A 113,849-nucleotide genomic window follows, 5' to 3' on the forward strand; every position below is an offset into this window, starting at 1 on the left:
GAAGTGTGGGAAATCGACAGAGCGAACTGTCGACTTTTACTTGACTGAATGCAGCCTGCCTTACGTGGATGCCAGCCAGCTCGCGGGCGCTGCCCAAGAGGGGCGTACGGTGAGGGAGGGGCTGGTGTCGCGTGACCGGGCAGACCTCATTGCGCGCCGCATCCGTCCAGCGCTCGAGAGGCTCTATCCGCGTGACCCGGAACGCGTGGACGAGGAATGCAGGAGGTTGGGGAGTTGACGGAGACCATGTCTGACGAGAAGAAGCGTGCCCTGCGCACGAAGTACCGGGTGATTCGCAAAGAGATGGGGGCTGAGGAGCGCGCGCGGGTGGACCGCCTTATTGCCCGGCGACTCGAGGTGCTTCCGGAGTGGGAGAAGGCCGACCTCGTCCTCGCGTACCTCTCCTTTGGCTCCGAGGTTGACACTCACGGGCTCATCGAGGCTGCCTGGTCCACCGGCAAGCGAGTGGCCATTCCGTACTGCCTTCCCGGAACGCGTGACATGGTCTGGTATCGGGTGATGTCGTACGACGACCTGGCAAAGAGCTCATTCGGGGTTCTCGAGCCTAATCCAGAGACCTTCGAGCAGGTGAATCCGGAGAGTGGCCTTGCTCCGCTCGCGATAGTCCCCGGTCTCGCGTTCGACTCGCTGGGGTATCGGCTGGGGTATGGTGGCGGCTTCTATGACACGTTCCTCTCGGGCTTCTCGGGTAAGTCCGTTGGCCTGTGTCGTGAGGGGCAGATGGTGGAAAGTCTCTCTGACCTCGGCGTCATTGACGCGCACGACCTTCCGGCCGACGTAGTGGTGACAGAGACGAGAGTCCTCCGCCCTCCGTTCTTTAGCGGTTTCTGTTAATCGGGAATGATGTTTGCGCAGGCCGTCTCATAACGTTTTTCACACATACCGCTAAAGCATAGAGGCTTTGACAGGGATCGCGGCTAGAAACGCGTTGATGGGGGTGCACCTTATGCCTACGGCAACACAGTGGTCAAAGCTCAATGAATACCTGCTTCAGGTCTGTACGGTGCATGAGCCCCTGGCGTTTTGCCGAGAGGCGCTTCGTCTTCTGCCCAAGCTCGTCGGCTTTGACCAGGGAATCGTGTACTTCCTCGACGAGGACGGGGAGGTGTACGACACCTACTCGATAGGTGTCGACCGGCAGATTATACGCGCGTACCGCGAAATCTCCCTCGATTCGGGGTGCGGCGAAGAGGGAAGCGAATACAGCGTGCAGGAGCGTGCCCGCAGGTTTGCCGAGGAAATGGCGCGTACGTTCAGAGAAAAGCAGCGTTTGGGCTGGGTACCCACGAACCCCATCCGCTCGGAGGACCTTACCAAGATCGACCATCGGTCGCGCTTCTACCGCGAGTGCGTGCGACCGCGGGGATCCGATACAGCACAGGATTCGGCTTCTTTGACGATCACGGCAGGGTTCGCGTTGTCTTCTGCCTTGACCGAACGAGAAACGCCGACTTCTCTCGCGATGAGCTCACGATGTTGCAGCTTGTGGCAATGCACCTTGGAAACGCCTACGTCAACTTCTTCCTCGAGCCTCCCGTCTGGCATGGCTATGCCACCATGCTCGATTCGCTGGACTGGCCTCTTTCCGATAGAGAGAACCAGATACTTGCGCTCATCATGGAGGGAAAGACCCCCAAGGCCGTGGCAGAGGAGCTGGGCATTAGCCGTGAGACAGTCTACAAGCACGTGAGCCACATGCATGCCAAGCTCGGGGTGACAAATGAGGCCGAGCTCACCGCCCGTGCCCGAGAGGAGCTGCGCAAGGCGGGCAAGTAGCTGCCTGCGCTTCCTTCCAACAGAGAGTTCGGCAAAGCCCGCCCTCGTTGTCGGACGGGCATTTTTGTGTGTCAAGGAGGGGTTGGGGGCGTTGCAAGGCGGTAACCGCTTACCGACGTCGCCCGATGGCAAGCGGTTGAACCTCGCAACCAAGCGGAGACACGGGGTAAAAGTGCACATTTCATGGCAGACCTTGGGTATTCGGACCTCCCATAGCCTTCCCTTATCGTTCGCGCTGCCAAGGGAGCGCAACGGCTACAGGAGGAGGGGTCCCGATGGACGAAGAGAGGGCAGCAGCGACAAGCACCAAGCCTGAAAAAAGCGAGACGGCGCCCGCGCCTATGCCCGTCAAGCAGGGCGTCGTCATGGAGATTATCGCGCTTGTGATGGTTATCGCCGTGACCGTGCTCGCAACCGTCATGGGCTGCGCCATCTGGATTGTGTGGCTTGGCATGTGCCTTTGGGCGGGCCTCGGCCACATGAAGGTCGAGATTGGCGAGATTGTGCGCGCATGGACGGGAGGCGCCTTTGGGATTGGCCTTGGGTACCTGCTCACGCACTCGTCGGAGGTGGGCAGCTGGGTACTCCCGGTGGCTGCAGTGATTCTCATCCTATTCATCTTTGGCATGGTCACGCACCGCTGGGGTTGGTTCTGCAACAACTACACCGCGTGCTTCCTCACGGTGTGCACGGCATGGGGCCTTCCCATCTCCATCCCGCAGGTCGTGCTCTCGCTCGTCTATGGCTTCGTGGTGTTTGGCATCATCCCGCTGGCGGCAACAAAGCTCATGGCTTCTCGCAAAACGGCGGACAAGCAGAAGGCGTAAGCAGCCGCGTGGTCTTCTTGACATGGATCTACCCGGCTCGAACGCGTGCGAGCCGGCTGGCAGGCAGGCTCTACAGGAGAAAGGAAGTTTGTCATGGCTACAGAAGAGAACGGCACCAAGGTCGAGACCAGTCTCATGCACAAGGGTCGCAAGACAAGCTGGCACCTGCAGCAGATGAAGAAGAAGGGCGAGAAGATCGTCATGCTCGGGCCCGGTAACCTCGATTCTCTCTTCTCCGCATGGGCTGACGCTGGCGGTGCCGACATGATTCGCTTTGTCGCTCCCGGCGAGAACGCAATCGACCGCTCGGCCAACCTTCAGAGCCACCTGCGCCAGGTGCGCAAGATGTGCCCCAACGCCCACCTCAACGTGGTGTGCGAGGCCTTTACGGTGAGCGACAACAAGACAGCCCTCGAGACCACTACCAAGCTCATGGCAGACCAGGCGGACTCCGTCCTCATCATGGGTATCAGCAACGACAAGCTGCTATTCCTCTCCGACAACCAGGTGCCCGTCTTTGGTCACGTGGGTGCGCTCTCTGGCTGGCAGACTACCAACATCGGTGGCTAGAAGCGCGTTGGCAAGACCGCCGAGGCCGCCTACAAGATCTACCGTGCCGCATACGAGTACCAGGAGTGCGGCATGAAGGGCATGACTATAGAGCTTGTTCCCGAGGAGGTTGCGCAGCTCATCTCCGAGAAGCTCGAGATCCCCGTGGTCGGTATCGCCGCCGGCTCGCCCTGTGACGGCTCCGAGATGGTCGTATGGGACCTCCTGGGCATCGTCCCTGCCGCTACCGTCCATGCGGTTCAGTACGCCAACCTCCCCGAGATCTGCGTTGGTGCCTACGGGAAGTTCGTCCAGGACGTCAAGACGGGCGCATACCCCAAGCCCGAGCACGGCTACCACATGGACGAGGCAGAGTTCGAGAAGTTCAAGGACATGGTCGACACGGACGTTCACTAGCACATGCAACAGATGAGTAGTGCCCTGGCCGACTGGTTCGGACATTGCCAATGCGCACGCCCATCAAGGACATCGTCACCGCCAAGTTCCCGCTCGACGAGTTCCCCACGGCGATGGAGCATGCGGCGGTCAAGTCCTACAAGAACATCAAGGTTCTTCTCGACCTCGACGCGTAGCGTCCGTTTGCGGCAAGGTCGCCGGCGTGCCGGGCCAGCCTCGTAGTAGGCTATTCCGAACACGAAAGCCAGCGGCGCATGGGAGGCGCGCATGGGTGGTTTGAGCGGTCCACAGCCGGAAAGCCCAATCGTCGCCGAGCTCGAGCACATCGAGTCCACGCGCTTCTCGTGCAACTCCTACCGAGGGCTGCCCGATGCCCCGGCCTTCGAGATCGTCGCTGGCGACCTGCCTGTTGTTGTCTCTGCTCCGCATGCCGTGACGCACGAGCGCGAGGGTCGAGTGAAGCCCTCAGACGACTACGCGGGGGCGATGGCCCTTGTGCTCGCGCTCTGGACCGGCTGCCACGCGATAGTTGCGAGCCGCTTCGACGGGTGTGACCCGAACTGGGATCCCATCGAGGGCTCGGCGTACAAGCAGGCCCTCGTTGCGCATGTTCTCAAAGCGGGGGTTCGCTTCTGTCTGGACCTGCATGGCATGGTGTCCGCATCGCCCTCAATCGTCGCCTTGGGCACGGCGGACGGCACCACGGTCGCGTCGCGACCCGAGGTTGGGGCCATCGCCGAGCGTATCCTGCGGGCGCGCCTCGAGCCGCTGGTCGAGCGCCATCACAAGCCCATCGTTGTCGACGGTGCCCTTGCGGCGAGAAACCCCAATACCGTGAGCTCAACCATTGCTCGCGAGTGCGGCATCCCCTGTGTGCAGGTGGAGGTCGCAACGCCGCTGCGCGTGCCAGGGAAGGCAGGCAGCGGGATTCCTGCGGGGGAGAGGCCCTTCAAGCCCGAGACGCTTGGCGAGGAGCAGGCCGCCCGCTCGCATCCGGACCCGGAAGCCGTTTTTCTCACCATGCAGGCGCTCGCGGAGGCCATTCGCGCCTGCGCGTGACGCAGGGGCTGCGCGGCGAGCGGTTCATTACCGAAGTTTCGGTACTGATTTCTCGTCCCAATCCGACATAGATTGCATGCAAAGCAGTGCCGCCGACGGCCGCGCGAGGCCCTTGGCGGCACCCAGGTGAGGTGTAGGCAGCAAACTTGGAGGTAGAGATGGCAGATCAGGATCAGGTTCGTCAGATGCCCAACCCGGATGACTTCGGGAAGCTTACGCTTGGCCAGTGCAAGCCGCTCGAGGAGGTCTTCGTCAAGGGCCTCGCTGACAAGGTGGCCATCGTGACGGGCGGCGCCACTGGCCTTGGCTACAACGTCGTCAACCGTCTCGCGGAGGCAGGTGCGAAGGTCGTCATAGCCTCGCGCAACGAGCAGCGCGGACAGAAGGCGGTCGATGACTTCAAGGCGCTCGGCTACGAGGTCTCCTTCTGCCAGACCGACGTCGCGAAGGTCGCGGACTGCTATGCCGCGGTCGACTACGCGGTTGCCACCTACGGCTCCATCGACATCCTCGTGACGGCTGGCGGCGTGTGGGGCAAGTGCGCCTACCTCGACGTCGACGAGGCGATCTACGACCGCGTCCTGGACATCGACCTCAAGGGCACCTACTTCATGGGCCAGGCCGCGGCGCGCTGGATGGTCGCCAACAAGAAGCCCGGCCGCATCGTCTTTGTCTCCAGCGCGGCGCACAGCGGAGAGGGCCTGCGCGGTGCCGGCATGAACACCTACTACCAGGCCGCCAAGGCGGGCATCGTCGCCCTTACCACGGGTGCAGCTGCCGAGCTCAAGCAGTACGGCATCCACGTCAACTGCGTCGCCCCTGGCGGCATGGTGTCCCACGGCGCCCTCTTCGAGGGACGCGCGAACGGCGCGAAGTACGGCGAGGAGTACGCGGCGTTCAAGAAGGAGCGCCAGCAGGCCGTGCAGGTTCCCGTCGCATTCAACCCGGACGAGGTCGCCCTCGTGTGCTATGCGCTCTGCACGCCGATGAGCGACTTCATGGACGGCGCCACCATCGACGTCAACGGCGGCGCGCTGCTCAACGCGCAGCTCAAGCCCTTCAGCTACACGGTCGAGGGGTGCATCCCCGGGCCGTCGGCTAAGTAGGACAGCACAAAGAATCTCGCAGGGCGTGGCGGGGGTTCTCTCCGCCACGCCCCTTTGTTCTTGTCACCATGAGTCCGCTGATTCGCATCCCTGCCCGCCAACTTGGGCAAACTTTTCAAATCTCCACGCCAGCTTTAGTCGCATCTGCCATATGGCGTCCGATTGCCCCTTTATAAAATGTAGGGGAAACCTGGGGCGCGGCGAACGGCGGAGTACCAATGATTCGGTATGTTCAACATTTAGCCGGTGACTAGGATGAGAGTGCAAGGAGGGTCGGGCAAACGCGTCGGGCGAATATGCCAAAACCATATCACCACGTCGGTGAAATGCATTAATACGCTCGACCGGGATGCTTCAAACTAGGCATCGGAGGACAACTCCCCTCGCGCTCTCCGGTACTCGTTGGCAGGAAATAAACGAAAGGGGTTTACAGCAATGGCTAAGTCGGACATCGAGATCGCGCAGGAAGCAGAGGAGCACTCGCTCCCCATCGCCGAGGTCGCCAAGAAGATCGGGCTCACCGAGGATCAACTGATTCCCTACGGCTACGACAAGGCGAAGATCGACATCAACGCCCTCAAGGACAAGCCCGCCAAGGGCAAGCTCATCCTCGTGACCGCCATCAACCCCACTCCCGCCGGCGAGGGCAAGACCACCACGTCCGTCGGCCTCGCGGACTCCCTCTGGGCCATTGGCAAACCCACCACGCTCTGCCTGCGAGAGCCCTCCCTGGGCCCCGTGTTTGGCGTCAAGGGTGGTGCCGCAGGCGGCGGCATGGCCCAGGTCATCCCCATGGAGGACATCAACCTTCACTTCACCGGCGACTTCCACGCCATCGGTGCTGCCAACAACCTTTGCGCAGCCATGCTCGACAACCACATCAAGCAGGGCAACGCCCTTGGCATCGACCCGCGCCGCATCGTGTGGAAGCGTGTCGTCGACATGAATGATCGCCAGCTTAGGAACGTCGTCGACGGTCTGGGCGGTGTTGCCGACGGCATGCCGCGCCAGGACGGATTCGACATCACAGTGGCCTCCGAGGTCATGGCCTGCTTCTGCCTGGCCACCGACCTCATGGACCTCAAGGCGCGCCTGTCTCGCATGGTCATCGCCTACACCTACGATCGCAAGCCCGTGACAGTTGCCGACATCCACGCCGAGGGTGCCATGACGGCGCTGCTCAAGGATGCCATCAAGCCCAACCTGGTCCAGACCCTCGAGGGTAATCCCGCCATCGTCCACGGAGGCCCGTTCGCCAACATCGCGCACGGCTGCAACTCCGTGCAGGCAACGCTCACCGGACTTCGACAGACCGAGTACACCGTCACCGAGGCGGGCTTTGGTGCCGACCTCGGCGCCGAGAAGTTCGTTGACATCAAGTGCCGCGCCCTCGGTGTCCAGCCGTCCGCGGTCGTCCTTGTCGCCACGGTTCGCGCCCTCAAGTACAACGGCGGCGTGCCCAAGGCGGAGCTCACCAACGAGAACCTCGACGCCCTTGAGAAGGGCATCCCCAACCTGCTCCGCCACGTCTCCAACATCAAGAACGTCTGGGGCCTGCCCGTCGTCGTGGCGATCAACGCCTTCCCCACGGACACCGAGGCCGAGCTCAAGTTCGTCGAGGACAAGTGCAAGGAGCTCGGCGTGAACGTCGTGCTCTCCGAGGTGTGGGCGAAGGGCTCCAAGGGCGGCAAGGCCTTGGCCGAGGAGGTCGTGCGCCTCTGCGAGCAGCCGAGCGAGATGCACTACACCTACGAGCTCGAGGGCTCCATCGCCGACAAGATTAACGCCATCGCGACCAAGATCTACCACGCCGACGGCGTCGACTTCACGCCATCCGCGTCCAAACAGCTCAAGCAGCTCGAGGACCTCGGCTACGGTAACCTCCCCATCTGCATGGCAAAGACTCAGTACTCCTTCACCGACGACCAGCACAAGCTCGGCGCACCCGAGGGCTTCCGCATCACGGTGCGCAACGTGAAGGTCTCCGCCGGTGCAGGCTTCATCGTGGCGCTCACGGGCGACATCATGACGATGCCCGGACTCCCCAAGGTGCCGGCCGCCGAGAAGATCGACGTGACGCCCGAGGGCAAGATCGTCGGGCTGTTCTAGGCGGCATCGGGGGCTCCTGCGCTTCTCACGCGAGACTGCTTCGCGCTTTGCGCTCAGAAAGTCTCGCTTAGAGAAGTGCGGGAGCCTCGAGGAGCGCGTCGGGCACAGCCCGATGACGTTTTCCCTTTGCGGCACGTCGAGCTTCTCGGGGGGCGCCTTGAGGAGTCGCAAGGGCGAGCTTCAAAATTACATTGTTCGGACTTTTCCTTCTTGAGGGAGGGCTCATGGATACTGTCGCTGAGATGCGGCTTGATGCGTTTTCGGACGTGCTCTCGTCTAAGGCGCCTGTTCCTGGCGGTGGTGGGGCTTCTGCCGTGGTAGCGACGGTGGGCGCCTCGCTTGGCCAGATGGTCGCGAGCCTTACGCTTGGCAAGAAGAAGTACGCCGATGTCCAGGGGCGTATTGAGGAGCTCATTCCTCGCTTCGAGACCGTTCGTGCGGAACTTCTCGCGCTCGCCGACGAGGACGCCAAAGCGTTCGAGCCACTCTCCAAAGCATACGGGCTCCCCAAGGAGACCGAGGAGGAGCGTGCCCACAAGGCGGAGGTCATGGAGGCTGCCTTACGTACCGCTTGCAAGCCTCCGTTCAAGATCATGGAGAAGATCTGCGAGGCCATCGACCTCGTGGACGAGGTGAGCCAGATTGGCACCAAGATTGCAATCAGCGACGCGGGAGCCGGGGCAACCATCCTCTCGGCGGCACTCAGGGCGGTGAGCCTCAACATCTTCATCAACGCCAAGTCGATGAAGGACCGTGAATATACTGAGGAACTCCTGTCCCGCACGCAGGAGATGCTCGACGAGGGATGCAGGAAGGCCGACAATGCCTACCTGCGCGTAGAGAGGGGAATCCGTTGGCCGAGCAAGTGATGAAGGGCGCGCCGGTCGCAAAGGCGCTTACAGAGAGGCTCGTGCCCCAGGTCGAGGCCCTGGTTGCACAGGGCGTACGTCCCACGCTCGCCATCGTGCGCGTGGGGGAGCGCGAGGACGACCTCTCCTACGAGCGTGGCGCCACAAAGCGCGCGGATAAGGTTGGCCTTGGACTGCGCAAGTTCGTGCTGCCTGCGGAGTGCTCCCAGGAGCAGCTCATGCACGTGATCAACGAGGTCAACGAGGACTCGTCAATTCACGGCTGCCTCATGTTTCGCCCGCTTCCCAAGACGCTTGACGAGGCCGCTGCCTGTGCCGCACTCGACCCCGCAAAGGACGTGGATTGCATCACGACGGGCTCACTCTACGGAGTCTTTGCCAACAGGCCGCTTGGTTTTCCGCCCTGCACCGCCGAGGCAGTGCTCGAGCTTCTCGACTACTACAAGGTTCCCCTCGACGGAGCCAAGGTCACTGTGGTGGGCCGCTCTCTTGTCATCGGCAAGCCCGTCTCTATGATGCTGCAGGCGAGAAACGCCACCGTGACCATGTGCCACACGCATACGCGCGACCTTGTGGCTGCGTGCAAGGATGCGGACGTGGTTGTTGCCGCAGCAGGCCACATCGGAACGGTGGGGGCAGCGTGCGCCGCTCCCCAGGAGGTCGTGGTCGACGTTGGCATCAACTGGGACGAGAAGGCCGGCAAGCTTGTGGGAGACGTGGACTACGACGCCGTCGAGCCCGTGGTGCGCGCCATCACCCCCGTTCCGGGCGGCGTTGGCTCTGTCACCACGGCGGTGCTGGCCAAGCACGTTATCGAGGCGGCTCAGAGGATGGTGGGCTAAGGATGGACGAACGCGACGTCGAGGGCTTCGACCTCTCCGATCGAACGGAGGGTCCCGGCAGGACCTCAGAGCTTACCTATGGCAAGCTTGACAAGCCGCGTGTGGAAGCTGCCGTGAGGGAGCTCCTCATAGCGATGGGCGAAGACCCCGACAGGCCGGGCCTTGTGGGAACGCCCGATCGCGTCGCACGGGCCTATGAGGAGATTTTTAGTGGTATGCAGGAAGACCCTGGCCACTACCTTCGCAAGCAGTTCCACGAGCCGGGCAACGAGGAGATGGTCGTCGTGCGCGACATCCCCTTTGCCAGCATGTGCGAACACCATATCCTTCCCTTCATGGGCAAGGCGAGCGTGTGCTACATCCCTCGCGACGGTCGTATCACGGGACTCTCCAAGATTGCCCGGTGCGTCACGGGCTACGCCCATCGCCTCCAGCTTCAGGAGCGGCTTACCAGCCAGATTGCCGACGCCATGGTGCGCGAGCTCAATCCGCTTGGGGTGCTTGTTGTGGTTGAGGCAGAGCACACCTGCATGACCATCCGCGGGATTCGCACTCCTGGGGCCAAGACCGTGACGTCGGCCGTGCGTGGTTGCCTTAAGAGCGACATCAAGACGCGCTCCGAGGCTTTGAGGCTGCTGGGCCTCTAGACAAGAGGCTTCTCTCGGCATTCCTACAATCAATGGCTTTATTGCGTTGGGCCCGGCGTGCTCGGGTCCCTGGGAGGTTGTGCGCAATGGTTGAGGATAAGAGCGCCGGCTCTCCGGCGGGGAAGGGGCAGGATTGCCTCTCGCCTGCGCAGACGCTTCACAAGGCGGTGGACGTTGGGGTGGGGAAGGCATCTATGCCCCGAGGACGGTCGTTTCTTCTTGCCATGATGGCAGGCCTCTTCATCGCCATGGGTGCGGCACTCATGCTGGTGGTGAAGTCCGACTCCAGCCTGGGGTTTGCTTCCTCGCAGATCCTGAGCGGCCTTGTCTTCTCGGTTGGGCTCTTCCTCGTGGTCGTTGCCGGCGCCGAGCTCTTCACCGGAAACAACCTTATGGCCATAGGCTGCCTTTCCGGCAGGTACGGAGCGGGGAGGCTTGTGGGTTCCTGGCTTACGGTCTATGCGGGCAACTTCGTGGGCTCATTGCTGCTCGTCCTCATCCTCGCGGGCGCCAACTTCGCCGGCCTCAACGGTGGGGCAGTCGGCGTTGCCGCGGCAGGCGTTGCGGCTTCAAAGGCGTCCCTCTCGCCCATGGCGGCCTTCTGCCGGGGCATCATGTGCAACGTCTTGGTGTGTTTGGCTGTCTGGATGTCCTTCGCTGGCCATTCGGTTGCTGATAAGTTCCTCGCCTGTGTGATGCCGGTCATGGGTTTTGTGGCTTCCGGATACGAGCACTGCGTTGCCAACATGTTCTTCCTCCCGTACGGACTTCTCGTCCAAGCGCTCGGACAGGGTGGAGAAGCTGCAGCAGTCTCGCTAGCGGGCGCATGCTCCAACCTCCTCTGGGTGACGCTTGGCAATCTGGTGGGAGGGGCCGTCATCATTGGCGGCGGATACTGGCTTGCGTACCGGAGAGACTTCGTGGCCGATATGAGCGTGAATGGCTAAGCTAGGGTGGCATTGTTGATATACCGCGCGTGCCAGCCACGCTGAAAGGGCGATAAAGAGCATGTACCAGCTTCCGTTCGACATTCCCCACACAACCTACGACGAGGCGCTGGGGATGCTTCACTCCGCGCTGCGCTTTGGCATCTGCCCCATGCTCGAGAGCGTGGAGGACATGCTCGCAGAGCTTGACAACCCTGACCTTGCCTTCCAGAGTGTGCAGATAGCCGGGACCAACGGCAAGACGTCGACCGCACGCTTTACTGCGGCAATTCTTCGAGGCGAGGGTCTGCGCACGGCGCTCTATACCTCGCCAGAGCTCGTGAGCTACACCGAGCGCATGGAGGTTGGCGGCTCGCCCGTCTCAGAGGACGCCTTTGCGCGCGGCATTGTGGCGGCACGGGAGGCAGGCAGGCGCGTGAATGCTAAGCGCACCTCGGCAGGCGAGAGGCCCTACGACATTACGGAGTTCGACCTGCTCACCGTCGCGGCGTGCGTGGTCTTTGCCGAGGCAGGTGTGGACGTAGCCGTGCTTGAGTGCGGCATGGGCGGGCGCTGGGACGCCACGTCTGCCGTGAAGTCCATCAGGAGCGTTGCCATTACGGGCATCGGCCTCGATCACATGCGCATCCTCGGCGACACGCTGGAGAAGATTGCTGGCGAGAAGGCCGCCATCATCAAGCGCGGCCGCAGCTGCGTCCTGGGCGTGGGCACCGCTACGCCGGACACCATGGAAGACGTGTTTCTCGAGCAGTGTGCCCGCGAGGGCGTGGTGCCCACGCTCCTGCGGCCGGAAGTCCTTGCCGATGCGGCGGGGGAGATGCATACCGGTCTGCCCCGCAAGCACACAGACCTCCCGCATGCCACATATCGCGTGGTCGAGAGGCCAAACCGCATTGGAGGCTCGCTTGTGCTCGATGTGCGCACAACGCGCGCCTCGTATGCGGAGGTGAGCGCTCTCAAGCCCGTCTACCAGGCGGCGAACATCGCCTGCGCCGTGCAGCTTGCCGAGGACTACCTTGGTCGCCCGCTTGATGCTGAGAGGCTCTTTGGGTCCGTGGTCACCTGCCCCACTCCGGGCCGCTTTGACGTGGTTCGCGCCGAGCCCGTAGCCCTTGTGGACGCCTGCCACAACCCACAGAGCGTGGATACCTTCCTCACTGCCGTTCGTGCAGTTGCGCCAAACGTGGGGGAGCGGCCAGCGCTTCTCTGCGCGGTTCTCGCCGACAAGGACGTCGAGGGCATCGTGCGGCTGTTGGCACCGGAGTTTCCGTGCGTCTATTGCACTCAGACCTCTTCGCCACGCGCCCTTTCGGCCGAGGAGCTTACCGGGCTGTTCGAGGCTGCCGGCAACGCGCCTGCTGGAACCTTTGTCTCGGTTGCGGAGGCGGTTGCCGCCCTTGGCAACGAGTCGTTTGTCGCCTGCGGATCCATCACCACGGCTGGCGAGGTGACGGGAATCTTCCGCCCGGGAGTCCAAAACCGCGGCAACACCGTGTGCTAGCCCCGCCTACCTCTCGTACCAGCGCACCTGCGGAGTGCGCCGACAGTCTGACGTGCCAACTACGTTAGAATCGCGGTTTGACATCGTTCGACATCGATGAGAGGACATGCCATGGCATTCAAGAAGATTGTGGTTGCCGGCGGCGGCGTGCTAGGCTCGCAGATCGCGCTGCAGACGGCCTACTGGGGCTATGACGTCACCATCTGGTTGCGTTCCGAGGGTTCCATCGGCCGTTGCCAGCCTAAGCTCGACAAGTTCGAGCAGCAGTACCTCGAGGCCATCGAGGGCATGAAGGGCGCCGAGAGCGCAAATGACCCAGCCTGGTGCGCCGGCCTGGCCGATTTCGACACGTTCGACGCTGACGAGTGCGTTGCCCGCGCACGCAAGGCGCACGACGACATGAAGCTCGAGCTCGACCTCGCCAAGGCCGTTGCAGATGCCGATCTCGTGATCGAGTCGATGGCCGAGGTGGCAGACCAGAAGGCGGACTTCTTCAAGAAGGTCGCGCCACTCATGCCCGAGAAGACCATCATCGTCACCAACTCCTCGTCGCTTCTGCCTTCGCAGTTCACCAAGGACACCGGCCGTCCCGACCGCTACCTGGCGCTTCACTTCGCCAATTCCATCTGGAAGCACAACGTGACTGAGGTCATGGTGCAGAGCGAGACGAGCGATGCCTCGTTCCAGGCGGTGCTCGAATTTGCCCGTGGCATCCACATGCAGCCGCTGCCGGTGAAGAAGGAGAAGGCGGGATACCTTCTCAACTCCCAGCTTGTGCCCTGGATGCTCTCTGGTCTTGACCTTCTCGCCAATGGCATCTCAGATCCCGAGAGCATCGACAAGGCATGGACATCGGGCACGGGCGCGCCCAAGGGCCCGTTCCAGGTGTTCGACACTGTTGGTCTCACCACGGCCATGAACATCGTCGACCAGTACCAGAAGGTGCCCGGCATCGCGACGCCCCTTCTCAGGAAGATGATGCTGCCCTACAACTTCAAGGGCATGAAGGCCGTGCTGCAGAAGTACATCGATGAAGGCAAGCTTGGTATGGCAGCCGGCGAGGGCTTCTACAAGTATGACGAGAACGGCGACATCATCAGGTAGATGCTTGCGCCATGCTGCGGCAACATATGGGTGTGCTGTTGAGGCTACGTCCGCATTGTGTGGAGAATGGTACGTTGCGTGTGACTCTCTGGCGCTTACTGCCGAGGTTGCAGGCATTCTCGGCCACATCTGATACAATCGTCAATCGCGTTTCTCGGTAGCGCGTTACTGACGGTTTGATAGTCAGACGCCGCGTACACATGTGCCAACAAGAGGAGTCCAGGGAATGCAAGACCTTATCGACCAAATTCTCACGCCTGAGGTAAGGATGGTTCTCTACCTCTTGGTTGTGTGCGTTGTCATGCTCTACGTCCTCTCCATCGTCTACGTCATTCGCGACGCCCAGCGTCGTGGCGCGGAGCCTTGGTGGATGTGGGCGATCATCTCGGTCATTCCCATCGTGGGGCTTCTCGCCTATGTCATCCTGCGTCCCAGCTCCTACCTCATCGACCGTGAGGAGCAGGACCTTGACATTGCTCTTCGTGAGCACCAGCTTTCGCACTACGGCATCTGCCCCAAGTGCGGTGCTCCCATCGACCGCGACTTTGTGGTGTGCCCCATCTGCAACACGCAGGTGAGGAACGTCTGCCCCACGTGCCACCGCCCGCTCAACGCCGACTGGAAGGTGTGTCCGTACTGCCGTACGCGCATCCAGTAGGCGAGAATGACATTGCATTGAGAAGGGCCCCGCCTCGGTGGGGTCCTTTTTGTTGCCGCTGGCGCCCGGGGGGCGCCTTTTCGCGGCAGGTGGGAACGAAACCCCTGTTCGGGCGTCAATACGGCGCTCGAAGGCCCATCTCGTACGGAATCCCGTCTGAAACCCCTGCTCGGGCGTCAATCTCTCGCCGGAAGGCGCATCTTCGTAGCAAGCACCCCAACCAAGGGTACAGAGGTTCTTTCCTAGTCCTAAGATACTTGCGAACGGAAATGAACAATTAGAAGTCCCCATGGGAAGCTAATCTTGCGGATGCGTAGCTAGACTACCTTTCCAGGCTTTGCTGCATGAGAAGACGGCACGAGAGCGCAAATCGTAGCAGCTCGTCTTCTTCCATAGAGTTCATATCGAGGTTCCAATGCTGTTGAATGCTAGTCATTCGATACTCAAGCGTGTTCCTGTGCATGTAAAGGGCTCGGGCGGCGCGCGAGATGTTGCGACCATTCATCACATAAGCGAAAAGGCAGCTGAGAGTCTCGTCTCCGCGCTCGCTTTGCGCGATGCGGAGTGCCATCGGATGCAGGGGCACGTCGAGTGGCGTCGTCTGTTCCATCTGGTGCAGGAAGTCGGAGAAGAAGACGTCATCATACGTTGAAACACCTTTTCTGCCATTGCCGTTTCCTTCGCGTACGGCTATACGTGCCTGTCTCCATGCGGAACGTGCATGGAGGAACTCGAACTCATCACTCACTCCGCAGGGAATGTCTTGGTTGTCGCGGTGACGGAGGGTCTCGATGAATCCCTCGCGCGAAGCCGTAGGCTGGCTCTGGTCAAGATGCATGAGAATGACGAGATAGCGATCCTGGACGATGACAATTGAGCCGGGATACGCAAGCATTGCTTCGGCGCGATAGGGATCGCTATGGGGTGAGTCACTATAGTCGGACAGGGGCATGACGGCAAGGCAGTAGCTGTCACTTATATGCCAACCTTTGCGCTCGAGTTGGTAGCGCACGATGCGCTCTTCGACATCGTCTCCATTGATGAGCAACCGTAATGTGTGCCCGATAGGAGAGCGGTGATGCTGTCCAGCGATGGTTGTCCTGAACATCTCCGCTAGTCGGTCGCGTACGTGCATGGCAAGCGAAATCTGTGCACCGTCAAAGGGTGCCAACAAGTCCACCTGTGCAAGCGTTCCCAATACTTGGCCATCCTCATAGATGTTCAGCGAGAGGTTCTCGTGAAGTGGCGAGCGCTTCGGACGGATGATGGTCGGCTCTACTGGGTCAGTAATGGAAGCGGAGATCTGCGTGCGCTCGTCGACGGTGTAATAGCCTACCGGAGCGCGACCCTTGTCGAGTACGTCTTCCCAAATGGTGTCCTGATAGTCACCTGTGATTTCGCCAGCATATGACATCAGGCCGCTTGTCTCGTCAAAGACTGCGACGGGGTTTGCCAGCTGCTCGACGCTAACCTCCAGAATCTCCTGAAGAGATTTGCGCGCAATGATTGCCTTGGTGAGGTCTGCGTCCCATGAGTCCAGGGCTTCCTTAACATCCATTAGTCTGTTGGCAAGCTCGTTTGCGCTCTTGGTGTGTGCGACAAGAATCTCGGCGGTTTCTCCCGATTTCGCAAAGAGTCGATCAGCCAAGGTGTCAGCGTTCTCGTCCTCGCCGCATGCGACTGCCACGGATGCGCCGGCCCGCGCGAGTTGCTCAGCATTCTTAGAGTCGCAAACCCACAGTACGTTGTCGCGCGGCTCCGCGAGGGCTGCGCTCCAGGCTCTCACGCTGGTCAGCGTAAGGGCGTGTCCAGCCGACGAACGCCACGCAACGTTGTTGTCTCCAAGCTTCTCGGCGAGAACTGCAACGCTTGTCTTCATAGGCTTCCCCATACTCCCCGGTCCGATCCCGCATGCCGGATGTCATTCAGATTATACAGGCCAGCTGGCACAGGGCGTTCCTCCCCTGGGAACTGGTCCGTTCCGTACCGCTGACGGTTGGAAATTCTGCCCAAAATGGACCCAAACAGGAGTCTTGTTTTACGTATCGGCATGCTCTTCTCGGCGGCAGACTACAGTCAACGCAACCAGATCTGCGAGAGCAGAACGAGGGGAGAATGTCATGGCACAGCAGGAAATATGCACGGCAGAGTCAAATGCAACCCTGCTCCTCCAGTTGGCACCCGGTGTCTTGGAAGCCTATGAGTACCAGGGACCGGCAGTCGAATCGAGGGCGTACCGTACCTCAGCAATGATATGCACCACGCTCATGAAGACGAGCCCGGTCTATGACATCGTCGGCCCGGATGCCTGCAAGTTCCTCCAGTCCATCTGCGTGAATGATTTTACCAAGCTCAAGTACACAGGTCTTCGCCATGCCGTCATCTGCAACGAGAAGGGCCAGATTCTCACCGATGGCGTCGTGATCCGCATCGCCGAGGATCGCTACCGCACCTACTGGCTGAACCCGCCCATCCAGTACCTTTGTGAGACGTCTGGCATGGACGTCCACGGCGAGGACATGTCCGGTACTGAGTTCTTCATCCAGGTGCAGGGTGAGAAGTCCCTCGAGATTCTTGAGGAGGCGTTCCAGGCAGATCTGCACGACATCAAGTTTGCCAAGCACCGAATCCAGGACGTCGAGGGCACGCCAGTTCAGGTTATCCGCCTTGGTATGACTGGAAACCTTGCCTATGAGGTCCACGGTCCCATTGCCGATTACGCCAAGATTTACAGCAAGATTTGGGAGAGTGGACAGAAGTTCGGCGCGGTCCAGGAGGGGGCGCATACCTACAACCTCTTTAACCACACCGAGGCGGGTTTCCCCAACATTAACCTGCATTACCCGCTGCCCTGGTTCGAGAGTGGGGAGGGTCTTCGGGACTGGTGTCTCGCCCATCCTGCGGCAGCCTCTCTCAACATCAACCGCGTACTCCACGGTTCGGTGGGCGATGACCTCGAGGGTCGCTTCGTGAACCCCTACGAAACGGGCCTTGGCTTCCTCGTCAAGTTCAACCATGACTTCATGGGTCGCGAGGCGCTCGAGAAGATTGCCGCAAACCAGTCGCGCAACGTCTGCACGCTTGAGTGGGACCCCGAAGATCTTGGGAAGGTCTTTGCCGCAATGATGAAGCCCGGCAACAACGTCGATGACATCTCGATTCTCAGCGACTTCGATTGGGTGGGCGACTTCGCAAACAACTGCATCGAATATCGTGCGGACAAGGTGTTGAACGAGGATGACGAGCAAATTGGTATGTCCTCCGGCCGCATGCGCTCATTCAATTACGACACGATGATTTCGCTCGGCTTCATTGACCCTGCCTACATCCAGGAGGGCCGTGAGCTCACGGTCTTGTGGGGCACTCCCGGCACCCAACAGATGAAGGTGCGCGTCAAGGTCGCCCGTTATCCCTATAACAAGGACCTCCCGCGCAACGAGGACATCGACGTTTCGACCATCCCCACGCTCGGGCACGGGCGCATGGTGAAGTAGGCGGTCGGACTCGCTCCTGAAGAGATCCGTACAAGGCAAACAAGTAGTGCACGTTCAACTCAATTGGTGATTTGCCATTTTGGGGCGGGACAGACTTTGCTCTGCTCGCCCCATTCCTTTTGGGAGGGGCACCTATGGAAGACTCACGTAGGAAGCGCTACGCAAGCATGGCGCTTGCGGCAATCTGCATTGGCTACCTCGCGCCAAACTACGCTCAGTACCAGCTCTCTCCTCTTGCTACGAGTCTGATTAAAGAACTCTCGATCTCGGCAAGTCAGTTCTCATCGCTCTTCACGGCGCCCATGATTCCGGCAATCCTCCTCTCCCTGGTCGCTGGAGTTTTGGTTGATAAGCACAATCCGCGCCTGGTCGTGGGCATCGCCTTTGTGGCCTCGACGATTGGCGCCGTGCTTAACGTGATGGGCAGCTCCTACGGTGTGCTTTTGGTTGGCTTTGCGCTCACTGGGCTTGCCGCATCGTTTCTCAACTCCTGTGGGGCAAAGCTCCTTGGCTCCTGGTATTCGCCCGAGCAGCTCTCCGAAAAGCTTGGCGTGGCGTTTGCCTTCTCCACGGTTGCCATGACCGTAGCACTTGCGACGACCGCCTACTTCCCAAATCGCCGTGCTGCCTTTTTTCTTTCGCTCGCGCTGTTTGTTGTCTCGACGATCGCTTGGTTTGCACTGTACCGTAATCCCGAGACACCGGACAGGAGCGTCGAGGCTGCTCCTGCGGCCGTCCAGTCCGGCCTTGGTAAGCTGCTAAAACGCGTGGTCTCCAACGATCGCGTCTGGCTTGTGGGTCTCGCTCTCTTCTGCGTTATGGGCGCCAACGTTGTTATGAGCTCGTTTGTGCCTACGATTCTGCAGTCACGCGGCATCGATTCCGTCGCTGCGGGTTACTATGCCAGCGCTTACACAATCGGCAGCCTTGTGAGCTGCATCCTCGTTCCGATGAGTGCCAAGAAGCTGGGGTCCAAGAACACGTTTGTTGTGCTCGATACCTGCGCGTTTGCGCTAGTGGGCTTTGGCTGGATGGCACCGGAGGGGTTCCTGCTCATGGCAGCGCTCTTTCTTGCGGGGTTCTTCGTAGGCGGTAATATGCCCCTGCTCATGGCCGTGCCCATCAAGCTTCCTGACGTTGGGCCCAAGCTTGCGGGTACCGCGGGCGGGCTCGTGGCAACGGTGGAGCTTCTCGGCGCCGTAATTCTTCCAAGCTACGTGCTGATTCCTGCCGCAGGTGGCAACCTTGGCGTCGCCTTTGTTCTCGCGGGGGTCTGTATGCTCGTGTCCTGCGCCTTTACGCTTCTGTTGCCTCGCGAGGTCTAGTGCATGGAGCCTAGCCGTGCGGTCCTCCGGCCTATACTTGCTGCGGCACCGTAGTAGGAGGACCGCATGGCACAGAGCGAAGGGGAAGCCCCGGAGGAGAAGTTCCAGACGCAGGTACCAAAACAGGGCCTGCAAGCTGTGGTTTATTCGCGAATGAAGTCGCTTCCCGCATCCGCCCAGGGGGCAGTGCTCTCGCGCCTGCCCTCTCTTCCCAGCGCAAGCGGTATCGGTCATGGTCGACTGCGCGAGCTTCTCGAAGAGCAGCTCAAGCCAAAGGAGCGCGTCACGCGCGAGGAGTCACGGGCGTACGGCAAATCCCTCAGGAAGCGGGTCCCTCGCAGCAGCCACGCCGCTTGGACGATCGAGCAGAACCGTCAGCACGCCATGGAGCTTCTCCGCGCGCAGGAGAAGGACCGCGTGCAGAGCCTGCTTCCCATACGCCACCAGCGCATGGCTGAGTCGCCCTTCTCGTTCTACCGCGGCGGTCATCATAGCCGATGACCTCGCTCGTACCCCAACGATGGGCATCAGGGTGCAAGCCTGCGGAGACGCGCACCTCGCCAACTTTGGCATCTTTGGCTCGGCCGAGCGCCGCCTGGTCTTTGACATCAACGACTTCGGCGAGACCCTGCCCGCGCCCTGGGAGTGGGATCTCAAGCGCCTGGTGACCAGCGTCGAGATCTGCGGGCGCCACCTTGGCCTCTCGGAGGCAGACCGCCTCGTGGCGCTTCGCTCGACGGTTCGGGGCTACCACCAGGCAATGTCGCGCTTCTCCAAGATGGGCAACCTAGACGTGTGGTATGCCCACCTCGACGTCGAGGAGCTCTTGCAAGAGCATGCCGACTACCTCAACAATGCCGAGAAGAGCGCCCTTGCGGCAACCGCCGGGAAGGCCATCAAGAAGACAAACAGCCGCGCCGTCGAAAAGTTCACCGAGACCGTCGACGGCGAGCTGCGCGTGGTGAGCGACCCGCCGCTCCTGATTCTCCTACGCGACCTTGCGAGCTATGTCATCTCACAGGAGACAATCGTCAAGGTGCTTGGCGCCTATCTCGCGAGATACCGCCTCACCCTTCCGCGTGAGAGCCGGTCGCTCATCGACCAGTACACCCCGCAGGACATGGCGCGCAAGGCCGTGGGCGTGGGCAGCGTTGGCATGCGTGTGTGGATCATCGTGCTCGAGGGGGCTGCCCCCAACGACTCCCTGGTGCTCCAGCTCAAGGAAGCAACCTCCTCAGTTCTCGAGCCATACGCGGGCCAAAGCGAGTTTCTCGACCATGGCAGGAGGGTCGTGGAGGGACAGCGGGCTATGCAGACGGCCGGCGACGTTCTTCTCGGCTGGGCTCGCTCGCCAGACGAGAAGGGCGTCATGCGTGACTACTGCGTGCGCCGGCTGAGGGATTCCAAGGGGTCGGTCGACCTGGAGCGCGTGGATGCCTACGAGCTCTCACGCTTTGGTTCGCTGTGCGCCTGGACCCTGGCGCATGCGCACGCCCGCACGGGTGACCGCCACGCCATTGCCGGCTACCTGGGGAAGGGCGCGGGCATCGACAACGCGCTCTGCGAGTTTGCGCAGGCCTATGCAGACCAGAACAAGGTCGATTACCAGCTGTTCCTCAAAACCTTCGACGACGTGCGGTAGGGGAGAGGACCGCCGTGCCCGCATTGGCTCTGTACGGCTGACCCGCCATAATGCTGCCTCGCGAAGCTAAGCAGCTCCCTCCCCGAATATACGTAATTGCCCATGCCCAATCCCTCTACTCTGTGCCTAGAGCCGTAATGTGCGCCGACGCAAGCCGGCGCGGCAGCGAAGGGAGAGGGGCATGTACGACAAGCTTTTCGAACCAGGCCGTATTGGATCGGTCGAGCTCAGGAACCGCCTGGTCATGGAGCCCATGGGGGTAGGGCTTGCTAATCTTGACGGGACACCCACTGAAGAGATGATTCGTTATTACGAGCTGCGCGCCGCAGGTGGTGCCGGCCTAGTGATACCGGAGATCTGCCGGATTGACGACGAGACGGGCGTCGGTGAGCTGCGCCAGATTTCCGTCACACGCGACCGCAATGTTCCGCAACTCGCGCGTCTTGCTGAGGCAATTCACCGCCATGGTTCCAAGACATTCCTGCAGCTGCATCACCCAGGCAGGGAGACACCCAATGTCCTTCTCGGCGGAAAGCCGGTTGTCTCGGCGTCTGCGATTCCTTGCAAGAAGACGCAGGCGGAGACCCGCGCGCTCTCTACGGAAGAGGTCCAGCATATAGTCCAGGAGTTTATCGAAGGCGCAGCTCGTGCCGAGCGCGCGGGCTTCGATGGTGTCGAGCTGCACTGCGCGCATGGCTACCTGCTGCAGCAGTTCCTCTCTCCCTACACCAACAAGCGAACAGACCAGTATGGTGGCAGCTTTGAGAACCGCCTGCGCATCGTCACCGAGATCATCGCAGGCATTCGCGAGCGCTGTTTCGCAGGCTTTGCGCTTGGCTGCCGCGTCTCCGTCGAGGAATTCCTCGACAAGACCGGAGTTACCGAGGACTACATCCACACTGCAGACGGCGTCAAGATCTGCATGGCGTTCGAAAAGGCAGGCGTCGACTTCATAGACGTGTCCGTTGGCCTCTACGAGACCGGCATTACGTGCGTGGAGCCAGTAAGTTATCCCGAGGGATGGCGCCATGACATCATCCGAGCGGTGAAAGAGCACGTCAGCGTTCCCGTGATTGCGGTCTCCGCATATCGTGGCCCCGACGTTCCCGAGGCGTTCCTCGAGGAAGGAACTATCGACTTCGCCGGTCTTGGCCGCGCGTGGCTCGCCGATCCCGAGTGGGGCAATAAGGTTCAGCAGGGTAGAGTTTCCGAACTTCGCAAGTGCATCAGTTGTCTGCGCTGCTTCGAGTCCCTGGAGCAGAACGCCGAGAAATGCATGCCCCTTGAGTGCGCCGTCAATCCGGAGTGTGCGCATGAGCTGCGCTATGGTGAGCTGCCAATCGACGTTGACCATCATCACGTTGTTGTGGTTGGTGGCGGCCCCGGTGGCTGCCAGGCGGCGGAGACCGCGGCGCGACGCGGCTGCAAGGTGACGCTGCTTGAAAAGGGCGATCGCCTTGGCGGCCAGGTTCTTCTCGCCGAGCGCCCGCCACGCAAGGAGAAGATGGACTTTGTCCCGCAGTACTACGAGACAATGCTTCCCAAGCTGGGCGTGGACGTGCGCCTTGGCGTGGAGGCCACGGTGGAGACGGTGATGGCGCTTGAGCCCGACGCCGTTATCTGCGCTACTGGTGGAGATCCTATCGTTCCCGGGTCGATTCCAGGAATTGGTGGCAAGAACGTGATCTGCGTGCCCGAGGCCCTGTCCCGCGAGAGCTATGAGGACAAGCGCGTAGTGGTTGTGGGCGCTGGCATGACGGGCCTTGAGACTGCCGAGTACATCGCCGATAAGGGCGCGGCTTCCGTTGCGGTCGTCGATATGGTTGCCACGCCGGCTCCGGGTACAAACCAGACCAACCTCGTTGACCTGATGGGACGCCTGCGCGCACAGCAGGTCGAGCTCAAGCTAGGCGAGAAGCTCGTTGAGGTTGGGTCCGATGGCATTGCTGTCGAGAGCGTTGCCGATGGAGGGCGCTCCAAGGTCGAGGCGGACCTTGTGGTGCTTTCGCTGGGGAACCAGCCTGCAAAGGAGCTTGCCGAGGGTCTGCGTAAGCGCGGCGTCGGTGTTTGCCTTGTTGGCTCCGCTGTGCGCGACGGGAACATCGCACCTGCTACACGTGGTGGTTACGAGGCTGCCCGCGGGCTCTTCTCGGCGCGCGCCGCTCGCTCGAGCTTTTGCATGGACTCCGCAGACCTCCAAAAGTTTGGCGCACCGTCCGTGATGTCTGACCAGCGTGGCTTGTATCTCGCCTACACCACCGACCCTTCTGCCATCGAGCGCATCCTGCCTGCACCGCTCAAGCCCTTCTCGATGCCCGTGGTGACGCTCTCCGTGAATCACATCCTGCGGCCGTCGTTTACCGATGACTACTACGAGGCAATTCTCGGCGTGTACTGCTACCTTGGCGACCAGCTTGGACAGTACACGATGTCGCTGCTCCTGGGCGGCAACGGCGCCGAGATGGCAACGCAGCTTGGGCGTGACAACGGGTCCATGCCCAAGAAGCTTGGCGCCCAGTTCTCGATTCGCAAGGAAGGCTCGGCGCTCTGCGTTGACCTTGCACGCCGCGGTCACCGGCTGGTACACGTGGAGGCAGACCTTGGCGAGTACAACAGCCCCCTCTGCCACCTAATCTTCCAGTCCCCAGCAGCCGGAAAGACCACGAAGGGTTGTGGGTTCTACTACCACTTCGACCGTCCGGCGCTCCCGCAGGGCGGAGCGCAACTGACCAGCGGCGCCATCAACGCAGCGCTCGTTCAGTATGACTATCACACGTGGGAGCCCGGCTACGTTACCAGCATCAAGATGGAGTCGAGCCCCGATGACCCATGGGGAGAGCTTCCCGTGCTCTCTGTGCTTGGCTGCGCTTACTCCGAGCTTGACCTGACGGTTCTTGGCGAGAAGAAGCTGGCAGACGTCGATGCAGTCGAGTTCTTCCCCTACGTCTTTGCCGGCTGGTACGACCGTACCACCCTTGGGGAAGCGGGTCGCGTCTAGCTTTTGTGCTGCATATTGGCGTTGATTGCGCCGTGGCGCCCGTCTTCCGATTTTGTGGGGGCGGGCGCCGCGCACACAGACTTGCTCCCACACCTTCCTTTGTGCATGTGGTATTTCTTCCCTGTGGCAATGCCTCTCTGGTGTAAAGTGTCAACTGTCTGCGTAACCGCAGGCAGCGTAGGTGACTCTGTTCGCACTTGAGCGGCGGCGTCGCGTGCGCCCGCAGAAGTGCCACTGAATGCGCGGGGGAGTCATTAGGGTATGCGCCACACGAGCGACGTGCACATGTTCCGTCAGGCCACGGATGCTGGTTGCATCCACGCATTTCTCGCCACGCGCGCAACGACTACGGTGACTATCTAGGCGGCTGTCCCTCACCTGGCCTCGTGCCATGTGACAGTCGCCGTTATGCGTCGCGGTGCCGGGTTTGGCCCGCAACGTCACCTTGCAGTCAGAGTCTGGGGGGCTACCCCAAGGAAGAGGTTTCACATGAAGGTTCTCTACAACGACGGTCACGTGGACGAGTGCCCCGAGGACCAGGAGCTGCACGTCGTGCGCCACTCCGCGGCGCACATCATGGCTCAAGCCATCAAGCGCCTGTACCCTAAGGCAGACTTCGCCTTTGGCCCCGCAACCGAGAACGGCTTCTACTACGACATCGACCTGCCCGAGGGCACCAAGATCTCAGAGGAGGACTTCCCCAAGATCGAGGCCGAGATGGCCAAGATCTGCAAGGAGAACCTCAAGTTCGAGACCTACGAGCTGCCCCGCGCCGAGGCCATCGCCCACATGCAGGAGCGTGGCGAGAAGTACAAGGTAGAGCACATCGGCGACCTCCCCGAGGACGCCCGCATCACCTTCTACAAGCAGGGCGAGTACGTCGACATGTGCGTTGGCCCCCACATCCTCTACACCAAGGCGCTCAAGGCCTTCAAGCTCACCGGTGTCTCTGGCGCGTACTGGAAGGGCGACAAGGACAACAAGATGCTCACCCGCATCAATGGCGTCGCCTTCCGCAGCAAGGACGAGCTTGCCCAGTGGGAGCACATGCGCGAGGAGGCGGAGAAGCGCGACCACAGGAAGATCGGCCAGGAGATGGAGATCTTCATGATGAACGAGGCCGGCCCCGGCTTCCCGTTCTGGCTGCCCAACGGCATGCGCATCCGCAACTCCCTCATGCAGTACTGGCAGGAGATGCAGGACAAGTATGGCTATGACCAGGTCCAGACGCCAATCATCCTTTCCCGCAGCCTGTGGGAGACCTCTGGCCACTGGGACCACTACAAAGAGAACATGTACACCACCAAGATCGACGATGAGGACTACGCGATCAAGCCCATGAACTGCCCGGGCGCTTGCCTCATCTACAAGAGCAAGCCGCGCAGCTACCGCGACCTGCCCCTTAAGCTTGCCGAGGCCGGCATCGACCACCGCCACGAGCTCAAGGGTGCCCTTCACGGCCTCTTCCGCGTCCGCGAGTTCCAGCAGGACGACGCGCACCTCTTCATCCGCCCGGACCAGATCACTGAGCAGGTCACGGATGTCGCGCACCTCATCACCGCCTACTACGCGCAGTTTGGCTTCCCGTATCGCGTCGAGCTCTCCACGCGCCCCGAGAACTCCATGGGCTCCGACGAGGACTGGGAGCGCGCCGAGCAGGGCCTGAAGGACGCTCTCGACGCCATGCACGTCGACTACAAGCTCAACCCTGGTGACGGCGCCTTCTACGGCCCCAAGATTGACTTCCACCTGCAGGACTGCCTGGGCCGCGAGTGGCAGTGCGGCACCATCCAGCTAGACTTCCAGCTCCCGCACAACTTCCAGCTCGAGTACACCGACAAGGACGGCTCCAAGAAGCAGCCCATCATGATTCACCGCGCGGGCTTTGGCTCGTTCGAGCGCTTCATCGGCATGCTCATCGAGCAGTACGCGGGCAAGTTCCCCACGTGGCTCTCGCCCTGCCAGGTCAAGGTGCTCCCCGTCTCCGAGAAGACCCGCGACTACGCCGTGGAGGTCGCGCAGAAGCTGCGCGACGCAGGCGTGCGCGTGAAGGTCGACGAGCGTGACGAGAAGATCGGCTACAAGATCCGTGAGGCCCGCTCCATCGACCGCGTGCCGTACATGCTGATCCTCGGCGAGAAGGAGGCCGAGGCCGGCAACATCTCCGTGCGCGACCGTTCCAACGAGACTGTCCAGCGCGACCTCGACGAGTTCATCGCCGACGTCATCAAGGAGATTCGCGAGCGTCGATGAGACAAAGGGACAGTCCCTTTGTCTCATGTGTGCGGCGAGGCGGCCTCGGCTGGCTGTCCCGCCGCTTTCTTGTTGGGAGTAGTTATGGCCAAGCGAGGCAGCGTGCTGCGGGTTGTGTCCAAGGAAGAGCTGGAAGGCGCCCTGGCCCAGGGCTTCTTGGCTCCCATCGAGCCGTTAGCTGGCAAGCCCATAGCCTGCACCGACGTGCGTGAACTTGTCGCAGCTGCCCACGAGCAGGGTGCGGCTGCCGTTTGCGACCTCTCGGTTGTTGGCACGGCCTGCGCTGCCGTGCGGCTTGGGGCAGACGTCGCCTTTGCGCCTGCGGCGGCAGCGGGCAAGACGCTCGTTTGGGTCGCGCGAGGCGAGCAGAGCGTTGCGGATGTGGCACGGTGGCTGCTCTCGGCTGGGCGCGAGGCCGGGGACGAGGAGATGGCATTGCTTGAGCAACGTGCCCGCGCGTGGCGTTCGTCGTCTGATGCAGCGCAGGTGGTGGCAAGCTACCTCGTGTGCCATCCGCGCGTGGAGAGCGTCGCGTATCCTGGACTGCGCTCGGATCCCTCGTATGAGATTGCTTCTCGCACGCTCGAGAACGGCTTTGGGCCTCTTGTCGACGTGCGGCTGGTGGGAGAGGATTCGTGGCGCCGCATCACCTGCACCCCAGATGATCCCATGACGCAAGTGGCCCGGCTGGAGCAGCGGCTTCGCGAGCGCCTGTCGTAAGCGCTTCTAGCTGCAGGAATGCTATGCTCGGCGAGAATTTGGCGCCCGAAGGGGCGTTTTGGAAGCAACCCCGCACGAAATCGCTGCTCCGGCGCCAATTTCTCGCCGAAAGGCAATTTTTCTCAGCTTCAGCGCCGGATTTCCCGTACTCCAAACACACGTTTAGAAACATGCCGATAAACGATGCGTTCTTCTATATGCACAATCGACCGTAAGCGGTATGATTATGCCGTCGAATGGTACCAGGGATGTTTTCTGGCGTCTTCGGCAGCCCATGCGGGCAGCCATGCCCAGAGGACACCGCGCTTCACCGGCACTACCTCGCTTTCTTGTACGGTCTGCTGTTAAGTTCGGCTGGCCATAGGGTCTGCCGACCGGGGATATGGAGGTAACATGGCACAGAATGCTTCGGTCATCGATAGCGTGGAGACGCTGGAGGCGCATCTGAAGACGATGCGCGAAGCCCAAGCGGAGTTCGCGAAGTTCACGCAGGAGCAGGTGGACAAGATCTTCTATGCCGCTGCCATTGCCGCGAACAAGGCCCGCATTCCTCTCGCCCAGATGGCCTATGAGGAGACCGGCTACGGCGTGATGGAGGACAAGGTCGTCAAGAACCACTACGCCGCCGAGTTCGTCTATAACAAGTACAAGGACACCAAGACCTGCGGCGTCATCGAGGACGACCGTGCCTTTGGCATGAAGAAGATCGCCGAGCCCCTCGGCGTTGTGGCTGCCGTCATCCCCACTACCAACCCCACGTCGACGGCCATCTTCAAGACGCTCATCTGCCTCAAGACGAGGAATGCCATCATCATCTCCCCGCACCCGCGCGCCAAGAAGTGCACCGCGGAGGCCGCACGCGTCGTTCGCGACGCCGCCGAGGCCGCGGGCTGCCCCAAGGGCATCATCGACTGGATCGACACGCCCTCCATCGAGCTCACCAACACCCTCATGCAGGAGGCCGACATCATCCTCGCAACGGGTGGCCCCGGCATGGTCAATGCCGCGTACAGCTCTGGCACGCCTGCCCTTGGCGTTGGCCCCGGCAACAACCCCGCCATCATCGATGACACCGCCAACGTTATCGAGGCCGTCAACTCCATCATGCACTCCAAGACCTTCGACAACGGCATGATCTGTGCTACCGAGCAGAACGTGATCGTCCTCGACGGCGTGTATGACGCTGTCAAGGCCGAGTTCCAGAAGCGCGGCGCCTACTTCCTCAACGACGAGGAGGCCGAAAAGGTCGGTAACACCGTCATCGTGAACGGTGGCGTCAACGCCAAGATGGTCGGCCAGCCCGCCACCAAGATCGCGGAGGCGGCAGGCATCGAGGTTCCCGCCTGGACCAAGATTCTCATTGGCGAGACCGAGTCCGTCGAGCCCTCCAACCCCTGGGCGCACGAGAAGCTGACCACCATCCTCGGCATGTACCGAGCCACGGACTTCGACGATGCTCTCGCCAAGGCGTCCCGTCTCATTGCTGACGGCGGCTACGGCCACACCTCTTCGCTCTTCATCGACACTCGTGAGACCGAGAAGGTCGACAAGCACTCCGAGGCCATGAAGACCTGCCGCATCCTGATCAACACCCCGGCCTCCCTCGGCGGCATCGGCGACATCTACAACTTTGAGCTTGCTCCGTCGCTCACGCTCGGCTGCGGCTCCTGGGGTGGCAACTCCTTCTCCGGCAACCTCGACATCCACCAGCTGCTCAACATCAAGTCGGTCGCAGAGAGGCGCGAGAACATGCTTTGGTTCAGGACTCCCGAGAAGGTTTACTTCAAGAAGGGCTGCATGCCCGTCGCCCTCCGCGAGCTCAAGGAGGTCTACGGCTGCAAGCGCGCCTTCATCGTCACGGACTCCTTCCTCTACACCTCCGGCTTCACCAAGAAGATCGAGGGGCCGCTGGACGAGATGGGCATCAGCCACTCCAGCTTCTGGTCCATCTCGCCTGATCCCAAGCTCCAGGATGCCGAGAAGGGCGAGGAGCTTCTCCGCGCCTTCAACCCCGATGTGATCATTGCCATCGGCGGCGGCTCCGCAATGGACGCAGGCAAGATCATGTGGACCATGTACGAGCACCCGGAGGAGAAGTTCGACGACATGGCCGTCGACTTCATGGACATTCGCAAGCGTGTCTATCGCTTCAAGCCCATGGGCCAGAAGGCCAAGTTCGTCGCCATCCCCACGTCCTCGGGCACCGGCTCCGAGGTCACCCCGTTCGCCATCATCACAGACGCGAACACCGGCATTAAGTGGCCCATCACAGACTACGAGCTCATGCCCACCATGTCCATCGTGGACACCGACAACATGATGACGCAGCCCAAGGGTCTCACCTCCGCCTCCGGCATCGATGTTCTCACCCACGCCATGGAGGCCTACGTCTCGATCATGGCTTCCGACTACACGGACGCCATCGCCCTCAAGGCTGCCAAGCTCGTCTTTGACTGGTTGCCCACGGCCTACACCGAGCCCACGAACGTCGAGGCCCGCGACCACATGGCCAATGCCTCCTGCCTTGCAGGCATGGCGTTCGCCAACGCCTTCCTCGGCCTCAACCACTCCATGGCCCACAAGCTGGGTGCCTACCACCACATCCCGCACGGCTGGGCCAACGCCGTCATCCTCACCCGCGTGGCGCGCTACAACGCTGCCGAGCGCCCGACCCGTATGGGCACGTTCTCCCAGTACGAGTATCCCCACGCCAAGGCTCGCTACGCCGAGATGGGCCGCTTCTGCGGCTTTGGCACCGCAGCCGACTCCGATGACGTGGTGTTCGAGCGCTTCATGGACGGCATCGAGAAGCTCAAGGACTATATCGGCGTCAAGAAGACCATCGCCGAGTACGGCGTGGACGAGAAGTACTTCCTTGACACCCTGGATGAGATGAGCCTCAACGCCTTCAACGACCAGTGCACCGGTGCCAACCCCCGTTACCCGCTCGTGGCCGAGATTAGGAGCCTGTACCTGGACGCCTACTACGGCCGCCCTGCCACGTCCTACGAGGACGAGGGCCTGGAGATCCGCGAGATCGAGAAGACCGACCACGCCAGTCAGGCGGAGTCTGCAGAAGAGTAACGTCTAGAGGCCACGCTTGTTAGGAGGAAGCATGAAGCTTTCCGATGATAAGGTCGAGATTGTCCGCAGGCACAACAAGGTCGTCTATCACGACGGAGACCGCACGGTGAAGGTCTTCGTCCCCACGAAGCCCGCCGTCGACGTGTTCCGCGAGGCTCTCAACCTTGCCCGCATGGAGCAGGCCGAGGGGCTCAACACCCCCAAGGTGCTCGAGGTCTCGCAGGTCGAGGACGGTTCCTGGGCGCTTTCGATGAAGTACGTCCCTGGCAGGACCCTCCACGAGATGATGGACAAGGCCAAGGGCACGCCCAAGTTCGACGAGCTCCTCAAGTTCTTCGTGGACCTGCAGATCAAGGTTCAGAACACTCCCGCGCCCAAGGCTCTCACAGCGCAGGGCGACAAGCTCGTCCGCATGATCTCTCGCGTCAAGGGGATGGACCCCTCCGCCCGCTATGACCTTCAGATGCGTGCGGACCGCATGAAGCGCGGTACGGCGATCTGCCACGGCGACTTCAACCCCACGAACATCGTGGTCGGGGAGGGCGAGCCCTTCGTCTGCGACTGGACCCACGTGACGGTGGGCCTGCCCGAGGCGGATGCGGCCATGACCTACATGCTGCTAAAGCTTGAGTTCCCCGAGGCTGCCGACAAGTACCTTGACGTCTACTCCAAGTCTGCCGATGTCCCCAAGCAGAAGATCATGTACTGGCTGCCCGTCGTTGCCGCCGCAGAGCTCTCCCGCGGCCGCAAGGGCAACGAAGAGTTCCTCAAAGGCTGGATCGACATGGCCAGCGACTACGAGTAGGCCGTTCGACCTTCTCGCCATTCCGTTCGATCGAGGCACCCGGTGCAAGCCGGGTGCCTCTTTCTGTGCAGGGGGCAGCCGTTTCGTCTAAGCTTGTTTGGTTACTTTCAGGAAGATCCCGCTCGTGCATCGCAAGGAGTTATCCATGCGTTTCTCGTCTCGTCGTCGCCATCAGCGTGCGCAGGCGCTCTCGTGCCTGGGTGTCCTTGTCCTTGCCGTGGTCGTTGCCTTCTCGCTTTCTGCCTGCAAGAGCGACACCGAGAAGGTCACGGAGACCGTGACGCAGTTCATGGACGGCTATGACGCCCTCGTGCACCCCAAGGACGATGGCGACAAGAAGGACGATGAGAAGTCCAAGGACGATGGCGTGCCCGATCCTCTATTTGGTGACGACGCGACCATCGCCAAACTAAACGAGTTTGGGGTTGAGTCGGGGGAGTACCACCAGCACCTGCTAACGCACTTCTCGTACCAGGTGGGAGACGTGAGCGTGGCCGACGATGGCAAGACAGCCACGGCTACCGTGAGCATCACCAACGCAACGCTCTCGGACGCCATCAACAACGCCGCGTCGGACTTCGAGGCCTGGATGCTCACGGACGAGATGCAGTCCACGCTTGACTCCGGCGGGCGCGCCGCACTCGTCGACAAACTCTTCGACTTCCTCTACCAGCGCCTTGATGGCGATGATGCCACGTGCGCCACGACGGATGCCACGCTGACGCTCACCAAGGGCGATGGTGGCGCCTGGACAATTGACACTCCGCTCCCGGACGAGTTCTATGCGGCGCTCTACGGCGGAACCGACATCCGCACCGCAGAGGAGGCCGTCGCTCAATGAGACAAAGGGACAGTCCCTTTGTCTCATGCCCTCGTATACGTGACAAACGAGAAGTGCGTACCCTTTGTGGTAACGCCGGCGTCCTCCTCGTGCTCGACGGTCCAAGCGGGGTCGTCGTCCAGGTTGGGAAAGAAGGCGTCGGCAGGCTTCTCGACATCGAACTTGGTCACATAGGCGCGCGTGCACTGACCGAGAAGCGCCCTGTAGACAGACTCACCACCAATGAGCCACACCCTGTTGGGGTCGTCTGCCGCAACCGCCTCAACTGCCGCGGCGGGGGAGGCTGCGCCCACGACCCCCTCTGGCAGCGCCGAGGGGTCATGCGAAATCACGACGTTGCGGCGTCCCTTGAGGGGGCCGCCAGGGAAGCTCTCGAGGGTCTTTCTCCCCATAACGACGGTGCCGCCCATGGTCAGCTCAACAAAGCGGTGCATGTCGACCTTGCTGTGGACGAGAAGCGCACCCTGGTAGCCAATGCCCCAGTCACGGCACACGGCGACTATCGCGTTCATTTAGACCTCCAATATCCCATCCCCCGTTCTTTATCGGTATTTGAGAAAAGGCCCCTGCATTTGCCCAGTTGGCGAGAAGTCCGATTCTCAAAAACCGATAAAGAACGAGGAGGGTGGGGTAGCGAGCGGTTAGAGGGGGGCAGGGGCTAGATGGCGATGGGGATGTTCTTGACCTGCGGACCACACTCGTAGTCTTCGACGATGAGGTCATCGGTCGTGAACTGGTAGAAGTCTGTGACCTCGGGGTTGAGGCTTACCTTGGGCGCCGCGTGGCGCGGGCGAGAGATCAGCTCGCGGATAATGGGCACGTGGCGGTCGTAGATGTGGGCGTCGGCGATCATGTGCACAAGCTCGCCCGCATTCATGTTCGAGACCTGCGCCACCATCATGAGAAGGATGGCGTACTGGCACACGTTCCAGTTGTTTGCCGCAAGTACGTCTTGGCTGCGCTGGACGAGGAGCATGTTGAGCGTGGGTCGACTCTCGCCAGGCTCCTGTGTCACGTTGTAGATGGCGTTGTAGGCGCAGGGATACAGGTGCATCTCGGAGAGGTCCGAGAAGGTGTAGAGGTTGGTCATGATGCGGCGGGAGTAGGGGTTCTCGCGCAGGTCCTTGAGGACGCGGTCCATCTGGTCGTAGTCGCCGTCGGCGTAGTGCGAGACCTTGCCCACCTGGTAGCCATACGCCTTGCCAATGGAGCCAGTCTCGTCTGCCCACTCGTCCCAGATGTGGCTGTGGAGGTCGTGGACGTTGTTCGACTTGCGCTGATAAATCCAGAGGACCTCGTCCATGCAGCTCTTGAGGGCAGTGCGGCGAAGCGTTATGGCCGGGAACTCCTCGCGGAGGTCATAGCGGTTGCACACGCCAAAGCGCTTGATGGTGTAGGCCGGCGTGCCATCCTCCCAGTGGGGGCGAACCTTCTGGCCCTCGGTGGTAGTGCCGTGCTCGAGGATGTCGGTGCACATGTCGACAAAGATGTTGTCTGCCTTGCTCATGGGTCTCCCTCCCGTATGGGGCGGCGCGTGGACTCGTCTTCTCTACAGGGGCTCCGACTCTATTATCTGGTCCCAGGCAGTCCCTAGCGTCTGGATGAGTCCGTTGTCTGCCGGAAGCCAGTCCACGTCGAGTAGCCCCTCGCGCCCAAGCCACCGCAGCTCCTTGTGCTCTCCGGGCTTTGCGGCGGGCTCTGCCTGTGGCGCCAGCGTGCACACAAAGCAGTCCATGACCAGGTGGAACTCGGGGTAGTCATAGGTCAGCGTGTCGAGAAGCCACATCACCTGGAGCTTGCAGCCAAGCTCCTCCATGACCTCGCGGCGGCACGCCTCCTCGCTCGTCTCGCCTGCCTCAACCTTGCCGCCGGGAAACTCCCAGCCGTCCATGCCGTGCGCCCGCCGCGCCGCCAGGATGAGCCCGTCACACTGGATGATCGCAGCCGCCACGTGCACCGTGGGAAGCGTAACCTCGCTCTCTCCCGTCATGCGCGGCCCTCCATCCTCACGATGGCACGGGCCTGGCCATCCTCGCCGTTGATGCTCACGGTGATGTCGTTGCCGCCACCATAGACCACGGGGCTCAGGGTGTCGCCGAGAAGCGCCATGGTGCGGTACTGCACCTCAAGGCGCGCAAGGTCGATGGCTTGGCCCAGCTCACCGGCGGCGAGAAGGGCAAAGCGCACGTACTCCGCATTGTTCACGTGACGGTTGGTGTCCAGGTGCTGCTCGGTTATCACGATGGGGGAGGTTGGCGTGCCCTCTCCCTGGGGCTTTAGGTGGCGCGAGATCTGCGGCAGGTCCGCCGGACGCTCGTCTCCCTGCAGGAAGACCGATTCGCTCTGCGGGATGCTGATGACTCGCTCCTGCGAGAAGTCGTACATGTACCACTGGGAATCCGCGCGCACGTGCGTGGCGCCGTCTGCCCCGCGAATCTCGAAGCAGCGCTCCGCCTGGAGGCGCTTCATGGCGTAGCACCAGGTGCTTGTCGTGATGGTGTCGCAGAACTTGGGGAGCGAGTCGATTTGGATGAGCCAGGAGGTCACAAACCAGCCAAGGTGGTCATCGCGGAGCTGCTTGAGCCCCCTGCCCACCTCCTCGCACTGAAAGGTGGAGCAGTCCTGCAGGTAGTTCATCATGGGGACAAGGGCGAGAACGCCGTTCTCGTCGCACTCGCTGTAGCGTACCCTGCTGTCAAATGAGTACATGCTGCCTCCGGTAAGGTAGGTAAACCTCCTCACCTTACAGCATTCCGGGCTAGCGACGCAGCGTGATTCTCCACCTGCCGGCACCCTTGTCTTGCGCCACAACGGAAAGCGCCGTGTCTGCGGCAAAGGTCAGCGCGCACGCGGTGGCGGCCGCCTCGCACGCCGCCTCTCCCCATGAGGAGAAGAAGGCAATGAGCTGTGGCTCGATGGCAAAGACCACCAGTACCGAGAAGACCCCGAAGACCGCCGATGCTATGGGGCAGACAAGCCCACGGTAGTTGAGCGGCCAGCCCGTGTAGTCCCACCAGCGTCTCCCAAAGCGCTTCTCAAGCGCGCGCCCGGTGGCGTACTCAATGGCTGTTGCAAGGACGGAGCCCGCCGCAAACACGGCAAGCGGGCTCTCCAAGTGCCCGAGAAGCACGTAGACGGCAACTGCCCCGGTGCCGTAGATGGGGCATGCGGGTCCAAAGAGAAAGCCGCGCCGCACGGGGCGCCTCTCCACAATCGAGCAGTACACGGTCTCCCAGACCCACCCTCCCACGGATATCGTTGTCATCGAGAGCATGAGAATCGAGATGCCCCATGGCGTGAGGTCTGGCGCGTTCATGGTGGAGAGCGCGGCAATTACCGCCACAATGCGCTCTAGCATGCGGTGCCTCCCTCAGATGTGGTAGCCCAGGGGCGTCGCGCGAAGACCTCGACAGTCGAGCAGGCCTTGTCGACAAGCGAGACCACAAGGGCTTCCACGTGACGTGGGGGAGAGGGCACGAGCGGGAACATGTGGTGGGCGATGATGTCTCGCTCGAGCGGGGTAAGGTCGGGAAAGTCTGCCTCGGCGTTTCTCAGCGCATGGCGGGGGTGGGTGAAGCCATGCCAGGCGTCTGGGGCGGCGTTGTGGTCATGCCAGTCGTAGAGGTAGTAGTCATGAAGAAGCGCCCCGCGTACCAACGCGCGCTCGTCGCACCGGATGCCAAGCGTCCTCACCAGCGCCAGGCTGAGGTAGGCCACGGCGGCAACGTGCTCGAGCGTGGTTGTCTGGCCATGCTGCACGTAGCCGGCCATGAGTGCCATGCGTGGTGCGGCAAGCGTGGGAGCTGCAAGCTCCTCGTAACGACGGCGAATCTCTTCTGGGGTAGAATTCACGGTTGTCTTCCTAATCCGGAGAATCGACTTATTTCCAAAATTAGAAATAAGTATACTATCAGAGTTATCAGTAATGCACGTGACGCGTCACGTCGTTCTCGAGGGGGTGACTGAAATGGGCGTTCAGTCCACGGGGCACATCGACCTTCGCGTCAAGCGCTCGCAGGCTGCCATTCGCGCGGCCGTGGTCTCGCTGCTCTCCGAGAAGCCCACGCAGGACATCACCGCAAAGGACGTCGCCGAGCGCGCCCTCATCAACAAGAAGACGTTCTACGCCCATTACCCAAGCGTGCGTGCCGTTCTGCAGGAGATCGAGAACGACGCGGTGAGCGAGGTATCCGGCATTGTCGAGGCTGGTGACGTGAGCACGCCCCCCGGCCTCTCGAAGGTCCTCTCACAGCTCAAGGCGCTTTCTGCCGACGGAGCCTCTGCGTTTGGCGCGCTCGCCCGCACGCCTGCGCGCACGCTTCTCTCCGAGCGTCTCAGACAAGATCTCTCGGGGCACCTGGGCAGCCTGTCCGCCGTGTCCTCGCAACTCTCGGCATCGCTCTCCTCCGGGGTATCATGCGCTGTCGACTTTGCCGCGGGAGGCATTGTGTCACTTCTGGCAAGCTGGCTCTTTGGCGAGCGCGTCATGAGCGAGGACGAGCTCTCGCAGGCAGTCATACGGTCGGTTCGCTCGTGTATTGGCGCGGGGTGCTCATTGGCCGCAACCCCAACCGGAGACGCCAACCGTGCCTAGCCCCTCGTACAAAGCCCGCGTCTCTGCTCTAGAATGATGCGTGTCGCGCTGAATCTGACGGGGCGACCGCGGCGAGCAATGGCAGGTGAAGGAGGCATACCATGACCCAGGGGCACAAGGTTCGCATCGCAACCATAGGAACGAGCGGGATAGCCCGGCGCTTCCTCGATGCGCTCGCAGGATATGAGGGAGCCACCTACGCGGGCGCCTACTCGAGGGACCTCGGCCGCGCCCGTGCCTTTTCGAGCGAGCACGGAGGCACGCTCGCCTTTGACTCCCTCGACGATCTGTGCTCCAGCCCCGAGGTCGATGCCGTCTACATCAGCTCTCCCAATGCCGTACATGCCTCGCAGGCGCTCGCGTGCGTGCACGCCGGAAAGCACGTGCTTGTCGAGAAGGCCTTCGCCTCCAACGCCCGCGAGGCCAAGCGCGTGTTCGATGCCGCTGCCGAGCAGGGCGTTGTCGCCATGGAGGCCATGCGTTCGATTCACACTCCGGGATTTCGCGCTGTCGTGGAGACGCTGCCGCAGCTTGGCGAGGTCCGTCTCGCCCAGATGGGCTTTGCGAAGGTCACGTCGCGCATATCGCGCCTGAGGGCGGGGGAGCGCCTCAACGTGTTTGACCCGCGCCTTGCCGGGGGTAGCCTGATGGACATTGGTATCTACTGCGTCGAGCCCGCCATGGCGCTCTTCGAGCGTCCCTCCACCGTGAGCGCCTCGCTGGTCACTACGCAGGTACCCGGGGAGCCTGCGGGTTCGCCGTACCGGACGGTTGACCTTGCCGGTGCCATTCTCCTTGGATATGGAGACAAGGCCGTGACGCTCTCGTTTGGCAAAGTCTCGGATGACCTTGCGCCCTGCCAGCTGGAAGGCGAGAAGGCAACCCTCATCTACCAGGACATCACCAAGCCGCATGACTTCCGTGTGGTCGAGCACGTGGACCGCGGCATGACCTGGGGGACCGTGGGTGGCAACGAGCGCACGGTTGCGGTCGAGAATCCCGAGAACGACATGGTCTGCGAGCTGGCCGATTTCTGCGAGGCGGTCAACGGCGATGCCGTGGCGATCGAGCACGCGGGCATGTGGGCAGACGTCACGCTGGCCTCGCTTGAGGTGATGGACAAGGTGCGCGCGCAGGCGGGCGTCCGCTTTCCCGCAGATGACGAGGCCTAGGCCGTCCTTCCGCCATCCGGCACCACACACCGGACTCTTGGCCGTATCCCATCGTGCCAGACCTAGGATGTGGCATGGTCACGTCGGCTGGTATGTATGGAGGAGAGCATGGAGATTCTCTCATGCAGGGACCCCAAGTTTCGCGAGTATGGTGCGGTGTGGGACGACATCCCAGAGGACATTGTCAACTCCCTGGTAGAAGCTGTCGAGAAGAACGTCGAGATGCCCGAGGGGCTTACCTACACGCCCGAGATCGAGGCTATTCACCAGGCTCCGGGTGTGGGGGAGCTTGCCCGCACCCTGGTGGGCGGCCTTGAGGTGCAGGTGGGTGCTGTCGCTGGTCGCAACACCTATCTCAACTCCCTTGAGTACCATCGCACAAGCGAGTTCAACATGCCCGTCTCCACCGACTGCGTCATGCTCTTTGGCCTCCAGTGGGACATCCGCGACGGTGTCTATGACACCTCGAACGTGGTCGCGTTTCGCGTGCCCGCGCGGACGATGGTCGAGATTTATGCCACTACACTGCATTACGCGCCCATTGACATCGCGGGGGCAGGCTACAAGATTGCAGTGATCCTGCCGCGATGCGTCAACACTGAGAAGCCCGAGCTCTCGGTTACGTGCGGTGACGTGGGACTCCTCTTTGGCTGTAGCAAGTACGTGCTTGCTCATCCCCAGAGCCCCGATGCCTCGGCGGGCGCCAAGGTGGCGCTTACGGGCGAGAACTACTGCCTGAAACTCTCCGAATAGCCTCGGCAAAGACGGCGGGCGCCCTTGTGGCGCCCCGCTACTCCTTGGGAAATGCGATCTCGTCCGCGTCCGCAAAGCGGGCGGGAGCGTCTGAGCTTAGCTGGTACGAGCTCATACTGTCGACCACAATGCTGCATGCGCCGGGCAGCACCTTGGCATGGTACTCGGTGACTCCCGAGCTCACCACGTCGCCATCGACCTCAAGCGGCACGGGCTCCTCGGTGCGCACCGTGATCTGGCGGCCACGGAACGCCTCGAGACGCGGACGCCCGATTGACTTGCCCGTCTTGTCGACAATGCCAAAGAAGAGGGGGCGCAGCACCTGGGCAGCGTCCTGCGTCTCTATGACGATGACGTCGAGAAGCCCGTCGTCCATACGGCAGTCGGGCACAATCTGAATGTCACCCTGGATCATTGCGTTGTCTGCAACCATGCAGGAGATGCCGCGGCGGTGGTACTCCTGGCCGTCCACGATGATGGTGAACTCCTCGACCGTGGGACGAGGGTTGGCAAACGCCGCCGCGAAGTACGCCGCCTGTCCCATGGCGGCCTTCTTGGGGAGTGCTGCCTCCATGAGCTGGGCGTCAAAGCCCGTGCCGGACATAAGCCCAAAGCCCTTCACGTGCCGGGCGCCCTGCTCGTCTTCCCAGGAGATCTCTCCGAGGTCGAGGGAGGCGGTGTGTCCCACGCGGCATGCGCGGGCAAGGGCCGCAGGCTCGGGTGCGTTGCCAATGTTTGCGAAGAGCAGGTTCGCCGTGCCCGAGGGAAACACGCAGACGGGCACGTTGCGGTTGCGCAGTGCGTAGAGCAGCCCCGTCACGGAGCCATCGCCACCGGAGAGCACGCAGACATCAAAGTCTTCGGCGTCTGCCACAGCATCCTCGGCAACGAAGTCCGGCGCGAGCGCGCGGAACGTGCACTCGTCGCCAGCGTGGACGAGGGCACGCTCGAACTCGAATATGGCATCCGAGCCAAAACCTGACATGGGGTTGTGGATGATGACGCTGCGCACGATAGTCCTCCCCGGTCCCCCAACAAGGGATAGCATGTATCATGTTTCGGGCGCCGGCCCCCGCCGGGCCACATACACATGGTAGCCCAATGCCGGAACCTTTGGGTAACACCTTTGAGCTGGGAGAGTCGAGTGTATATATCCACAAGCGATGAACTGAGTGCCTTCTGCGAGCGAATTGGCAACGAACCCGTCATTGCCGTGGACACGGAGTTCCTCCGCGAGAGGACGTACTATCCCAAGCTCTGCCTCGTGCAGGTTGGTACTCCCAAAGAGATCGGTGCCATCGACCCCATACTGATCGAGGACCTCTCGCCCCTGGCACGCATCTTCGCTGACGAGCGGGTCACTAAGGTCTTCCACGCCTGCGGACAGGACCTTGAGGTCATTCTCGACGGCATGGGCGTGACCTGCGCTTCGGTTTTCGACACGCAGGTCGCTGCCGCGTTTCTGGGCATGCGCCAGCAGGTGAGCTACGCTTCGCTGGTTGAGGCCTACGCAGGCGTGAGGCTACCCAAGGCAGAATCCCTCACGGATTGGTCGCGCCGCCCGCTCGACCCAGAGCAGCTGACCTATGCCGAGGATGACGTACGCTATCTTCCCGGAATCTATGACCGCATGGTGGAGCAGCTCGTCGAGAGGGACCGCCTTGCCTGGGTCCAGCCCGAGATGGCCGAGGCGACCGACCCATCCCACATGCACAGGGACCCTCGCGAGGCCTACCTCAGGCTCAAGCGCTCGAGCTCCCTCACGCGCCGGCAGCTCGCCATTGCGCGCGAGGTCTGCGCATGGCGCGAGCAGACGGCGGCGAGTCACGACGTGCCCCGCAAGTGGGTCCTCTCGGACGAGGTGGTGGTCGAGGTCTGCAAGCGGGCGCCGCGCAACCGCGACCGCCTGCGCAAGATCCGCGGTACCGACCAGCTTAGCGAGAGGGACGTGCACGACCTTCTCGACGCCGTCCGCGCAGGGGAGGAGGTCCCCGGCTCCGCCTGCCCGCAGCAGGAGCGCCACGCTCATCCCTCCGCCGAGGTAGAGAGCGTGGTGGACCTCATGGTTGCGCTGGTGAGAATCGTGTCCGAGAAGTCCGGCATTGCCACGCAGCTCATAGCCACCAGGGACGACCTGGTCGAGTTCGCCCAGGACCGCTCGAAGTCGCGCCTTGCGACCGGTTGGCGCCACGAGCTTGCTGGCAAGCAGCTTGAGAGCCTCCTCGAGGGTTCCGTTGGACTTACGGTGCGCGACGGTCGGATAGAGATTATCTAAAGCGACGAGGGGCCCCTGACGCCACACCCTTCTCGCGGCCGTGCTATTTGTGTCGCGGGGGCTTCTGTATCATCGTTGGTGCCGGACGGCCTTGGGTACATATGCCCCACGGCCCCCAACGATTGGAGCTTCTCACATGGGCTATTACACGTATGGATACGGGATTGACTTTGCCTACTACGGCATCGTGATCCTTTCCCTCTTCCTGGGACTTATCACCCAGTCCTATATCAGGCGCAAGTACGAGCGCTGGTCCAAGGTCGACGCATCGTTTGACGGCACCGGTGCGGACGTCGCGCGCCAGATGCTCAATGAGGGCGGCGCCTCAAGCGTGGGCATCACATCGGTTCCCGGTCACCTCACGGACTACTACGACCCGCGCGACAACAACCTGCACCTCTCCGAGGAAAACATGCGTGGGGGCTCTGTTGCCTCCGTCGCCGTTGCCTGCCACGAGGCGGGTCACGCGGTGCAGCACGCCAAGGACTACGCCCCCATGCGAGTGCGCACGGCCCTTGTGCCGGTGGTCAACTTCTCGCAAAACGTGTGGATGCTCGTCTTTCTCGCTGGCGTCTTCATGAACGCCGTGGGCCTCGTTCGCATTGCCATTGCGCTCTTTGCCTTCTCCGTAATCTTCCAGCTGGTCACGCTTCCCGTAGAGATCAACGCCTCCAGGCGCGCAGTCCAGTTCCTCGAGACGCATGGCCAGGGCATAGACCGTCAGGGAGCCAAGGAAGTGCTCACGGCGGCTGCGCTCACCTACGTCGCTGCGGCTCTTGTCTCGGTGGTGCAGCTGCTCTACCTCATGGGCCGCACGGACAGGAGGGACTAGCCCATGGCCGGCACCAAGGAGGAGCCGCTCTCGGTGACCGAGGCGGTGCAGGTGGCCAAGGGGCAGGTGGCGCAGATTCCCGCCCTCTTGGTCATGGGCGAGGTGAGCGGTTTCCGTGGGCCTAACGCCCGCTCCGGGCACTGCTACTTCGAGGTCAAGGATGCCACGGCGGCTATGTCGACCATAGCCTGGCGCGGTGTCTACCGTGACTTTGTCGAGACCTCTGGCACGCAGTTGCGTGACGGCCTCCAGATCCAGATGACAGGCGCCTTCGACGTCTACCAGAACACGGGCAAGCTCTCGTTTGTCGCCAAGCACATCACGGTGGCGGGGGAGGGGCTTCTCCGCCAGCAGGTTGCCGAGCTTGCGCGCAAGCTCGAGCGCGAGGGCCTCATGGACCCTGCGCGCAAGAGGCGCATCCCCGCATTCTGCACGCGCGTCTGCGTGGTCACCTCGCTTTCTGGCAGTGTGATCGAGGACGTCAAACGCACGCTGCGGAGAAGGAACCCGCTCGTGCAGATAGACGCTGTTGGCTGCGCCGTGCAGGGCAAGCATGCCCCGGCAACCATCATTCGCGCGCTGGGGGTTGCCGCGGCCTCGCAACCGGACGCAATCCTGCTGGTGCGCGGCGGCGGGTCCTTCGAGGACCTCATGTGCTTCAACGACGAGGAGCTTGCACGCGCCGTTGCCGCCTGTCCCGCGCCCGTGATCACGGGCATTGGCCACGAGCCGGATACCTCCATCTGCGACATGGTATCGGACAGGCGCTGCTCGACGCCCACGGCTGCGGCGGAGTCCGTTGCCCCCGCCATGAATGAGATCGAGACCCTCATCAACCAGCGAGGCGTTCGCCTGGGCAATGCCATGGCCGCCACGCTGCAGGCGGATGCCCGGGAGGTTGACGCGCTTGGCGAGAGGGCCGTGCGCTCGATGGAGGCGCGCCTTTCTCGGCTCACGGTCTTTGTGGACTCGCTGGCGTCCCGTCGCTGCCTCACGGACCCCATGGCAACGCTGGAGGACCGCGCCCGCACGCTCGACCTTACGGAGGAGCGTCTCCACGGGGCAATTCCCAAGTCGCTCGCACGGTCGCGAGAGCGCGTTGACGGAGACGCTCAGAGGCTCTCGGTTGCGGGAAGGGGGCTCCTACGCCCGTACCAGACCTCTGTGGCACGCTACGCTGCCTCGCTCGACGCGCTCTCGCCACTCAAGGTGCTGGGCCGCGGATACGCCCTGGCACGCGACGCCGAGGGACACATACTTTCAAACGCGTCCCAGGTAGAGGTGGGCGACAGCATCTCAGTCCTTCTCGACGAAGGAGAACTTGGGGCAACGGTCACCAGCACGGGCAAGGCAGCCTCATAGGGTGCCTTGATACCAACTGCAGTACAAACACGCGGCTTGCTCGCGAGGAAGGGAGACAAAGATGGCAGAAGACGCCACCAAGGACACGAGGAAGGTCGAGGACCTCAGCTTCAAGGAGGCTTCCGTCGAGCTCGAGCAGATCGTACGCTCGCTTGAGGCCGGAGACCTCGAGCTTGAGGAGTCGCTCGAGCGCTACACCAGGGGCGTGGAGCTCCTGAAGAGCCTGCGCGAGCGCCTTGCCAACGCGGAGCAGAAGGTCCGCGTGCTTCTCGACGCAACCGACGAGGATGCGCCCGTCACCGATACCACGGCTGCGCCCTCCACGGCCTACCTTGACGAGTAGACTCAAGGTGAGGGGGCGGGACAACTCGCCCCTAGTGGGATTCCGTTGCCCGGAAGTGGGATTCCGTTGCCCGGCAAGAAAATCCCGCACACATGAGACAAGAAAGGGAGTAAGAAATGTCAGACTGCCTCTTCTGCAAGATTGCCAACGGAGAGATTCCTACCAACTTTCTGTATGAGGATGACCTCGTGGTCGCCTTCCCGGATATCAACCCGCTGACGCCCACCCACGTGCTCGTTGTCCCCAAGAAGCACTATGAGAACATCACCGACAACGTTCCCGCCGAGACACTTGCTGCCATTGCGCACGCCGTGAAGGTGGTCACCGAGCAGACGGGCATCGACAAGACTGGATTCCGTTGCATCACCAATACCGGTGACGACGGCGGCCAGTCCGTGCACCACCTGCACGTCCACGTGCTTGGTGGCCGCAAGCTCGATCCCAACGCCGGCGAGGGGAAGTAGCGTGGAGTCCAGAAGCCAATCCGCAGCCGAGCGCCATGCACGGGGCTACAACTGCGCCCAGGCCGTGGCCTGCACGTACGGGGACCTTGTGGATGTGGACGAGGTGACGCTCTTCAAAGCGTGCGAGGGCCTGGGCCTTGGCATGGGCGGCATGGAGGGCACCTGCGGGGCACTTTCGGGCGCCTGCATGCTGGCAGGACTTGTCAACAGCACGGGCGACCTTGCGCACCCCACGAGCAAGGGTTCCACCTACGCGCTCTCCCGCCAGATGGTGTCCCAGTTTGCGAGCGAGGCCGGCGCCACGGCGTGCCATGACCTCAAGGGCCGCGAGACGGGCGTGGTTCTCACCCCCTGCCCGCGCTGCATCGAGATTGCCTGCGACCTTGTCGAGAAGACGCTCTTCTCGGGCAGGGACTCCTAGCCTCACAGGGTTTTCTGCGCCTTCCGCGCGGGTTCGCGGCCATCTGGGTGGCAACGGGCCCGCGCGGCGCTATCATGGCCCTTGTTGCGTGTGCATTTGGGGCATCGCACCCTTCGAGAGGAGATTCATGAACGTTCTTGTCATCAACGCCGGCAGCTCGTCTCTTAAGTACCAGTTGCTCGACACCAAGACCCGCGAGGTCTACGCCAAGGGCAACTGCGAGCGCATCGGCATCGACGGCTCATTCGTTGGCCACGAGGAGCGTGGCGGCGAGAAGCAGAAGCTCGAGGTGGCCCTGCCCGACCACAAGACGGCTGTGAAGTACGTCTTCCAGATCCTCGACGAGGGCGGCTTCGATACCGCCAAGATTGAGGGCATTGGTCACCGCGTCGTTCAGGGTGGCTGGTACTTCCCCGAGTCGAAGGTCGTCACCGACGAGACCCTGGGTTGGGTCCGCGAGGTCGCGCCGCTCGCGCCGCTGCACAACTACGCCGAGGCTGACGTTATCGAGATCTGCCGCGACATGTTCCCCTCCATCGGCAACGTGATCGTGGCCGACACCTCGTTCCACTACAACATCCCCGAGAAGGCCTGGCGCTACGCCCTGCCGCGTGACGTCGTGGACAAGCTGCACATCCGCAAGTACGGTGCTCACGGCACCTCTCACCGCTACATCTGGCGCACCACCAACCAGTTCCTCAACGGTGACGTGCACAAGCTGGTCTCCTGCCATCTTGGCTCTGGTGCCTCGCTTGCCGCAATCCAGGACGGTCACGACATGGACACCACCATGGGCCTCACGCCGCTCGACGGTCTCATCATGGGCACTCGCTGCGGCACCATCGACCCAGCCACCGTCTGCTACCTGGTGCGCGAGGGCGGCTACACCATTGACGAGGTCGACACCATGATGAACAAGCAGTCCGGTCTGCTCGCGCTCTCCGGCGTCTCCTCTGACTCCCGCGATATCGAGGCGGGTGCCGAGAAGGGCGACAAGAACTGCCAGATGGCGCTTGACATGTTCTACTACCGCACCTCCCAGCTCATCGCCGAGATGGCGCAGTCCATGCACGGCTTTGACACCATGGCCTTCTCCGCGGGCATTGGCGAGAACTCCGCCGAGATGCGCCTGGGCGTGGCAAAGGAGCTCGAGTGGCTGGGCGTCAAGATCGACGAGAAGGCAAACGAGGTCCGCTCCGACGACCCGCGTGTCATCTCCACGCCGGACTCCAAGGTGAAGGTGCTCGTCGTCCCCACCAACGAGGAGTACATGATTGCCCTCGACGTCGAGGAGCTGCTCTCCAAGTAGCGCTGTTCAAAGCAGTCGATCAACGAGAAGGCCGCCCCGGACTCGCTTCCGGGGCGGCCTTCTTGGGGTGCGGGGGACGGTTGCGCTCAGAACGGCGCGCTTTTAGAACGGGGACACCGAGAACTCGTAGGATACCTTCTCGCCCAGGTCGAGCGACTCCATGCCACGCTTCTCCTCGAAGATGTCCGACTCGTCATGACAGGTGGCAATGCCGCGCCAGGGCTCGATGGCAACAAAGGGCGCGTCGGGCGCCGACCACACGCCAAGGTAGGGGAAGTCGTCGAAGTCAAGTTCTACGCCGTGGCCGCTCTTGGTGCCCAAGAGCGTGACGGTGCGCCCGGGAACGTCCTGGAACGTGAGCGTGAGGTACTTGTCGAAGAGCTCGTGCGAGAGGGGCAGTGCGTCCGCATCCTCGAGGAGCGTGTTGGTCTGGTCAAAGTCGCAGAGGCCGTTTGTGTCGATGCTGGGGGAGACGGCCGTCCAGGGGCGCGTGAAGCGCAGTTCGTAGTCGCCGAAGGACTCGCCGTCAGTGTCTGGTGCGGGAACGTTGAACGCGGGGTGGCCACCAAGCGTGAAGGGCATGATCTCGTCGCCGGTGTTGGTGACGGTGAAGCGCTGAAGCATGCGCTCGCCGTCGACCGCGTAGGTCATGTTGAGACGGAAGGCATAAGGGTAGGCGTGCAGGGTCTCTGGCGTGCTCTCAAGTTCGAAGGTCACGGAGTTTTCGGTCTTCTCGACGATTCGGTGATCGTAGTTCCTTGCCAGGCCGTGGCGGCCAAGGTGAACCTCACCGGCAGCGCTCTTGGCGAAGTTGTTGCGCAGGCAACCCACGATGGGGAAGAGGATGGGAGCCCTTCTCGGCCAGAAGCGTTCGTCGCCCTGCCAGAGGTACTCGTTGCCATCGAGCTTGAGGCTCATGAGCTGGGCGCCCTGTGAGTCTATCGACGCCTCGAGCGCGCCTTTGCGTATTGTGGTGATGGTCGGCATCTCTTCCCCCAAACGTCGCATGCGACCCAGGCGGGTGCCTGGCATGAGCACCTTTGGTGCCCGCTTTGTCTATTCCCAAAATCGGACAGCGTCCACCTCCTGACGGGATCATTTCGACATATCCGGCCTGAAGGGGCGGAAGTTCATCAAAGATTGGTCAAGGTGCCGCGATTGTTAACAAATAGTCGCTCCACCAAAGGTACGGGTAGAATCAATCGTCGGGGCGCGGCACCCGGATTTGCTTTCTGGGCGTCTGTCAATCCCACGGTGAGCGCATCCGCTTCGCGCCATCGCTCGCATGCTTGTCTTTGTTCGGCGCACGTAAGCTGCACCTAGGAGGTCTGCATGGTAGTTGAGGAACTTGAGCAGTATGGTATTCACCACACCGATGACAGGACGGCAATAGACCCGTCGCCCGCTCGGCTGATCGAGAAGGCCGTCTCGCGCGGGGAGGGCATTCTCACCAGCACGGGCGCACTTGCGGTCACCACGGGCAAGTACACGGGCCGCTCGCCAAAGGACCGCTTCATCGTGGACACCCCCGACGTCCATGACAAGATTGCCTGGGGCAACGTGAACGTGCCCTTCTCCGAGGAGGACTACCAGCTCGTTCACGATGAGGTCATCTCGTACCTCTCCGAGCGTCGCATCTTCATGGTCCACGGCATCGCGGGTGCCGACAGGCGCTACTCTCGCAAGATCCTGGTCCTGACCGAGCTTGCCAGCCAGGCGCTCTTTGCGCACCAGATGCTCGTGCGCCCCACCGAGGAGGAGCTTGCCAACTACGGCCGCGCGGACTTCGTGGTCATGGCGTGCCCGGGCCTCAAGCTCGACCCGGCGGTGCACCACACCCATTCCGAGGCCGCGGTCATCATCAACTTCAAGGAGCGTGTTGTTCTCATCGCCGGCACGCAGTACTCCGGCGAGATCAAGAAGTCCATCTTCTCGGTCATGAACTACCTGCTCCCCGTTGAGGAGAACGTGCTCACCATGCACTGCTCCTGCAACATGAACCCGCAGTCGCACGGCACCACGGTCTTCTTTGGCCTCTCGGGCACCGGCAAGACCACGCTTTCTGCCGCCGAGGGACGTCTGCTCATTGGCGACGACGAGCACGGCTGGGCAAAGGACTCTGTCTTCAACATCGAGGGCGGCTGCTACGCCAAGACCATCCGCATCTCCGAGGAGACCGAGCCCCAGATCTGGCACGCCATTCGCTTTGGCTCGCTTTGCGAGAACGTTGTGCTCGACCCCAACAGCCGCGTGGCAGACTACGACGACGACTCGCTCACCGAGAACGGCCGCGTTGCCTACCCTGTTGAGTTCATCGACAACGCCGTGGTCAAGGGCCGCGCAAAGCGTACGCCCGACGTGGTGATCTTCCTCACCGCGGACGCCTTTGGCGTGCTTCCCCCCATCTCAAAGCTGGACGAGAATGCCGCCATGTACCACTTCATGACCGGCTTCACCTCCAAGGTTGCCGGCACCGAGCGCGGCATCAAGGAGCCCACGCCCACGTTCTCCTCGCTCTTTGGCGAGCCGTTCATGCCGCTTGACCCCATGGTCTACGCAAAGATGCTCGGCGAGAAGATCGAGCACAACGGCACGCGTGTCTACCTCATCAACACCGGCTGGTCCGGCGGCTCCTACGGCACCGGCAGCCGCATCAAGCTCAAGTACACGCGCAAGATGGTCGAGGCCGCGCAGTCCGGCATCATCGACGACTCCGAGTTCGTGCACGACGAGCGCTTCAACCTCGACGTGCCCACGAGCTGCTCCGGCGTGCCCGACGAGCTGCTTAACCCGCGCAGCACCTGGGCAGACAAGGACGCCTACGACGCCACGGCCGAGAAGCTCGCACAGATGTTCGTCGAGAACGCCGAGAAGCGCCTGCAGTCGATGACCCCCGAGGTGCGCGCTGCCGGCCCGCACCCGCTGGGGAAGTAGAGATTCTCGCTGCGTGCGGCCTGGCGGCGACATGCTGCCCATGTCGCCCCAAGGCCGCTTTCTGACAGCGCTTGCTCAATAGCGCGCCCTCCGGAGCCATCGTGCTTTCCGGAGGGCGCGTGCGCTTGAGCGCGTACATGCTGAGAGGGTCGAGCAGCCCTACTCGGCCATCTGTGCCTGAACGGCGGTGATGGCCACGACACCGACGATGTCCTCGGCGGAGCAGCCGCGGGACAGGTCGTTGACGGGCTTCGCGATACCCTGGAGAACAGGGCCGTAAGCCTCGGCACCGGCGAAGCGCTGGACCAGCTTGTAGCCAATGTTTCCGGCCTCGAGGTCGGGGAACACGAGTACGTTTGCGTGACCGGCAACGGTGGAGCCGGGTGCCTTGAGCTCGGCTACGCTCGGGACCAGGGCGGCATCAAGCTGCAGGTCGCCGTCGACGGCAAGCTCGGGCGCCTTCTCGTGAGCCAGCGCGGTTGCCTCTTGGACCTTGGTGGGCACGTCGCCCTTGGCGGAGCCCATGGTGGAGAAGGAGAGCATGGCAACCTTGGGCTCGGAGCTCATGTACTTCTTCCAGGAGCCCGCGGAGGCGATGGCAATCTCGGAGAGCTCGTCGGCCGTGGGGTTGATGTTCAAGCCACAGTCAGCGAAGAGCAGGGTGCCGTTCTCGCCAAACTCGGCCTTGTCGGTGCACATGATGAAGAACGCCGAGACAAGCTTGGTGCCGGGGGCGGTCTTCAGGATCTGGAGGGCGGGACGCAGCGTGTTGGCGGTGGAGTGGCATGCACCGGAGACCAGGCCGTCGGCGTCGCCCATCTTGACCATCATGGTGCCAAAGTAGGTGGCGTCGTTCATCTGCTCCATGGCCTCGGGCAGCGTGACGCCCTTCTTCTTGCGCAGCTCAGCGAAGGCGGCAGCGTACTCGTCGTGCTTCTCGGAAGTGCGCGGGTCGATCACGGTGACGCCGGGGACGTCAATCTTGGCGGGGTCGCTAAGGATGACAAGGTCCGCGATGCCCTCGTCCACAATCTGGCGCGCGGCCGCAATGGTGCGCGGATCTTCGCCCTCGGGAAGGACAATCTTCTTCCTGTCTGCCTTGGCGGCGGTCTTCATGCGGTCAAGAAACTCACTCATCGATGCTGCTCCCTCTTGTCTTGTGGTGTGCCGCTTACGCCCCCTGCACGAGCCGTTCGCGGGCATTGGCCTGTAGATTGTGAGACCGTGCCCCGTCGGTCGCAAGGGTCACTATCCATTATAGGAGCGAGTGTTAGAATCAACAGCCAGATCGAGATGCGTTGCGCCCCGCGCACACTTTCGATTATTTTTGGCCGCGCTTCGCGGTTTGAGGTTTCGGGGCCCCACGGGGCGCTTGGGAAGGACTTTCATGGGAATCGCAAACGGACTGCCAGCTGGCTTCAACCCAGATGTATATGACGCCATCATCGTGGGCGCGGGCTACGCGGGTGCGGTCTGCGCCCGTCGCCTTGCCGAGGCGTGCGGCATGAAGGTCGCCGTCATCGAGCGACGCGACCACATTGGCGGCAATGCCTACGACTACGTGGATGATGCGGGCATTCTTGTGCACAAGTACGGTCCGCACATCTACCACACCATGAATGGCCGCGTGAACCAGTACCTCTCGCGCTTCACGGAGTGGACGGGCTACCAGCACAAGGTCCTCGCCAACATCCACGGTACGCTCATGCCGGTTCCCTTCAACCACACCTCGCTCAAGCTTGCCTTTGGTGACGAGAGGGGAGAGGCGCTCTACCAGAAGCTCGTGGCGACCTTTGGCGAGAACAAGAAGGTTCCCATCATGGAGCTGCGCGAGAAGAACGACCCCGAGCTCTCCGAGGTTGCCGACTACGTCTACGAGAATGTCTTCCTCCACTACACCATGAAGCAGTGGGGCAAGACGCCCGACCAGATCGATCCCTCCATCACCGGCCGTGTTCCCGTCTTTGTGGGTGACGATGACCGTTACTTCCCCACGGCCAAGTATCAGGGCATGCCTGCCGAGGGCTACACCAAGCTCTTCGAGAACATGCTCAACCACGACCTCGTCTCCGTCTTCCTTGGTGTCGACGTTCGCGACATCCTCAAGGTTGGCACCTCAAACGTGCTCGTGTGCGGGCGCCCCTATGGTGGAGAGATCGTCTACTCCGGTCCTCTCGACGAGCTCTTTGGGCTTGATTTGGGCGCGCTTCCGTACCGAACGCTGGACATGCAGTTTGAGACTCTGCCCGTGGACCAGTTCCAGCCCGTGGGTACCGTCAACTACACCACGTCCGAGGACTTCACGCGTATTACGGAGTTCAAGAACATGACCGGTCAGGTGGCTCCCGGCCGCACCACCATCATGCGTGAGTACTCAAAGGCGTATGTGCCCGAGAGCGGGCAGACGCCGTACTACGCCATCCTGGAGGACGAGAACCTCAAGCTTTACCGTCGTTATCGCGAGCGCGTTGCCGGCATTCTCAACTTCCACTGCGTGGGACGCCTTGCCGAGTACCGCTACTACGACATGGACGGCGTGGTTGCCTCGGCGCTCAACCTCTCTGACGAGCTTATCCAGGCACACAACTAGTACGCTGGGGCGGGGAGAACGAGGTTCCCCGCCCTCATTATTACCGCGCGGGGAGCGCTCCTCTCTCGTCCGCATGCCAGTAACGTATCGACGACCCAGAACGGCAGAAACACATGGAGAAGACCATCACCTTTGGCATCCCGTGCTACAACGCGGCGGCCTACATGGACAAGTGCATCACTTCCATCCTCGAGGGATCCGGCTACGCCGAGGACGTCGAGATCGTGATTGTGGATGACGGCTCTACCAAGGATGACACGCCCGAGAAGGCCGACGAGTGGGCCGAGCGCTATCCCAACATCATCCGTGCGGTCCATCAGGAGAATGGTGGCCACGGTAAGGCCGTGATGGCGGCTGTGGGTGCTGCCCAGGGCGCATACTTCAAGAACATCGACTCGGACGACTGGTTTGACGCGGAGGCTCTCCAGCGCTTTCTCACCACGCTCCGCCGCTTTGTCGAGCTTGGCGACAGCGTCGAGCTTGTGATCACCAATTACGTGTACGAGCACGTCGAGGACGGCACCCAGAACGTGGTCGACTACCGTCACGTGCTGCCGGTGGGCCGCGTCTTTACCTGGAGCGACATTGGTCACTTCAAGAAGACGCAGTACCTGCTCATGCATGCGCTCACGTACCGCACCAAGACGCTGCGCGCGGCCAACCTCCAGATGCCGGCTCACACGTTCTATGTGGACAACATCTACGCCTACGTGCCGTTCCCCAAGTGCCATAACCTCTACTACCTGGACGTGGACCTCTATCGCTACTTCATTGGGCGCGAGGACCAGTCCGTGAACGACGCCGTGCTCACGAGCCGCGTTGACCACTACTGGCGCGTTGCCCGCGTGATGTGGGAGGCCTATCACCTCTACGACGACGTGCAGCCGCGCAAGCTCCGCGAGTACATGATGAGCTACTTCACGATCATCATGGCCATCTGCTCGGTCTTCTCGAAGAAGTCCGACAGGCCTGATGCCGAGGAGCAGCTGCAGAAGCTCTGGAGTGACCTCAAAGCCTATGACCCCAAGATGTACCGCCGCGCACGCCATGGTGTTGTGGGAATCGCGACCAACCTGCCGGGCCTTGTGGGCAAGGACATCACGCTCTGGGGCTATCGCGTGGCGCAGAAGCACGTGAAATTCAACTAGGGACGCGCAAGGGGAGACGTACCTGAAGCACCGGCGACCGGCTTGCTCCGCGAGTTGCGCTTCGCGAAAACTCGCCAAGCAAGCCGGTCGTCGGTGCATGCGTCTCCCCTTGGCGTGTCTGGCTTCGGGTCTTGGCTCGGGGTCCTTCCTTTTCGGAGACCAGCTCCATTTCTTAATACGACTGCACGCCAACAGGGCAAATGCGGATTGCTTTTAAGAAATGGAGCTCTTCTCTGCGAGGGGCGAGAACGACCTGACTATGGGCTCTGAGGCCTCGCCTTAGGCCGTGCTTACCTTGACGGCTTTTGGGTGACTATACGGGTCGGCACTGAGGCTGTGGACCAGAGCGCAGGCTGGTGGCTCCTGTTTTCTGGCCATCGCATATAGATGACAATTGGCCGCCGAACTTCAAAAGAGCCGGGCAGCTAGTCCGCAATGGGCAGATTCAGCGCTGCCGCGTCGCAATGCCTCCTGTAACCTGCCAGAAGAGAAGACGCAACCATGACTCAACGACCGTGTCTCCTGTCCATAACTGTACCTTCCGAAAATGGGGCACAGCCAGTTGAGGGAAGAGCTGGAAGCTGATGTGAAAGGGGCATGCAATGAACCACGGTGACATCTCTTCAAGCGCGGACTGTGTAGGCGTTGCGGTTGTGAACTGGAAGATGCCGCGTCTTCACGACCAGGCAGGCATCCTCGAGAACTGCGAGCACATCGCTTCCTATATCAAGGGGCTCAAGACCGGACTTCCCGGACTCGACCTCGTGGTCTTTCCTGAGTACTCGACACATGGCATCATGTACGATTTTGACGAGATGATGGCGAATGCGACTACAGTTGATGGTCCTGAGGTCGCAATCTTCAAGAAGGCTTGCATCGAGAACCATGTCTGGGGTGTCTTCTCCCTGACAGGAGAGCGCCACGAAGAGCATCCGAAGAAAGTTCCCTACAACACCCTGATTCTGGTCAACGACAAGGGAGAGATTGTCCAGAAGTACCGCAAGATGATTCCCTGGACGCCAATCGAGGGCTGGTATCCGGGAGATTCGACCTATGTGAGCGAGGGCCCCAAGGGCCTCAAGATTTCCCTCATCATCTGCGATGACGGCAACTATCCCGAGATTTGGCGCGACTGCGCGATGCGCGGGGCCGAGCTCGTCATTCGCTGCCAGGGCTACATGTATCCGGCGAATCAGGAAGAGGTCAACGTCGTTTCCGTCATGGCATGGTGCAACAATGTCTATGCGGCGGTTGCCAATGCATCGGGCTTCGATGGGGTCTATTCCTACTTCGGTCACAGCTCGATCTGCGGATTTGACGGAAATATCCTCGGCATGACTGGCGCAGAGGACTACAGTTACCAGTATGCGCAGCTCTCGGTGTCTGCCATTCGCGATGCCCGTGCCAACTGGCAGTCCCAGAACCATCTCTACAAGCTCTTGCACCGCGGCTATACGGGCACAATCAATTCGGGCGAAGAGCGCTTCGGCGAGCCAAAGTGTCAGTTTGAGTTCTACCGCAAGTGGGTCGAAGACCCCGAAGGCACCCAGAAAGAGGTCGAGGGCATGACCAGGACGCTTCCGGGCGTCAAGTGGGCACCGATTCCCGGCATTCCCCACGAGGAATAGCGCAGAGGAATAGCGCAGAGGACAATAATGGTGAGCGGGGCTGTCCAGTTGGGCAGCCCCGCTCTTTGCTCTAGACCTTCGTTGCTGGCAGAATCTCTGCAAGCTATTCCTCGAGCTTTGGTGCATCGCCCCGATGGCAGGGAACGGACAGGATGCTCACGGTGGCGGTCCTGGCATGCTCGGGACAAGGCGCTGCCCCTCTTCTGGTAACTCCACACGTTGAGGGGGCCTTGCCCGGCGCTTGCCAGTCGCCGCAGGAGTTACGCCAGGTCTCGAGCAGCAGGAAGGCCGTACGCTGCGGTGGCGCTTCTCGCCCCATCCGCAATCGCCCGCTCGAGAGCGCGGGTGGCGAGAACTCCCACAACGTCCACCTGCGCCTCGACCTCGCCCGTGGCCATCACAAAGATGGTGTCGCCGTCGTTGGTGGTGTGCGTGGGCCTGATGGCGTGGGCGTAGGCGTCCGCCGCCATCTGGGCCACCTTCGTGGCCTGCGGCTTGGTGAGACGGGCGTTTGTGACCACGCACGAGATGGTCGTGTTGGTGCGACGCTCAAGCGGCATCTGGGCTGCCAGGGAGAGAACCTCGCCCTCCGTGCTTGCAAGGGCCTCGCCGTCTTTGGTACGAAGACCTGCAATTGCCGCGCCGGTTGCGGAGTCGACCACGTCTCCGCAGGCGTTCACGGCGGCCACGGCGCCGCAGACCAACGCGCCGGCGCTTTCCACGTCCTCGCCAAGGCCGCTCTTCATGGCGCGCGCGGGACCTCCAACCTTGCCTACAGTGCAACCCGTCCCTGCGCCCACGTTACCGCGAGCAAGCGGCTCTCCGTTTCCTGCAAGCGCTAAGCGCGTGGCATGGGCCCCGTCCTCTGCCGTGGGTCGCACGTGCGGGTCTCCACACGTCAAGTCGAACACGCACGCGCCTGAGACAATGGGCACCACGCCAACTCCCACGTCCAGCCCAATGCCGTTGCGCTCGAGCTCTTCTGCGACGCCACAGGACGCTGCAAGGCCGTATGCGGACCCGCCCGAGAGAACCACGGCATTGAGGGTCTGGACGGTCTCCTCAGGGCGGAGAAGGTCCGTCTCACGCGTTGCTGGGGCACCACCGCGAACGTCGACGCCACCCGTGGCGCCCTTGGGGCACACGATGACCGTGCAGCCCGTGCCGGCCTCGGCGTTGGTCGTATGCGCGGCAAAGATCCCGGGAATCTGGGTGATGCTCTCGATGCTTGCCATGGTTGTTCCTCTCGTCAGCTAGCCCTGCGCACCCAGGCAGTGGGCAACGAGGTCCTGTCTGCCGAAAAGCGCCTCAAGTTCTCTCACCACGCGGGCCACCGGCAGACCCACGACGTTTGCCCAGTCGCCTTCGATGCCGCTCACAAGCAGCCTACCGCGCCCCTGGATGCCATAGGCGCCTGCCTTGTCCATGGGCTCGCCGGAGGCAACGTAGGCACGAATCTCCTCGTCTGTGAGGTCAAAGAACGAGACGCGCGTGGTCTCGACAAAGGAGCGGGTCGCAAGAGCCTGTGCCGTGGGGTCAAGGTGCATGAGGCAGACCCCCGTGGATACGTGATGCGCGCGGCCTGAGAGCTCTAGCAGCATAGCGCGGGCGGCCTTCTCGTCTGTGGGCTTGCCTAGAACGTCGCCGTCCTCGGTCCAGACAATGGTGTCGGCGGCGAGAAGCACATCCTCAGTTGCCCTTCCTGCCAGCGAGCCGCGCGTTGCCTCGGCCTTCTGACGGGCAAGCCGCTCCACCAGGTGCGTGGGCGTCTCGCCCTCTTGGCGTGTCTCGTCTATGTCTGCAGGCACGATGGTGAGCGAGAAGCCCGCCGCCTCGAGGAGCTGACGCCGTCTGGGAGATTGAGATGCCAGGTACATGCGCTTCCAATCGCTGGGGTGTGTTCGTTGGTAGCATAGCCGTTCTGCGGTAGCCCGTGGTCTTGGTCGAGCAAAGACAAAGCGAGGGGGCCGCATATGCGGCCCCCTCGCCTGTGCCAGAGCCGTATGAGCCGTGTGGGCTACTCGACGGTGATGGCGGAGACGGGGCAGTTGTCAGCCGCCTCCTGGGCGCTGTCCTCGGCATCCTCGGGCACGTCGCCCTCGATGGCGTGCGCGACGCCGTCGTCACCGATGCTAAAGACGTCGGGGCAGGTGCCCTCGCAAAGACCGCAGCCGATGCAATCCTCGTTGACAGAAGCCTTCATGTTGCGTTCCTCTCACTTGAACTTCTCGTCCCTGGGCCCCTTACCCAAGGTCCTAATCTTTTTACACGTTTCCGAAGCGGTGCGCAACGTTATTCTGCCTGCGGTCTAAAAAGAGCTGCGAGCCACAGAATTGGGCCGTTGAACTGCGGTTTATTCCTAGCTGTGGAGGGGGATTTGGCGCCGGAGGGCACGTTGCTGACGTAATCTCGCACAAAGTGGGCCTTCGGGCGTCAATAACTCGCCCCAAGGCCCACTTCAGCAAGCGGCAGCGCCCTCACTTAGAGGTCTTTTCTCATCCAGACGTGGGGACAGCCCTCATCATCGCATCTCTCGTCGAGCGCGCGAAAGCCGAGCTTCTCGTAGAAGTCCTGAACCCTCGCCTGCGCCAACAGCTCGATGCGGTGCTTGCCGTCTTCTGCAGCGCACCTCTCGCATGCGCGTACGAGAGCCCGACCAGTGCCCTTGCCTCTGCCGGCCTTGAGCACCGCAAGCCTCCCAAGCACAAGGCACCTACGCTTATCCGAGAAGAACAGGCGGCAGGTCCCTATCGGCGCACCGTCCTCGAAGGCAACAAGGTGCAGCGCCGAGTCGTCGATAGCGTCAAACTCGTTCTGGAATCCCTGCTCTTCCACGAAGACCTTCGTGCGGACGAGAACCGCCTCCTGTGGAAGCGAGCGATACGAGCGAATCTCCAAGCTAGATCCTCCTGCCTAGGTCCTATTGCGCGACCTGCGTGCTTTTGCAATGAGACAAAGGGACTGTCCCCTTGTCTCATTGCCTGTGCAGGATGGTCACGTTCTCCACGTGGAAGGTCTGCGGGAAGAGGTCCACGGGCGTCACGCTCACGGGCTCGAACACGCCCTCGTCGCGGAAGCGCGCGAGGTCGCGGGCAAGTGTCGCGGGGTCGCAGGAGACGTACGCAATTGCGCGCGCCGGCTGGTCGGAGAGCTGCGCCACCACGTCGGCAGCAAGGCCCGCGCGTGGCGGGTCGACCACGATGACGTCCGCATCGACGTCTGGAAACTCGATGCCCGCGTCTCCGCCAATGGGGTCGACGTTGGTGAGGTTTGCCGCGTCAAGGTTGTGACGGAGGTCTCGCACGGCCGGACCGTAGGACTCGACTGCCGAGACAAAGCCAGACTTGCGTGCAAGCGGCAGCGTGAAGGTGCCTGCCCCGCAGTAGAGGTCCATGGCCTCCTCGTCCTCGACAGGGGAGAGCCCCTCCATCACCAGAGAGACGAGCTTGTCAGCGCCCCTGGTGTTCACCTGGAAGAACGAGGGCGCCGAGACGCGCATGGACTCGCTCCCCACAAGCTCGCCCCAGGAACCCTTGCCCGAGAGACGCTCGACGCCGGCTATGCGTCGTGCCTTTGCCGGCCCCTTCTGCATGACGCGGACCACGGAAGTCACCTTGGTGGCGTCGCCAAGCACCTTGGCCACCTGCGGGCGCGGGAAGGGGCCCGGCGTGCCCCAAAGGGCCACCTCAAGCTCCTTTGTGCGCCGAGAAGCGCGAATGCCCACGCGCTCGAGGCCTAGGTCGCGAGAGCCGGCAAGGAAGTTCATGGCCCCCTGCACGGCCTTCACGACGCCCTTGAACTTGGAGTCCAGAAGCGGGCAGGAGGGAACCTTCACCACGTCAGAAGAGCCTGCCGCATGCATGCCCACCATGGTGCGCCCGCGCTGGGTTCCCACGGCAAGCTCGACCTTGTTGCGGTAGCCCCAGGGCTCGCCGGGGGCCACGATGGGCGCTACGAGGGCCTCGGCGTCCTCTGCCGAGAAGCCCCCCAGGCGCGTGAGCGCGTCGACAACGCCGGAGCGCTTGGCGGCAAGCTGGGCCTCGTAGGACAGATGCGCCCAGGGACAACCGCCACAGACGTCCACAAAGGGGCAGGGCGGTGTCACGCGGTCAGGCGAGTCCTCGAGCACCGTGGTCACATGCGCACGAGAGAAGCGCGCCTCCTCGGCGTCCGTCTCGGCCTCCACGGTATCGCCGGGCACGCCACCCGTAACGAACACGGTCTTGCCATCGGCATCGTGCGCAATCGCCTCTGGGCCGTAGCCCATACGCTCGATCTTTAGCCTCTTTGTTGTCATGCGCTCGTCCTTGCGTTAGTCCTCGTCCATCGGTCCGCCAAAGAGTACGCCAAATCCGCGACCAATGAGTGAGAAAGCTGTGGCAATGCGGCTGCGCTTCCTTTTCGCGGGTGCTGGGGACGTTGCGGCGGGCGTGGGCGCCGGAGCGGGCTCTGGTGATGGCTTGTTCTCCGCCTTGGCTACGAGCGCCGGCTCCGCAGCCTCCTGCGGCTTGGCAGCATCGGCCGCCACTGGCTCCTCGCCCGCGTGGACCTCCTCTTCAACCTCTGCGTCTTCGGCAGCGGTGAGCACGCGCTCGGCAACCTGCGCGGCGTGCAGCTCCTCGCGCTTCTCTTCCTCCTCGCGACGCTCCTCGCGCTCGGTGATGCGCACTGTTGCATCGGACGTGGGGTCGATTGAGGCAACGAGCTTCTCGGCAGCGTGCGGGTGGTCATATCCGCCCGTTGCGGGCAGCGACGAGAGCGCCTGCGCAAGCCCGTGCGGAATCTTCTCGATGCGCGAGAAGGGCGTGAGGGCGATGGCCTCGGAACGCTTGGTGTGAGCCCGCACGCGGGCAAGCGCGAGCAGGACCTCCTGGCTGTTGATGGGCGGTTCGTCCTTCTCGCGAGGGACCTTCTCCCAGGTCCCCTTGGCCGTGAGCCGGCGCGCCTTTACGTTGTCGGCAAGCTGGAGGTTCACGAAGGTCGTGACTAGAGCGCGGCAGCTGGGGTCGAGCACCGGGTAGGCGATCTCCACGCGTCGCTCGGTGTTTCTCGTCATCATGTCGGCGCTGGAGAGGTAGATCGTGTCGGACTCGGCACCAAAGGCGTAGACGCGGGCGTGCTCGAGAAAGCGTCCCACGATCTGCCGCACAACAAGGCCGTCGGTCTTGCCGGGGACGTTGGCGCGGATGCAGCAGATGCCGCGCACGATCATGAGCACGCGCACGCCAGCCTCGCAGGCCTCGGCGATCTTGTCGATCACGTCGCGGTCGGTGAGGGAGTTCATCTTGAGGAAGACCTGCGCGGGCTGGTTGGCTCGGGCGCGCTCGATCTCGCGGTCGAGGCCGCGCATCACGAGCGGCTTGAGGCTTGCCGGCGCCACGCCCAGCAGCTGGTAGGAGCCGCGGAGATTTCCCAGCGAGAGGTTGCGGAAGAACGTGTTGCCGTCCGTGCCAATGGTGGGGTTGGCCGTCATGAGCATGAAGTCCGAGTAGAGCTTGGCGGTCTTCTCGTTGAAGTTGCCCGTTCCCAGGCAGGTGATGCGGCTGATGCCGGCGTTGTCATGGTAGGTAATCTGGCAGATCTTCGAGTGGCACTTGAAGCCCTCGGAGCCGTAGATTACGGTGCAGCCGGCGTCCTCCAGGCGCTCTGCCCAGGCGATGTTGTTCTCCTCGTCAAAGCGGGCACGCAGCTCCATGAGTACGGTGACGTCCTTGCCTGCCTCGGCGGCGGCTATGAGGCTCTCGCAGAGGTGGCTGCTCTTGGCCACGCGGTAGAGCGTGATCTTGATAGAGATGCACTGGTCGTCCGAGGAGGCCTCGCGGACAAGGCGAAGCAGCGGAGACATGCTCTCGTACGGGTAGGTGAGAAGGACGTCGTGGTCCTCCACCTGGCCGCGCATGGGGAGCTTGGCGTTGACCATGGGCGAGGGCTGGGGCTCGAAGGGCGGGAAGACAACCTCGGCGTGGGCCCAGTCGGGGATCTTTGCCTCGAGGCCATAGACGTAGCCCAAGTCGAGCGGCATGCTCACGTGGAAGACGCGACGCTCCTCAAGGCCAAGCTCCTGTGCGACAAGCGCCTCCCACTTGCGGCCAAGCTCGCCGGAGACCTCGAGCCGCACCGGCTGCAGCCGCTGGCGCAGCTTGAGGATCTTCTTCATGTGCTGGCGGTAGTCTTCCTCCTCCTCGACGCCCTCGCCATCGGGGTCGATGTCTGCGTTGCGCGTGACGCGCAGCACTGCGGACTTCTTGGGGATGTACTCGCCAAAGCTGCGGTCGAGGAAGGTGCGCATGACGTCCTCGATGAGGGTGTAGCGGAAGGTCCTGGCGCCTGAGGGCAGGGCGACCACGCGAGACTCGGAGGCAGGCACCTCGATGATGCCTAGGACGCCTGTCTCGTCCGGGCCGTTGAGCGTGCAGGCCACAAAGAGACGGCCGTTCCTCAGGTTGGGGAAGGGGTGGCGCGGGTCGACCACCATGGGGGAGATGATGGGTGCGAGACGGGCGTCGAAGTACTTGGAGAGGGCGGTGCGGTCCTCCGGCGTGTACGCATCGGGAGTCACGCGGGCAAGTCCGTGGGAGGCAAGCTCGCCCTCGACCAGCGCAAGCGCCTCCTGATGGCGCGCCACGTCTGCGGGCAGCGCGGCAAAGATGTCGTCGAGCTGCTCGGCGGGCGTCCTGTTTGACTTGTTGTCACGCGGCTGGTTCTTGAGGGAGGCGAGGTCGGACAGGCCGCCAATGCGGATCATGAACCACTCGTCGAGGTTGGAGCCAAAGATGGCGCAGAACTTGAGCCGCTCGAAGAGGGGGACGGTCTCGTCGAATGCCTCGTCGAGCACGCGGCTGTCAAAGCGCAGCCAGCTGAGCTCGCGGTTCTGGGTGTAGGAGAAGTCGCGCTTGCGGCGGCCGCCCGTCTCGTCCTTCTCGGTTGCGTCGTCGGCAAACTCCTCGGCTGCCTTCTCGAGGGCGTTGCCGCGCGTCTTTTCCTTTAGGGATTCCGCACTCTTCGAAGGTGTCATCTGCTGCTCCGACATGATCATTCCTCCCCGCGCACGTTTCCGCGCGAATGGATTGATTGTTCTGGTCCTGATTCTAGCAGGGGTCAAAATGACTTAGCGGGCTCTCATGGGGTATCGTTTAGGAGGTAGGGAGATGCTTACGAAAGCATTACGGAGGATGCGATGACAACGGGTCTCAACATTTGCTCTGAGATTGGCGAGCTTCGCAAGGTCATGCTCCACAGGCCGGGTGACGAGCTTCTCAACCTCTCGCCCGACAACATCGGTCGCCTCCTCTTTGATGACATCCCGTTTCTGGAGACAGCCCAGGCAGAGCACGACCGCTTTGCCCAGATGCTTCGCGATGAGGGCGTCGAGGTGCTCTACCTCGATCAGCTCGTGGCAGAGGCGCTGGCTGCAAACCCCACGGCGCGCGAGGCGTTCATCCGCGACTACGTGGCCGAGTGCGGCATTGACGGGCCTGGTGTGCGCGAGGCCGTGCGCCAGCGTTTGGAGGCCATAGACGACCCCCGCGAGCTTGTCGAGAAGGCCATCACCGGCGTGCGCGCAGACGAGGTGGACCTTGCCTCGGTTAAGGATGCCTCGCTTGCCGACGTGATGGAGGCAGGCGGTGGAGACGAGAACCCCATCCTGGTGGATCCCATTCCCAACGTCTACTTTACGCGCGACACCTTCTCGGTCATTGGTTCTGGTGTGAGCCTCAACCACATGCGTTCGGCGACGAGGCGTCGTGAGTCGCTCTTTGGCCGCTACCTCTTCGCCTACCACCCGGAGTACGTGCACGTGCCCATCTGGTACGACCCCGCGAGCCCCTACCACATCGAGGGCGGCGACATCCTGGTGCTGAGCGCCAGCGTGATTGGCGTGGGCATCTCCGAGCGCACGCAGCCGGCGGCAATAGACCGGCTTGCCAAGCACCTGCTCTGGAGCGAGCAGTCCCCGGTGCGCGCGGTGTATGCCTTCTCGATTCCGCACAAGCGCTCATTCATGCACCTCGACACCGTGTTTACGCAGGTGGATGTCGATACCTTCACGGTTCACCCAGGTATTCTCGGCACGCTCAAGGTCTTTTCCATCACGCGTGGCGCTCATCAGGGCGAGACGCGCATCTCGCAGATGGAGGGTACGCTCGACCAGGTGCTTGCCAGCGCGCTTGGGCTCCCTGCCGTGCGGCTTATCAAGTGCGGGGGAGACGACCCAATCGCTGCGGCGCGCGAGCAGTGGAACGACGGCTCCAACACCCTGGCCGTGCGTCCTGGCACCGTGATGGTCTACCAGCGAAACGCCGTAACCAACGACATCCTCTACCGCGCGGGCGTGAACCTTCTGGAGATTCCCTCGGCCGAGCTCTCGCGCGGACGGGGCGGCCCGCACTGCATGAGCATGGCGTTCTGGAGGGATGCCGTGAAGTAGGTGGGCGGTGGGCTTCTCGTGCCGACGAGGGTTTAGACTTTGACTTGCTGCCTTGCGCAGCGGGCACCACACCCTCATCCCGCGTACGGGAAGAAAGGACCATCCATGGCCGTCAACCTCTCTGGACGCAACTTCCTCAAGCTGCTCGACTTCACGCCCGAGGAGATTCGCTACCTCCTCGACCTCTCTGCCGACCTCAAGGCAAAGAAGCGCGTGCACGAGCCGCACCGCTACCTCGAGGGCAAGAACATCGTCCTGCTCTTCGAGAAGACCTCCACGCGCACGCGCTGCAGCTTCGAGGTCGCTGGCCACGATCTGGGCATGAACGTGACCTATCTCGACCCTGGCTCGAGCCAGATGGGCAAGAAGGAGTCCATCGAGGACACCGCGCGCGTGCTTGGCCGCATGTTCGACGGCATCGAGTACCGCGGCTACGCGCAGTCCATCGTCCAGACGCTGGCCGACTATGCTGGTGTCCCCGTGTGGAACGGCCTTACCACCGAGTTCCACCCCACGCAGATGCTCGCCGACGTCCTCACCATGCGCGAGGAGTTTGGCAACGACCTCTCCGGCCGCAAGCTTACCTTCATGGGCGATGCGGGCAACAACGTGGGCAACTCCCTCATGGTGGTGTGCGCCAAGCTTGGCATTGACTTCTGCGCGTGCGGGCCTGAGAAGCAGATGCCCGCGCCCGAGCTTGTCGAGCAGTGTCGCGCCATTGCCGCCGAGAACGGCTCCACGATCACACTCACCGAGGACGTGGACGAGGGCGCGCGCAACGCCTCCGTCATCTACACGGACATCTGGGTCTCGATGGGCGAGCCCGACAGCCTCTGGGCAGAGCGCATCAAGCTCCTGAAGCCCTACCAGGTCACTGGTGACGTGATGGCCAAGGCCGCCCCCGACGCCATCTTCATGCACTGCCTCCCCAGCTTCCACGACCGCCACACCACCATTGGCGAGGACATCTACGAGAAGTTCGGACTCGCCGAGATGGAGGTTACCAACGAGGTCTTCGAGGGGCCGCGTTCCCGTGTCTTCGACGAGGCCGAGAACCGCATGCACACGATAAAGGCCGTGATGTACGCGACGCTCAAGTAGGCGGACGCAGCTGTTGGGCGGGGGCTGAATGAGACAAAGGGACAGTCCCTTTGTCTCATTCATGTCTTGGGTGAACTAACGTGCCAACGGCCATTTTTGCAAGCCGTTTGCAAGTGAGACAAAGGGACTGTCCCTTTGTCTCTTTGTCTCATGGGAGGAAGACTAGTGGAGGACATGGAGACGCAGGAGAGGCTTGATGCCCTGCTCGCGGATTGTGACCTCTGCCTGCGGCGCATTGGAATCTCTCCGCGCGAGTACCTGCCCTCGGTGAGGCTCACGCACAACCACTCGCGCATTGGCAGCTGCAAGAAGCTGCGTGGCGGTCGCAAGCCGCTCTTCCAGATTTCATGCTCCGTCGATGCGTGCAAGACTGACGCTCAGGTGCGTGACGTCCTCTTCCACGAGCTCATCCACACGCTTCCTGGCTGCTTTGACCATGGGAGGCGTTTCCGCGAGGTTGCTGCCAGGGTCAATGCGGCGTATGGCACCGACGTTCGCGCCACGCGCCGCGAGCTTGTCCGCAAGGTGTCGGAGGTTCCTCGCTCGCAGATGGAACCCCTCGTTGGAACCGAGCTGCTCGTTCGTGGCAAGCGCTACCGATTCGTGGGCATGAACGAGCGGCCAAAGCGCTTCTGCAACCTTGCGGACGAGCGTGGCCGTCTCTACGTGTGCGCACCTGCCTATGTGCTTGCGCATATGAAAGCTACCCCGGAGCGAACTCCGAGGTAGCTTGCCTTGCCAGAATTCTTTGTGCTGGATTCTAGTACACCATGCCCATGGCCTCGCGAACCTCGTTCAGGGTCTGGTGGGCGATCTCGTTCGCGCGACGGTTGCCGTCGTGGAGGACGTCCTTCACGTAGTCGAGGTTGCCGGCGAGCTTCTCGCGGCGCTCGCGGATGGGGGCAAAGTACTCGTTCACGACCTCGGTGGTGTAGCGCTTGAGCTGGCCCGCGCCGCCCATGCCAATCTCGTCTGCGATCTCCTTGGGGTCGCGGCCGCTGCAGATGCCGGCCGTGGTGAGCAGCGCCGAGACGCCGGGGCGTCCCTCGGGGTCAAACGTGATGTTGCGCTCGGAGTCGGTCTTCGACTTCTTGATGAGCTTGGCGGTTTCCTCGGCGGTCATCGAGAGCGAGATGGCGTTGCCGTAGGACTTGCTCATCTTGCGGCCGTCAAGGCCAGGCAGGAGCGGCGTCGAGGTGAGAAGCCCTGCGACCTCGGGAAAGACCTTGCCGTAGCGCTCGTTGAAGCGGCGGGCGATCTTCGAGGTGATCTCGATGTGAGGGAGCTGGTCACGTCCCACGGGCACGATGTTGCCCTTGCAGAAGAGGATGTCGCACGCCTGGTGCACGGGATAGGTGAGAAGCAGCCCCGTGAGCGCGTGGCCGGAGGCCGCCTGCTCTGCCTTCACAGTGGGGTTGCGCTCCATCTCAGCCTCGGTCACCAGTGAGAGGAACGGCAGCATGAGCTGGTTTTCCTCAGGGACGGCGGAGTGGGTGAAGATCATGGTCTTCTCGGGGTCAATGCCACAGGCAAGGTAGTCGATGACCATGTTGTACACGTTGTCGCGGATGTGCTCGGTGGTGTCGCGGTCTGTGATCACCTGGTAGTCAGCAATGATGATGTTGGTGTTGACGCCTAGGTCCTGGAGACGCACGCGTTCCTTGATGGTACCAAAGTAGTGGCCCAGGTGCAGGCGGCCCGTGGGCCTGTCACCCGTGAGCATGGTGTAGTTCTCGGGGTGCTGGGGCAGGTCGGCCTGAATCTGGTCGCTGCGCTTGAGCGCGGCTTCGTAGCTTCCCTCGTTGGGCATGGTGTCTCCTGGTTCTTTGCGTGGAAGTGCCGCAGGGCGGCACGTGGGCTCACAAACATCCATCTTACGGCAACCAGACCTTGCTGTCCGCCTTGGGTTTGCAAGACCGGTATTTGGGACCCATGCCTTGCCACAGGGTTGCAAGATGGGTAACGTTGCCTGGCCGCTTACGATTATGGGGTAAAGTGGACTATGACGGAGAAGGAGGACGCGGTGGCGAGTTCCCAAGGATCAGATGCTGGCAAGACCGCCCTCCGCGCAGAGTACGTGCGCATTCGCACGAAAATCTCCTCTGCGCTGCGCGCAACAACAGACGCACGCATACTCCAACGGCTCGAGGAGCTTCCCACGTGGCGAGAAGCCCGTCTCGTCCTCACCTATGTCTCGTTTGGCAGCGAGGTGGATACGCACGCCCTCATGCAGGCCGCCTGGTCTGCCGGCAAGCAGGTTGCGGTCCCGCGCTGTCGCCGCTCCCATTCGCTCGACTTCTATGTGATTTCCTCGGAGGATGACCTCGAGCCCGGCCTTCGTGGGCTCATGGAGCCTTCCCCAGATTGTGGACGTCCCCTCACACCGCCGCAGATGGTGGGCTCGCTGTGCATTGTGCCTGGCCTTGTGTTTGATGCCGACGGCTACCGCATTGGCTACGGTGGCGGCTACTACGACAGGTTCCTTGCCTTCTACCCTGGCGAGAAGGTCGCGCTGGTGCGCTCGCGGCAGCTATCGGGAAACCCGCTGCCAAGAGACGAGCATGACGTGCCCGTTGACTGGCTCGTGAGCGAGTCCGGCGCATGGTGCTGCAACCCTATGGTGCGATAAGCGCCGTATGCTGACGCTTTTTGCTAGGCCTTCTCGGCACCCTTGTGCTCGTGGAGGCAGGCGGCCATGTCCTTGATTGCCTTGCGGTACCCGTCGAGTCCCATGCCCACGATGGTCTCGAAGCACGCCGCACGCACGTAGGAGACCTGCCGGAAGTCCTCGCGCTCGTCAACCTTCGAGATGTGGACCTCTATCGTGGGGAGCGCTACGGACTTGAGCGCGTCGAGCAGCGCCACCGAGGTGTGCGTGTAGGCGGCGGGGTTGATGACAATGCCGTCGAACTCGCCGTAGGCGGCCTGGATCACGTCGACGAGGTCCCCCTCGTGGTTGGACTGGAAGCAGCGGCACTCCGCAAAGCCCGCTTCACGGGCGGCCGTACGGCAAAGGCGCACGAGGTCGGCATAGGTCTTGCGGCCGTAGATCTTGGGCTCGCGCACGCCGAGCATGTTGATGTTGGGACCGTTTACCACTAGGAGGCGGTAGGTGCTGCCGGCATCCGTTGCCTCGAGGAGCGAGGCCAGCTCCTCCATGTCATCCGCGTCGTCATCGTCGTTTGCGGGGGTATCGACGTGTGCTGAGGCCAGCGTTTTCTTTGCGGCAACAGCCGCGCGCACCGCCTTGGGGATGGGCGCGTGACCGTTGATCTGCACGCTGATGGAGTCCTCTGGGGCAGAGGAGGAGCCACGGAAGGCGGAGTAGCTGGGCTCGATGCCGGTAAGCCGCACGATGTCATTGCTGACCTCGTTGATGGAGCCAGGGCCAAAGACGATCTCGACACCGTTTGAGCCGCGACGCACGGTGCCAAGGACGCCCTTGATGGAGCGGAGCCTGTTGAGGTCGATAAGGTCTGGTTCCTCGGTGAGAATCCTGAGCCTCGTCATGCAGATGTCGTTCGCCTTTACGTTGTCCTTGCCACCAAGGGCGTCGAGGACCTGCTCGGCGACATCCGTCTTTGCCATTTGCGCCAAACCCTTTCTTCCTGCGGCGCACTGCTCAAAAAGGCCTTCTCCCCAAGGTCTTCCATCGCTGCCCCACTTGTTTAAATGTGTTGAGCAGAGTATAGGGCTATCGCAGGCACGTCACGGTGTTTGGTTGGTCATGACTCCGTAGACGTTGCCCATTTTCGGCTGACGTTGCGAGTTGCTCTAGAGGCCAAGCTGGTCCCTTATCGCGCGGGCGTTTCCGGCAGGAGACCCCATCGAGGCAATCGTGACGTCTGACCAGCCGCGATAGGCATCCATGCGTTCCCGTGCGAGCGTCTCCACGCCCTTGGCGGCAGAGACGGGCCTCCCTATGGTCTCGAGCTCTGCGATGGGTCGGTCGATGAAGACGATGGTGCCGTTTTGGTGGAGGAGGTCGTAGTTGGCTGGCACGGTGACCACGCCGCCACCACAAGCCACTACAAGCCCCGAACGCGCGCCGTACTCGCCCGTGACCTTGGACTCGACACGCCTGAACTCCTGCTCGCCCTTGGTGTTTATGATGTGCGCGGCGCTCTCGCCCGTGCTTGCCTCGATGGCGTCATCGATGTCGACGAAGGGCCTGCCGAGCATGCGTGCCAGTCGCTTGCCGGTGGTGGTCTTTCCGCAGCCCGGCATGCCTATGAGGATGACGTTGCCCGTCTCGGAGAGAATCTGGGCCTCGATCTGATCCACGAGGGAGACGTCCAGCTCGCGGCCTTGGAAGAGCTCGCTGGATCGCAGCGCCTGCGCGACCAGCATGGATAGGCCCGTCTCGGCGGGAATGCCCAGGCGCTCCGCCGCAAGCACGATGCCCGTGCGCGTTGGGTTGTAGATCACGTCGAGCACGCCGGCGAGGTTCTTGAGCTGAGCGAGGTCCTTCTCGGGCACAGGCGTCGCGGGGCAGTTTGGATACATCCCCACGGGTGTCGCATTGACCACGAGAACCGCATCCGCGTGGCGCTCCACCAGCGTCTGGTACGTGTCCTCTCCCGATCGCGAGATGACGGAGACTCGCGCCCCCGCGTCCTCGAGGGCAGCCTGGACGGCCGCGCTGGCGCCGCCGCTTCCCAGCACGAGGGCGGGCTTGCCTGCGAGAAGCGCCTGCTCGGTCGTCTTTAGCCTGCGCTCGCAGAAGCGCTGGAGCATGAGCGAGAAGCCCAGGACGTCGGTGTTCTCGGCAAAGATCGTGCCGTCCGGGCGGCGCACGAGGGTGTTGGCGGCGCCCAGGCGCTCAACGCGAGGGGAGCGCTCGTCAGCAAGGCGAGCGGCGTCTCGCTTGTAGGGAATGGTCACGTTGATGCCGCGCCAGGCACCCTCGCGGATGAACGGCTCAACTTCCTCGGGCTCGTGCTCGAAGAGCTCGTAGGGGACGCTCCCCAGGGTGGTGTGGATGCGTGGAGACCAGCTGTGGCCGAGCTTTCTGCCGAGAAGGCCAAAGGGTGCCGTTGCGGTCTGTGGCTGCTGTGCAGGCGTGCTGACCATCTAGAGTACCTCCGAGTAGCTGCCAAGGTAGCGGCACTCCTCGCAGGCGTCGCCGATGGTTGCCATGAGGGTGCGGAACTCTGGCGCCGTGACGGGGCACTCCACGTCGAAGTAGAACATGAACTCGAAGTCGCGACCGGGGATGGGGCGGCTCTCGAGCTTGATGATGTTGATGTCGAGCGCATAGAACTTCGCGAGCGCCTTGAAGAGCGTGCCGGGCCGGTGGTTCACCACGATCATGAGCGAGGTGCGGTCGGCGCCGGGGTAGATCTCGAGTTGCTTGGAGATGCAGGCAAAGCGCGTGTAGTTGTCGTCTCGGTCCTGGACATCGCGCATGAGCACGTCAAGGCCGTAGAGCTGGGCGCATGCGCGGCTCGAGAGGGCCGCCACGTCCGTGCGGTCGCTGTCGGCCACGCTCTTGGCCGCCATGGCCGTGTTCTCGACCACGTGGGGCGTGAGCCCCATGCGCTCTATGAACCCGGCACACTGGTTAATTGCCTGCTCGTGGCTGTAGACGTCGTGGATCTGCTCGACCGTGGTGCCGGGCTTGGCAAGGAGGTTGTGGTCAATCTTCACGCGCGTGGTGCGCACGATGTGGAAGTCGTGCTGCATCATGAGGTCGTAGACCTTGTTCACCGAGCCAGCCGTGGAGTTCTCGATGGGCAGGACGCCGTAGCGCGAGAAGTCCGTCTCGACGGCGCGGAACACCCCCTCGAAGGACTCGAAGTACGAGATGAGCGGGTGCTTGAAGATGCGGTCGGCCGCAAACTGGGAGTATGCGCCCTCTACGCCCTGGCAGGCGACGTAGGCCTCGCGGGGGAAGAGGTCTGCGGTCGTCTCGCATGCCTGGTCGATGGCTGCAAGCGCCTTGGGAGCATGCTCCGCCGCCAGGCGCTTGCCCTGGCGGGCTCGCGAGGCCTCCATGAGGAGCTGGAACAGGACCTCGGTGTAGGTTCTCAGGTCCTCGGGAGCCTTGTCCGCGAGCGCCGCCATATGTGCGCGCTCGCGCGAGCGGTCGAGGACGGGGAGGTTGTTGGTGCGCTTGTAGGCGGCCACGCGCTCCGCGCAGTCCATGCGTTTCTGGAACAGGTCGAGGATGGCATTGTCTATGTCATCGATCTCATGACGGATGTCCGAGAGGTCTTCCATGGTGCGTATCTCCGGTTCGATGTGGTAGGGCAATGGGTTCGGCGGCTACTCGGCTGGATAGCTGAGCAGGGCGTCGAGAAGCACGAGGGCGCAGACGGCCTCGGCAACGGGCACGGCACGCGTGGCCACGCACGGGTCGTGGCGACCGTGCACGCTGAGCTTGGCGTTGGTGCCGCTCTCGAGGTCGACGGAATCCTGCTCGCGCGCGATGGACGAGGTTGGCTTCATGGCGATTCTAAAGAGCACGGGCGCACCGGTGGTGATGCCGCCAAGGATGCCGCCTGCATTGTTGGTCTTGGGCGTGGGGACGCCGTCGCGCATCTCGTAGGGGTCGTTGTTCTCGCTGCCATGGAGGCGGGCCACCTCAAAGCCGCGTCCGAACTCGATGCCCTTGACGGCGGGGATGCCAAACGCGGCCCGGGCAAGCATGTTCTCGATGCCGTCGAACATGGGCGAGCCTGCTCCGGCAGGCATGCCGCAGGCAACGCACTCGATGACGCCGCCAACGGAGTCAAGGCTGCGGCGGGCTTCGTCGATGGCGGCGAGCATGCGCGTGCCGGCATCCGCGTCGATTGTGGGGTAGCGCGGGCCAGCCGAGAGCGTGTCGAGCTGCTCGGCCAGGTGCGCCTGGGCTGCGGGGGAGTTGTCGAGGGCATCGAAGCGCTCGTCCTGGACGTTGGCAACGGAGAGCAGGTGGGCGCCAATGCGTACTCCGCGTGCCGCAAGCACCTGAAGGGCGATTCCACCCGCCACGCACAGGGGCGCGGTGAGACGGCCAGAGAAGTGCCCGCCGCCCGGGACGTCCTGGTTGCCGTGCCACTTCACCCATGCGGTGAGGTCTGCGTGGCCGGGACGCGGCACCTTGAGGAGGTTGGCATAGTCGCCCGAGCGCGTGTTGGTGTTCTCGATCACGGCGGCGAGGGGTGCTCCGCAGGTAGCGCCATGGACGTTCAGGCCGCTCACGATGCGGGGGCGGTCCTCCTCGCGGCGGGGCGTGGTCCAGCTCCCCTGGCCGGGGGCCCGGCGGGCCATGAACGTGGCAAGGGCATCCTGGTCAACAACGATGCCCGAGGGCAGGCCCTCGACTACGCAGCCAATGGCGGGGGAGTGTGACTGTCCAAACACGGTGACGCGAAGCGTCTGGCCAAAGCTCGAGGGCATCTCTAGCCTTTCTCTGCAATGCCTCCGAGGGCTCGGAAGTCCTCGAAGAAGCGTGGGTACGACTTGGCGACGCACTCGGCGCCGCGGATGGTTGTGGGACCTGTTGCGTTGGCGCCGGCAATGGCGGCCATCATGGCGATGCGATGGTCGTTCGCCGTATCAACAACGCCTCCGGAAAGTGGTCCTGTGCCGTGGATGACAAGGGCGTCTGGCTCCTCGTCGACACTGGCACCCATGGCCGAGAGGGCCTCTCGCACGGTCTTCAGACGGTCTGACTCCTTGAGACGAAGGCGACCGGCGTTGGCGATGACCGTGGTGCCCATGGCGTTTGCGGCGATGGCGGCAAGCGGTGGCACGAGGTCCGGCGTGTCTCGCACGTCGATGGTGCGGCCGCGCAGCGCGTCGGGGGCAGTGGAGGCAACGTTGCCGGAGCGACCAACGCGGGCGCCAAACGCGGCGGCGCAGGCCATGATCGCACGGTCGCCCTGGGCGCTCGCAAGGTCAAGCCCGCTCACCGAGACGCCCCCGGCAACGGCACCTGCCGCAAGCCAGAAGGCGGCGTTCGACCAGTCGCCCTCGACCGTTACGGTGCCCGGCGAGGCGGCGCCGCGGGCAGGCGAGACCGAGAGGACAGTTGCGCGGTCACCGTCCACGGTCTCGTGCGTGACGCCCACGTCGACGCCAAACTCGGCAAGCGCTCGAATGGTGAGGCGGATGTAGGAGCGCGACTCCACGGGCTCCGTGACCACGATCTCGCAGGGTGCCGAGAGGAGCGGCGCCGCCATGAGGAGTCCGCTCACGAACTGGGACGAGACGTTTCCGGGGATTGAGAAGCGGCCCGACAGGAGCGTGCCCGAGACCTCGAGGGGAAGCCTTCCGCGCGTGGAGAGCGTGACGCCATGGCAGACGAGCTCCTCATAGAGGGGCGAGAGCGGCCTCTCCGCTAGGCGGCCGTGACCATCGAGGCTGCCCCCGCGGCCAAGCGCGGCAACGATTGGCAGCATAAAGCGGAGTGTCGAGCCAGACTCGCCGCAGTCAAGGCGTGCCCCCGGCGTGGCCTGACGGATGTTGTCCGTGGCGCTTGTGCCGGGAAGCGGATTCACCCTAAAGCCAAGGCGCGTGCGTGCGATGCGCGCGCCGAGCGCCTCCAGGCAGCTAACGGTGGCATCGATGTCCCTGGACGTCGCGTTGCAGTTTATGTCCGTGGTCCCAGGGCAGAGCGCCGCCATGATGAGCAGCCTGTGCGCCATGGACTTCGAGGCGATAACGGGTATGGTGCCAAGGAGCGGTGCCGGGTGGATGGTCACGTCCATGCGCTACTCCCCGCAGCCGAGGTCGATCACGTGGCGGAGCTCCTCGAGCGAGACCCTGCGGAGCTCGACTGCGCCGATGCGCGTGGGCACCACGAGGGTCACGAAATCTGCGCGGCGCTTCTTGTCGCGCGACGCGTACTCGAGAAGCGTGTCATGGTCGATGTTCGTGTTGGTGGGAAGGCCGTAGGCTTCGACGCAGGAAACGATGCGGTCTGCGACGTCCTGCGCGCACCAGCCAAGGCGTGCTGAGGCGCGTGCAACGCAGCAGAGGCCTGCCGCGACGCAGCTCCCGTGCCCCAGCCTGAAGTCGCTTGCCGCCTCGATGGCGTGGCCGATGGTGTGCCCCAGGTTAAGCGTCTGGCGCCTTTCGTGTTCCTGCTCGTCTGCGTCGACCACGTCGCGCTTGATCTCGACGTTTCTTGCAACGATGCCCACGAGCTTGTCGGGGTCAAAGCCGGGCGCGCACACGGGGTCCTTGCGCAGCATGTCGAAGAGCTTCTCATCTGCAAGCACGCCGTGCTTGATCATCTCGCCGCACGAGTCGCGCAGCAACTCGTGCGAGACGGTGGCCAGGCAGTCGATGTCGGCAACGACAAGCAATGGCTGCAGGAAGGCGCCGGCAAGGTTCTTGCCGGCCTCCAGGTCCACGGCAGTCTTGCCGCCCACGGACGAGTCGACCATCGCGAGGAGCGACGTGGGAACCTGGACTACCTGAATGCCACGCTGGTACAGGGCTGCGGCAAGGCCGGCCATGTCACCCGTGACGCCTCCGCCCACGGCAACGACGGCATCTGAGCGCGTGAGGCCCGCCTGCGCCATGCGCTCGAGGATGTCTCCCAAAGTCGAGAGGCGCTTGTGCTCCTCGCCCGCGGGGAAGGCGATGGCCGAGACCGCAATGCCCGCTGCCCCAAGTGACTCCTCGACTGGCTTCGCGTAGAGCGGCGCCACGTTTGAGTCCGAGACGAGGGCAACATGCGTGACCTTGGGGCATGCCTTTGCGACAAGAGAGCCCGCTGAACCGAGAAGTCCGCGGCCAACGTGGACCTCGTACGAGCGGGAGGGCGTGTGTACGGGAATGACGTGGGTCTCACTCATCGGGCCTCGGCCTCCCTCTTGAGGCGGTCGCCCTCCGCGAGTAGCGTCTGGAGTTTCTCGGCATCGCGGGCGTCGATGGCGTCCTTGTAAGCCTGGAGATTCTCGATGATGGTACCTACCTCGCGCGAGAGGTTGTCGGCGTTGTCAAGGAAGAGTTCGGTCCACATGGGGGCGTTGAGGCGCGCCACACGCGTGAGGTCCTTGTACGAGCCGGCCGAGAAGCCCTTATGCTCCTGTGCCGTGGGGCTCTTGACGTAGGCATTGGAAACCACGTGCGCGAGCTGCGAGGTGTAGGCAATCATGCGGTCATGGTTCTCGGCCGTGGAGAGCGTGAACGAGCCAAAGCCGCAGGGTTCGAGCAGGTGCTTCAGGCGCTCCAGGATTGCCACGCGCTCGAAGTCGTCCATCTGAGGGGGCACCACGACCATGGGCGCGTTGTGGAACATGTTCGCGCGGGCGTGCGCGAAACCGGAGTACTGGGTACCCGCCATGGGGTGGCAGCCAACGAAGGTCCAGGGCTGTCCCTCGGATATCTTGCCGCAGCGCTCGCAGATGATGCGCTTGACGCCTACGGTGTCGATGACGATGGCACCCGGAGAGATAAGGTGTGCCATCTCGCCCAGCCAGTCGATGCTCACCTGAGGGTAGCCCGCAAGGATGATGAGCTCGCAGGTGGGAATCGTCTCGTCGGTGAGCTCGCCGGCGATGGTCTCAATCTCTGCCATCTCGGTGACGGAATGCGTGCGGTTCCAGCCGTACACCTCGCGCCCCGCTGCCGCGAGGGCCTTGGCAAACGAGCCGCCCATGAGGCCCAGGCCAACGACGCCCACGCGGTCGGGGACAAAGGTGGAGGAACCGGAGCGCTGGTTATTCTCGGCCATCACTTTGCCTCCTCGACGGGTGCGTTCACAGCCTCGCGGATGAGGCGGATGCGGCGCATGGCGTCGTCGAACTGGGCCGGGGTGAGCGCCTGGGCTCCGTCGGACCAGGCCTCGCTGGGGTTGTCGTGGACCTCGATCTCAAGGCCGTCTGCGCCCGCGGCCGTTGCGGCGTATGCCGCCGACCGCACGTAGCGGGTGTAGCCCGTGGCGTGGCTGGGGTCGCCAACAACCGGCAGGTGGGAGAGGTGGTGCAGGACGGGGATTGCGTTCACGTCAAAGGTGTTTCTCGTGCGCGTCTCGAACGTGCGGATGCCGCGCTCGCACAGGATTACGTTGGGGTTGCCCTCGCTCATGATGTACTCGGCGCCCATGAGGAGCTCGTCGATGGTCTCGGAGAGGCCGCGCTTGAGAAGCACTGGCACCTGGGTCTTGCCCACCTCGCGGAGCAGGGGGAAGTTCTGGGCGTTGCGGGCGCCAATCTGCATGACGTCGATGCCCTTGTCGAGGAAGAGCTGGACGTCGCGCGGGTCCATGACCTCGGTCACGATGGGCATGTCAAGCTCGGCGGACGCCTCGGCGAGAAGGTCGAGGCCCCTCTCGCCCATGCCCTGATAGGAGTACGGGCTGGTACGGGGCTTGTAGGCGCCGCCGCGGAGCATGGTTGCCCCGGAGGCCTTGACGGCACGCGCTATTTCGAAGAGGTTCTTGCCTTCCACGGAGCAGGGGCCGGCGATGACCTGGAAGTTGCCGCCGCCGATCTTCACGCCGTGGCCGCAGTCAACCACCGTATCCTCGGGGTGGAACTTGCGGTTGGCCTTCTTGAAGGGCTCCGAGACGCGCTGGACGCGTTCGATGATGTCCATCGACTCGAGGAGGAAGGGGTCAATCTGGGTGGTGTCGCCAATGATGCCGACGATGGTTTCGTTGTCGCCCTGGGACACGTTGGTCTTGAAGCCGCGTCCTTCGATCCACTTGACGAAGTGGTCAAGCTGGTCTTGGGTGGCCGTCTCTTTAACTACTGCAATCATGGTGGCATGCCTTTCCGAGGCCGCGTGTGGGCAGCGGCCGTCTTGTCGCATAGGGATTGGAATGCTACCACGGAGGAGTCCCTTTGCAGGGCTTGTGCCTGCGGCGTTAACAAAGGCGAACTATTGCTCGGCCCCTCAGGCAAAAAGAAAGCCCAGGACGAAAAGCGCCCTGGGCTGCGTATGCACCTGGTGACCCCGGTGGGGTTCGAACCCACGACCTTTCGCTCCGGAGGCGAACGCTCTAATCCACTGAGCTACGGGGCCAACGGCCTTTGATTATAGGCAAACGTCCCAACTTGGCTACCGTCACCGCGGATTGACATCGTCACGACTCGCCCACAACACCCAAGTCGATCCGCGCCCGTTTGGGCCGCTCGCATACAATGGACATTCGGCACCCGCTGCCCTGCGGCAGCCTAAGCGAGGGGAGACCATGACGCGTAACACCACACCTGCCACCGGGGACAAGCCCAAGACAAACGTCGAGGGTCTCTCTTCCGCCGAGGTCGAGGAGCGCGTCGCCGCCGGGAAGACCAACGCCAACACCGACGTCAAAACAAAATCCGTGCGCCGGATTCTGGCCGAGCACACGTTTACCCTCTTCAACGGCGTCAACGTTGGCATGGCGGTTCTCGTGGCTATCACGGGCCAGTGGCGAAACCTGCTCTTCATGGGCGTGGTGATCTGCAACCTGGTCATCGGCGTCTTCCAGGAGATCCGTGCCAAGCGCATGGTCGACAGGCTCTCGATCCTAACCGAGAAGCGCGTCCGCGTGATGCGCTACGGCCAGATGGTGGAGCTGCTTCCCTCGGAGCTGGTGCTCGACGACTGCATTCTCCTGGCGCATGGCGAGCAGGTCCCCGCAGACTCCGTGGTGCTCAGGGGTCAGGTCCACATGGACGAGTCCCTCCTCACGGGCGAGAGCCGCCCCGTTCCAAAGGGACCCGGCGACACGCTTCTAAGCGGCAGCTTCATTGACTCTGGTGACCTTCTCGCCCGCGTGACCAAGGTGGGGCAGGATGGCTATGCCGCGCGCATCAACGCCGAGGCCAAGTACGTGAAGCCCGTGCGCTCCCAGATTCTCGACTCGCTGAGGGCAATCATTCGGCTGGGCACCTATGCGCTCTTCCCGCTTGGTATTGGCCTCTTCCTGCGCACGCTCTTCATGGACGGCGCCACGCTCGACGACGCCATCCTCTCGGCTGTTGCCGCCGTGGTGGGCATGATTCCGCAGGGCCTGGTGCTTCTCACATCGAGCATCCTTGCCATTGCCACTACGCGCCTGGCCTCGCGCAAGGTCCTCGTGCAGCAGACCTACTGCGTGGAGACGCTTGCGCGCGTGGACACGCTGTGCCTAGACAAGACGGGCACCATCACCACGGGTCGCATGGAGGTCTCGCACGTCAAACCGGCTTCCGGCCATACGGTGGGCGAGGTCGACCGGGCCCTGGCAGAGGTCGTCCGCGCGTCCGAGGGGGACGCCAACGACACTGCCCAGGCACTTCTCGCCCACGCTCACAAGGCGGGCGTCGAGAGGGGAGGGGCGCCGCTGCGCGTGGTTCCCTTCAACTCCCGGCGCAAGTGCTCTGGCTGCGTGACGGCGGGAGGCCAAGCCATTGTCCTGGGTGCCGCTCGCTTTGTGCTGGACGAGAAGGGCGTGGCCCAGGCGGCGGACCTTGCAGCCGGCTTCGACCCCTGCGAGCGCGTTCTTGTCGTCTGCGAGGTCGCGGGCTTCGACGGCGAGGGTGCACCCCTTGGCGAGGCCGCGCTTCTCGGCGTGGTTGGCATTCAGGACGAGCTTCGCGCCACGGCCCCACAGACCATACGCTACTTCATCGAGCAGGGCGTCGACCTGCGCGTCATCTCTGGTGACGATCCGGCGACCGTCTCAGCCATCGCGGCAAGGGCGGGCGTTCCCCATGCGGAGCAGGCCGTTGACGCAACGACGCTCAAGACCGAGGCGGACCTCGCTGCCGCTGCTCGCCGCTACCACGTCTTTGGCCGGGTGACGCCCGAACAGAAGCGCGCGCTCGTGCGGGCCCTCCGCGCGGACGGCCATGTGGTTGCCATGACGGGCGACGGCGTGAATGACGTGCTCGCGCTGCGCGAGGCGGACTGCTCTATCTCGGTTGCGTCTGGCTCTGCCGCGGCGCGCAACGTCTCGGAGATCGTCCTTGCGGACAACGACTTCTCACACATGCCGGAGGTCGTGGCCGAGGGGCGCCGCTCGATCAACAACCTCCAGCGCTCCGCCTCGCTCTTCCTCGTGAAAACCGTCTATACGGCGCTGCTCGCCCTCGTCTGCATCTTCTTTCCGCCATACCCCTTCATCCCCATACAGATGTCGCTCATCTCGTCTGCCATCATTGGCATCCCGTCGTTTGTCCTTGCGCTGGAGCCAAACCACGACCGCGTGAGCGGCGGCTTCCTTGGACATGTGCTGGCGCGTTCGCTCCCCGCGTCGGCTGGCATCACGGTGGCGCTTGTGGTGGCGCTTGCCGCCGAGCGCATCATGCCCATGGACTTTGCCGAGACCTCGACCGTCTGCATGCTGCTCGTTGCAATCGTGGGCATCCGTCTTATCTGGCGCATCTCTCAGCCCCTGACCCCGCTTCGCACCGCTCTTCTCATAACGGTTGCGGCGATTGTTGCCGTCGGGTGTACGGTCTTTGGCGCCTTCTTCATGGTGGCTCCCCTCACGCTTAGTATGTGTGTCTTGGTCATCGTCACGGGCGCGCTCTCGTGCGTCCTGTTCGATACGCTCTTCAACCGCTCGATAGCCCTTGCCAATTCTGGTGGGGGCATTGCCCGCCTTGCGGACAGACTGGAGGAGACCCATGTCGCTCACAGAAGGAACGCCAAGCACCAGGGAGTTTAGGGACGCCGTCCTCGCTGCTCGCCATCCCGTCCGTATCTCTGCGGGTGGAAGAGACGCACTTGTCTTTGACGTCTCCGGCATCCCCGGCGCAAGTCGCCTGCCCCGTGCTCTGGTAGAGCTTCTCGAAAACGTCGTACGCCGTTCTGCAACGGACGATGTCGCCGCGCGTCAGGCCCAAGCCGTGGTCGAAGCCGGCCTTGCAGGCAAGCAGGGCACCGAGATCGAGTTCATGCCCGCGCGCGTCCTTTTCCAGGACTTCACCGGCGTGCCCGTCTTTGTCGACTTTGCCTCTATGCGCGACGCCATGGTGGCTCGCGGCGGGGACCCCGCTCGCGTGAACCCGCACATCCCCTGCACGCTCGTTGTTGACCACTCGGTCATCGCAGACGTCGCAGGCGAGAAGGATGCATGCGAGAAGAACCAGGAGCTTGAGGCCAAGCGCAACCACGAGCGCTTTGCCTTCCTCAAGTGGGCGAGCGAGTCCTTCGAAAACGTTCAAATCGTTCCGCCCGGAGGCGGCATCTGCCACCAGCTCAACATCGAGCGCTTCTGCCGCGTGGTGACCACCGATGCGCTCTCGAAGCTTGACGAGCCCGTTGCCTGCTTCGACACGCTCGTGGGCACCGACTCCCACACCACCACGGCAAACGGGGTGGGCGTCATGGGCTGGGGCGTAGGCGGCATCGAGGCCGAGGCTGCGGCGCTTGGCCAGCCCATCTCGATGCTTGTTCCGCCTGCGGTGGAGCTCAGGCTCACCGGCGCCCTTCGTGACGGCGTCTCTGGCATGGACCTGGCACTCACGGTGGCGCAGCTCATGCGCGCCGCCGGCGTCGTTGGTTGCCTCGTCGAGGTGACGGGTGAGGGCGTGGAAACGCTTAGCGCCACGCAGCGTTCCTGCGTCGCCAACATGACCCCGGAGTATGGCGCCACCACCACGCTCTTCCCGGTGGACGAGAAGACCCTGGACTACCTCAGGCTCACCGGTCGCAACGCCGATGACGTGGCGTTTGCCCAGGCATACCTAGAGCGTCAGGGCACCTTTGGCGCAACGTCTGGCCGCATCTACGCCCGTACCGTCACGCTCGACCTTTCCACCGTCGAGCCGAGCCTTGCCGGCCCCTCGCGCCCGCACGACCGCGTGACCATTGCTGGCCTGCGGGAGCGCTTCGAGCGGAGTGCCGAGAAGAACGGCCATGGGGACCTCTCCCAGGCTTTCTCGGTCACGTGCGGCGATAATACCTACGACCTGCATCACGGCGCACTTGCCATTGCCGCCATCACCAGCTGCACCACCGCGACCGACCCGGCCATGATGGTTGCCGCCGGCCTTCTTGCCAAGCGCGCCGTCGAGCGCGGCCTTGCGCCCAAGCCCTGGGTGAAGAAGATCCTCGCCCCTGGCAGTCACGCCACGCAGCTGCTGCTCGAGCGCGCAGGCCTCACAACACCCCTTGCCAAGCTCGGCTTCTTTACCTGCGGCTTTGGCTGCATGAGCTGCATTGGCAACTCCGGCGACATCCACCCGGCGCTCCGTGAGCGCGCAGACAAGATGGAGCTCACGAGTGTCCTCTCAGGCAACCGCAACTTCGAGGGCCGCATCTCGCCCTACGTGAGCCAGAATTACCTCTGCCAGCCCGCCTACGTGGTTGCCTACTCGCTCGTGGGCACAATGGACGTCGACCTTGCCACGGAGCCCGTGGGCACGGGTGCCAACGGCGAGCCCGTGATGCTCACAGACCTGGTGCCCTCCGACGCCGAGGTTGCCGAGGTCCTCTCGCACGTCCTCACGCCGTCGCTCTTCGCCGACGCTCAGGGGTCGCTCAAGGAGGGTTCAGCGTCCTGGCAGGCCATCGAGTCCTCGTCCTCCTCGACCTTTCCATGGGACGAGTCGTCCACCTACGTTCGTCGCGCGCCTTACTTCGACATCGCGCGACAGCGAGAGACCGTCGAGGTTTCAGGCGCTCGTGCCCTGGCACTCCTCGGCGACTTTGTGACCACGGACCACATCTCGCCCGCAGGCGCCATTGCCCCAGACTCGCCGGCGGCGCGCTACCTCACCGAGCACGGCGTGGCTCAGCAGGACTTCAACACCTACGGCAGCCGCAGGGGCAACCACGAGGTCATGGCACGCGGTACCTTTGCCAACGTCAAGCTAAAGAATGCGCTGGCAGATGGCCGCGTGGGAGGTTGGACCCGAGACTTTGTCGACGGCGAGGTCAAGAGCATCTACGATGCCTCCGTTGACTATGCCAAGCATGACGTGCCCCTGGTGGTGGTTGCGGGCAAGCTCTACGGCTCTGGCTCGAGCCGCGACTGGGCGGGCAAGGGCCCGCTGCTCCTTGGGGTTCGTGCCGTCATCGCAGAGAGCTTCGAGCGCATCCACCGCTCCAACCTGGTGCAGATGGGGGTGCTCCCGCTGCAGTTCAAGGAGGGCCAGAACGCCGCCACGCTGGGCCTTACGGGCGAGGAGACCTTCGATATTGCTCCGGTGAGCCTGGCAGAGGGGCTTCCCAGCCCGCGCGAGGTCGAGGTCAAGGCCACGCGGCCTGATGGGACGGCGGTCACCTTTGACTGTGTCGTGCGCGTCGACACACCCATGGAGGGACGTTTCCTCGCGAAGGGCGGCATACTGCCTTACGTTCTGGACGAGATTTCATAGGCCTTGTGAGAGCTTGCTTGATGGTATTGTGCGCGGCGGGCGGAACGGCGAGAATGTGCGGCTGGATTCGCTTCGCTGGGTAAGAGACAGACGGGAGGGATTTGCATGAGGTGTCCAAACTGCGGTGCGGAGGTGCCTACGGGTGCCGTCGTGTGCCCGTCTTGCCACTATGACCTTGGTCTTACGCAGAGGATCCCCGTGACCAAGGTCGCATGGTGTCCCACGTGCGGGGCCTTGGTTCCGCCCGACGCGCACTCCTGCCCCAAGTGCGGCGCCCCCGTTGGCGCACCGGCTCGCTCCAAGAGCGGGCAGGCCGTGCGCGACCTGGGCATACCTACCATCGAGGGGCCGGTTGCTGCCGATGGGGAAGACGTGGACGAGGGCGGCGCGGACGCCACGCGCGCCATGCCGCGTATCGAGAGTGCCATTCCCTCCGAGCCCGGCCCGGAGTCTGCTACGGTGCGCCATGACCGTATGCCCCGCACGCGGGTGCTCATGGTTGCCGCAGGGGCTGCGCTGGCGCTGGCAGGAGGCATGGCCCTCTGGATCACGCATCCGTGGGACCCCAATCTCTACATCACGCACGCACAGACGGATGCCGACACGTCGATGGCAGGCTATCCTGGCTACATCTCTGCCCTCAGCGGCCAGGACGGCTCCACTGCCACGTCGTCCGACTCGTCGAGCGACAGCTCGGACTCTAGCTCGGACTCCGGCTCTGACACCGGCACAAAGTCTGTCTACCAGTCCATAAGCGACGACTACGACAAGCTCGGCACCTATGCGGACCAGCTTGATCAGAGCGTGGCTGACCTTACGTCCACGGGGGTGAGCGGTAGCAAGTCTGATCGCGAGTCCGGGAAGGCCACCGCCGACCAGACCGCCATCGAGCTCTCGAACCTCATCGATGACATTGCCTCGCTCGATGACTCCGATGGCACCTACGCTGATGACATCTCCAACATGACAACGTTGGGAAATTGGCTGCGCAACCGCTCTGATGCCATCTGCGAGGCTTGGAAGCTTTCGGTCACTATGACTACGGAGAAGAAGATCTTGGCACCGCTCGAGAAGATCGGCTACTCCTCCGGCAAGGACAGCTACAAGACGCTCTTTGACGAGAATTACGACGCGTGGAAGCCTGCGGAGCAGTAGGCAGCGGCGATCTGTGGCGTCTGGCGATTGCGTGCAGGCCGTTGCTTGCTGGTACTATCGTAGGGATGGAAGATTGCCACTATTCTCTCGACGTCTACGCGACGTAGTGAGCTTGACTCTTTGGAGGGGACATGGGTCTCTTTGGTTCTAAGCCGCTCTACACGCCGGCATATAAGGTGAAGGGCGACGAGGTCGCGGTCTTTGACACCAGCAAGGGCACCATAGTGGTGCGCCTCGACGGCGAGGGCGCCCCCATTCACGTGGCCAACTTCTGCGAGCTTGCAGAGAAGGGCTTCTACGACGGTCTCACCTTCCACCGCTACGAGCCCGGTTTTGTCATCCAGGGCGGTGACCCCTCGGGCAACGGAACCGGAGGTCCGGGGTACTGCATCCATGAGGAGTACACCACCAACCCCCACAACAGCCACGAGGACGGCGCGCTTGCCATGGCCCGTGCGTCTGACCCCAACTCCGCTGGCTCCCAGTTCTACTTCTGCCTTGGCCCGCAGCACTTCCTGGACAAGGGTTACACCGTGTTCGGGCAAACCATCGAGGGTCTCGACACCATTGCCGCCCTGCGCAAGGGCGACGTCATCAACTCGATTACGATCGAACACCGTGCGTAGCGTTTCGCCGATGTCGAAGCGAGGGGGTCTCACGTGAATCAACAGGCATACGAGGCGGGCAAGGCCGCCTATCAGCAGGGCGACTGGCTCACGGCAGTCGACAGGCTCTCCCAGGCCAAGAGCGCGGGCGAGGTCTCTGGCCCTGTCGACCACCTCGTTGGTAACTGCTACATGAAGCTTGGACAGTACGAGGCCGCTGCCGCTGCATACGAGAGCGCGCTGCGGGACACCACGTACGGCAAGGTTGGACCGCTCTCATGCAACCGTGGTCGCGCGCTTCTTGCCGCCGGGCATCCCTCCGAGGCCGTTACGGCACTCACGCAGGCGCTGAGCGACACCTCCTATGCCACCCCGTACAAGGCCCACATGGCCCTGGGCACTGCCTACGAGCGCCTGGGGGACCCCCGCAACGCTGGTATCGCCTACAGGAACGCGGCCATCGACGAGTCCAATCCCAACCCGTCCTCTGCCCTGTGCGACCTCGGCGGTTGCTTCATGCAGCTCGGCCGTCCCGTCGATGCCGTCGAGGCATACCGCACGGCTCTCGACTTCTCGGCGCCCCTTCAGAGCCAGAACCAGGTCTATTGCGACCTTGGCCTTGCCTACGTTGCCGCCAACCGCATGTCCGAGGCGGTCGACGCCTTCGACCACGCCACGGCAGACGGCACGCTTGTGCTCTCGCCAGAGGCGCAGGCCTCCTACGATGCCGCGCGCAAGGCCATGGCTGCCATTGCCGGCAAGAAGCGTCCCTCAGACACCGACGCCCTTCTCGCCGCCGCGGGCTACGGTGGGGGATACGACCCGCTCGATCCCACGGGTGCCTCTGGCGAGCTCATGCCTTCCGCCGACGACACCGGCTTCTTCTCGGTCTCTGAGGAGGACCTTGTCGAGCAGGACAAGAAGGAGCGCAAGATTCGCCGCAAGCACAACCACCGCGGCCTCAAGGTCTTCATCGCCATTCTCGTCATCCTCGTGGTGGCTCTTGGCGCCGCTGGATATGCCTACTACCGCGGCTATGGCTGGCCCACGCAGGAGGCAGTGATCGAGCAGCTCTTTGACGCAAAGACCTCCGGTGAGGACCTGGGTAGCTTCATTGCCGCCTCTGTGCCCGCCTCTGACGCTGCGACCATCGAGTCCACGGTGCCCACGGGCGCGACCATCAAGTCAACCGAGGTCGACAGGAGCACCACCGAGTCTACCGCTACGGTCACCGCGGCACTTCCCACGGGGGACACCCAGGCCTATACCATCTCCCTGGTGCGTGACGGCATCTCCTGGAAGGTGACAAACGTCACGAGCGATGCCGCCTCTACCTCTGCCGCTACTACTTCCACTACGGCAGGCACCACGTCTTCGACCGGGACCACCACGACCACTACGGGAACCGCGTCGCAGGGCTAGGGCCCCTCGCGGCACGTAACGTGCGCACCGTACGGTGCGCAGACGGGATAAGGAAGCTATGTCGATCTTCGACTCACTGTTCGGCGAATATGGCGGCGACCTTGCTATCGACCTGGGTACCGCCAACACGCTCGTGGCCGTAAGGGGCCAGGGCATCGTCATTAACGAGCCCTCGGTCGTCGCCATCGACAAGAGCGAGAGCCGCGTCCTTGCCGTTGGCGCAGACGCCAAGCGCATGATTGGCCGCACGCCTGGCTCCATCATCGCAGAGCGCCCCCTCAAGGACGGCGTCATCGCAGACTTCGACGTTACTGAGGTCATGCTCAGGTACTTCATAGAGAAGGCTCGCGAGCGGCGCTATCCCTGGTCGCCACGACCCCGCGTTGTCGTCTGCGTTCCCTCGGGCGTCACGTCCGTCGAGAAGCGCGCCGTCTTCGAGGCAACCATTCAGGCCGGTGCACGCCAGGCCTACCTCATCGAGGAGCCCATGGCAGCCGCCATTGGCGCCGACCTTCCCATTGAGGACCCAACGGGCTCGATGGTCGTTGACATTGGCGGTGGCACCACGGAGGTGGCCGTCATCTCCATGGGTGGCATCGTTGTCTCCCAGTCAATCCGCACCGCGGGCGACGAGTTTGACCAGACCATTCTCGAGCACGTCCGCGATGCCTACAACCTATCCATTGGCGAGCGAACGGCCGAGGACATCAAGATCAAGGTAGGTTCGGCGGCACCCCTTGCAGAGGAGCTAGACGTCGAGGTCAACGGCCGAGACGTCATGAGCGGCTTGCCCAAGACGGTCCGCATCGAGAGCGAGGAGATTCGTCGTGCCCTGGATCGCCCGCTCGACGAGGTCACGAAGGCCGTCAAGGACGCTCTCGACGTGACACCGCCCGACCTTGCCTCAGACCTCATGTTCTACGGCATCCTGCTCACGGGTGGCGGCGGCCTTCTCCGCGGTCTTGACCAGCGCCTTCGCGAGGAGACTGGCGTGCCCGTCAACGTGAGCCCCACTGCCCTCGAAAACGTCGTCACCGGTTGCGCCAAGGTTCTCGAGGCCAATGCGCTCTCCGGCGGCTTTGTCCAGAGTACGGGCCAGTAAGGGTGCCGCTCGGAGGAAACCGAGCCCCATCGGCGGGGCTGGGAAACAACAACCAGGGCACGGGCGGGCGCGAGCTCGTCGTGTGCCTCATCGTCTCTGTAGTGCTCTTCACCGTGGGCGTGCGCACGGGGGATGATGGCCCGCTCGCTGCCGTTCGCGGTGGCTTCCAGACCATTACCACGCCGGTACGGCTTGTGGGGTCTGTCATCTCCATGCCCTTCCAGGGGCTGGGAAACATCTTCTCCAACCTTACGGCGGACCAGGCCACGCTTTCGGAGCTCCAGGAAGAGAACGACCAGCTGCGCAGCAGGAATGCTGAGCTTGAGGAGGCAGAGCAGACGGCTACTCGTCTGCAGGGGCTTCTCGATCTTCAGAGTACCTACAATCTGCAGTCGACTGCTGCCCACATCATTTCCGGCTCTAGTGACTCGTGGTCATCTACCGTTACCATCGACAAGGGCACCAGCTCGGGCCTATCCGTGGGCATGCCGGTGACCTCGTCCTCCGGCGTCATTGGCCAGATTGTCGAGTGCGGCGCCACCTCCTCTACGGTCCTGCTCGTGGACGACGAGTCCTCGAGCATCTCTGCCATGGTCCAGTCGAGTCGGGCGCAAGGCATGCTCAACGGCTCTGCCGCAGGTGAAGTGAGCCTTGACATGATTCGCACCGATCAGACGGTCGAGGTGGGAGACATCGTTGTCACGAGCGGATTGGGCGGCGTCTTCCCCAAGGGTCTTCCGCTGGGCAAGGTCACAAGCGTCGAGAAGAACCCCGGCTCCATGTACTACACGATCGTGGTCGAGCCGTACGCCCATACCGAGAATGCCGAGGAGGCCCTCGTCATAACCTCGCTCACGGATTCGCAGGTCGCGACCTCGGAGGACGTGGCCGCAGCTGACGCTCAGGAGACCTCTGCGAGCACGACCGACTCCACGGACACCGACTCCAGCACGGACTCCACTGCCACCGGCTCTGGCAGCGCCAATAGCAATTCCACCACGGGCACGTCAACCACGTCGTCGACTTCAACGTCGACCACGTCTATGAGAAACTAGGGAGGGGAGGGCTCGCCATGCAGGTGGCCGACAAGAACAGGGACCGGCGGGGCACGCTCGTCCTCGCCATTGCGTGCGCCGTGTTGCAGCTTGCGCTTGCACCCAACATCGGGCTCGGCAACGGGCGCGCCAACTTTGCCCTCATCTTCACTGTCTGCGTTGCCTTTAACGTGGGCGGGAGGAAGGGCGTCCTTGCGGGCTTCTTCGCAGGGCTGTTCTTTGACCTCTCGACCACCGGGCCAGTTGGGCTCATGGCGGGACTTTGCGCTGCCGCGGCCTACGTGATGGGCCAGGAGGGGAGAAACCGCATGGCAGGAGAGTTTGGCGCGAGCGTCGCCGAGTTCTCCATCGCCACGCTCGTGGTGTCTCTCGTCTACCACCTTGCCATGCTCATGGTGGGGCAATCCTCGTCGTTCCTCGATGTGATTATCCTGCGCACGCTTCCCACGGCGTTTCTCACCATCATCGCCTTCCTGCCCTTTGCCTGGATCTACTCGCGTTCCACGGGTGGCGGGCCCAACCTCTCGATGGGTGGCCGGCGCCGCGGCGGTTCGCACCTCAGCACCAGGGGCCTCTAGGGTCGCATCATGAGCTTCACGGTTATTATCATCATCGTCTGCGTTGCGGTGGCGGCGGCACTTATCGCCGTGTTCCTTGTCTTTGGACGTTCCGAGACCAATTTCAAGTTTGACATTGGGGGCAACGGTCCCAAGGCCTCGGGCGGGTCCGACACGTCGGCAGAGACAACCACGCAGGGGCGTCTTGTGGGGCAGGCCGCCGTTACTGGCGGAATCTTTGCCGTCCTCCTGGGCAAGCTCTGGTCAATGCAGCTGCTGTCTTCTGACGAGTACGCCCAGCAGGCCGAGTCAAACCGCACGCGGACCGTCTCGGTTCCGGCTCCGCGCGGGCGCATCCTGGACCGCAACGGCAAGGAGATCGTCACCAACCGCTCGAGTCTCACGGTTCTTGCCGAGGCGGACGTTGCCAATGACGACATCGAGCTTACACTCATAGGCAATCTCATTGGCATGCCTGCCCTTGCTGTCAAGCGCAAGGTAGAGGACTCCTCGGCAGGTGCCCAGAGCATGCGCTCCGTGGCAGTAGACGTGTCGCGTCGCGTCGTGGCGTTCCTGGGGGAGCACCCCACCGTCTTCTCGGGCGTCTCGGTGGCAGAGAGGACCCAGCGGTCCTATCCCTATGGCTCTCTTGCCGCGCACGTGGTGGGATACACCGGCACCGTGACCTCGGACCAGCTCAACGCCACAGACTCCTCCGACGAGGGCGCCGTGCACTACAGCTCTGGCGACACCGTGGGGCAGTCGGGTGTTGAGCTCCAGTACGAGAGCGTGTTACAGGGTGTTGCCGGCGAGCAGACCGTCTACGTTGACGCTGACGGCAACGTGCTTGATTACTCCACGTACGTCGAGCCACGGAGTGGCTCCGACGTGGTGCTCACGCTTGACATGGACGTCCAGAAGGCGGCAGAGGAGTCCATCGTCAAGGTTGCCGAGTACCAGCAGAAGGCAGGCTACTCTGCCACGGGTGCCTGCGCCATCGCCATTGACTGCACAAACGGCGAGGTCATTGCCATGGCAAGCTATCCCACCTACAGCCCAAGCATCTTCGTGGGCGGCATCTCGACCAGCGACTGGGAGGCGCTGCAGTCCGAGGACGCGCACTTCCCGCTCATGAACCGCGCCATCTCCGGCCAGTATCCCTCTGGCTCGATCATCAAGTCGCTCACCACCCTCGCCGCACTGAGCTACGGCATCGCCACCGCCAGCTCCTCGTGGTACTGCACCGGCTGGTGGACCGGCTTTGGCAAGGATTACGGCATGAAGTGCTGGTGGACCTCTGGCCACGGTGAGGTGAACCTCGTCACAGGCATCACCTACTCCTGCGACGTCGTCTTCTACGAGATTGGCAAGGGCTTTTTCTACGATAAGGACAACCCAGAGGGCATGCAGGACACCTTCAAGAAGTTCGGCCTTGGCTCACTCACGGGCATAGACCTCCCCAGCGAGGCGGAGGGCCGCGTGCCCGATGCCGAGTGGAAGTGGAACTACTGGTCGAGCGCCACGGAACAGCAGCGCACATGGCAGGGCGGCGACAACTGCAACCTTGCCATTGGCCAGGGCGACCTTCTCGTTACGTGCATGCAGATGGTCGATGCCTATGCGGGCATCGCCAACAGGGGGCCCATCTACAAGCCGCACGTTCTGAAGAGCGTGAAGAGCGCCACGGGCTCGGGTACCGTCATCGATTACAACCCGGAGGTCATCATCAACACCGACGAGGACTCGGCAAACCTCGACATCGTCGACGAGGGCCTCTCCGGCGTGGTCTACCAGGAGTCCCCCACCCAGACGGCCCACTGGACCAACCTCGACGTTGCCGTCCGTGGCAAGACCGGCACGGCAGAGCAGACCTCCGTGGGCGAGCCCGTAGGCTGGTTCATGGCCTTCGTGCCCGCCGAGAACCCCAAGTACGCGGTTGGCGCAAACATGGACCGCGTCCTCTCGGGTGCCTCGTCGGCCATGTACGTGGTCCGTGACATCATCGGTGCCATCTATGGGCAGCCTGATGACGTCTCCTACGACACGACCAACGTCGACCGGTAGGAGGGGCGGACTCATGGCAAACATGGCAAGAAGACAAGGCCTTCTCAACTCTGCGAGCAACCACCTCAATCGGGGGTCCTCGAGAAGGGCGTCCACGGGCTCCGGCAGGCTTGGGAAGACCCTGGGCGGGCTCTATCTCTCGCAGCTCATCCCCGCGCTTCTTCTCGTGGTCTACGGCGTTGTCGTCGTCTGGTCCGCATCGCTCACGATTGCCGAGGCAAACTTCCCCAGGCATCTCGTGGGAATTGCCATGGGCCTGGTGGGCGCCGTTCTCGTCTGGCGCTACGACTACCGTAACCTCCAGGGCATGACGCGTGCGCTCCTCATTGTTGCGTGCATCCTCATGATCGCGCCCAAGATCCCCGGCCTTGGCTACTCGGCGAAGGGCATCACGGGCTGGGTCAAGGTGCCTGGCGTTGGCATCACGTTCCAGCCATCTGAGATTGCCAAGCTTGTGGTGATCTACCTCATGGCGGCACTTGGCGCCCAATACAACGGAAAGATCGAGTCGCTTCGCGACTACGTACGCCTCTGTGCGATCCTCCTGGTGCCCTTTGGCCTGATTCTTCTCCAGCCAGACCTGGGCACCGGCCTGGTGCTTCTGGTGTTTGGCGCAACGATCATCATTTGCTCGGGTGCCAAGCGCAGCTGGGTGCTCGTGACCATTGCGCTCATCGTTGTTGGCGCTGCCGCCATCATCGTGACGTCCATGCTCGACGGCTTCCCGCATATTCTGAAGACCTACCAGCTCAACCGTCTCATCGTGTTTGTCGATCCCTCGGTTGACCCAACCAACAACGGCTACAACCTGCAGCAGGCAAAGATCGCCGTAGGGTCTGGGGGGCTTCTCGGCAAGGGCATCGGCAGCGCTACGCAGGCCGGCAACGGCTTTCTTCCCGAGGCCCAGACCGACTTCGTCTTTGCCCTTCTCGCCGAGGAGTTTGGCTTTGTGGGTGGTTTGGTGCTGCTCGGACTCTTCGCGTGGATGATTCTCTCGACAATACTATTGGGCATGCGCTGCGAGTCTATGTTCGGAAAGCTCGTGTGCGTGGGCTGCGCCGCCATGTGGACGTTCCAGGTGCTCGAGGAAGTGGGCATGTGCATGGGCATCATGCCTATCACGGGCATCCCGCTCCCGTTCATCAGCTATGGCGCAACCTCCATGATCGCGCAGCTCATGGCCGTTGGGATGGTACAGTCTGTGTGGAGGCACCGGCAGAAGTCCGCGTAGCGGCGGCCGATCGTAAGGAGGATTATGGCGCGCAAGATTTCATGGGGAAAGATTCTCGAGGTCGCCGGCGCAGGTAGAGACGCTCGTGAGGGTGGCTCTGAGGCCGTGCGCGTCTGGGTGCGCATCTCCTCGGGCGCGCCCCGGGGGCTTGTGCTTGCCATCAAGGAGGCTCTTGTCGCGCGCGAGGCGACAGGCCTCGTGGACGTTCGTCCCGTCGACGCCCCCGCGTCCGATGGCGTTGCCCCCGATGCCTTGGTGATCGTTTGCGGAGACCAGGCTGCCTCGGAGGCCGCGCTTGCCCGCGATGCCGCCCGGCGCGCCGTGCCCGTGGCGCTTGTGGCCGAGTCTGCGGTCGAGGTTCCCGACGTCGACCTTCCCGAGGAGTCCCTGCCGTTCCTGGAGGTCCTCGCGTGCGCGGATGCCCTCGCGCTCGTCCCCCGCCTTGGTACCTGGCTCGTGGGGGCCACCGACAAGGGCCTGGCGCTTGCGGCAAACTTCCCCTTCTGCCGTCCCGCGGAGGTCGACTCGCTGGTGAGGCGCTGCGCCATGGAGAATGCCGCCGTGGGTGCAGTGACCCTCATCCCTGGCTCCGACATGGCGGTCATGACTGCCAACCAGGCAAAGCTTGCCCTCGACATCGCGGTTGCCTATGGGCGTGGTCTCGACCCCTCGCGTGCGCTGGAGCTCGCGGGTGTGGTCGGCGCCGGCTTTGGCTACCGCGCGCTGGCCCGCGCCGTCTCCCGCGCCGTTCCCGGCCTCGGCTGGGCTTTCAAGGGCGCCATGGGCTATGCCGGCACCGTGGCCACGGCACGAGCGCTGCAGGTTCGCTTCGACTTCGAGGATGGCTCGCTGCGACCGCACGGCGAGGAGATCTCCCGTCAGGCGCCGTCACGCCACCTCGAGCTTCCCGGGAAGTCCGGTGAGCACGCTTCCAAGCAGCGGGACGGCAGACATTCCCGTACTGGACGCGCATCCGCTCCATCGTACGTGGTGCTCTGCCCCGACGGCTCCGTGGGCAGGGGTGAGTAGCCGTGCGCCTAGCCCGAGAGGACCTCTTCCGGCTCATCGAGCCCCTGTTGCCGCTTGTCGAGAAGCCCTCGCGCTACCTCGATCACGAGTGGGGCGCCGTTGAGGAGCAACCCGGACCCTTCCATGCGTGTCTCGTCTATCCCGACGCCTATGAGGTCGGCCAGCCAAACCTGGGCATCTCGATTCTCTACGATGCTCTCAACGCCGCTGACGGCATCTCCTGCGAGCGCTGCTACCTGCCTTGGCATGACATGGCGGACCTCATGCGCGAGCGGCACGTGCCGCTTCTTGCTCTCGAGTCTGCGGCCCCCCTGGCCTCCTTTGACCTGGTGGGCTTCACGCTTGCCCACGAGCTCGTTGCTACTAACATCGTCGAGACCCTCGACCTTGCCGGAATCCCCGTTCGCGCGGCGGAGCGCTCCGATGACGATGCCATCGTCATCGCTGGTGGCCCTTCCGTGTGGAACGCGGAGCCGCTTGCCCCAATGTTCGACGCAATTCTCCTTGGAGACGGCGAGGACGCCATCGTTGAGATGGCCGCCTGCGTGCGTGACGTCCGGGCGGCAGGGGCATCGCGCGCAGACGTCCTCATCGCGCTTTCGCGCATTCAGGGAGTCTACGTTCCCTCGCTCTACGACGTGGTTGTGGACAACACGTCTACGCGCTGGGGCTATGCCGTGCCCAAGCCTGGTACCGGCGCACCAGAGGTCGTGCTCAAGCGCTGCGTCGCGGACTTTGCGTCCACGCCTGCGTGTGCGGAGCACATCGTGCCATACATGGGGATTGTCCAGGACCGCCTTGCCATCGAGGTCCTGCGCGGCTGCGCACGCGGGTGCCGCTTCTGCCAGGCGGGCATGACCTACCGTCCCGTGCGAGAGCGTCCCATGGACCAGGTTGTTGAGGCGAGCGAGCGCGGCCTTGCCGAGACGGGCTACGACGAGCTCTCCCTCACGTCACTCTCGACCACAGACCACTCTCAGTGCGCACCCATGTTGAACGAGCTCGATGCGCGTCTCTCAGGCCGTGGCATCCGCGTCTCCATTCCCTCTCAGCGTCTCGACTCGTTTGGCGTTGACATGGCGAACGCCGCCTCTGGCTCCAAGCGCGGCGGCCTCACCTTTGCGCCCGAGGCAGGCACCCAGCGCCTGCGCGACGTCATCAACAAGAACGTGACCGAGGAAGACCTCGAGCGCGCTGCGAGAAACGCCTTCGAGCACGGTTGGCGTCGCGTCAAGCTCTACTTCATGATGGGGCTTCCCACCGAGACGGACGATGACATCCTGGCGATACCCGCTGCAACTCACCGCGTTCTCGAGATAGGCCGCGAGGTCGTGGGGCGTGGCAAGAAGAGCAAGGTCCAGGTCTCGGCCTCCGTTGCCGTCTTTGTTCCCAAGGCGTACACGCCGTTTCAGTGGGCGGGACAGCTCGAGGTGGGAGAGGTCGAGCGCCGTGCCAGGCTGCTCCTTGGCGCCAACACCGACCGCGACGTGAAGATCTCCTATCACGACCCCAGGACCTCGCTTGTGGAGGGGGCGCTCTCCAAGATGGGGCGTGCTGGCTTTGACCTGGTGCTTGCCGCATGGCGCCGTGGGTGTCGCTTTGACGCGTGGACGAGCGAGTTCGACTATGACGCCTGGGATGCCGCCGCGCATGAGCTTGGCTACGACCTTCCTTCCATTGCGTCTGAGGGCTTCCCGCTTGACGCGAGGCTCCCGTGGGACCACACTTCGCCCGGCGTCTCTAAGGGCTTCCTTCAGCGCGAGTGGCGACGTGCAGCCCAGGGCGTCACCACACCGGATTGCACGCGCGACTCCTGCGTGGGCTGCAATGTTTGCCCCACGCTTGGTGTGGCCAACGTGGTTTGGGGCGAGCGCGCATGATCAACACCGTCGCAATCACCAACAGCAAGCTCAACCAGTACCGGCTGCGCGTGCGCTACCGCAAGGACGGCCGGCTCGCGCATCTGGGGCACCTCGAGGTCATTAACACCATCAACCGAAGCGTGCGTCGCTCGCAGCTTCCCTTTGCGGTTGGCAACGGCTTCGCGCGTCGCATGCGCCTGCAGTTCTCGCAGGCTCTTCCCGTGGGGGCGGCGTCGATGGGGGAATACTTCGACCTCTTCCTGACCGAGGAGGTGGACCCCAAGGTGGCACTCGAACGTCTTGTCGCGTCGAGCCCCACGCTCTTGGCACCAACGGCGGCGGCCTATGTTCCCTATGGCCTGCCTGCCCTTGAGGCATGGCTCACGCGCTCCACATGGAGCGTGAACGTGATCGACGAGACCAGCGTAGAGGCGCTTGCCCGGGGCGTAGAAGCCGCACGCGCAAAGGGAAACCTCACATATTTGCGCGGCGAGAAGGAAAAGCACGTTGACCTTGGGCGCACGCTCGTCTCGTGCGAGGTGCGCCCCAGTGGCAACGGCTTTCTTCTCGACTGCCGTTCCACCGAGGCGGGTTCGCTCAGGCCGGCTATTCTGATTGGTGCCGCCGCTCGGGAGGCGGGGCTTGACATGCCGGCGCTTTCCGTGTGCAGGGTCGCTCAGTGGCACGAGGATGAAGATGGGAGTCTTGTGGAGCCATTGTAGTGGGTCTTTCCTTGGGCTCCTAGCAGGCTAGACTTATCAAGGTTGTGCGGAAAAGCGTCAGGCCTCGGCCACCCGATTCAGTTTCCCTTGCGGCACCGCAGGTCAAGGCGATTTTTCGTTGACGGTTTTCCGCGCGGCTAGTAAGATAACTTACTGTTGCACTCACGCCAGCAATGAAGGGTTACACACATGTACGCAATCGTAGCAACTGGTGGCAAGCAGTATAAGGTTGCCAAGGGCGACGTCCTCGACGTCGAGAAGCTCGACGCGCAGCCTGGCGATTCGGTCCAGCTCGACGTTCTCCTCCTGAACGACGGCGAGAAGACTATCGTTGACCCTGCCGCCCTCGAGGACAAGAAAGTCACCGCCGAGGTCGTCGACCAGCACAAGGGCGAGAAGGTTCTTGTCTTCAAGTTCAAGAAGCGTAAGCGCTACCACCGCACCAAGGGTCATCGTCAGAACCTCACCAAGCTGAGGATTTCCGAGCTCCCCACCGCGTAGCCTCACCCACTCCGTCCACTTCAGATAGGCAGGTAGCACTATGGCACACAAGAAAGGCCTCGGCTCGTCTCGCAACGGCCGCGATTCCCACGCCCAGCGTCTTGGCGTGAAGATTTACGGCGGTCAGGCAATCAAGACCGGCCAGATCATCGTTCGTCAGCGCGGCACCCACATCACCCCCGGCGATAACGTTGGCCGTGGCAAGGACGACACCCTGTTTGCACTCGCCGACGGCGTCGTGCAGTTCAAGAAGGGCACGAAGCACGTCGTTAACGTCGTCACGGAGTAGCGGCGCGCGTCATACGTATTTTGTTGGGCCCTGCTTCGGCGGGGCTCGTTTCATATCGCGCCATGCGCACGTCCCCTGTGAGTTGCCGTACCATCAGGGGCAACCGAGGAGGAAACCATGGTCACATTCACAGACTTGTCTCACATCAATGTCAAGGGCGGCGACGGCGGCGCGGGATGCATGTCCTTCCGTCGCGAGGCGTACGTCCCCAAGGGAGGCCCGGACGGCGGCGACGGTGGCCATGGCGGCGACGTGATCGTCGAGGCAGATCCGCAGCTCTCGTCACTCATCGACTATCGCTACAAGCATCACTTCAAGGCCGAGCGTGGCACGCATGGCCAGGGTAAGCGCATGCATGGCAAGGACGGTGCAGACCTCGTCCTTCGCGTTCCGCTGGGAACCGTCGTGCGCGAGCTTGATCCGGCAACGCAGAAGCCCGTCTATCAGATTGCTGACCTCACCCGCCCCGGCGAGCGCGTCGTGGTGGCCCCCGGCGGCATGGGCGGCCTTGGCAACACGCACTTCGTGACCTCAGTGCGCCGTGCTCCTGCGTTTGCTGAGAAGGGCGAACCGGCCCAGGAGCACTGGATCGAGCTCGAGATGAAGCTCATGGCTGACGCCGCGCTTGTGGGTATGCCGTCGGTGGGGAAGAGCTCCATCATCGCGCACATCTCGGCTGCGCGCCCAAAGATCGCCGAGTACCCCTTCACCACGCTCGTCCCCAACTTGGGCGTGGCCCGAGCGCGTGACGGCCGCTCCTTTGTCTGCGCCGACGTCCCCGGTCTCATTGAGGGTGCCTCGGAGGGCAAGGGGCTGGGGCACGAGTTCCTGCGCCACATAGAGCGTACGGCTCTTATCCTGCACGTGGTTGACGTCACGGGTGGGTTCGAGGGCCGCGATGCCGTAGAGGACTACCGTACCATCAACGCGGAGCTTGCCGCCTATGCCTCCGAGCTGGCCAACCGCCCGCAGATCGTGGTTGCCAACAAGTGCGACATGCCTGGTACCGAGGATGCCGTCAAGGCCCTCCGCGAGGCCGCAGAGGCAGACGGGCACACGTTCCACGCCATCTCTGCCGTTACGGGCGAGGGCATTGACGTCCTGGTAAGCGACACGGCAGATTCCGTTGCCAAGCTCCGTGCCGAGGCGCCCGCGCCTACGGGCGAGGCGGACGAGGCGTCCGCACGGTGGGAGCGCCGCCGCCAACAGCGTGACCGCACGATGTCGATCAAGCGCGAGGGTGCGCACGTGTGGCGCGTGACCGGCGCGGCAATCGAGCGCATGGTCATCCAGACCGATTGGGACAACGACGAGGCGGTGGCGTACCTGCAGCACCGCTTTGACCGCGCGGGCCTGGACGACCGCCTGGAGAAGGCTGGCTGCGTCCCCGGAGACGAGGTGCGCATCCTCGAGCTTGCCTTCACCTACGAGGGCGAGCCTGCCGAGGATGACTACGCCGAGCTTGCCGAGGACGAGCCGGACGTTCACGACGACGGGGGCGAGGAGTAATGGCCAACATCCCCTCGCTCGTTGTTGCCAAGGTGGGATCGTCCACCCTTGTGGACGAGCGCGGCGCGCTCGATCGCGCCTTCATCCGCACGCTCTGCGACCAGGTGGTCGAGCTCGCTCACGAGGGTACCCACGTGGTTCTCGTCTCCTCGGGTGCCGCCGCGGCCGGTCGAGACGAGCTGGGGCTTTCCGGGCGTCCCTCTGACATCATGACGCTCCAGGCCTGTGCGGCCGCGGGTCAGGCTAAGCTTACCGAGGCGTACGCAGACGTCCTTGCCGAGCGCGGCATCCCCTGCGGGCAGGTCCTGCTCACGCGCCGCGACGTTGTGGATCGCGAGGCGTACCTCAACGCGCGCAACACCCTGATGCGTCTCATCGAGCTCGGTGCCATGCCTGTTGTCAACGAGAACGACACCGTCTCCGTGGCCGAGTTCGCCTTTGGAGACAACGACATGCTTGGCGCCATTGTGGCCGGGCTCGTCTCGGCAGACCTGTACGTGATCCTCTCTGACGTTGACGGCCTCTTCACGGCCAACCCCCAGACCGACCCCACCGCCAAGCTCATTGAGCGCGTGAGCGAGGTGGACGGCCGTGTCTCCTCCATGGCGGGGGGTGCGGGGACCAGCTACGGCACGGGCGGCATGGCATCGAAGGTGCGCGCAGCCCGCGCTATGCTCGCTGCCGGCATCCCCACAGTCATCTGCCGAGGCAGGCGCGAGCGCGCTCTCGTTGACGCCGCCCATGGCGTGGGCGTTGGCACGCGCTTCGAGGCCAGCGCCAAGGGGACCCCGCACGAGCTGGGACGCAAGCTCTGGATTGGCCTTGCCGAGGTCGTTCGCGGCACGCTCGTTGTAGATGACGGTGCCGCGCGTGCCGTTACCGAGCGCGGCGCCTCGGTTCTTCCCGTTGGCGTGGTGGAGACTCGTGGAACCTACGCCGCCGGAGACGTGGTGGACGTCCGCGACCTTGCCGGCACGCTGCTGGGCAGGGGAGCGGTGCGCTACTCCTCCGAGGACATGTCACGCGTGCGCGGACTCAAGCTTGACGTGATCTCTCGCTTCCTGGGCGAGGACGCGGCCCAGCCCGCAATCCATCGCGACGAGCTCCTGGTCTTCTAGCTGGTTACGGGTTGCCACAAACAAACCGTGTGCTGCTAGGATAGGCGTACTTGACTGGACTTCGAAGGGAGCACCACATGTCTGAGGCTCGTACAAAGGCGGGACTCGCAAGAACGGCCTCGCATGCCCTGGGGCAGGCTGCCGCTGCCAGTAGGTCTGCTGCCATTGCTGCCGCCGCAAGGCTCATCCGAGAGCGGACGGACGCCATCGTGGCTTCCAACGGGCACGACATGGAGCGCTCTCGCAGGGCCGGCATGCCGGGCCCCCTTCTCGACAGGCTCATGCTGGACGCCAAGCGGCTGGACGGCATTGCGTCCTCGCTTGAGGAGATATCTCGTCAGGATGATCCTCTCGGCCGCGTGAGCTGGGGTCGCACCCTTGACTCCGGCGTTCGCGTTGAACGAGTATCGGTGCCCATGGGCGTTGTCGCGATCATCTACGAGGCCCGCCCCAACGTAACGGCCGATGCGTTTGCCCTCTGCGTGCGCTCTGGAAACGCCTGCGTCCTCAAGGGCGGCTCCGCTGCCCGTGAGTCCTGCATGGCGCTTGCAGCCTGTTGCAGGGATGCTCTTGTCGAGGCGGGCCTTCCCGCAGACGCCGTGCAGTACGTTGACGACGACGCCGAGCACACACAGACCTCCGAGCTCGTGCACGCCACGGGGCTTGTGGACGTCCTCATCCCGCGTGGCGGCGCCTCGCTCATCCGCTACTGCGTGGAGAACGCGACGGTCCCCGTCATTGAGACCGGCACTGGTAACTGCCACATCTACCTGCATCGCAATGCTAACGCTGAGAAGGCCGTGAACATTGTGGTCAACGCCAAGTGCTCGAGGCCCGGCGTCTGCAACGCTGCGGAGTCGCTCCTCGTTGACGCATGTGCTGCCGAGAAGCTCCTGCCGCCCGTGCTCTGCGCCCTCCACGCACACGGCGTTGAACTGGTGGGAGACGAGCTTGCACGCAGGGTCGCTGCAGAGACCCAGGTTCCCATGGGAGTTGCGACCCAGGATGACTGGGGCAGGGAGTATTTGGACCTCAAGATGAGCGTGAAGTGCGTTGAGGATGTCGCCCAGGCCATCGAGCACATCAACCGCTATGGCACTGGCCACTCCGAGGCCATCGTGAGCGACTCCTACGAGGCGTGCGAGGCATTTCTCGCCGGGGTGGATGCGGCCGTGGTCTACGCCAACTCGTCGACGCGCTTCACTGACGGCGGCGTCTTTGGGCTTGGCGGCGAGATTGGCATCTCCACGCAGAAGCTGCATGCCCGCGGACCCATGGGCGCCTCTGCCCTCACTACCACCAAGTACGTTGTGCGCGGGGATGGTCAGGTGCGATGAGCGTTGATGCTGCTGCGCTCAGGGAGCGCGACCTGCCGGTGCTTGGCACCGATGACAGCCGGACCTACAGGCTGGGCATCATGGGCGGCACCTTTGACCCTATCCACAACGGGCACCTTGTCGCCGCCGAGCAGGCCTTCGATGACCTCGGCCTCGACCTCGTGGTCTTTATGCCCGCCGGACGTCCCGCCTTCAAGCAGGACCGCAATGTGAGCTCCGGCGAGGACCGCTATGCCATGACACTCCTCGCAACGGCGGACAACCCGCACTTTGTTGCCTCTCGCTTCGAGGTGGACAGGGAGGGCGTTACCTATACAGCAGACACGCTGCGGCTTCTTCGCTCGCTCTATCCCGAGAACGTCGAGTTCTACTTCATCACCGGGGCAGACGCCATCACCGAGATTGTCAAGTGGCGAGACGCTGCAGATATCGCCCGCCTTGCTCACCTCGTTGCGGCGACGCGGCCGGGCTATGACCTCGATCGCGCATGGGACGCCATAGACGCATCTGGTCTTGCCTTCGACGTCACATACCTTTCTGTTCCGGCGCTTGCCATCTCGTCAAGCCATCTGAGGGAACGGGTCAAGGCGGGTCAGAGCCTGCGCTACCTCACGCCGGACCCGGTTACGGGCTACCTCCACAAGCACGGCCTCTATGGCATGTCGACCAACCGCTACGGGCACACCTCCGAGGTGGTCGCGTGACGGGCTACAAGGACGTCATTGGCCACGCAGAGCCGGACTACAGCGTCGAGCAGCGTGAACTCATCGCGCGCCTGGAGCGAGACCTCAAGGTTCAGCTGGCTCACAAGCAGCACCGCCTTGCACACTCGCTCTCTGTTGCCTCCTGTGCCGAAGGACTTGCCCTCCTCTATGGGGTGGACCCCTACAAGGCGCGTCTGGCAGGCATCCTTCACGACTGGGAGAAGGCTCTCTCTGGCGAGAAGATCGTTTCGCGCGCACGCGAGCTTGGGATTGACATGGGCGTTGACCTCGAGCTGGTTGCTCCGCTGCTCCATGGCATCGTGGCCGCTCGCGACCTGCCAAATAGCTACCCTGAGGTCCCACCAGAGGTGTGGAACGCCGTTAAGGTCCACACCACGGCTGCTCCCCAGATGAGCCCGCTTGACATGGTGCTCTTTGTTGCAGACGGCATCGAGCCGCTCCGTCCCAAGACGCCTGGCATCGAGGCCTCCCGCGCGCTCGTGGGGAGCACCACGCTTGCCGACCTCTTCTGGGAATCTTTTGTCGGTGGCATTATCTACGTGCTCAAAGGCTCAAGGTACCTCTGGCCGGGTACCATCGATACGTACAACAGACTGGCCGCGGCGCGCGAGGGCGCTGGGGCCCGATAGGGGAGAACATGGCAATCACACCTTATGACATCGCACGAGTTGCAAGCATGGCGGCAGACTCCAAGAAGGCCCAGGACATCGTTGTCCTCGACCTCACTGCCAAGACGGATGTCTGCGACTACTTTGTGATCTGCTCGGCAACCAGCAACCCGCAGACCGATGCCATCGTCGACGAAGTCCGCGAGAAAGTCCGCACCAACTGCGGTGTCACTGCCATCTCGACGGAGGGACGCGAGGGCAGGAACTGGGTGCTCATCGATTTTGGCAGCGTCGTGGTTCACGTCTTCAAGCCCGAGACCCGCGACTTCTACCGTCTTGAGAAGCTCTGGGGCGATGCGCCCGAGGTCGACATGGGTCTTGATGACCTGGATGCCAGCGTGGATACCAACGAGTAGCTATGTTGGGTAAGGCTGGGTGCCCTTGTTGCGAAAACACGGGTGCCCGGCTTCCTTGCAAGGACCTCGATGGCATCATTTCATAGGCGTTAACGCTTGAGTCTGCTGTGTGTTCGCTGCGCTTGTCATCCCAGCTCGTTTGAACGTCTGTGCTATTTTCCGAGAAACCGCAGGCACGGTATTCACATTACCGCGCCACAGGTGTCCGGCACGGAGCACGGTTCTAATGCGAAGGGATGGGTACCATGAAGAGCTTTAACGAGCAAACCTTCAGCCGCCGTCAATTTGTCAAGCTGGGAGGTGGCAGCGCCGTAGCTCTTCTCCTTGCCGGTTGTGCCAGCGGCGGCAGCGCCACCAGCTCCAACGCCAGCGCGAGCGACAGCTCCTCGAGCGCTGCAGCCATCAAGCCGGGCTTCATCACGCTGCACGACGAGAACTCCACGTATGACCTCAACTTCATCAACGCCGCCAAGGAGGCGTGCCAGGAGCTAGGCATCAGCGAGGACACGTACATGCTGAAGACCAACGTCCCCGAGGGCCAGGAGTGCTACAACGCTGCCGCCGAGCTTGCCGATGCCGGCTGCAACATCATCTTCGCCGACTCCTTTGGCCATGAGGACTACATGATCCAGGCTGCCAAGGAGTTCCCTGACATCCAGTTCTGCCACTCCACCGGTACCAAGGCGCACACCGAGGGCCTTGACAACTATCACAACGCCTTTGCATCCATCTACGAGGGCCGCTATCTTGCGGGCGTTGCCGCCGGCATGAAGCTCAACGAGATGATCGACTCCGGAAAGATCACCTCCGACCAGGCAAAGATGGGCTACGTGGGCGCCTACACATACGCAGAGGTCATCTCCGGCTACACCTCGTTCTACCTTGGCGCCAAGTCCGTCTGCCCGTCGGTCACCATGGAAGTCACCTTCACGGGCTCCTGGTATGACGAGACCGCCGAGAAGGAGGGCGCGACCAAGCTCATCAATGACGGCTGCGTCCTCATCTCCCAGCATGCAGACTCCATGGGCGCCCCCACCGCCTGCGAGAACGCCGGCGTTCCCGACGTCTCCTACAACGGCAGCACGCAGGATGCCTGCCCCAACACCTACATTATCTCGTCTCGCATCAACTGGGTCCCGTACTACAAGTACGCAATCCAGGCCGTGATGGACGGCTCTACCATCGAAACAGATTGGACGGGAACCCTGTCCACGGGCTCCGTCGAACTCACTGACCTGAACACCTCCGTTGCCGCCGATGGCACACAGGCCAAGCTCGACGAGGTCAAGGGCAAGCTCGAGGATGGCAGCCTCCACGTCTTTGACACCTCCACCTTCACGGTCAAGGGCGCGAAGCTCGACTCCTACAAGGCAGACGTCGACACCGATCCCAATTACACGCCCGACACCGAGGTCGTCTCGGACGGCTACTTCCACGAGTCCGAGTACCGCTCGGCGCCGTACTTCGACGTGCAGATTGACGGCATCGAGCTTCTTGACACCGCCTTCTAAGCTGGCGCGGCCATGAGTGGACGGCCTCCGGTAGTGCGGAGGCCGTCTTTCATTAGTCAGGCAATTCCTTCGAGTGATGGGAAGTCTCGTGGCAGAAATGCAACCAGTCGTGCGGATGAGGCATATCAGCAAGTCGTTTGGCCAGGTCAAGGCCAACAACGATGTTGACCTTGACATATATGGCGGCCAAATCTTGGCTCTTCTCGGCGAAAATGGCAGTGGCAAGACCACGCTCATGAACATGCTCTCTGGCATCTACTTTCCCGATGCAGGCAGCATCGAGATTCAGGGCAAGCCAGTTACCATTGCCTCGCCCAAGGACGCCTTTGAGCATGGCATTGGTATGGTCCACCAGCACTTCAGGCTCGTGAACGTGTTCTCGGCCACGGAGAACATCGTCTTGGGGCTCGATGAGAGCGGTGGGTTCGACCTCAAGGCGGCGACCGAGAGGATCAATGACATCTGTAAGACCTACGGCTTCGACGTCAATCCCAACCAGAAGGTCTACGAGATGAGCGTCTCCCAAAAGCAGACGGTCGAGATTGTCAAGCTCATCTACCGGGGCGCGGGCATCCTCATCCTGGACGAGCCCACGGCGGTGCTCACCCCGCAGGAGACCGAGAAGCTCTTTGCCGTTCTCCGAAACATGCGCAACGCAGGCAAGGCCATCGTCATCATCACCCACAAGCTCCATGAGGTTGAGGAGATAAGCGACCGCGTGGTGGTGCTTCGCAAGGGAGAGAACGTGGGCGAGATGGTCACCGCAAAATCCACCACGCAGCAGATGACCAACATGATGGTCGGCCACCAGGTGACGCTCAACATCGAACGCCCCATGCCAGTGGACCCAGCCGAGCGCATCCGCGTAAAGGGCCTCTCCGTAAGGGACGACGAGGGAATCCTCAAGCTCGACGACGTGTCCTTCTCGGCCTTTGGCGGGGAGGTCCTGGGCATCGCGGGCGTCTCGAACAGCGGGCAGAAAGAGCTGCTCGAGGCCATTGCTGGCCTGCAGAGCATCGAGTCCGGAAGCATCCAGTACGTTGTCGACAACGGTGAGGTCCGGAAGCTTGCGGGTAAGGACCCATACCAGATTTCCTCCATGGGGGTGGCGCTCTCGTTTGTCCCAGAGGACCGCTTGGGCATGGGACTCGTTGGCAGCATGAGCCTCACCGACAACATGCTGCTCCGCTCCTTTCGCGATGGGAAGTCCATCTTTGCCGACAGGAAGGCCCCACGAGAGCTTGCCGAGAAGGTAGTCGACGAGCTTGAGATCGACACTCCGGGCGTCGACACCCCTGTACGGCGCCTTTCGGGGGGAAATGTCCAGAAGGTCCTGGTTGGGCGCGAAATTTCCTCCTCCCCAAGCGTCCTTCTCTGCGCCTATGCCGTACGCGGCCTCGACGTGAATTCCTCCTACCTCATCTACGACCTCATCAACAAGCAGAAACAGTCTGGCGTGGCCGTGGTGTACGTGGGCGAGGACCTCGACGTCTTGCTCGAGCTGTGCGACAAGATTCTGGTTCTGTGCAGCGGCAAAGTGAGCGGCATTGTGGACGCGCGCTCCACCACAAAGAACGAGGTTGGTCTCATGATGACGAGGCTTGAGGGAGGTGAGGCGGCATGATACACATCGCGAAGCGAAAAGAGATGCCACTCTTGCAATCGATGGCCATCAGGGGGCTTTCGGTCGTCCTCGCACTTGTCATCTGCGGCGTCATCACAACGATTCTCACGGGACTCAACCCAATCGACGTCTACGTGACGTTCTTTAGCGGTGCCTTTGGCTCCGCGCGAAAGATTTGGATTCTGCTGCAGGAGATTGCCATCCTGCTGTGCGTCTCGCTTGCCCTCGCACCTGCCTTCAAGATGAAGTTCTGGAACCTGGGCGGGGAGGGGCAGGTCCTCATGGGCGCCCTTGCAACGGCCGCCTGCATGATCCTTCTTGGCGACAAGATTCCCAATGGGCTTCTCATCCTGTGCATGATCGTTTCCTCAATTGTCGCCGGTGCGGTGTGGGGTCTTATCCCCGCGCTCTTCAAGGCCAGATGGAACACAAACGAGACGCTGTTCACGCTTATGATGAACTACGTGGCCACGCAGATCGTTGCCTACTTCATCATTGTGTGGGAGGTACCCAAGGGCTCGGGCAAGATCGGCATCATCAACCAGTCAACCGAAGCAGGCTGGCTCCCGCAGATCGGTGACTACAAGTACCTGCTCAATATCATCTTGGTGGCTATCATCACCGTGCTGATGTACATCTATATCAAATACACTAAGCACGGCTACGAGATCTCTGTGGTTGGAGAGTCCACTAACACCGCGCGCTACGTTGGCATCAACGTCCCCAAGGTCATCATTCGCACGATGCTCCTCTCGGGCGCCATCTGCGGGTTTGCCGGCCTTCTTTTGGTGGGAGGAACTGACCACACTCTCACTACCACCATCGCGAACAGCCGTGGCTTCACGGGCGTCATGGTTGCGTGGCTCGCCAAGTTCAACCCCTTTTCGATGATCGCCAGCTCGTTCCTCCTGGTCTTCATGGAGCGGGGCGCCAGCGAGATTTCGACCATCTATGCTCTTAACCAGAGCTTCGCCGACATCCTTACCGGCATCATCCTGTTCTTCATCATTGGCAGCGAGTTCTTCATCACCTACAGGGTCTACTTCACCAAGAAGTCAGAGGAGGTCGAGAAGGCAGATGTTTGATCTTGTCTCGTTCATCCCCCGTGCCATTGCCCAAAGCATTCCCCTTCTCTTTGGCAGCACGGGCGAGATCATCACCGAGAAGTCCGGCAACCTCAACCTCGGCATCCCTGGTGTCATGTACGTTGGTGGCATCTGCGGCGTCATAGGCTCGTTCCTCTATGAGCACAGCTTTGAGGACCCATCACAGATGAATGCAGCTCTGGGCATCCTCATACCCCTGATCTGCTGCTTGGTGGGCTCGCTTTTGATGGGGCTTCTGTACTGCTTCCTCACTGTCACGCTGCGTGCCAACCAAAACGTCACCGGTCTTGCCATGACCACCTTTGGCGTGGGGTTTGGTAACTTCTTTGGTGGCTCCCTCATCAAGCTTGCGGGCGCGGACGTTCCCTCCATCTCTCTCTCGACCACATCAGGCCTGTTTAGGACCACGCTTCCCCTTGCGGATTCCTTGGGCGTGTTTGGGCAGATGTTCCTCTCGTTTGGCTTCCTTGCTTACGCTGCCATCGTGATTGCGCTCGTCTCTTCTCACGTGCTCACAAAGACCCGCATTGGCTTGCAATTGCGGGCCGTGGGCGAAGATCCCGCTACGGCAGACGCGGCAGGCATCGACATCACGCGCTACAAGTACGTTGCCACCTGTCTTGGGTGCATGATCGCTGGGCTTGGTGGCCTCTACTACGTGATGGACTACGCCAATGGTGTCTGGTCGAACGATGCCTTTGGCGACCGCGGCTGGCTCGCCATTGCGCTGGTCATCTTCACAATCTGGCGGCCCAACGTGAGCATCCTTGCGTCGATTCTCTTTGGTGGCCTCTACATCCTGTACCTCTTCATACCAACAGGCACAGACCTCGCCGTCAAAGAGCTCTACAAGATGCTTCCCTACGTTGTCACCATTGTGGTGCTCGTCATCACGAGCGTGCGCAACAAACGAGAGAACCAACCTCCGGAGAGTCTCGGCTTGCCCTACTTCCGCGAAGACCGCTAGCGTGTGGATGAGACAAAGGGACAGTCCCTTTGTCTCATCCCTTTGTCTCATCCGTCGTTCTTGCCCATGGGGGCGGTGCCCGTGGTGTGGTCGCGGAAGCGAAGGTCTCTCCCGTAGCTCACCGCGTCGTCGCCAAAGCGGTCGCGTAGGGCGTCGGTGAGCTTCGAGAGGGCTGCCTGGTCGCGATGGGCGCCGGCGGATTCGGCTGTCTCCTCAAAGAGGCCCATCTGCTGGCCTTGGCCGTCCGAGAAGTCCGAAATCCCCACGCCCACAAGGCGCACCGGCGTTCCCTCGCGCCAGAGCCCACCAAGGAGGTCAACGGCAACAGGCCCAAATACATGCTCGTCGTTTGTTGGCGAGGCAAGCTGCCTCTGGGCCGTTCTCACATGGAGGTCTGCATAGCGAAGCTTGAGGGTGACGGTGCTGCCAGCAAGCTCCTTGCGGCGCAGCCTCCTCCCCGTCATCGCAGCGATGTGGAGCACGGCCGCGCGCACCTCGTCGCTGGTCGTAAGGTCATGGTCGAAGGTCCGCTCGTTCGAGACGGACTTGACCTCCTCGGGCATGGCACGCTCCGCCACGCGGCTCCTCTCGAGGCCTGCCGCGCGCTCTACCAACCGTGGACCCGTCACGCCAAATGTCGCGCGCAGCTCTTTGGCGTCCGCGCGTGCCAGGTCTCCAAGCGTGTGAATTCCCATGGTGGCAAGGCGCCGCTCAGTGGCAGGGCCCACGCCGCTCATGGCTCCGGTGGGTAGGGGAGCCAGGAATGTGCCCTCGGTGCCGGGGAAGACAATCGTGAGCCCGCGTGGCTTATCCCTCTCGGAGGCTATCTTGGCGACGGTCTTATTCACGCCAAGGCCAATCGAGCAGCTCACCCCAAGTCTGGCAACGCGAGTCTGTACGCGTCGGCAAATCTCTATGGGGTTCTCGCGCGAGAAACGCCCCGGGGTCACGTCGAAGAACGCCTCGTCGATGGAGACCTGCTCTACGAGCGGTGTCTCGGAAGTGAGGATGTCCATGACGGCAGCGCTTACCTCGCGATAGCGGGTGAAGTTACCCTGCGTCCATATGGCGTTGGGACAGAGTCTCCTGGCCTGCGCAGACGGCATGGCGGAGTGGACGCCGTAGCGCCTTGCCTCGTATGATGCCGTCGAGACAACGCCACGATGGTCGGCAGAGCCGCCTACAATCACGGGGAGCCCCCGCCATTCGGGATGGTCGAGCTGCTCGACTGACGCGAAGAACGCGTCGAGGTCGAGAAGGCCAATGGCCGGCCCGTTCCATTCGAGGATGTCTTGTGCTCTCTCTGCCATGTCCCGATTATAGGGTGATGGTGAAGGTGGTGCCCTCCTCGGCGGTGCTCGTTGCGGTGATGGAGCCGCCGTGGGCGTCGACGATGCCCTTGCAAATGGCAAGCCCAAGGCCAAAGCCACCGGTCTCCTCGCGGCTGCGCGCCTTGTCGGAGCGGTAGAAGCGATCGAAGATGTGCTCGAGGTCGTCGGGGTCCATGGGGGCGCTTGCGTTGTTCACGGTGAGCACCACACGCTTGTCGGCCTTCTTGAGGCGAACGCTTACGGCCGTTCCCTTCGTCGCGTATTTGGTTGCGTTGTCGACGAGCGTCCGCACGGCCCGTGCAATCTGCGTGCGATCTGCCTGGATGTGGATGTTGGGCTCTATGTCGCTCTCGATTGAGCATCCGCGCTCGTAGGCTACGCCATCAAACTCGATGGCGCACTCGTCGACCACCTCCGAGAGGTCAAAGTCCTCGAGGGCGAGAACGTGCTTGGCACCGTCCGCCTGCGCCTCGTCCGTGTGGGCAAGCGTGAGCAAGTCCTCAACGAGCGCCTTCATGTGGCTCGCCTCGTCGTTGGTGTTCTCGACCCACGTGCGTGTCTCCGCGGGCATCTGCGGGTCGTCGAGCAGGATCTGCGTGTTGGCCAAGATCACCGCTAGCGGCGTCTTGAGCTCGTGCGAGGCGTCAGACACAAAGCGTCGCTGAGAGTCCCACGACTTCTGGATCGGCTTCATGATCCATGCCGAGAGAATCCAGACAATCACAAAGAGCACCGCCATGGCGACAAGGACAATCACAACGTCGGTTGCGGTCTGACGAGCGAGGGCGGCGTCAACGGATTGCGTATCGACGATCGAGACGCGCCAGCCAGTCTCGTTTTGCGAACGCATCCACGAGAGGTGCAGGTTCGCGTTGTGTCCGGAATCTTCGCTCGAGGCAAGGACCTCGGCAATCACTTGGGTAAGAACGCCGGGGTCTATGTAGTAGGAGCTCTTTGCGATGATGGTGCCGTCGGTCGAGACGTCAGCGGAGAGCGTGAGCCAGTTGGGGCCATGGGGCTCGTCACCGTCTCCTTGGTCGCCAAAGCGCGGCGTGAAGTCGATGTCTTCCCTGAGCCCATGGGTCAGTGCCGAATAAACCATGCTGGACTGGTTCATGTAGCTGCTCACCAGGGCAGATCCAAGGGCAACAACAAGAACCAGTCCCACAAGGGCCATAGTTATGACGACGAATTCCCTGCGAAGCTTCTGCAGCATCCGGGGCACCTCCTAAAAGGTCCGACGGCCTCCTGCTAGTCCTCGAAGAGCTCCAGCCTGTAACCAAGCATCCTGAGCGTGGTGATCTGAACTTTGGACCCCACGTGGGCAAGCTTCTTGCGCAGGAACGAAATGTAGGCCTCGACGGAGTTCTCGGAGGCCTCGGCGTCTGCGCCCCAGACCCTCGTGAGGAGGTCCTGCTTGGAGATTACGCGCGAGGATGCGCTCATGAGCATGCGCATGAGCTCGAACTCCTTGCCGGAGAGGTGGATCTTCTTCTCGCCGCACGAGAGGTCGTGGGTGGTAAGGTCGAGCGTGAGGTCGGCGAACTTGATCTCGTCGATCATGACCTCGCCCTTGCGGCGCGTGATGGCGCGCAGGCGTGCGAGAAGCTCCTGGGCCTCGAAGGGCTTGGTCATGTAGTCGTCGGCTCCGGAGTCAAGGCCCTCGACCTTGTCCTCGGTGGAGTTGAGAGCCGTGAGCATGAGCACGGGTGTCGATATGCTGGCGCGGCGCAGCTCGTGGACCACGTCGTAGCCGTTCATGCCCGGAAGCATTACGTCGAGGACGATTGCGTCATAGAGACCGCTCTTCGCGCTCGTGAGACCAGACGTGCCGTCGTAGACGGCCTCGGCGTTGTATCCCGCGTCAGATAGAATGCGAACGATGGCATCGGCGAGGTTTCGCTCGTCTTCGACAACGAGTACGTTCATGGGGGTCCTCCTTAATTTGTGTCTTGTCAGGATAATCGTACGTTGTGAGACTTAAATCCCACTTAAACGCAGGGACGATGCACCCCGCAGTCATATGGTTCACAAAATCTGCAACTTGCGCACCTGCTGGGTGGGCGTAGAATGTCTAGTTGCTATGTGGCTATGCGGTGCAGCCATGACACTACACCAGGGCACCGCTCGTATGGAGGAGTTTTCATTGGCAGTTAAGATTCGTCTGGCCCGTCACGGTGCCAAGAAGCGTCCGTACTATCGCATCGTCGTCGCCGACAGCCGCATGCCTCGCGATGGCCGTTACATCGAGCAGGTTGGCCGCTACAACCCCCTGACCAACCCCAAGACCATCGAGATCGACCTCGAGAAGGTTGACGCCTGGATTTCCAAGGGTGCCCAGCCCACCAACTCCGTCTCTCACCTCATCGACGTTGTCCGCAACGGTCAGCCCGTCGTCGAGAAGAAGGCCAAGATCTCCAAGAAGGCTGCTGGCAAGGCTGCCAAGGCGGCCGAGGAGGCTGCTGAGGCTGCTGCCGAGTAGGGGCGCCTCCATGGAAGACACCATCAACGACGAGGTTGACGAGGAGCAGGAGATGCCCTCCGACAAGGTCGCGGACCTTGTCGAGTACATCGTCTGTGGTCTCGTTGACGACGAGGGTGCCGTCTCGCTTGACGTCACTGACAGCGACGAGGGCTCCCTCATCGAGGTTACGTGTGCCGAGGAGGACGCTGGTCGCGTGATTGGCCGCAAGGGCCGCACGATCAAGGCCATCCGTACCCTCGCGCGCGCCCTTGGGCAGCGCGTGGGGGCCTCTGTCGAGGTCGAGGTCGTAGGCTAGGCTACCTTGCGTGATCGCTACAGAGTCATAGCCCGTGTCGAGAAGTCGCACGGAAGAACGGGGGAGGTCGTGACGGTTGCCGTTCACGGCCTTCCCCCTCTTGTTCGCGAGGGCCTCGAGGTCTTCGTGGTGCCCCCTCGTCTCAAGGGTCCAAGGTCACACGTGGTGACGCACGTATCGGAGGGGGCACACAGCCAGCTCGTCTCGCTCTCTGGCGTGACGGGCATCGACGCCGCAGACGGCCTTCGTGGTCGCTATCTGCTTGCTCGCGAGCAGGACCTGCCGGATGACGTCGCGCTCCACGACGCTGAGGCGCTCTTTGGCCGCGAGGTTGCCGATGAGAGCCTTGGCTTTCTCGGGACCATCGAGGAAGTCATGGTGGGGCCCGCCAATGATGTCTGGGTCGTCGAGGGCCCGTTTGGCGAGGTTCTTGTCCCAGTTGTCGATGACGTCGTGCTGGAGGTTCCGGATACCGGCGTCATTCGGGTCCGCGTGCCCTCTGGCCTTGTCGATGGCGGTGACGACCTGTGATCATCGAGACGCTCTCAGTTTTCCCGGGCGTCTTCTCGCCCTACTTGGATGCCTCGATCATGGGCCGTGCGCAGGCCAAGGGAATCTTCTCCTTTTCTGCGTACGATTTGCGCGACTGGACGCACGATCGGCATCGGACGGTTGATGACGCTCCTTTTGGTGGCGGCCAGGGCATGCTCATGAAGCCTGCGCCCATCTTCGAGGCGGTCCGCGACATCTCGTCGCGCGCCGAGTGCGCCCCGCACGTGGTGTTCTTCTCGCCCTGCGGACGCCGCTTTGACGAGGGCGTGGCAGAGCGGCTCTCCCACGAGGAGCGCCTGCTCTTCGTCTGCGGTCGCTACGAGGGTATGGATGAGCGCGCCTACAGCCTCGCTGACGACGTCCTGTCGTTGGGAGACTACGTCCTCACGGGCGGGGAGCTTCCCGCGCTTGTTGTCATCGACGCGGTGGTGCGCCTGTTGCCTGGTGCTCTTGGGGACGAGATGAGCGCTCGTGACGAGTCATTCTCGGATGGCCTGCTCGAGTACGCTCAGTACACGCGCCCGGCGGACTATGATGGGCAGCGCGTGCCAGATGTCCTTCTCTCCGGCGACCACGGCAAGGTGAACGCCTGGCGCAGGATGAGCGCCATCGAGCGCACTGCCCGCTGGCGCCCAGACTTGCTTGACGGCGCCGGACTCTCTGAGGAAGAGTGGGAGCTCGCGCGCCAGGCGATGTGTGAGGGCAATGATCAGCAAGGGCCCGACAACGAAGGCCCTGCAGCAGAAGGGGAATAGCGTGTCCAAGGGCAAGGCAAAGGAGAAGAGGGGCGGCTTTCTCGACGTCGTCGTGACCATCCTCGTTGCGCTTGGCGTGGCACTGCTGCTGCGTACCTTTGTGGTGGGGGTCTACGAAGTCCCGTCGGGATCCATGCTCGAGACCATCCAGGAGGGTGATCTGCTCCTTGGCGAGAAGGTCACGCTCAACTGGGAGTCCCCCAAAGCTGGCGATGTCGTGACCTTCGAGAGCCCGCGCGAGCCCGGAACCACGCTTGTGAAGCGTGTGATAGCCGTTGCCGGCCAGACTGTCGACCTGCGTGACGGCAACGTCTACGTGGATGGGGTCCAGCTCGACGAGTCCTCCTACACCCTTGGCAAGCCCAGCTACTCGCTTTCGGACCAGGCTGGCTCGGCAGGCATTAGCTATCCATATACCATCCCGGACGGCTACATCTGGGTTATGGGCGACAACCGCACCAACTCTCTCGACTCGCGCTACTTTGGGCCCGTGAGGGTGAGCTCGGTGACGTCGAAGATTCTCTGCATCTATTGGCCGATTCCCGACGTCAAGGCCCTCTAGCGGCCGCGTCGGCGTCTCCTCCCGGAGGAAGGACGGATATGAGCGAAAGCCCGCTTACGTTCCAAGACATGATTCTTGCCCTTGAGCACTATTGGGCCGACAAGGGCTGCACCGTGATGCAGCCGTACGACTCAGAGGTGGGCGCGGGCACGTTCCACACGGCTACCCTCCTGCGCTCGCTTGGCCCCGCCGCCTGGCGCACCTGCTATCCGCAGCCATGCCGTCGCCCGGCAGACGGCCGCTATGGCGAGAACCCCAACCGCCTTCAGCACTACTACCAGTTCCAGGTGCTCCTCAAGCCCTCTCCCGTGGACTCACAGGACCTCTACCTTGGCTCCCTCGCCGCCATCGGCCTCGACCCCGCCGAGCACGACGTCCGCTTTGTCGAGGACGACTGGGAGAGCCCCACGCTGGGCGCCTGGGGCCTTGGCTGGGAGGTGTGGATGGACGGCATGGAGGTCACGCAGTTCACCTACTTCCAGCAGGTTGGTGGCATCGAGGTCGACCCGGTTCCCGTCGAGATCACCTATGGTCTCGAGCGCATCGCCATGTACGCCCAGGGCGTGAACTCGGTCTACGACATCGTATGGAGCTACCTGCCTGACGGCACGCCCATGACCTATGGCGACGTCTTCCTCGAGAACGAGCGCGAGTTCTCTGCATACAACTTCGAGGTTGCCAACGTTGATCTCATGCGCGAGAAGTTCGACGAGTACGAGGCGGAGTGCCACTCCTGCCTTGACGCCCACCTGCCGCTTCCCGCCTATGACTGCGTAATGAAGTGCAGCCACGCGTTCAACCTGCTCGACTCCCGCGGTGCCATCTCCGCAACGGAGCGTGCAAACTACATTCTGCGCGTCCGTACCGTAGCCAAGGACTGCTGCGAGGCCTACCTCGCCGAGGTGGCTGGTAAGAAGGATGACGCATCCGTGAAGGGGGAGGTGGCCTAGATGGCCGAGACCAAGGACTTCCTGCTCGAGATTGGCTGCGAGGAGATGCCGTCCGCCCCGCTTAACCACGCTGTGGTGCAGCTTGGCGAGCTTGTGCGCAAGGGGCTGGACGAGGCCGGCCTCGCGCACGGCAAGGTGGAGACCCACCAGACGCCGAGAAGGCTCGTTGCCTACGTTCACGACGTTGCCCTTGCCACCGAGGAGCTCAACGAGGTAAAGCGCGGGCCCGCGGCCAACATCGCCTTCGACCCAAACGGTGCCCCCACCAAGGCGGCCCAGGGCTTTGCTCGCAAGTTTGGCGTCGATGCCACGCAGCTGGCGCGACGCGTGGACTCCGATGGCCGCGAGTACGTCTTTGCCGAGAAGCACGTCGACGCGCGTCCCGCCACGCCCATCCTCTCCGCCCTCTCCGAGCAGGTCATCGGCTCCATCGAGTGGCCCAACTACAGGAGCCAGCGCTGGGGCTCCGAACACCAGACCTTCGTGCGCCCCATCCGCTGGATCTGCGCGCTTCTCGGGTCAACCGTTGTGCCCGTGAGCTACGCCGACGTCACGAGTGCCGCCACCACGCGCGGGCACCGCGTCCTTGGCGCCGGTGACCACGCGGTGAAGAGCCCCGCCGCCTATGCCGACGTGCTGCGCGAGAATGGCGTGCTGCTCGAGGACGAGCGCCGCGCTGCCATTCTCGATGGCATCCACCGGGTCGAGGCCGAGCGCCCCGGCTGCCGCGTGGACACTCCCAAGCGCACGCTTGACGAGGTCGTGAACCTCTGCGAGTGGCCAACGGTCCTAGTTGGCACCTTCGACGAGGAGTTCCTCAAGGTCCCGCACGAGATCATCTGCGAGTCCATGCTCTCCAACCAGCGCTATTTCCCCGTCTACGACGCCGACGGCAACCTCACGCGCGAGTTCGTCGTGGTCTCCAACGCAGACCCCAAGGTCTCCGCAACCGTGGTCGACGGCAACGAGCGCGTCGTGCGCGCCCGTCTCGACGACGCCAAGTTCTTCTACGAGGAGGACCTGAAGGTTCCCATGGACGAGTTCGTCGAGCGCCTGGGCACCGTTGTCTTCCAGGAGAAGCTCGGCACAGTTCGTCAGAAGGTCACGCGCATGGAGGCTCTCGCCGAGACCGTGGCAAAGGCATCGGGCGCCGACGAGCGCACCTGCGGGCTTGCCAAGCGTGCGGCACACCTTGCCAAGGCCGACCTCGTGAGCCAGGCTGTGGTCGAGTTCACCAACCAGCAGGGCGTCATGGGCGGGTACTATGCCAAAGCAGCGGGCGAGCCCCAGGAGGTCTGTGACGCCATCCGTGAGCACTACCGTCCTCGCTTTGCTGGAGACGAGCTCCCGTCTGGCCTCGTGGGCAAGTGTGTTGCCATTGCGGACAAGCTCGACACCGTGTGCGGCATCTTCGCCATCGACGAGCCGCCCACTGGCTCCTCCGACCCCTTCGCCGTTCGCCGCGCGGCAATTGGCGTGATCGCCATGCTGCGCACGCTTCCCGCTGTCCACCTGCGTCCGCTCATCGAGCTGGCGCTCGCGTCCTACGCCGAGCAGGGTATCGAGTTCGACTCCCAGGTGGTCGCCTCCTCCGTGGCCTCCTTCTTCCAGGGCCGTCTTGCGGCAATCGCCAAGGACGAGGGCATCGCGCCCGACGCCATCGAGGCCGTGGGTGCCGTTGGCGTCATCGACCCGGAGGAGTTCGTTCGCCGCGCCGCCGCACTCGACCGCGCACGCTCCGAGAGCCCGGAGCTCTTCGAGGACCTCGCCACGGCCTATGCCCGCGCCGCCCACCTTGCCAACGCGTCTCTCGGCACCAACGTCGACGCGAGCGTCCTTGGGGATGCGGAGAAGGCTCTTCTCGCCGCCTGCGAGGAGGGCGAGAACGCCGTCTCGTCTGCCCTGGCCTCTGGTGACTTTGACGCCGCCTGCGCGGCCTTGGCTGGCCTTCGCGGCCCCATCGACCGCTTCTTCACCGACGTCCTTGTCATGGACCCCGATCCGGCAGTGAGGGACAACAGGCTCCGTCTCCTCAACCGTTTCGCTGGCGTCTTTGGTGACGTCGCCGATATTGGCGCACTTTCGAAGCGAAAGTAGGGTAAGAGCGGTTACACTTGCTGCAACGTCCCCGCACGATTGGGTCACTTGGGAGGATCGACTATGAGAAAACTTGATCTGGACGACGATGTCTTTAGCCACGTTGTCCCTGCCATCTACGTGCT

At 62.8% G+C, this 113,849-nt stretch carries 103 protein-coding genes, 1 tRNA gene and 2 pseudogenes (1 of these 106 running past the window's edge); 76 read left to right on the forward strand and 30 right to left on the reverse strand.

The window, feature by feature from the left end; all coding sequences use genetic code 11:
* Positions 1 to 238, forward strand: a 238-nt coding sequence (locus tag NVS32_RS07565; protein ID WP_258499276.1) for a hypothetical protein, incomplete at its 5' end; no start/stop codon positions are given.
* Entirely contained in the window at positions 235 to 855 is a 621-nt protein-coding gene (locus NVS32_RS07570) for a 5-formyltetrahydrofolate cyclo-ligase (protein ID WP_258499277.1), read from the forward strand. The genes NVS32_RS07565 and NVS32_RS07570, both read left to right, overlap by 4 nt.
* A gap of 133 nt (positions 856 to 988) precedes the next feature.
* Here the strand turns inward: NVS32_RS07570 and NVS32_RS07575 are convergent, their stop codons facing one another.
* Positions 989 to 1,348 (reverse strand): hypothetical protein, encoded by a 360-nt coding sequence (locus NVS32_RS07575; RefSeq protein WP_258499278.1) that lies wholly within the window; start codon positions 1,346 to 1,348, stop codon positions 989 to 991.
* 146 nt (positions 1,349 to 1,494) lie between these two features.
* Here NVS32_RS07575 and NVS32_RS07580 point away from each other — a divergent pair, with 146 nt between their 5' ends.
* From NVS32_RS07580 to NVS32_RS07645, 14 genes and pseudogenes are all read left to right on the forward strand, one after another.
* On the forward strand, positions 1,495 to 1,797 hold the full coding sequence (locus tag NVS32_RS07580) for a response regulator transcription factor (protein ID WP_258499279.1): 303 nt from the start codon (positions 1,495 to 1,497) through the stop codon (positions 1,795 to 1,797).
* 275 nt (positions 1,798 to 2,072) lie between these two features.
* Positions 2,073 to 2,624, forward strand: coding sequence for a hypothetical protein (locus NVS32_RS07585; protein WP_258499280.1), 552 nt, complete (start codon positions 2,073 to 2,075; stop codon positions 2,622 to 2,624).
* A gap of 135 nt (positions 2,625 to 2,759) precedes the next feature.
* Positions 2,760 to 3,590 (forward strand): annotated as a pseudogene (locus NVS32_RS07590) (3-methyl-2-oxobutanoate hydroxymethyltransferase).
* A 50-nt stretch (positions 3,591 to 3,640) separates the two neighbouring features.
* On the forward strand, positions 3,641 to 3,766 hold the full coding sequence (locus NVS32_RS07595; protein WP_258499281.1) for a hypothetical protein: 126 nt from the start codon (positions 3,641 to 3,643) through the stop codon (positions 3,764 to 3,766).
* Between the two features lie 91 nt (positions 3,767 to 3,857).
* The gene (locus tag NVS32_RS07600; RefSeq protein ID WP_258499282.1) at positions 3,858 to 4,649 is read left to right on the forward strand and encodes a hypothetical protein; all 792 of its coding nucleotides are present in this window, start codon (positions 3,858 to 3,860) and stop codon (positions 4,647 to 4,649) included.
* Positions 4,650 to 4,807: 158 nt separating this feature from the next.
* On the forward strand, positions 4,808 to 5,755 hold the full coding sequence (locus tag NVS32_RS07605; protein ID WP_258499283.1) for an SDR family NAD(P)-dependent oxidoreductase: 948 nt from the start codon (positions 4,808 to 4,810) through the stop codon (positions 5,753 to 5,755).
* Positions 5,756 to 6,190: 435 nt separating this feature from the next.
* A complete protein-coding gene (locus tag NVS32_RS07610; protein WP_258499284.1) occupies positions 6,191 to 7,864 on the forward strand; it encodes a formate--tetrahydrofolate ligase in 1,674 nt (557 codons plus the stop codon).
* Positions 7,865 to 8,088: 224 nt separating this feature from the next.
* Positions 8,089 to 8,733 (forward strand): cyclodeaminase/cyclohydrolase family protein, encoded by a 645-nt coding sequence (locus tag NVS32_RS07615; protein ID WP_258499285.1) that lies wholly within the window; start codon positions 8,089 to 8,091, stop codon positions 8,731 to 8,733.
* A complete protein-coding gene (locus NVS32_RS07620) occupies positions 8,733 to 9,575 on the forward strand; it encodes a bifunctional 5,10-methylenetetrahydrofolate dehydrogenase/5,10-methenyltetrahydrofolate cyclohydrolase (protein ID WP_258499485.1) in 843 nt (280 codons plus the stop codon). The genes NVS32_RS07615 and NVS32_RS07620 overlap by 1 nt, the downstream gene beginning before the upstream one ends.
* A gap of 2 nt (positions 9,576 to 9,577) precedes the next feature.
* Positions 9,578 to 10,222: a GTP cyclohydrolase I FolE gene (gene folE / locus NVS32_RS07625; protein WP_258499286.1), complete on the forward strand. Its 645-nt coding sequence runs from the start codon at positions 9,578 to 9,580 to the stop codon at positions 10,220 to 10,222.
* Between the two features lie 86 nt (positions 10,223 to 10,308).
* Complete coding sequence (locus NVS32_RS07630) at positions 10,309 to 11,169, forward strand: formate/nitrite transporter family protein (RefSeq protein WP_258499287.1); 861 nt, start codon at positions 10,309 to 10,311, stop codon at positions 11,167 to 11,169.
* Positions 11,170 to 11,230: 61 nt separating this feature from the next.
* Positions 11,231 to 12,670: a bifunctional folylpolyglutamate synthase/dihydrofolate synthase gene (locus NVS32_RS07635; protein ID WP_258499288.1), complete on the forward strand. Its 1,440-nt coding sequence runs from the start codon at positions 11,231 to 11,233 to the stop codon at positions 12,668 to 12,670.
* A 111-nt stretch (positions 12,671 to 12,781) separates the two neighbouring features.
* Positions 12,782 to 13,774 carry a 3-hydroxyacyl-CoA dehydrogenase gene (locus tag NVS32_RS07640; protein ID WP_258499289.1) on the forward strand — a complete coding sequence of 331 codons (993 nt, stop codon included), beginning with the start codon at positions 12,782 to 12,784 and terminating at the stop codon, positions 13,772 to 13,774.
* A gap of 226 nt (positions 13,775 to 14,000) precedes the next feature.
* Positions 14,001 to 14,432 (forward strand): zinc ribbon domain-containing protein, encoded by a 432-nt coding sequence (locus NVS32_RS07645; RefSeq protein ID WP_032111879.1) that lies wholly within the window; start codon positions 14,001 to 14,003, stop codon positions 14,430 to 14,432.
* Between the two features lie 322 nt (positions 14,433 to 14,754).
* Here NVS32_RS07645 and NVS32_RS07650 read toward each other — a convergent pair whose 3' ends face one another.
* Complete coding sequence (locus NVS32_RS07650) at positions 14,755 to 16,311, reverse strand: PucR family transcriptional regulator (RefSeq protein WP_258499290.1); 1,557 nt, start codon at positions 16,309 to 16,311, stop codon at positions 14,755 to 14,757.
* Between the two features lie 241 nt (positions 16,312 to 16,552).
* On the opposite strand from NVS32_RS07650, the gene NVS32_RS07655 reads away from it, so the two are divergent.
* The 9 genes and pseudogenes from NVS32_RS07655 to NVS32_RS07695 all read left to right on the forward strand — a co-directional run bounded on the left by NVS32_RS07655 (position 16,553) and on the right by NVS32_RS07695 (position 31,594).
* Positions 16,553 to 17,926: an aminomethyltransferase family protein gene (locus NVS32_RS07655; RefSeq protein ID WP_199589499.1), complete on the forward strand. Its 1,374-nt coding sequence runs from the start codon at positions 16,553 to 16,555 to the stop codon at positions 17,924 to 17,926.
* A gap of 134 nt (positions 17,927 to 18,060) precedes the next feature.
* Entirely contained in the window at positions 18,061 to 19,251 is a 1,191-nt protein-coding gene (locus tag NVS32_RS07660; protein ID WP_258499291.1) for an MFS transporter, read from the forward strand.
* Between the two features lie 450 nt (positions 19,252 to 19,701).
* A pseudogene (locus NVS32_RS07665) lies at positions 19,702 to 20,893 on the forward strand (DUF2252 domain-containing protein).
* Between the two features lie 181 nt (positions 20,894 to 21,074).
* On the forward strand, positions 21,075 to 23,891 hold the full coding sequence (locus NVS32_RS07670; RefSeq protein ID WP_258499292.1) for an oxidoreductase: 2,817 nt from the start codon (positions 21,075 to 21,077) through the stop codon (positions 23,889 to 23,891).
* Between the two features lie 489 nt (positions 23,892 to 24,380).
* A complete protein-coding gene (thrS, locus tag NVS32_RS07675) occupies positions 24,381 to 26,144 on the forward strand; it encodes a threonine--tRNA ligase (protein ID WP_258499293.1) in 1,764 nt (587 codons plus the stop codon).
* Positions 26,145 to 26,228: 84 nt separating this feature from the next.
* On the forward strand, positions 26,229 to 26,864 hold the full coding sequence (locus tag NVS32_RS07680) for a PLP-dependent transferase (protein WP_258499294.1): 636 nt from the start codon (positions 26,229 to 26,231) through the stop codon (positions 26,862 to 26,864).
* Between the two features lie 393 nt (positions 26,865 to 27,257).
* Complete coding sequence (gene adhE, locus NVS32_RS07685) at positions 27,258 to 29,948, forward strand: bifunctional acetaldehyde-CoA/alcohol dehydrogenase (protein ID WP_258499295.1); 2,691 nt, start codon at positions 27,258 to 27,260, stop codon at positions 29,946 to 29,948.
* A gap of 31 nt (positions 29,949 to 29,979) precedes the next feature.
* The gene (locus tag NVS32_RS07690; protein ID WP_258499296.1) at positions 29,980 to 30,753 is read left to right on the forward strand and encodes a phosphotransferase family protein; all 774 of its coding nucleotides are present in this window, start codon (positions 29,980 to 29,982) and stop codon (positions 30,751 to 30,753) included.
* A 145-nt stretch (positions 30,754 to 30,898) separates the two neighbouring features.
* Positions 30,899 to 31,594, forward strand: a complete 696-nt coding sequence (locus tag NVS32_RS07695; protein WP_258499297.1) for a hypothetical protein — start codon at positions 30,899 to 30,901, stop codon at positions 31,592 to 31,594.
* A 23-nt stretch (positions 31,595 to 31,617) separates the two neighbouring features.
* Here the strand turns inward: NVS32_RS07695 and NVS32_RS07700 are convergent, their stop codons facing one another.
* From NVS32_RS07700 to NVS32_RS07725, 6 genes are all read right to left on the reverse strand, one after another.
* The gene (locus tag NVS32_RS07700) at positions 31,618 to 32,106 is read right to left on the reverse strand and encodes a dihydrofolate reductase (RefSeq protein WP_258499298.1); all 489 of its coding nucleotides are present in this window, start codon (positions 32,104 to 32,106) and stop codon (positions 31,618 to 31,620) included.
* Positions 32,107 to 32,252: 146 nt separating this feature from the next.
* A complete protein-coding gene (gene thyA, locus NVS32_RS07705; RefSeq protein ID WP_258499299.1) occupies positions 32,253 to 33,101 on the reverse strand; it encodes a thymidylate synthase in 849 nt (282 codons plus the stop codon).
* A 42-nt stretch (positions 33,102 to 33,143) separates the two neighbouring features.
* Positions 33,144 to 33,584, reverse strand: a complete 441-nt coding sequence (locus NVS32_RS07710; protein WP_258499300.1) for a (deoxy)nucleoside triphosphate pyrophosphohydrolase — start codon at positions 33,582 to 33,584, stop codon at positions 33,144 to 33,146.
* Complete coding sequence (locus NVS32_RS07715) at positions 33,581 to 34,303, reverse strand: acyl-[acyl-carrier-protein] thioesterase (RefSeq protein ID WP_258499301.1); 723 nt, start codon at positions 34,301 to 34,303, stop codon at positions 33,581 to 33,583. The genes NVS32_RS07710 and NVS32_RS07715 overlap by 4 nt, the downstream gene beginning before the upstream one ends.
* A 49-nt stretch (positions 34,304 to 34,352) precedes the next feature.
* On the reverse strand, positions 34,353 to 34,952 hold the full coding sequence (locus NVS32_RS07720) for a putative ABC transporter permease (RefSeq protein ID WP_258499302.1): 600 nt from the start codon (positions 34,950 to 34,952) through the stop codon (positions 34,353 to 34,355).
* Positions 34,946 to 35,446 carry an HD domain-containing protein gene (locus NVS32_RS07725; protein ID WP_258499303.1) on the reverse strand — a complete coding sequence of 167 codons (501 nt, stop codon included), beginning with the start codon at positions 35,444 to 35,446 and terminating at the stop codon, positions 34,946 to 34,948. Before NVS32_RS07725 ends, NVS32_RS07720 begins: the two co-directional genes overlap by 7 nt.
* Positions 35,447 to 35,561: 115 nt before the next feature.
* Here NVS32_RS07725 and NVS32_RS07730 point away from each other — a divergent pair, with 115 nt between their 5' ends.
* From NVS32_RS07730 to NVS32_RS07740, 3 genes are all read left to right on the forward strand, one after another.
* Positions 35,562 to 36,188 carry a TetR/AcrR family transcriptional regulator gene (locus NVS32_RS07730; RefSeq protein ID WP_158553436.1) on the forward strand — a complete coding sequence of 209 codons (627 nt, stop codon included), beginning with the start codon at positions 35,562 to 35,564 and terminating at the stop codon, positions 36,186 to 36,188.
* A 101-nt stretch (positions 36,189 to 36,289) separates the two neighbouring features.
* Entirely contained in the window at positions 36,290 to 37,360 is a 1,071-nt protein-coding gene (locus tag NVS32_RS07735) for a Gfo/Idh/MocA family protein (protein WP_117651323.1), read from the forward strand.
* 108 nt (positions 37,361 to 37,468) lie between these two features.
* A complete protein-coding gene (locus NVS32_RS07740) occupies positions 37,469 to 38,113 on the forward strand; it encodes a DUF4867 family protein (protein ID WP_258499304.1) in 645 nt (214 codons plus the stop codon).
* A 37-nt stretch (positions 38,114 to 38,150) separates the two neighbouring features.
* Here the strand turns inward: NVS32_RS07740 and NVS32_RS07745 are convergent, their stop codons facing one another.
* Positions 38,151 to 39,125 carry a diacylglycerol/lipid kinase family protein gene (locus NVS32_RS07745; RefSeq protein WP_117651322.1) on the reverse strand — a complete coding sequence of 325 codons (975 nt, stop codon included), beginning with the start codon at positions 39,123 to 39,125 and terminating at the stop codon, positions 38,151 to 38,153.
* A 132-nt stretch (positions 39,126 to 39,257) separates the two neighbouring features.
* Here NVS32_RS07745 and rnd point away from each other — a divergent pair, with 132 nt between their 5' ends.
* The 7 genes from rnd to NVS32_RS07780 all read left to right on the forward strand — a co-directional run bounded on the left by rnd (position 39,258) and on the right by NVS32_RS07780 (position 45,119).
* On the forward strand, positions 39,258 to 40,388 hold the full coding sequence (rnd, locus tag NVS32_RS07750; RefSeq protein ID WP_117651321.1) for a ribonuclease D: 1,131 nt from the start codon (positions 39,258 to 39,260) through the stop codon (positions 40,386 to 40,388).
* 136 nt (positions 40,389 to 40,524) lie between these two features.
* Positions 40,525 to 41,220, forward strand: coding sequence for a zinc metallopeptidase (locus NVS32_RS07755; protein WP_032111862.1), 696 nt, complete (start codon positions 40,525 to 40,527; stop codon positions 41,218 to 41,220).
* A 3-nt stretch (positions 41,221 to 41,223) separates the two neighbouring features.
* Positions 41,224 to 42,582, forward strand: coding sequence for an exodeoxyribonuclease VII large subunit (gene xseA / locus NVS32_RS07760; protein WP_118110243.1), 1,359 nt, complete (start codon positions 41,224 to 41,226; stop codon positions 42,580 to 42,582).
* A gap of 61 nt (positions 42,583 to 42,643) precedes the next feature.
* Positions 42,644 to 42,925, forward strand: coding sequence for an exodeoxyribonuclease VII small subunit (gene xseB / locus NVS32_RS07765; RefSeq protein WP_032111860.1), 282 nt, complete (start codon positions 42,644 to 42,646; stop codon positions 42,923 to 42,925).
* Between the two features lie 116 nt (positions 42,926 to 43,041).
* Positions 43,042 to 43,389, forward strand: coding sequence for a histidine triad nucleotide-binding protein (locus NVS32_RS07770; protein ID WP_032111859.1), 348 nt, complete (start codon positions 43,042 to 43,044; stop codon positions 43,387 to 43,389).
* A 1-nt stretch (position 43,390) separates the two neighbouring features.
* A complete protein-coding gene (locus NVS32_RS07775; protein ID WP_032111858.1) occupies positions 43,391 to 43,810 on the forward strand; it encodes a C-GCAxxG-C-C family protein in 420 nt (139 codons plus the stop codon).
* 127 nt (positions 43,811 to 43,937) lie between these two features.
* Positions 43,938 to 45,119, forward strand: a complete 1,182-nt coding sequence (locus tag NVS32_RS07780; protein WP_258499305.1) for an acetate/propionate family kinase — start codon at positions 43,938 to 43,940, stop codon at positions 45,117 to 45,119.
* Positions 45,120 to 45,221: 102 nt separating this feature from the next.
* On the opposite strand, the gene NVS32_RS07785 is transcribed toward NVS32_RS07780, so the two are convergent.
* Positions 45,222 to 46,106, reverse strand: coding sequence for an aldose 1-epimerase family protein (locus NVS32_RS07785; RefSeq protein ID WP_032111856.1), 885 nt, complete (start codon positions 46,104 to 46,106; stop codon positions 45,222 to 45,224).
* 345 nt (positions 46,107 to 46,451) lie between these two features.
* Between NVS32_RS07785 and pckA the strand changes: the two genes are divergently transcribed.
* The gene (gene pckA / locus NVS32_RS07790; RefSeq protein WP_258499306.1) at positions 46,452 to 48,053 is read left to right on the forward strand and encodes a phosphoenolpyruvate carboxykinase (ATP); all 1,602 of its coding nucleotides are present in this window, start codon (positions 46,452 to 46,454) and stop codon (positions 48,051 to 48,053) included.
* 159 nt (positions 48,054 to 48,212) lie between these two features.
* Here the strand turns inward: pckA and pta are convergent, their stop codons facing one another.
* Positions 48,213 to 49,256: a phosphate acetyltransferase gene (gene pta / locus NVS32_RS07795; RefSeq protein WP_258499307.1), complete on the reverse strand. Its 1,044-nt coding sequence runs from the start codon at positions 49,254 to 49,256 to the stop codon at positions 48,213 to 48,215.
* 184 nt (positions 49,257 to 49,440) lie between these two features.
* On the opposite strand from pta, the gene glf reads away from it, so the two are divergent.
* From glf to NVS32_RS07810, 3 genes are all read left to right on the forward strand, one after another.
* On the forward strand, positions 49,441 to 50,643 hold the full coding sequence (gene glf / locus NVS32_RS07800) for a UDP-galactopyranose mutase (RefSeq protein WP_258499308.1): 1,203 nt from the start codon (positions 49,441 to 49,443) through the stop codon (positions 50,641 to 50,643).
* A 113-nt stretch (positions 50,644 to 50,756) separates the two neighbouring features.
* Complete coding sequence (locus NVS32_RS07805) at positions 50,757 to 51,791, forward strand: glycosyltransferase family 2 protein (RefSeq protein WP_258499309.1); 1,035 nt, start codon at positions 50,757 to 50,759, stop codon at positions 51,789 to 51,791.
* Positions 51,792 to 52,393: 602 nt separating this feature from the next.
* Positions 52,394 to 53,419, forward strand: a complete 1,026-nt coding sequence (locus NVS32_RS07810; protein ID WP_258499310.1) for an aliphatic amidase — start codon at positions 52,394 to 52,396, stop codon at positions 53,417 to 53,419.
* Between the two features lie 260 nt (positions 53,420 to 53,679).
* Here the strand turns inward: NVS32_RS07810 and NVS32_RS07815 are convergent, their stop codons facing one another.
* From NVS32_RS07815 to ppk1, 6 genes are all read right to left on the reverse strand, one after another.
* Complete coding sequence (locus NVS32_RS07815) at positions 53,680 to 54,654, reverse strand: P1 family peptidase (protein ID WP_258499311.1); 975 nt, start codon at positions 54,652 to 54,654, stop codon at positions 53,680 to 53,682.
* Between the two features lie 18 nt (positions 54,655 to 54,672).
* A complete protein-coding gene (locus tag NVS32_RS07820; RefSeq protein WP_258499312.1) occupies positions 54,673 to 55,296 on the reverse strand; it encodes a Maf family protein in 624 nt (207 codons plus the stop codon).
* Positions 55,297 to 55,436: 140 nt separating this feature from the next.
* Entirely contained in the window at positions 55,437 to 55,622 is a 186-nt protein-coding gene (locus NVS32_RS07825; RefSeq protein ID WP_059054545.1) for a ferredoxin, read from the reverse strand.
* A 278-nt stretch (positions 55,623 to 55,900) separates the two neighbouring features.
* Positions 55,901 to 56,317, reverse strand: coding sequence for a GNAT family N-acetyltransferase (locus tag NVS32_RS07830; RefSeq protein ID WP_258499313.1), 417 nt, complete (start codon positions 56,315 to 56,317; stop codon positions 55,901 to 55,903).
* A gap of 76 nt (positions 56,318 to 56,393) precedes the next feature.
* Positions 56,394 to 57,716, reverse strand: a complete 1,323-nt coding sequence (gene rlmD / locus NVS32_RS07835) for a 23S rRNA (uracil(1939)-C(5))-methyltransferase RlmD (RefSeq protein ID WP_258499314.1) — start codon at positions 57,714 to 57,716, stop codon at positions 56,394 to 56,396.
* 15 nt (positions 57,717 to 57,731) lie between these two features.
* Positions 57,732 to 60,449 (reverse strand): polyphosphate kinase 1, encoded by a 2,718-nt coding sequence (ppk1, locus tag NVS32_RS07840; protein WP_258499315.1) that lies wholly within the window; start codon positions 60,447 to 60,449, stop codon positions 57,732 to 57,734.
* A 147-nt stretch (positions 60,450 to 60,596) separates the two neighbouring features.
* Between ppk1 and NVS32_RS07845 the strand changes: the two genes are divergently transcribed.
* From NVS32_RS07845 to NVS32_RS07855, 3 genes are all read left to right on the forward strand, one after another.
* A complete protein-coding gene (locus NVS32_RS07845) occupies positions 60,597 to 61,847 on the forward strand; it encodes an arginine deiminase (RefSeq protein ID WP_118343155.1) in 1,251 nt (416 codons plus the stop codon).
* 105 nt (positions 61,848 to 61,952) lie between these two features.
* Positions 61,953 to 62,948, forward strand: coding sequence for an ornithine carbamoyltransferase (argF, locus tag NVS32_RS07850; protein ID WP_258499316.1), 996 nt, complete (start codon positions 61,953 to 61,955; stop codon positions 62,946 to 62,948).
* Between the two features lie 165 nt (positions 62,949 to 63,113).
* Entirely contained in the window at positions 63,114 to 63,677 is a 564-nt protein-coding gene (locus NVS32_RS07855) for a hypothetical protein (protein ID WP_258499317.1), read from the forward strand.
* Between the two features lie 31 nt (positions 63,678 to 63,708).
* Here NVS32_RS07855 and trpS read toward each other — a convergent pair whose 3' ends face one another.
* A complete protein-coding gene (gene trpS, locus NVS32_RS07860; RefSeq protein ID WP_118343152.1) occupies positions 63,709 to 64,758 on the reverse strand; it encodes a tryptophan--tRNA ligase in 1,050 nt (349 codons plus the stop codon).
* 192 nt (positions 64,759 to 64,950) lie between these two features.
* On the opposite strand from trpS, the gene NVS32_RS07865 reads away from it, so the two are divergent.
* Positions 64,951 to 65,577: a 5-formyltetrahydrofolate cyclo-ligase gene (locus tag NVS32_RS07865; protein WP_258499318.1), complete on the forward strand. Its 627-nt coding sequence runs from the start codon at positions 64,951 to 64,953 to the stop codon at positions 65,575 to 65,577.
* Positions 65,578 to 65,600: 23 nt separating this feature from the next.
* Here the strand turns inward: NVS32_RS07865 and aroQ are convergent, their stop codons facing one another.
* The 9 genes from aroQ to NVS32_RS07910 all read right to left on the reverse strand — a co-directional run bounded on the left by aroQ (position 65,601) and on the right by NVS32_RS07910 (position 74,912).
* A complete protein-coding gene (aroQ, locus tag NVS32_RS07870) occupies positions 65,601 to 66,536 on the reverse strand; it encodes a type II 3-dehydroquinate dehydratase (protein ID WP_258499319.1) in 936 nt (311 codons plus the stop codon).
* A 186-nt stretch (positions 66,537 to 66,722) separates the two neighbouring features.
* Entirely contained in the window at positions 66,723 to 68,021 is a 1,299-nt protein-coding gene (locus NVS32_RS07875) for a shikimate kinase (protein ID WP_258499320.1), read from the reverse strand.
* Entirely contained in the window at positions 68,022 to 69,170 is a 1,149-nt protein-coding gene (locus tag NVS32_RS07880; protein ID WP_258499321.1) for a bifunctional chorismate mutase/prephenate dehydratase, read from the reverse strand.
* Positions 69,171 to 69,215: 45 nt separating this feature from the next.
* Complete coding sequence (gene aroC / locus NVS32_RS07885; RefSeq protein WP_258499322.1) at positions 69,216 to 70,331, reverse strand: chorismate synthase; 1,116 nt, start codon at positions 70,329 to 70,331, stop codon at positions 69,216 to 69,218.
* 2 nt (positions 70,332 to 70,333) lie between these two features.
* Positions 70,334 to 71,644 carry a 3-phosphoshikimate 1-carboxyvinyltransferase gene (gene aroA / locus NVS32_RS07890; protein WP_258499323.1) on the reverse strand — a complete coding sequence of 437 codons (1,311 nt, stop codon included), beginning with the start codon at positions 71,642 to 71,644 and terminating at the stop codon, positions 70,334 to 70,336.
* Positions 71,645 to 71,647: 3 nt separating this feature from the next.
* Entirely contained in the window at positions 71,648 to 72,739 is a 1,092-nt protein-coding gene (gene aroB, locus NVS32_RS07895; protein WP_258499324.1) for a 3-dehydroquinate synthase, read from the reverse strand.
* Positions 72,736 to 73,620, reverse strand: a complete 885-nt coding sequence (locus NVS32_RS07900; RefSeq protein WP_258499325.1) for a prephenate dehydrogenase — start codon at positions 73,618 to 73,620, stop codon at positions 72,736 to 72,738. The genes aroB and NVS32_RS07900 overlap by 4 nt, the downstream gene beginning before the upstream one ends.
* Positions 73,620 to 74,648: a 3-deoxy-7-phosphoheptulonate synthase gene (aroF, locus tag NVS32_RS07905; protein ID WP_258499326.1), complete on the reverse strand. Its 1,029-nt coding sequence runs from the start codon at positions 74,646 to 74,648 to the stop codon at positions 73,620 to 73,622. The genes NVS32_RS07900 and aroF overlap by 1 nt, the downstream gene beginning before the upstream one ends.
* A gap of 187 nt (positions 74,649 to 74,835) precedes the next feature.
* Positions 74,836 to 74,912 (reverse strand) — tRNA-Arg (locus NVS32_RS07910).
* Positions 74,913 to 75,081: 169 nt separating this feature from the next.
* Between NVS32_RS07910 and NVS32_RS07915 the strand changes: the two genes are divergently transcribed.
* From NVS32_RS07915 to NVS32_RS08035, 25 genes are all read left to right on the forward strand, one after another.
* A complete protein-coding gene (locus NVS32_RS07915; RefSeq protein ID WP_258499327.1) occupies positions 75,082 to 77,526 on the forward strand; it encodes an HAD-IC family P-type ATPase in 2,445 nt (814 codons plus the stop codon).
* Positions 77,486 to 80,182: an aconitate hydratase AcnA gene (gene acnA / locus NVS32_RS07920; protein WP_258499328.1), complete on the forward strand. Its 2,697-nt coding sequence runs from the start codon at positions 77,486 to 77,488 to the stop codon at positions 80,180 to 80,182. The genes NVS32_RS07915 and acnA overlap by 41 nt, the downstream gene beginning before the upstream one ends.
* Before the next feature lie 105 nt (positions 80,183 to 80,287).
* Positions 80,288 to 81,337 carry a zinc ribbon domain-containing protein gene (locus tag NVS32_RS07925; RefSeq protein ID WP_258499329.1) on the forward strand — a complete coding sequence of 350 codons (1,050 nt, stop codon included), beginning with the start codon at positions 80,288 to 80,290 and terminating at the stop codon, positions 81,335 to 81,337.
* Positions 81,338 to 81,468: 131 nt separating this feature from the next.
* Positions 81,469 to 81,963 (forward strand): peptidylprolyl isomerase, encoded by a 495-nt coding sequence (locus NVS32_RS07930; RefSeq protein WP_258499330.1) that lies wholly within the window; start codon positions 81,469 to 81,471, stop codon positions 81,961 to 81,963.
* Positions 81,964 to 81,996: 33 nt separating this feature from the next.
* Positions 81,997 to 83,364: a tetratricopeptide repeat protein gene (locus NVS32_RS07935; RefSeq protein WP_258499331.1), complete on the forward strand. Its 1,368-nt coding sequence runs from the start codon at positions 81,997 to 81,999 to the stop codon at positions 83,362 to 83,364.
* Between the two features lie 58 nt (positions 83,365 to 83,422).
* On the forward strand, positions 83,423 to 84,466 hold the full coding sequence (locus NVS32_RS07940) for a rod shape-determining protein (RefSeq protein ID WP_032111833.1): 1,044 nt from the start codon (positions 83,423 to 83,425) through the stop codon (positions 84,464 to 84,466).
* 2 nt (positions 84,467 to 84,468) lie between these two features.
* Positions 84,469 to 85,521, forward strand: coding sequence for a rod shape-determining protein MreC (gene mreC, locus NVS32_RS07945; protein ID WP_258499332.1), 1,053 nt, complete (start codon positions 84,469 to 84,471; stop codon positions 85,519 to 85,521).
* A 17-nt stretch (positions 85,522 to 85,538) separates the two neighbouring features.
* The gene (gene mreD / locus NVS32_RS07950) at positions 85,539 to 86,099 is read left to right on the forward strand and encodes a rod shape-determining protein MreD (RefSeq protein ID WP_258499333.1); all 561 of its coding nucleotides are present in this window, start codon (positions 85,539 to 85,541) and stop codon (positions 86,097 to 86,099) included.
* A gap of 9 nt (positions 86,100 to 86,108) precedes the next feature.
* Complete coding sequence (gene mrdA / locus NVS32_RS07955; RefSeq protein ID WP_258499334.1) at positions 86,109 to 88,142, forward strand: penicillin-binding protein 2; 2,034 nt, start codon at positions 86,109 to 86,111, stop codon at positions 88,140 to 88,142.
* 22 nt (positions 88,143 to 88,164) lie between these two features.
* A complete protein-coding gene (locus NVS32_RS07960; protein ID WP_438273329.1) occupies positions 88,165 to 89,373 on the forward strand; it encodes an FtsW/RodA/SpoVE family cell cycle protein in 1,209 nt (402 codons plus the stop codon).
* Between the two features lie 24 nt (positions 89,374 to 89,397).
* Positions 89,398 to 90,402, forward strand: coding sequence for a hypothetical protein (locus NVS32_RS07965; RefSeq protein WP_258499336.1), 1,005 nt, complete (start codon positions 89,398 to 89,400; stop codon positions 90,400 to 90,402).
* 2 nt (positions 90,403 to 90,404) lie between these two features.
* A complete protein-coding gene (locus NVS32_RS07970; protein ID WP_258499337.1) occupies positions 90,405 to 92,282 on the forward strand; it encodes a TIGR03960 family B12-binding radical SAM protein in 1,878 nt (625 codons plus the stop codon).
* Positions 92,279 to 92,986: a TIGR03936 family radical SAM-associated protein gene (locus tag NVS32_RS07975; protein ID WP_258499338.1), complete on the forward strand. Its 708-nt coding sequence runs from the start codon at positions 92,279 to 92,281 to the stop codon at positions 92,984 to 92,986. The genes NVS32_RS07970 and NVS32_RS07975 overlap by 4 nt, the downstream gene beginning before the upstream one ends.
* Positions 92,987 to 93,175: 189 nt before the next feature.
* The gene (gene rplU / locus NVS32_RS07980; protein WP_042089376.1) at positions 93,176 to 93,487 is read left to right on the forward strand and encodes a 50S ribosomal protein L21; all 312 of its coding nucleotides are present in this window, start codon (positions 93,176 to 93,178) and stop codon (positions 93,485 to 93,487) included.
* 40 nt (positions 93,488 to 93,527) lie between these two features.
* Positions 93,528 to 93,776, forward strand: coding sequence for a 50S ribosomal protein L27 (rpmA, locus tag NVS32_RS07985; RefSeq protein WP_032111829.1), 249 nt, complete (start codon positions 93,528 to 93,530; stop codon positions 93,774 to 93,776).
* A gap of 117 nt (positions 93,777 to 93,893) precedes the next feature.
* On the forward strand, positions 93,894 to 95,285 hold the full coding sequence (gene obgE, locus NVS32_RS07990) for a GTPase ObgE (RefSeq protein WP_258499339.1): 1,392 nt from the start codon (positions 93,894 to 93,896) through the stop codon (positions 95,283 to 95,285).
* Positions 95,285 to 96,403, forward strand: coding sequence for a glutamate 5-kinase (gene proB / locus NVS32_RS07995; RefSeq protein WP_258499340.1), 1,119 nt, complete (start codon positions 95,285 to 95,287; stop codon positions 96,401 to 96,403). The genes obgE and proB overlap by 1 nt, the downstream gene beginning before the upstream one ends.
* A gap of 77 nt (positions 96,404 to 96,480) precedes the next feature.
* A complete protein-coding gene (locus tag NVS32_RS08000) occupies positions 96,481 to 97,740 on the forward strand; it encodes a glutamate-5-semialdehyde dehydrogenase (protein ID WP_258499341.1) in 1,260 nt (419 codons plus the stop codon).
* Entirely contained in the window at positions 97,737 to 98,444 is a 708-nt protein-coding gene (gene nadD / locus NVS32_RS08005) for a nicotinate-nucleotide adenylyltransferase (protein WP_258499342.1), read from the forward strand. The genes NVS32_RS08000 and nadD overlap by 4 nt, the downstream gene beginning before the upstream one ends.
* Positions 98,441 to 99,094, forward strand: coding sequence for a bis(5'-nucleosyl)-tetraphosphatase (symmetrical) YqeK (gene yqeK / locus NVS32_RS08010; RefSeq protein ID WP_258499343.1), 654 nt, complete (start codon positions 98,441 to 98,443; stop codon positions 99,092 to 99,094). Before nadD ends, yqeK begins: the two co-directional genes overlap by 4 nt.
* Positions 99,095 to 99,102: 8 nt before the next feature.
* A complete protein-coding gene (gene rsfS, locus NVS32_RS08015) occupies positions 99,103 to 99,489 on the forward strand; it encodes a ribosome silencing factor (protein ID WP_258499344.1) in 387 nt (128 codons plus the stop codon).
* 245 nt (positions 99,490 to 99,734) lie between these two features.
* The gene (locus NVS32_RS08020; protein ID WP_258499345.1) at positions 99,735 to 101,000 is read left to right on the forward strand and encodes a BMP family ABC transporter substrate-binding protein; all 1,266 of its coding nucleotides are present in this window, start codon (positions 99,735 to 99,737) and stop codon (positions 100,998 to 101,000) included.
* A gap of 97 nt (positions 101,001 to 101,097) precedes the next feature.
* On the forward strand, positions 101,098 to 102,624 hold the full coding sequence (locus NVS32_RS08025; protein WP_258499486.1) for an ABC transporter ATP-binding protein: 1,527 nt from the start codon (positions 101,098 to 101,100) through the stop codon (positions 102,622 to 102,624).
* On the forward strand, positions 102,621 to 103,709 hold the full coding sequence (locus tag NVS32_RS08030) for an ABC transporter permease (RefSeq protein ID WP_258499346.1): 1,089 nt from the start codon (positions 102,621 to 102,623) through the stop codon (positions 103,707 to 103,709). The genes NVS32_RS08025 and NVS32_RS08030 overlap by 4 nt, the downstream gene beginning before the upstream one ends.
* Positions 103,702 to 104,697: an ABC transporter permease gene (locus NVS32_RS08035; RefSeq protein ID WP_258499347.1), complete on the forward strand. Its 996-nt coding sequence runs from the start codon at positions 103,702 to 103,704 to the stop codon at positions 104,695 to 104,697. Before NVS32_RS08030 ends, NVS32_RS08035 begins: the two co-directional genes overlap by 8 nt.
* A gap of 47 nt (positions 104,698 to 104,744) precedes the next feature.
* Here NVS32_RS08035 and dinB read toward each other — a convergent pair whose 3' ends face one another.
* The 3 genes from dinB to NVS32_RS08050 are packed head-to-tail and all read right to left on the reverse strand — an operon-like array spanning position 104,745 to position 107,957.
* The gene (gene dinB / locus NVS32_RS08040; protein ID WP_258499348.1) at positions 104,745 to 106,007 is read right to left on the reverse strand and encodes a DNA polymerase IV; all 1,263 of its coding nucleotides are present in this window, start codon (positions 106,005 to 106,007) and stop codon (positions 104,745 to 104,747) included.
* A 7-nt stretch (positions 106,008 to 106,014) separates the two neighbouring features.
* On the reverse strand, positions 106,015 to 107,244 hold the full coding sequence (locus NVS32_RS08045; RefSeq protein WP_258499349.1) for a sensor histidine kinase: 1,230 nt from the start codon (positions 107,242 to 107,244) through the stop codon (positions 106,015 to 106,017).
* 35 nt (positions 107,245 to 107,279) lie between these two features.
* Positions 107,280 to 107,957 (reverse strand): response regulator transcription factor, encoded by a 678-nt coding sequence (locus NVS32_RS08050; protein WP_258499350.1) that lies wholly within the window; start codon positions 107,955 to 107,957, stop codon positions 107,280 to 107,282.
* A 217-nt stretch (positions 107,958 to 108,174) separates the two neighbouring features.
* Here NVS32_RS08050 and rpsP point away from each other — a divergent pair, with 217 nt between their 5' ends.
* The 8 genes from rpsP to NVS32_RS08090 all read left to right on the forward strand — a co-directional run.
* On the forward strand, positions 108,175 to 108,510 hold the full coding sequence (gene rpsP / locus NVS32_RS08055; protein WP_258499351.1) for a 30S ribosomal protein S16: 336 nt from the start codon (positions 108,175 to 108,177) through the stop codon (positions 108,508 to 108,510).
* A 10-nt stretch (positions 108,511 to 108,520) separates the two neighbouring features.
* Positions 108,521 to 108,808: a KH domain-containing protein gene (locus tag NVS32_RS08060; RefSeq protein ID WP_258499352.1), complete on the forward strand. Its 288-nt coding sequence runs from the start codon at positions 108,521 to 108,523 to the stop codon at positions 108,806 to 108,808.
* Between the two features lie 69 nt (positions 108,809 to 108,877).
* On the forward strand, positions 108,878 to 109,339 hold the full coding sequence (locus NVS32_RS08065) for a ribosome maturation factor RimM (protein WP_258499353.1): 462 nt from the start codon (positions 108,878 to 108,880) through the stop codon (positions 109,337 to 109,339).
* Positions 109,336 to 110,115 carry a tRNA (guanosine(37)-N1)-methyltransferase TrmD gene (gene trmD, locus NVS32_RS08070; RefSeq protein ID WP_258499354.1) on the forward strand — a complete coding sequence of 260 codons (780 nt, stop codon included), beginning with the start codon at positions 109,336 to 109,338 and terminating at the stop codon, positions 110,113 to 110,115. The genes NVS32_RS08065 and trmD overlap by 4 nt, the downstream gene beginning before the upstream one ends.
* A 1-nt stretch (position 110,116) precedes the next feature.
* On the forward strand, positions 110,117 to 110,677 hold the full coding sequence (gene lepB, locus NVS32_RS08075) for a signal peptidase I (protein WP_258499355.1): 561 nt from the start codon (positions 110,117 to 110,119) through the stop codon (positions 110,675 to 110,677).
* A 38-nt stretch (positions 110,678 to 110,715) separates the two neighbouring features.
* Positions 110,716 to 111,627, forward strand: a complete 912-nt coding sequence (locus NVS32_RS08080; RefSeq protein WP_258499356.1) for a glycine--tRNA ligase subunit alpha — start codon at positions 110,716 to 110,718, stop codon at positions 111,625 to 111,627.
* Positions 111,628 to 113,724, forward strand: coding sequence for a glycine--tRNA ligase subunit beta (gene glyS / locus NVS32_RS08085; protein ID WP_258499357.1), 2,097 nt, complete (start codon positions 111,628 to 111,630; stop codon positions 113,722 to 113,724).
* 63 nt (positions 113,725 to 113,787) lie between these two features.
* Positions 113,788 to 113,849 carry the 5' end (the start) of a kinase/pyrophosphorylase gene (locus tag NVS32_RS08090; protein WP_258499358.1) on the forward strand. It continues 343 nt past the right edge of the window, so only the first 62 of its 405 coding nucleotides appear in the window; its start codon is at positions 113,788 to 113,790; its stop codon lies off the right edge, out of view.

This window comes from Tractidigestivibacter montrealensis (assembly GCF_024741235.1).
Lineage (GTDB): Bacteria > Actinomycetota > Coriobacteriia > Coriobacteriales > Atopobiaceae > Tractidigestivibacter > Tractidigestivibacter montrealensis.

What these genes read in the sequence shown, in the direction of transcription:
- NVS32_RS07960 (WP_438273329.1), top strand. Translation starts at nt 88,165, where the DNA reads ATGGCAAGAAGACAAGGCCTTCTCAACTCTGCGAGCAACCACCTCAAT.
- NVS32_RS08000 (WP_258499341.1), top strand. Translation starts at nt 96,481, where the DNA reads ATGTCTGAGGCTCGTACAAAGGCGGGACTCGCAAGAACGGCCTCGCAT.
- NVS32_RS07975 (WP_258499338.1), top strand. Translation starts at nt 92,279, where the DNA reads ATGATCAACACCGTCGCAATCACCAACAGCAAGCTCAACCAGTACCGG.
- NVS32_RS07650 (WP_258499290.1), bottom strand. Translation starts at nt 16,311, where the DNA reads ATGAAGACAAGCGTTGCAGTTCTCGCCGAGAAGCTTGGAGACAACAAC.
- acnA (WP_258499328.1), top strand. Translation starts at nt 77,486, where the DNA reads ATGTCGCTCACAGAAGGAACGCCAAGCACCAGGGAGTTTAGGGACGCC.
- NVS32_RS07710 (WP_258499300.1), bottom strand. Translation starts at nt 33,584, where the DNA reads ATGACGGGAGAGAGCGAGGTTACGCTTCCCACGGTGCACGTGGCGGCT.
- mrdA (WP_258499334.1), top strand. Translation starts at nt 86,109, where the DNA reads ATGAGCTTCACGGTTATTATCATCATCGTCTGCGTTGCGGTGGCGGCG.
- NVS32_RS07930 (WP_258499330.1), top strand. Translation starts at nt 81,469, where the DNA reads ATGGGTCTCTTTGGTTCTAAGCCGCTCTACACGCCGGCATATAAGGTG.
- NVS32_RS07615 (WP_258499285.1), top strand. Translation starts at nt 8,089, where the DNA reads ATGGATACTGTCGCTGAGATGCGGCTTGATGCGTTTTCGGACGTGCTC.
- NVS32_RS07810 (WP_258499310.1), top strand. Translation starts at nt 52,394, where the DNA reads ATGAACCACGGTGACATCTCTTCAAGCGCGGACTGTGTAGGCGTTGCG.
- NVS32_RS07940 (WP_032111833.1), top strand. Translation starts at nt 83,423, where the DNA reads ATGTCGATCTTCGACTCACTGTTCGGCGAATATGGCGGCGACCTTGCT.
- NVS32_RS07660 (WP_258499291.1), top strand. Translation starts at nt 18,061, where the DNA reads ATGGAAGACTCACGTAGGAAGCGCTACGCAAGCATGGCGCTTGCGGCA.
- xseA (WP_118110243.1), top strand. Translation starts at nt 41,224, where the DNA reads ATGGCCGGCACCAAGGAGGAGCCGCTCTCGGTGACCGAGGCGGTGCAG.
- aroA (WP_258499323.1), bottom strand. Translation starts at nt 71,644, where the DNA reads ATGGACGTGACCATCCACCCGGCACCGCTCCTTGGCACCATACCCGTT.
- rlmD (WP_258499314.1), bottom strand. Translation starts at nt 57,716, where the DNA reads ATGACAACAAAGAGGCTAAAGATCGAGCGTATGGGCTACGGCCCAGAG.
- NVS32_RS08025 (WP_258499486.1), top strand. Translation starts at nt 101,098, where the DNA reads ATGCAACCAGTCGTGCGGATGAGGCATATCAGCAAGTCGTTTGGCCAG.
- ppk1 (WP_258499315.1), bottom strand. Translation starts at nt 60,449, where the DNA reads ATGTCGGAGCAGCAGATGACACCTTCGAAGAGTGCGGAATCCCTAAAG.
- NVS32_RS07600 (WP_258499282.1), top strand. Translation starts at nt 3,858, where the DNA reads ATGGGTGGTTTGAGCGGTCCACAGCCGGAAAGCCCAATCGTCGCCGAG.
- aroF (WP_258499326.1), bottom strand. Translation starts at nt 74,648, where the DNA reads ATGATTGCAGTAGTTAAAGAGACGGCCACCCAAGACCAGCTTGACCAC.
- NVS32_RS07770 (WP_032111859.1), top strand. Translation starts at nt 43,042, where the DNA reads ATGTCAGACTGCCTCTTCTGCAAGATTGCCAACGGAGAGATTCCTACC.
- NVS32_RS07880 (WP_258499321.1), bottom strand. Translation starts at nt 69,170, where the DNA reads ATGGAAGACCTCTCGGACATCCGTCATGAGATCGATGACATAGACAAT.
- NVS32_RS07925 (WP_258499329.1), top strand. Translation starts at nt 80,288, where the DNA reads ATGAGGTGTCCAAACTGCGGTGCGGAGGTGCCTACGGGTGCCGTCGTG.
- NVS32_RS07690 (WP_258499296.1), top strand. Translation starts at nt 29,980, where the DNA reads ATGAAGCTTTCCGATGATAAGGTCGAGATTGTCCGCAGGCACAACAAG.
- rplU (WP_042089376.1), top strand. Translation starts at nt 93,176, where the DNA reads ATGTACGCAATCGTAGCAACTGGTGGCAAGCAGTATAAGGTTGCCAAG.
- NVS32_RS08045 (WP_258499349.1), bottom strand. Translation starts at nt 107,244, where the DNA reads ATGCTGCAGAAGCTTCGCAGGGAATTCGTCGTCATAACTATGGCCCTT.
- obgE (WP_258499339.1), top strand. Translation starts at nt 93,894, where the DNA reads ATGGTCACATTCACAGACTTGTCTCACATCAATGTCAAGGGCGGCGAC.
- xseB (WP_032111860.1), top strand. Translation starts at nt 42,644, where the DNA reads ATGGCAGAAGACGCCACCAAGGACACGAGGAAGGTCGAGGACCTCAGC.
- NVS32_RS07720 (WP_258499302.1), bottom strand. Translation starts at nt 34,952, where the DNA reads ATGCTAGAGCGCATTGTGGCGGTAATTGCCGCGCTCTCCACCATGAAC.
- NVS32_RS07645 (WP_032111879.1), top strand. Translation starts at nt 14,001, where the DNA reads ATGCAAGACCTTATCGACCAAATTCTCACGCCTGAGGTAAGGATGGTT.
- proB (WP_258499340.1), top strand. Translation starts at nt 95,285, where the DNA reads ATGGCCAACATCCCCTCGCTCGTTGTTGCCAAGGTGGGATCGTCCACC.
- NVS32_RS08080 (WP_258499356.1), top strand. Translation starts at nt 110,716, where the DNA reads ATGAGCGAAAGCCCGCTTACGTTCCAAGACATGATTCTTGCCCTTGAG.
- dinB (WP_258499348.1), bottom strand. Translation starts at nt 106,007, where the DNA reads ATGGCAGAGAGAGCACAAGACATCCTCGAATGGAACGGGCCGGCCATT.
- NVS32_RS07740 (WP_258499304.1), top strand. Translation starts at nt 37,469, where the DNA reads ATGGAGATTCTCTCATGCAGGGACCCCAAGTTTCGCGAGTATGGTGCG.
- pta (WP_258499307.1), bottom strand. Translation starts at nt 49,256, where the DNA reads ATGCCCGCGAACGGCTCGTGCAGGGGGCGTAAGCGGCACACCACAAGA.
- NVS32_RS08050 (WP_258499350.1), bottom strand. Translation starts at nt 107,957, where the DNA reads ATGAACGTACTCGTTGTCGAAGACGAGCGAAACCTCGCCGATGCCATC.
- NVS32_RS07580 (WP_258499279.1), top strand. Translation starts at nt 1,495, where the DNA reads ATGTTGCAGCTTGTGGCAATGCACCTTGGAAACGCCTACGTCAACTTC.
- NVS32_RS07730 (WP_158553436.1), top strand. Translation starts at nt 35,562, where the DNA reads ATGGGCGTTCAGTCCACGGGGCACATCGACCTTCGCGTCAAGCGCTCG.
- thyA (WP_258499299.1), bottom strand. Translation starts at nt 33,101, where the DNA reads ATGAGCAAGGCAGACAACATCTTTGTCGACATGTGCACCGACATCCTC.
- NVS32_RS07805 (WP_258499309.1), top strand. Translation starts at nt 50,757, where the DNA reads ATGGAGAAGACCATCACCTTTGGCATCCCGTGCTACAACGCGGCGGCC.
- glf (WP_258499308.1), top strand. Translation starts at nt 49,441, where the DNA reads ATGGGAATCGCAAACGGACTGCCAGCTGGCTTCAACCCAGATGTATAT.
- NVS32_RS07915 (WP_258499327.1), top strand. Translation starts at nt 75,082, where the DNA reads ATGACGCGTAACACCACACCTGCCACCGGGGACAAGCCCAAGACAAAC.
- NVS32_RS07680 (WP_258499294.1), top strand. Translation starts at nt 26,229, where the DNA reads ATGGCCAAGCGAGGCAGCGTGCTGCGGGTTGTGTCCAAGGAAGAGCTG.
- NVS32_RS07655 (WP_199589499.1), top strand. Translation starts at nt 16,553, where the DNA reads ATGGCACAGCAGGAAATATGCACGGCAGAGTCAAATGCAACCCTGCTC.
- NVS32_RS07635 (WP_258499288.1), top strand. Translation starts at nt 11,231, where the DNA reads ATGTACCAGCTTCCGTTCGACATTCCCCACACAACCTACGACGAGGCG.
- NVS32_RS07610 (WP_258499284.1), top strand. Translation starts at nt 6,191, where the DNA reads ATGGCTAAGTCGGACATCGAGATCGCGCAGGAAGCAGAGGAGCACTCG.
- aroQ (WP_258499319.1), bottom strand. Translation starts at nt 66,536, where the DNA reads ATGGCAAAGACGGATGTCGCCGAGCAGGTCCTCGACGCCCTTGGTGGC.
- pckA (WP_258499306.1), top strand. Translation starts at nt 46,452, where the DNA reads ATGGTAGTTGAGGAACTTGAGCAGTATGGTATTCACCACACCGATGAC.
- NVS32_RS07700 (WP_258499298.1), bottom strand. Translation starts at nt 32,106, where the DNA reads ATGAACGCGATAGTCGCCGTGTGCCGTGACTGGGGCATTGGCTACCAG.
- NVS32_RS07865 (WP_258499318.1), top strand. Translation starts at nt 64,951, where the DNA reads ATGACGGAGAAGGAGGACGCGGTGGCGAGTTCCCAAGGATCAGATGCT.
- argF (WP_258499316.1), top strand. Translation starts at nt 61,953, where the DNA reads ATGGCCGTCAACCTCTCTGGACGCAACTTCCTCAAGCTGCTCGACTTC.
- aroC (WP_258499322.1), bottom strand. Translation starts at nt 70,331, where the DNA reads ATGCCCTCGAGCTTTGGCCAGACGCTTCGCGTCACCGTGTTTGGACAG.
- NVS32_RS07825 (WP_059054545.1), bottom strand. Translation starts at nt 55,622, where the DNA reads ATGAAGGCTTCTGTCAACGAGGATTGCATCGGCTGCGGTCTTTGCGAG.
- NVS32_RS07585 (WP_258499280.1), top strand. Translation starts at nt 2,073, where the DNA reads ATGGACGAAGAGAGGGCAGCAGCGACAAGCACCAAGCCTGAAAAAAGC.
- NVS32_RS07820 (WP_258499312.1), bottom strand. Translation starts at nt 55,296, where the DNA reads ATGTACCTGGCATCTCAATCTCCCAGACGGCGTCAGCTCCTCGAGGCG.
- adhE (WP_258499295.1), top strand. Translation starts at nt 27,258, where the DNA reads ATGGCACAGAATGCTTCGGTCATCGATAGCGTGGAGACGCTGGAGGCG.
- mreD (WP_258499333.1), top strand. Translation starts at nt 85,539, where the DNA reads ATGCAGGTGGCCGACAAGAACAGGGACCGGCGGGGCACGCTCGTCCTC.
- NVS32_RS07845 (WP_118343155.1), top strand. Translation starts at nt 60,597, where the DNA reads ATGACAACGGGTCTCAACATTTGCTCTGAGATTGGCGAGCTTCGCAAG.
- NVS32_RS07965 (WP_258499336.1), top strand. Translation starts at nt 89,398, where the DNA reads ATGGCGCGCAAGATTTCATGGGGAAAGATTCTCGAGGTCGCCGGCGCA.
- NVS32_RS07735 (WP_117651323.1), top strand. Translation starts at nt 36,290, where the DNA reads ATGACCCAGGGGCACAAGGTTCGCATCGCAACCATAGGAACGAGCGGG.
- NVS32_RS07605 (WP_258499283.1), top strand. Translation starts at nt 4,808, where the DNA reads ATGGCAGATCAGGATCAGGTTCGTCAGATGCCCAACCCGGATGACTTC.
- rsfS (WP_258499344.1), top strand. Translation starts at nt 99,103, where the DNA reads ATGGCAATCACACCTTATGACATCGCACGAGTTGCAAGCATGGCGGCA.
- NVS32_RS07670 (WP_258499292.1), top strand. Translation starts at nt 21,075, where the DNA reads ATGTACGACAAGCTTTTCGAACCAGGCCGTATTGGATCGGTCGAGCTC.
- trpS (WP_118343152.1), bottom strand. Translation starts at nt 64,758, where the DNA reads ATGCCCAACGAGGGAAGCTACGAAGCCGCGCTCAAGCGCAGCGACCAG.
- NVS32_RS07755 (WP_032111862.1), top strand. Translation starts at nt 40,525, where the DNA reads ATGGGCTATTACACGTATGGATACGGGATTGACTTTGCCTACTACGGC.
- thrS (WP_258499293.1), top strand. Translation starts at nt 24,381, where the DNA reads ATGAAGGTTCTCTACAACGACGGTCACGTGGACGAGTGCCCCGAGGAC.
- NVS32_RS07630 (WP_258499287.1), top strand. Translation starts at nt 10,309, where the DNA reads ATGGTTGAGGATAAGAGCGCCGGCTCTCCGGCGGGGAAGGGGCAGGAT.
- NVS32_RS08035 (WP_258499347.1), top strand. Translation starts at nt 103,702, where the DNA reads ATGTTTGATCTTGTCTCGTTCATCCCCCGTGCCATTGCCCAAAGCATT.
- NVS32_RS07780 (WP_258499305.1), top strand. Translation starts at nt 43,938, where the DNA reads ATGAACGTTCTTGTCATCAACGCCGGCAGCTCGTCTCTTAAGTACCAG.
- NVS32_RS07695 (WP_258499297.1), top strand. Translation starts at nt 30,899, where the DNA reads ATGCGTTTCTCGTCTCGTCGTCGCCATCAGCGTGCGCAGGCGCTCTCG.
- NVS32_RS08060 (WP_258499352.1), top strand. Translation starts at nt 108,521, where the DNA reads ATGGAAGACACCATCAACGACGAGGTTGACGAGGAGCAGGAGATGCCC.
- NVS32_RS07815 (WP_258499311.1), bottom strand. Translation starts at nt 54,654, where the DNA reads ATGGCAAGCATCGAGAGCATCACCCAGATTCCCGGGATCTTTGCCGCG.
- NVS32_RS07785 (WP_032111856.1), bottom strand. Translation starts at nt 46,106, where the DNA reads ATGCCGACCATCACCACAATACGCAAAGGCGCGCTCGAGGCGTCGATA.
- NVS32_RS08030 (WP_258499346.1), top strand. Translation starts at nt 102,621, where the DNA reads ATGATACACATCGCGAAGCGAAAAGAGATGCCACTCTTGCAATCGATG.
- NVS32_RS07620 (WP_258499485.1), top strand. Translation starts at nt 8,733, where the DNA reads ATGAAGGGCGCGCCGGTCGCAAAGGCGCTTACAGAGAGGCTCGTGCCC.
- NVS32_RS08020 (WP_258499345.1), top strand. Translation starts at nt 99,735, where the DNA reads ATGAAGAGCTTTAACGAGCAAACCTTCAGCCGCCGTCAATTTGTCAAG.
- NVS32_RS07595 (WP_258499281.1), top strand. Translation starts at nt 3,641, where the DNA reads ATGCGCACGCCCATCAAGGACATCGTCACCGCCAAGTTCCCGCTCGAC.
- glyS (WP_258499357.1), top strand. Translation starts at nt 111,628, where the DNA reads ATGGCCGAGACCAAGGACTTCCTGCTCGAGATTGGCTGCGAGGAGATG.
- NVS32_RS07575 (WP_258499278.1), bottom strand. Translation starts at nt 1,348, where the DNA reads ATGGTCGATCTTGGTAAGGTCCTCCGAGCGGATGGGGTTCGTGGGTAC.
- folE (WP_258499286.1), top strand. Translation starts at nt 9,578, where the DNA reads ATGGACGAACGCGACGTCGAGGGCTTCGACCTCTCCGATCGAACGGAG.
- NVS32_RS07640 (WP_258499289.1), top strand. Translation starts at nt 12,782, where the DNA reads ATGGCATTCAAGAAGATTGTGGTTGCCGGCGGCGGCGTGCTAGGCTCG.
- NVS32_RS07875 (WP_258499320.1), bottom strand. Translation starts at nt 68,021, where the DNA reads ATGGTCAGCACGCCTGCACAGCAGCCACAGACCGCAACGGCACCCTTT.
- aroB (WP_258499324.1), bottom strand. Translation starts at nt 72,739, where the DNA reads ATGAGTGAGACCCACGTCATTCCCGTACACACGCCCTCCCGCTCGTAC.
- NVS32_RS07900 (WP_258499325.1), bottom strand. Translation starts at nt 73,620, where the DNA reads ATGGCCGAGAATAACCAGCGCTCCGGTTCCTCCACCTTTGTCCCCGAC.
- NVS32_RS07715 (WP_258499301.1), bottom strand. Translation starts at nt 34,303, where the DNA reads ATGTACTCATTTGACAGCAGGGTACGCTACAGCGAGTGCGACGAGAAC.
- nadD (WP_258499342.1), top strand. Translation starts at nt 97,737, where the DNA reads ATGAGCGTTGATGCTGCTGCGCTCAGGGAGCGCGACCTGCCGGTGCTT.
- rpmA (WP_032111829.1), top strand. Translation starts at nt 93,528, where the DNA reads ATGGCACACAAGAAAGGCCTCGGCTCGTCTCGCAACGGCCGCGATTCC.